Annotated in this window: 107 protein-coding genes, 1 tRNA gene and 2 pseudogenes; 67 read left to right on the forward strand and 43 right to left on the reverse strand. The window is 62.4% G+C overall.

The features are described from left to right. From HPO_RS12410 to HPO_RS21235, 3 genes are all read left to right on the forward strand, one after another. On the forward strand, positions 1 to 1,088 hold a 1,088-nt coding region (locus tag HPO_RS12410), incomplete at its 5' end, for a Shedu immune nuclease family protein (protein WP_035599517.1). 91 nt (positions 1,089 to 1,179) lie between these two features. Continuing rightward, positions 1,180 to 1,701, forward strand: a complete 522-nt coding sequence (locus tag HPO_RS12415; RefSeq protein ID WP_035599278.1) for a hypothetical protein — start codon at positions 1,180 to 1,182, stop codon at positions 1,699 to 1,701. Beyond that, positions 1,698 to 1,916, forward strand: coding sequence for a helix-turn-helix transcriptional regulator (locus HPO_RS21235; RefSeq protein WP_084324309.1), 219 nt, complete (start codon positions 1,698 to 1,700; stop codon positions 1,914 to 1,916). The genes HPO_RS12415 and HPO_RS21235 overlap by 4 nt, the downstream gene beginning before the upstream one ends. Before the next feature lie 22 nt (positions 1,917 to 1,938). Here the strand turns inward: HPO_RS21235 and HPO_RS12420 are convergent. Both HPO_RS12420 and HPO_RS12425 read right to left on the reverse strand, forming a co-directional pair. Continuing rightward, positions 1,939 to 2,023, reverse strand: a tRNA-Leu gene (locus HPO_RS12420). A 145-nt stretch (positions 2,024 to 2,168) separates the two neighbouring features. After that, positions 2,169 to 3,899, reverse strand: coding sequence for a hypothetical protein (locus tag HPO_RS12425; RefSeq protein ID WP_035599281.1), 1,731 nt, complete (start codon positions 3,897 to 3,899; stop codon positions 2,169 to 2,171). 389 nt (positions 3,900 to 4,288) lie between these two features. Here HPO_RS12425 and HPO_RS12430 point away from each other — a divergent pair, with 389 nt between their 5' ends. Next, positions 4,289 to 5,674 (forward strand): glycosyltransferase family 87 protein, encoded by a 1,386-nt coding sequence (locus HPO_RS12430; protein ID WP_162174041.1) that lies wholly within the window; start codon positions 4,289 to 4,291, stop codon positions 5,672 to 5,674. A 91-nt stretch (positions 5,675 to 5,765) separates the two neighbouring features. Next, positions 5,766 to 7,055, forward strand: a complete 1,290-nt coding sequence (locus tag HPO_RS12435; RefSeq protein ID WP_035599287.1) for a glycosyltransferase family 87 protein — start codon at positions 5,766 to 5,768, stop codon at positions 7,053 to 7,055. Here HPO_RS12435 and HPO_RS12440 read toward each other — a convergent pair whose 3' ends face one another. From HPO_RS12440 to HPO_RS12470, 7 genes are all read right to left on the reverse strand, one after another. Further along, positions 7,056 to 7,820, reverse strand: a complete 765-nt coding sequence (locus HPO_RS12440) for an SDR family NAD(P)-dependent oxidoreductase (protein ID WP_035599290.1) — start codon at positions 7,818 to 7,820, stop codon at positions 7,056 to 7,058. It abuts the gene before it with no gap. A 4-nt stretch (positions 7,821 to 7,824) separates the two neighbouring features. Further along, on the reverse strand, positions 7,825 to 9,123 hold the full coding sequence (locus HPO_RS12445; RefSeq protein WP_051612585.1) for a class I adenylate-forming enzyme family protein: 1,299 nt from the start codon (positions 9,121 to 9,123) through the stop codon (positions 7,825 to 7,827). Then, the gene (locus tag HPO_RS12450) at positions 9,120 to 9,365 is read right to left on the reverse strand and encodes an acyl carrier protein (RefSeq protein ID WP_035599293.1); all 246 of its coding nucleotides are present in this window, start codon (positions 9,363 to 9,365) and stop codon (positions 9,120 to 9,122) included. Before HPO_RS12450 ends, HPO_RS12445 begins: the two co-directional genes overlap by 4 nt. Continuing rightward, positions 9,362 to 10,450, reverse strand: a complete 1,089-nt coding sequence (locus HPO_RS12455) for a hypothetical protein (RefSeq protein ID WP_051612586.1) — start codon at positions 10,448 to 10,450, stop codon at positions 9,362 to 9,364. The genes HPO_RS12450 and HPO_RS12455 overlap by 4 nt, the downstream gene beginning before the upstream one ends. Position 10,451: 1 nt before the next feature. Further along, positions 10,452 to 11,921 (reverse strand): MBOAT family O-acyltransferase, encoded by a 1,470-nt coding sequence (locus tag HPO_RS12460; protein ID WP_035599299.1) that lies wholly within the window; start codon positions 11,919 to 11,921, stop codon positions 10,452 to 10,454. Positions 11,922 to 12,072: 151 nt separating this feature from the next. Then, positions 12,073 to 12,465 (reverse strand): GtrA family protein, encoded by a 393-nt coding sequence (locus HPO_RS12465; protein WP_051612587.1) that lies wholly within the window; start codon positions 12,463 to 12,465, stop codon positions 12,073 to 12,075. Between the two features lie 2 nt (positions 12,466 to 12,467). After that, on the reverse strand, positions 12,468 to 13,943 hold the full coding sequence (locus tag HPO_RS12470) for a UbiA family prenyltransferase (RefSeq protein ID WP_051612588.1): 1,476 nt from the start codon (positions 13,941 to 13,943) through the stop codon (positions 12,468 to 12,470). A gap of 496 nt (positions 13,944 to 14,439) precedes the next feature. On the opposite strand from HPO_RS12470, the gene tig reads away from it, so the two are divergent. Both tig and spbR read left to right on the forward strand, forming a co-directional pair. Beyond that, entirely contained in the window at positions 14,440 to 15,777 is a 1,338-nt protein-coding gene (gene tig, locus HPO_RS12475; RefSeq protein WP_035599301.1) for a trigger factor, read from the forward strand. Between the two features lie 154 nt (positions 15,778 to 15,931). Beyond that, complete coding sequence (gene spbR, locus HPO_RS12480) at positions 15,932 to 17,095, forward strand: SpbR family protein (RefSeq protein WP_035599303.1); 1,164 nt, start codon at positions 15,932 to 15,934, stop codon at positions 17,093 to 17,095. Here the strand turns inward: spbR and HPO_RS12485 are convergent. Then, complete coding sequence (locus HPO_RS12485; RefSeq protein WP_035599305.1) at positions 17,092 to 17,766, reverse strand: EAL domain-containing protein; 675 nt, start codon at positions 17,764 to 17,766, stop codon at positions 17,092 to 17,094. The two genes, spbR and HPO_RS12485, sit on opposite strands and share 4 nt — an antisense overlap. A 114-nt stretch (positions 17,767 to 17,880) precedes the next feature. Between HPO_RS12485 and HPO_RS12490 the strand changes: the two genes are divergently transcribed. Then, positions 17,881 to 18,687 (forward strand): NUDIX hydrolase, encoded by an 807-nt coding sequence (locus HPO_RS12490; protein ID WP_035599308.1) that lies wholly within the window; start codon positions 17,881 to 17,883, stop codon positions 18,685 to 18,687. On the opposite strand, the gene HPO_RS12495 is transcribed toward HPO_RS12490, so the two are convergent. Both HPO_RS12495 and HPO_RS12500 read right to left on the reverse strand, forming a co-directional pair. Next, positions 18,684 to 19,268, reverse strand: coding sequence for an Hpt domain-containing protein (locus HPO_RS12495; RefSeq protein ID WP_035599309.1), 585 nt, complete (start codon positions 19,266 to 19,268; stop codon positions 18,684 to 18,686). The two genes, HPO_RS12490 and HPO_RS12495, sit on opposite strands and share 4 nt — an antisense overlap. A gap of 80 nt (positions 19,269 to 19,348) precedes the next feature. Beyond that, positions 19,349 to 20,116: an NAD kinase gene (locus tag HPO_RS12500; RefSeq protein WP_035599311.1), complete on the reverse strand. Its 768-nt coding sequence runs from the start codon at positions 20,114 to 20,116 to the stop codon at positions 19,349 to 19,351. Between the two features lie 198 nt (positions 20,117 to 20,314). Here HPO_RS12500 and HPO_RS12505 point away from each other — a divergent pair, with 198 nt between their 5' ends. Beyond that, positions 20,315 to 21,106, forward strand: coding sequence for a class II aldolase/adducin family protein (locus tag HPO_RS12505; RefSeq protein ID WP_035599314.1), 792 nt, complete (start codon positions 20,315 to 20,317; stop codon positions 21,104 to 21,106). An 89-nt stretch (positions 21,107 to 21,195) separates the two neighbouring features. After that, a complete protein-coding gene (hemA, locus tag HPO_RS12510) occupies positions 21,196 to 22,413 on the forward strand; it encodes a 5-aminolevulinate synthase (RefSeq protein WP_035599317.1) in 1,218 nt (405 codons plus the stop codon). A gap of 96 nt (positions 22,414 to 22,509) precedes the next feature. On the opposite strand, the gene HPO_RS12515 is transcribed toward hemA, so the two are convergent. Further along, positions 22,510 to 22,908, reverse strand: a complete 399-nt coding sequence (locus HPO_RS12515; RefSeq protein ID WP_035599319.1) for a Ros/MucR family transcriptional regulator — start codon at positions 22,906 to 22,908, stop codon at positions 22,510 to 22,512. A 221-nt stretch (positions 22,909 to 23,129) separates the two neighbouring features. Here HPO_RS12515 and glyA point away from each other — a divergent pair, with 221 nt between their 5' ends. The 7 genes from glyA to nusB are packed head-to-tail and all read left to right on the forward strand — an operon-like array spanning position 23,130 to position 28,237. Continuing rightward, a complete protein-coding gene (gene glyA, locus HPO_RS12520; protein ID WP_051612589.1) occupies positions 23,130 to 24,437 on the forward strand; it encodes a serine hydroxymethyltransferase in 1,308 nt (435 codons plus the stop codon). Between the two features lie 6 nt (positions 24,438 to 24,443). Next, on the forward strand, positions 24,444 to 24,926 hold the full coding sequence (nrdR, locus tag HPO_RS12525) for a transcriptional regulator NrdR (RefSeq protein ID WP_035599322.1): 483 nt from the start codon (positions 24,444 to 24,446) through the stop codon (positions 24,924 to 24,926). Continuing rightward, positions 24,923 to 25,576: a RibD family protein gene (locus HPO_RS12530; protein ID WP_035599325.1), complete on the forward strand. Its 654-nt coding sequence runs from the start codon at positions 24,923 to 24,925 to the stop codon at positions 25,574 to 25,576. Before nrdR ends, HPO_RS12530 begins: the two co-directional genes overlap by 4 nt. Before the next feature lie 18 nt (positions 25,577 to 25,594). After that, on the forward strand, positions 25,595 to 26,218 hold the full coding sequence (locus HPO_RS12535) for a riboflavin synthase (protein WP_035599328.1): 624 nt from the start codon (positions 25,595 to 25,597) through the stop codon (positions 26,216 to 26,218). Further along, positions 26,218 to 27,345: a 3,4-dihydroxy-2-butanone-4-phosphate synthase gene (gene ribB / locus HPO_RS12540; protein WP_035599330.1), complete on the forward strand. Its 1,128-nt coding sequence runs from the start codon at positions 26,218 to 26,220 to the stop codon at positions 27,343 to 27,345. Before HPO_RS12535 ends, ribB begins: the two co-directional genes overlap by 1 nt. Next, a complete protein-coding gene (ribH, locus tag HPO_RS12545) occupies positions 27,345 to 27,773 on the forward strand; it encodes a 6,7-dimethyl-8-ribityllumazine synthase (RefSeq protein WP_035599332.1) in 429 nt (142 codons plus the stop codon). Before ribB ends, ribH begins: the two co-directional genes overlap by 1 nt. Beyond that, positions 27,773 to 28,237 carry a transcription antitermination factor NusB gene (gene nusB, locus HPO_RS12550; protein ID WP_035599334.1) on the forward strand — a complete coding sequence of 155 codons (465 nt, stop codon included), beginning with the start codon at positions 27,773 to 27,775 and terminating at the stop codon, positions 28,235 to 28,237. Before ribH ends, nusB begins: the two co-directional genes overlap by 1 nt. 186 nt (positions 28,238 to 28,423) lie before the next feature. Here nusB and HPO_RS12555 read toward each other — a convergent pair whose 3' ends face one another. Then, positions 28,424 to 29,593 carry an epoxide hydrolase family protein gene (locus HPO_RS12555; protein ID WP_084324310.1) on the reverse strand — a complete coding sequence of 390 codons (1,170 nt, stop codon included), beginning with the start codon at positions 29,591 to 29,593 and terminating at the stop codon, positions 28,424 to 28,426. Between the two features lie 168 nt (positions 29,594 to 29,761). Continuing rightward, positions 29,762 to 30,103 (reverse strand): iron-sulfur cluster insertion protein ErpA, encoded by a 342-nt coding sequence (gene erpA / locus HPO_RS12560; protein WP_035599528.1) that lies wholly within the window; start codon positions 30,101 to 30,103, stop codon positions 29,762 to 29,764. 27 nt (positions 30,104 to 30,130) lie between these two features. Between erpA and HPO_RS12565 the strand changes: the two genes are divergently transcribed. The 6 genes from HPO_RS12565 (at position 30,131) to HPO_RS12590 (ending at position 35,829) form a co-directional block, all read left to right on the forward strand. Next, positions 30,131 to 31,303 carry a deoxyguanosinetriphosphate triphosphohydrolase gene (locus tag HPO_RS12565; RefSeq protein WP_035599337.1) on the forward strand — a complete coding sequence of 391 codons (1,173 nt, stop codon included), beginning with the start codon at positions 30,131 to 30,133 and terminating at the stop codon, positions 31,301 to 31,303. Between the two features lie 116 nt (positions 31,304 to 31,419). After that, positions 31,420 to 32,238 carry an SPOR domain-containing protein gene (locus tag HPO_RS12570; RefSeq protein WP_162174042.1) on the forward strand — a complete coding sequence of 273 codons (819 nt, stop codon included), beginning with the start codon at positions 31,420 to 31,422 and terminating at the stop codon, positions 32,236 to 32,238. 4 nt (positions 32,239 to 32,242) lie between these two features. After that, positions 32,243 to 33,277 (forward strand): beta-N-acetylhexosaminidase, encoded by a 1,035-nt coding sequence (gene nagZ / locus HPO_RS12575; protein WP_035599529.1) that lies wholly within the window; start codon positions 32,243 to 32,245, stop codon positions 33,275 to 33,277. Further along, positions 33,274 to 34,107 (forward strand): segregation and condensation protein A, encoded by an 834-nt coding sequence (locus tag HPO_RS12580; protein ID WP_035599343.1) that lies wholly within the window; start codon positions 33,274 to 33,276, stop codon positions 34,105 to 34,107. The genes nagZ and HPO_RS12580 overlap by 4 nt, the downstream gene beginning before the upstream one ends. A 10-nt stretch (positions 34,108 to 34,117) precedes the next feature. Then, positions 34,118 to 35,101: an SMC-Scp complex subunit ScpB gene (scpB, locus tag HPO_RS12585; protein ID WP_084324318.1), complete on the forward strand. Its 984-nt coding sequence runs from the start codon at positions 34,118 to 34,120 to the stop codon at positions 35,099 to 35,101. Between the two features lie 23 nt (positions 35,102 to 35,124). After that, a complete protein-coding gene (locus HPO_RS12590; protein WP_051612590.1) occupies positions 35,125 to 35,829 on the forward strand; it encodes a 4'-phosphopantetheinyl transferase family protein in 705 nt (234 codons plus the stop codon). A 9-nt stretch (positions 35,830 to 35,838) separates the two neighbouring features. On the opposite strand, the gene HPO_RS12595 is transcribed toward HPO_RS12590, so the two are convergent. The 4 genes from HPO_RS12595 to HPO_RS12610 form a co-directional block, all read right to left on the reverse strand. Then, positions 35,839 to 36,447, reverse strand: coding sequence for a DUF1287 domain-containing protein (locus tag HPO_RS12595; protein WP_035599535.1), 609 nt, complete (start codon positions 36,445 to 36,447; stop codon positions 35,839 to 35,841). A gap of 49 nt (positions 36,448 to 36,496) precedes the next feature. After that, a complete protein-coding gene (locus tag HPO_RS12600; protein WP_035599345.1) occupies positions 36,497 to 37,168 on the reverse strand; it encodes a nitroreductase in 672 nt (223 codons plus the stop codon). Between the two features lie 62 nt (positions 37,169 to 37,230). Beyond that, complete coding sequence (locus HPO_RS12605) at positions 37,231 to 38,562, reverse strand: cytochrome P450 (RefSeq protein ID WP_241767914.1); 1,332 nt, start codon at positions 38,560 to 38,562, stop codon at positions 37,231 to 37,233. A gap of 112 nt (positions 38,563 to 38,674) precedes the next feature. Then, complete coding sequence (locus HPO_RS12610) at positions 38,675 to 39,136, reverse strand: DUF2244 domain-containing protein (protein ID WP_162174043.1); 462 nt, start codon at positions 39,134 to 39,136, stop codon at positions 38,675 to 38,677. Positions 39,137 to 39,208: 72 nt separating this feature from the next. On the opposite strand from HPO_RS12610, the gene nth reads away from it, so the two are divergent. The 3 genes from nth to HPO_RS12625 all read left to right on the forward strand — a co-directional run bounded on the left by nth (position 39,209) and on the right by HPO_RS12625 (position 42,071). Beyond that, positions 39,209 to 39,973: an endonuclease III gene (nth, locus tag HPO_RS12615; protein WP_035599351.1), complete on the forward strand. Its 765-nt coding sequence runs from the start codon at positions 39,209 to 39,211 to the stop codon at positions 39,971 to 39,973. A gap of 61 nt (positions 39,974 to 40,034) precedes the next feature. After that, a complete protein-coding gene (locus tag HPO_RS12620) occupies positions 40,035 to 41,705 on the forward strand; it encodes a S41 family peptidase (RefSeq protein ID WP_051612591.1) in 1,671 nt (556 codons plus the stop codon). A 12-nt stretch (positions 41,706 to 41,717) separates the two neighbouring features. Beyond that, entirely contained in the window at positions 41,718 to 42,071 is a 354-nt protein-coding gene (locus tag HPO_RS12625; RefSeq protein ID WP_035599354.1) for a hypothetical protein, read from the forward strand. Here the strand turns inward: HPO_RS12625 and HPO_RS12630 are convergent. Continuing rightward, the gene (locus tag HPO_RS12630) at positions 42,068 to 42,946 is read right to left on the reverse strand and encodes an ATP-grasp domain-containing protein (protein ID WP_035599358.1); all 879 of its coding nucleotides are present in this window, start codon (positions 42,944 to 42,946) and stop codon (positions 42,068 to 42,070) included. The genes HPO_RS12625 and HPO_RS12630 overlap by 4 nt on opposite strands. Positions 42,947 to 43,092: 146 nt before the next feature. Between HPO_RS12630 and HPO_RS12635 the strand changes: the two genes are divergently transcribed. Further along, positions 43,093 to 44,091, forward strand: coding sequence for an adenosine kinase (locus HPO_RS12635; protein WP_157532812.1), 999 nt, complete (start codon positions 43,093 to 43,095; stop codon positions 44,089 to 44,091). Between the two features lie 69 nt (positions 44,092 to 44,160). Continuing rightward, positions 44,161 to 44,502 (forward strand): winged helix-turn-helix transcriptional regulator, encoded by a 342-nt coding sequence (locus tag HPO_RS12640; protein ID WP_035599363.1) that lies wholly within the window; start codon positions 44,161 to 44,163, stop codon positions 44,500 to 44,502. A gap of 19 nt (positions 44,503 to 44,521) precedes the next feature. Here the strand turns inward: HPO_RS12640 and HPO_RS20725 are convergent, their stop codons facing one another. The 3 genes from HPO_RS20725 to hslV all read right to left on the reverse strand — a co-directional run bounded on the left by HPO_RS20725 (position 44,522) and on the right by hslV (position 47,701). Next, positions 44,522 to 45,640, reverse strand: coding sequence for a baeRF11 domain-containing protein (locus HPO_RS20725; RefSeq protein ID WP_035599366.1), 1,119 nt, complete (start codon positions 45,638 to 45,640; stop codon positions 44,522 to 44,524). 86 nt (positions 45,641 to 45,726) lie between these two features. Next, positions 45,727 to 47,031 (reverse strand): ATP-dependent protease ATPase subunit HslU, encoded by a 1,305-nt coding sequence (hslU, locus tag HPO_RS12650; protein WP_035599369.1) that lies wholly within the window; start codon positions 47,029 to 47,031, stop codon positions 45,727 to 45,729. A 112-nt stretch (positions 47,032 to 47,143) separates the two neighbouring features. Continuing rightward, on the reverse strand, positions 47,144 to 47,701 hold the full coding sequence (gene hslV, locus HPO_RS12655) for an ATP-dependent protease subunit HslV (RefSeq protein WP_035599541.1): 558 nt from the start codon (positions 47,699 to 47,701) through the stop codon (positions 47,144 to 47,146). Positions 47,702 to 47,832: 131 nt separating this feature from the next. On the opposite strand from hslV, the gene pstC reads away from it, so the two are divergent. The 5 genes from pstC to phoB are packed head-to-tail and all read left to right on the forward strand — an operon-like array spanning position 47,833 to position 53,064. Then, on the forward strand, positions 47,833 to 49,248 hold the full coding sequence (gene pstC / locus HPO_RS12660; RefSeq protein WP_084324312.1) for a phosphate ABC transporter permease subunit PstC: 1,416 nt from the start codon (positions 47,833 to 47,835) through the stop codon (positions 49,246 to 49,248). Beyond that, complete coding sequence (pstA, locus tag HPO_RS12665; protein WP_035599375.1) at positions 49,241 to 50,818, forward strand: phosphate ABC transporter permease PstA; 1,578 nt, start codon at positions 49,241 to 49,243, stop codon at positions 50,816 to 50,818. The genes pstC and pstA overlap by 8 nt, the downstream gene beginning before the upstream one ends. Further along, positions 50,818 to 51,645 carry a phosphate ABC transporter ATP-binding protein PstB gene (gene pstB / locus HPO_RS12670; RefSeq protein ID WP_035599378.1) on the forward strand — a complete coding sequence of 276 codons (828 nt, stop codon included), beginning with the start codon at positions 50,818 to 50,820 and terminating at the stop codon, positions 51,643 to 51,645. Before pstA ends, pstB begins: the two co-directional genes overlap by 1 nt. Positions 51,646 to 51,656: 11 nt before the next feature. Then, complete coding sequence (phoU, locus tag HPO_RS12675) at positions 51,657 to 52,343, forward strand: phosphate signaling complex protein PhoU (RefSeq protein ID WP_035599381.1); 687 nt, start codon at positions 51,657 to 51,659, stop codon at positions 52,341 to 52,343. A 34-nt stretch (positions 52,344 to 52,377) separates the two neighbouring features. Further along, on the forward strand, positions 52,378 to 53,064 hold the full coding sequence (gene phoB, locus HPO_RS12680) for a phosphate regulon transcriptional regulator PhoB (protein ID WP_035599387.1): 687 nt from the start codon (positions 52,378 to 52,380) through the stop codon (positions 53,062 to 53,064). 76 nt (positions 53,065 to 53,140) lie between these two features. On the opposite strand, the gene HPO_RS12685 is transcribed toward phoB, so the two are convergent. Then, complete coding sequence (locus tag HPO_RS12685) at positions 53,141 to 55,366, reverse strand: TonB-dependent receptor family protein (RefSeq protein ID WP_051612592.1); 2,226 nt, start codon at positions 55,364 to 55,366, stop codon at positions 53,141 to 53,143. 241 nt (positions 55,367 to 55,607) lie between these two features. Here HPO_RS12685 and hisD point away from each other — a divergent pair, with 241 nt between their 5' ends. Together hisD and HPO_RS12695 are read left to right on the forward strand one after the other, a co-directional pair. After that, positions 55,608 to 56,906 carry a histidinol dehydrogenase gene (gene hisD / locus HPO_RS12690; protein WP_035599389.1) on the forward strand — a complete coding sequence of 433 codons (1,299 nt, stop codon included), beginning with the start codon at positions 55,608 to 55,610 and terminating at the stop codon, positions 56,904 to 56,906. Positions 56,907 to 56,909: 3 nt separating this feature from the next. Next, entirely contained in the window at positions 56,910 to 57,398 is a 489-nt protein-coding gene (locus HPO_RS12695; protein ID WP_035599396.1) for a UPF0262 family protein, read from the forward strand. On the opposite strand, the gene HPO_RS12700 is transcribed toward HPO_RS12695, so the two are convergent. Beyond that, entirely contained in the window at positions 57,365 to 58,357 is a 993-nt protein-coding gene (locus HPO_RS12700; RefSeq protein WP_035599399.1) for an NAD-dependent epimerase/dehydratase family protein, read from the reverse strand. The two genes, HPO_RS12695 and HPO_RS12700, sit on opposite strands and share 34 nt — an antisense overlap. A gap of 94 nt (positions 58,358 to 58,451) precedes the next feature. On the opposite strand from HPO_RS12700, the gene HPO_RS12705 reads away from it, so the two are divergent. Further along, positions 58,452 to 59,360: a LysR family transcriptional regulator gene (locus HPO_RS12705; protein ID WP_035599401.1), complete on the forward strand. Its 909-nt coding sequence runs from the start codon at positions 58,452 to 58,454 to the stop codon at positions 59,358 to 59,360. Between the two features lie 4 nt (positions 59,361 to 59,364). Here the strand turns inward: HPO_RS12705 and HPO_RS12710 are convergent, their stop codons facing one another. Beyond that, the gene (locus HPO_RS12710) at positions 59,365 to 60,255 is read right to left on the reverse strand and encodes a LytTR family DNA-binding domain-containing protein (protein ID WP_035599402.1); all 891 of its coding nucleotides are present in this window, start codon (positions 60,253 to 60,255) and stop codon (positions 59,365 to 59,367) included. 186 nt (positions 60,256 to 60,441) lie between these two features. Between HPO_RS12710 and HPO_RS20305 the strand changes: the two are divergent. The 5 genes and pseudogenes from HPO_RS20305 to HPO_RS12730 form a co-directional block, all read left to right on the forward strand. After that, positions 60,442 to 61,026 (forward strand): annotated as a pseudogene (locus HPO_RS20305) (acyltransferase family protein); the annotation flags it as partial. A gap of 86 nt (positions 61,027 to 61,112) precedes the next feature. Next, on the forward strand, positions 61,113 to 61,538 hold the full coding sequence (locus HPO_RS21175) for an acyltransferase family protein (RefSeq protein WP_051612594.1): 426 nt from the start codon (positions 61,113 to 61,115) through the stop codon (positions 61,536 to 61,538). Positions 61,539 to 61,649: 111 nt separating this feature from the next. Beyond that, on the forward strand, positions 61,650 to 61,868 hold the full coding sequence (gene infA / locus HPO_RS12720) for a translation initiation factor IF-1 (RefSeq protein WP_011646371.1): 219 nt from the start codon (positions 61,650 to 61,652) through the stop codon (positions 61,866 to 61,868). A gap of 6 nt (positions 61,869 to 61,874) precedes the next feature. Next, entirely contained in the window at positions 61,875 to 62,450 is a 576-nt protein-coding gene (locus HPO_RS12725; RefSeq protein WP_035599404.1) for a Maf family protein, read from the forward strand. Positions 62,451 to 62,601: 151 nt separating this feature from the next. Further along, positions 62,602 to 63,282, forward strand: a complete 681-nt coding sequence (locus HPO_RS12730; protein ID WP_157532814.1) for a hypothetical protein — start codon at positions 62,602 to 62,604, stop codon at positions 63,280 to 63,282. A gap of 73 nt (positions 63,283 to 63,355) precedes the next feature. On the opposite strand, the gene HPO_RS12735 is transcribed toward HPO_RS12730, so the two are convergent. The 3 genes from HPO_RS12735 to HPO_RS12745 are packed head-to-tail and all read right to left on the reverse strand — an operon-like array spanning position 63,356 to position 64,659. Beyond that, positions 63,356 to 63,703, reverse strand: coding sequence for a hypothetical protein (locus tag HPO_RS12735; protein WP_035599409.1), 348 nt, complete (start codon positions 63,701 to 63,703; stop codon positions 63,356 to 63,358). A 13-nt stretch (positions 63,704 to 63,716) separates the two neighbouring features. Beyond that, positions 63,717 to 64,253, reverse strand: a complete 537-nt coding sequence (locus HPO_RS12740) for an RNA polymerase sigma factor (protein WP_035599412.1) — start codon at positions 64,251 to 64,253, stop codon at positions 63,717 to 63,719. A gap of 31 nt (positions 64,254 to 64,284) precedes the next feature. Next, positions 64,285 to 64,659, reverse strand: coding sequence for a DUF6249 domain-containing protein (locus HPO_RS12745; RefSeq protein WP_157532816.1), 375 nt, complete (start codon positions 64,657 to 64,659; stop codon positions 64,285 to 64,287). Between the two features lie 209 nt (positions 64,660 to 64,868). On the opposite strand from HPO_RS12745, the gene HPO_RS12750 reads away from it, so the two are divergent. The 7 genes from HPO_RS12750 (at position 64,869) to HPO_RS12780 (ending at position 71,171) form a co-directional block, all read left to right on the forward strand. After that, complete coding sequence (locus HPO_RS12750) at positions 64,869 to 65,558, forward strand: fused DSP-PTPase phosphatase/NAD kinase-like protein (RefSeq protein ID WP_241767915.1); 690 nt, start codon at positions 64,869 to 64,871, stop codon at positions 65,556 to 65,558. Positions 65,559 to 65,622: 64 nt separating this feature from the next. Continuing rightward, positions 65,623 to 65,940, forward strand: coding sequence for a hypothetical protein (locus HPO_RS12755; RefSeq protein WP_035599418.1), 318 nt, complete (start codon positions 65,623 to 65,625; stop codon positions 65,938 to 65,940). 122 nt (positions 65,941 to 66,062) lie between these two features. Next, positions 66,063 to 66,338 carry a hypothetical protein gene (locus tag HPO_RS12760; protein ID WP_035599546.1) on the forward strand — a complete coding sequence of 92 codons (276 nt, stop codon included), beginning with the start codon at positions 66,063 to 66,065 and terminating at the stop codon, positions 66,336 to 66,338. Positions 66,339 to 66,448: 110 nt separating this feature from the next. Continuing rightward, on the forward strand, positions 66,449 to 66,835 hold the full coding sequence (locus HPO_RS12765; protein WP_035599420.1) for an MAPEG family protein: 387 nt from the start codon (positions 66,449 to 66,451) through the stop codon (positions 66,833 to 66,835). Positions 66,836 to 66,942: 107 nt separating this feature from the next. Continuing rightward, positions 66,943 to 68,289, forward strand: a complete 1,347-nt coding sequence (locus HPO_RS12770; RefSeq protein ID WP_035599422.1) for a TldD/PmbA family protein — start codon at positions 66,943 to 66,945, stop codon at positions 68,287 to 68,289. Further along, positions 68,276 to 69,394, forward strand: a complete 1,119-nt coding sequence (locus HPO_RS12775) for an inositol monophosphatase family protein (protein WP_233349293.1) — start codon at positions 68,276 to 68,278, stop codon at positions 69,392 to 69,394. Before HPO_RS12770 ends, HPO_RS12775 begins: the two co-directional genes overlap by 14 nt. Further along, entirely contained in the window at positions 69,375 to 71,171 is a 1,797-nt protein-coding gene (locus HPO_RS12780; protein WP_035599425.1) for an ABC transporter ATP-binding protein, read from the forward strand. The genes HPO_RS12775 and HPO_RS12780 overlap by 20 nt, the downstream gene beginning before the upstream one ends. Here the strand turns inward: HPO_RS12780 and HPO_RS12785 are convergent. The 3 genes from HPO_RS12785 to ubiA are packed head-to-tail and all read right to left on the reverse strand — an operon-like array spanning position 71,168 to position 73,825. Beyond that, entirely contained in the window at positions 71,168 to 71,956 is a 789-nt protein-coding gene (locus tag HPO_RS12785) for an enoyl-CoA hydratase/isomerase family protein (protein WP_035599428.1), read from the reverse strand. The two genes, HPO_RS12780 and HPO_RS12785, sit on opposite strands and share 4 nt — an antisense overlap. A 6-nt stretch (positions 71,957 to 71,962) precedes the next feature. Continuing rightward, positions 71,963 to 72,628 carry a DsbA family oxidoreductase gene (locus tag HPO_RS12790; RefSeq protein WP_035599430.1) on the reverse strand — a complete coding sequence of 222 codons (666 nt, stop codon included), beginning with the start codon at positions 72,626 to 72,628 and terminating at the stop codon, positions 71,963 to 71,965. Positions 72,629 to 72,685: 57 nt separating this feature from the next. Next, complete coding sequence (gene ubiA / locus HPO_RS12795; protein ID WP_035599433.1) at positions 72,686 to 73,825, reverse strand: 4-hydroxybenzoate octaprenyltransferase; 1,140 nt, start codon at positions 73,823 to 73,825, stop codon at positions 72,686 to 72,688. A gap of 117 nt (positions 73,826 to 73,942) precedes the next feature. Between ubiA and HPO_RS12800 the strand changes: the two genes are divergently transcribed. Continuing rightward, on the forward strand, positions 73,943 to 74,725 hold the full coding sequence (locus tag HPO_RS12800) for a 16S rRNA (uracil(1498)-N(3))-methyltransferase (protein WP_035599438.1): 783 nt from the start codon (positions 73,943 to 73,945) through the stop codon (positions 74,723 to 74,725). On the opposite strand, the gene HPO_RS12805 is transcribed toward HPO_RS12800, so the two are convergent. After that, positions 74,710 to 75,240, reverse strand: coding sequence for a dihydrofolate reductase family protein (locus tag HPO_RS12805; protein WP_035599441.1), 531 nt, complete (start codon positions 75,238 to 75,240; stop codon positions 74,710 to 74,712). The genes HPO_RS12800 and HPO_RS12805 overlap by 16 nt on opposite strands. Before the next feature lie 127 nt (positions 75,241 to 75,367). Here HPO_RS12805 and HPO_RS12810 point away from each other — a divergent pair, with 127 nt between their 5' ends. Further along, a complete protein-coding gene (locus HPO_RS12810) occupies positions 75,368 to 75,826 on the forward strand; it encodes a hypothetical protein (RefSeq protein WP_157532818.1) in 459 nt (152 codons plus the stop codon). Between the two features lie 103 nt (positions 75,827 to 75,929). Here the strand turns inward: HPO_RS12810 and HPO_RS12815 are convergent, their stop codons facing one another. Next, positions 75,930 to 76,559 carry a DUF6891 domain-containing protein gene (locus tag HPO_RS12815; RefSeq protein ID WP_051612595.1) on the reverse strand — a complete coding sequence of 210 codons (630 nt, stop codon included), beginning with the start codon at positions 76,557 to 76,559 and terminating at the stop codon, positions 75,930 to 75,932. Positions 76,560 to 76,783: 224 nt separating this feature from the next. On the opposite strand from HPO_RS12815, the gene HPO_RS12820 reads away from it, so the two are divergent. From HPO_RS12820 to HPO_RS20310, 3 genes and pseudogenes are all read left to right on the forward strand, one after another. Then, complete coding sequence (locus tag HPO_RS12820; RefSeq protein ID WP_051612596.1) at positions 76,784 to 78,160, forward strand: glutamate--cysteine ligase; 1,377 nt, start codon at positions 76,784 to 76,786, stop codon at positions 78,158 to 78,160. A gap of 39 nt (positions 78,161 to 78,199) precedes the next feature. Next, a complete protein-coding gene (locus tag HPO_RS12825; protein ID WP_035599446.1) occupies positions 78,200 to 78,874 on the forward strand; it encodes an SOS response-associated peptidase in 675 nt (224 codons plus the stop codon). Between the two features lie 804 nt (positions 78,875 to 79,678). After that, positions 79,679 to 81,015, forward strand: a pseudogene (locus tag HPO_RS20310) (peptide MFS transporter). A gap of 60 nt (positions 81,016 to 81,075) precedes the next feature. Here the strand turns inward: HPO_RS20310 and HPO_RS12835 are convergent. Further along, complete coding sequence (locus HPO_RS12835; RefSeq protein WP_035599453.1) at positions 81,076 to 82,362, reverse strand: mechanosensitive ion channel family protein; 1,287 nt, start codon at positions 82,360 to 82,362, stop codon at positions 81,076 to 81,078. A gap of 103 nt (positions 82,363 to 82,465) precedes the next feature. Beyond that, entirely contained in the window at positions 82,466 to 83,002 is a 537-nt protein-coding gene (locus HPO_RS12840; protein ID WP_035599456.1) for a pseudouridine synthase, read from the reverse strand. A gap of 200 nt (positions 83,003 to 83,202) precedes the next feature. Here HPO_RS12840 and panD point away from each other — a divergent pair, with 200 nt between their 5' ends. After that, positions 83,203 to 83,559: an aspartate 1-decarboxylase gene (panD, locus tag HPO_RS12845; protein WP_035599562.1), complete on the forward strand. Its 357-nt coding sequence runs from the start codon at positions 83,203 to 83,205 to the stop codon at positions 83,557 to 83,559. Here the strand turns inward: panD and HPO_RS12850 are convergent. The 4 genes from HPO_RS12850 to lgt all read right to left on the reverse strand — a co-directional run bounded on the left by HPO_RS12850 (position 83,553) and on the right by lgt (position 87,066). After that, positions 83,553 to 84,557, reverse strand: coding sequence for an LLM class flavin-dependent oxidoreductase (locus HPO_RS12850; protein WP_035599458.1), 1,005 nt, complete (start codon positions 84,555 to 84,557; stop codon positions 83,553 to 83,555). The two genes, panD and HPO_RS12850, sit on opposite strands and share 7 nt — an antisense overlap. A 68-nt stretch (positions 84,558 to 84,625) precedes the next feature. Next, positions 84,626 to 85,672, reverse strand: coding sequence for a class I SAM-dependent methyltransferase (locus HPO_RS12855; RefSeq protein ID WP_035599460.1), 1,047 nt, complete (start codon positions 85,670 to 85,672; stop codon positions 84,626 to 84,628). A 25-nt stretch (positions 85,673 to 85,697) separates the two neighbouring features. After that, positions 85,698 to 86,048, reverse strand: coding sequence for a DUF6713 family protein (locus tag HPO_RS12860; protein ID WP_035599462.1), 351 nt, complete (start codon positions 86,046 to 86,048; stop codon positions 85,698 to 85,700). A gap of 70 nt (positions 86,049 to 86,118) precedes the next feature. Continuing rightward, positions 86,119 to 87,066 (reverse strand): prolipoprotein diacylglyceryl transferase, encoded by a 948-nt coding sequence (gene lgt, locus HPO_RS12865; RefSeq protein WP_233349295.1) that lies wholly within the window; start codon positions 87,064 to 87,066, stop codon positions 86,119 to 86,121. A 75-nt stretch (positions 87,067 to 87,141) separates the two neighbouring features. Between lgt and HPO_RS12870 the strand changes: the two genes are divergently transcribed. The 11 genes from HPO_RS12870 (at position 87,142) to phhA (ending at position 94,419) form a co-directional block, all read left to right on the forward strand. Further along, a complete protein-coding gene (locus tag HPO_RS12870; RefSeq protein ID WP_035599466.1) occupies positions 87,142 to 87,396 on the forward strand; it encodes an accessory factor UbiK family protein in 255 nt (84 codons plus the stop codon). 111 nt (positions 87,397 to 87,507) lie between these two features. Continuing rightward, positions 87,508 to 88,011 (forward strand): type III secretion system chaperone family protein, encoded by a 504-nt coding sequence (locus HPO_RS12875; protein WP_035599478.1) that lies wholly within the window; start codon positions 87,508 to 87,510, stop codon positions 88,009 to 88,011. Between the two features lie 9 nt (positions 88,012 to 88,020). Further along, complete coding sequence (gene proC / locus HPO_RS12880) at positions 88,021 to 88,827, forward strand: pyrroline-5-carboxylate reductase (RefSeq protein ID WP_035599480.1); 807 nt, start codon at positions 88,021 to 88,023, stop codon at positions 88,825 to 88,827. 20 nt (positions 88,828 to 88,847) lie between these two features. Next, entirely contained in the window at positions 88,848 to 89,471 is a 624-nt protein-coding gene (locus HPO_RS12885) for a hypothetical protein (RefSeq protein WP_035599484.1), read from the forward strand. Beyond that, a complete protein-coding gene (locus HPO_RS12890) occupies positions 89,468 to 90,559 on the forward strand; it encodes an oxidoreductase family protein (RefSeq protein WP_035599487.1) in 1,092 nt (363 codons plus the stop codon). The genes HPO_RS12885 and HPO_RS12890 overlap by 4 nt, the downstream gene beginning before the upstream one ends. Before the next feature lie 269 nt (positions 90,560 to 90,828). Continuing rightward, positions 90,829 to 91,101 (forward strand): CtrA inhibitor SciP, encoded by a 273-nt coding sequence (sciP, locus tag HPO_RS12895; protein WP_035599569.1) that lies wholly within the window; start codon positions 90,829 to 90,831, stop codon positions 91,099 to 91,101. 95 nt (positions 91,102 to 91,196) lie between these two features. Then, entirely contained in the window at positions 91,197 to 91,865 is a 669-nt protein-coding gene (locus HPO_RS19835; RefSeq protein WP_051612599.1) for a hypothetical protein, read from the forward strand. Then, positions 91,865 to 92,818: a FliG C-terminal domain-containing protein gene (locus HPO_RS12910; protein ID WP_051612600.1), complete on the forward strand. Its 954-nt coding sequence runs from the start codon at positions 91,865 to 91,867 to the stop codon at positions 92,816 to 92,818. The genes HPO_RS19835 and HPO_RS12910 overlap by 1 nt, the downstream gene beginning before the upstream one ends. Next, positions 92,818 to 93,228, forward strand: coding sequence for a hypothetical protein (locus HPO_RS12915; RefSeq protein WP_035599500.1), 411 nt, complete (start codon positions 92,818 to 92,820; stop codon positions 93,226 to 93,228). Before HPO_RS12910 ends, HPO_RS12915 begins: the two co-directional genes overlap by 1 nt. Then, the gene (gene fliN / locus HPO_RS12920; RefSeq protein ID WP_051612601.1) at positions 93,225 to 93,494 is read left to right on the forward strand and encodes a flagellar motor switch protein FliN; all 270 of its coding nucleotides are present in this window, start codon (positions 93,225 to 93,227) and stop codon (positions 93,492 to 93,494) included. Before HPO_RS12915 ends, fliN begins: the two co-directional genes overlap by 4 nt. Positions 93,495 to 93,543: 49 nt before the next feature. Beyond that, the gene (phhA, locus tag HPO_RS12925; protein ID WP_035599503.1) at positions 93,544 to 94,419 is read left to right on the forward strand and encodes a phenylalanine 4-monooxygenase; all 876 of its coding nucleotides are present in this window, start codon (positions 93,544 to 93,546) and stop codon (positions 94,417 to 94,419) included. 157 nt (positions 94,420 to 94,576) lie between these two features. Here the strand turns inward: phhA and pth are convergent, their stop codons facing one another. From pth to HPO_RS12940, 3 genes are all read right to left on the reverse strand, one after another. After that, positions 94,577 to 95,188: an aminoacyl-tRNA hydrolase gene (gene pth / locus HPO_RS12930; RefSeq protein WP_035599504.1), complete on the reverse strand. Its 612-nt coding sequence runs from the start codon at positions 95,186 to 95,188 to the stop codon at positions 94,577 to 94,579. An 84-nt stretch (positions 95,189 to 95,272) separates the two neighbouring features. Beyond that, positions 95,273 to 95,920, reverse strand: coding sequence for a 50S ribosomal protein L25/general stress protein Ctc (locus HPO_RS12935; RefSeq protein WP_035599505.1), 648 nt, complete (start codon positions 95,918 to 95,920; stop codon positions 95,273 to 95,275). A 264-nt stretch (positions 95,921 to 96,184) separates the two neighbouring features. Next, positions 96,185 to 97,234 carry a serine hydrolase domain-containing protein gene (locus HPO_RS12940; RefSeq protein WP_241767916.1) on the reverse strand — a complete coding sequence of 350 codons (1,050 nt, stop codon included), beginning with the start codon at positions 97,232 to 97,234 and terminating at the stop codon, positions 96,185 to 96,187. Positions 97,235 to 97,431: 197 nt separating this feature from the next. Between HPO_RS12940 and HPO_RS12945 the strand changes: the two genes are divergently transcribed. Both HPO_RS12945 and HPO_RS12950 read left to right on the forward strand, forming a co-directional pair. Next, the gene (locus tag HPO_RS12945; protein WP_051612602.1) at positions 97,432 to 97,725 is read left to right on the forward strand and encodes a DUF4212 domain-containing protein; all 294 of its coding nucleotides are present in this window, start codon (positions 97,432 to 97,434) and stop codon (positions 97,723 to 97,725) included. A gap of 10 nt (positions 97,726 to 97,735) precedes the next feature. Next, positions 97,736 to 99,517, forward strand: coding sequence for a sodium:solute symporter family protein (locus HPO_RS12950; protein ID WP_035599512.1), 1,782 nt, complete (start codon positions 97,736 to 97,738; stop codon positions 99,515 to 99,517). Positions 99,518 to 99,563 lie beyond the last annotated feature (46 nt).

A 99,563-nucleotide genomic window follows, 5' to 3' on the forward strand; every position in this document is an offset into this window, starting at 1 on the left:
TCCGGCAAACCCGGCGCGGTTCAATGTCTAAAGTCATCGACGTGCAACCGTCATTTCAGTTTGCGACTGCAAAGGCACAACATACGTTACGCGAGACTCCGGCCGGTCGCCATACCATTAAAGCTACATTCTTTGAAACGGATCGTAGAATCAGTGTGCTAACAATTCAAAAGTTCAACTCAGCATCCGGCGCCAGTAGAGAGTTTTCTTTCTCTTTCGTTGGTTCAGAAATACGAGAACTTAAAGAATTTTTGGCCGGAGTCGAAACGGTCGCTGTGGACGATCCTCGAAAGCGACACATCCAAGACGAAGAGTTACATGAAATTGTTTTAAACCGTGCCCAGATCAATCGACTGGTTTCAACAGACGAAGGCTTAGTCATTGACATTCTGAAAAACGCCAATCTCCGTCGGGATTTTGTCGCCGTGCGATACAGGCAGGAGCAATTGAGTATTTTTGAAAAGTTGCTTGAAGACGGCACGTTCTTTGAACAAAAGATGGAGCAACACAAGGCCGATAAACCAGAACGACTATGGCAAAAATTCTTTGAACTGAATACTTGGATATTTGGCTACGGCCTTTCGTATCAATTCTTAAGCGGACTTGATAAAAAGAAACTTGAGCAAGCAGTCAGCGGGTATGATTTGAGTGGTCACGGCAAGATCGCTGACGCTGTTATGAAGACTCGAGGAATCATAAATTCGCTCTGCTTTGTTGAGGTAAAAACCCACAAAACTGAACTACTAAGCGCTGACTCTAAAAGGTCAGGGGTGTGGCATCCAAGTTCGAACCTAACAGCGGCGGTAGCTCAGATTCACGTGACCGTGCAATCGGCACTTGAGACACTTCAGGATATTGTGAGACCAAAGGAGAAGAACGGCGATCCGACCGGCGAACAGCTTTTCAATATAGCGCCCAGTTCTTTCTTGGTTGTTGGAAGCCTCGCTCAGTTCCAATCCGAAAATGGTACAAACGTCGATAAATTCAAATCATTTGAATTATACCGTCGCAACCTAAATGCACCGGAAGTGATCACTTTTGACGAACTGTATGAACGAGCGAGATTTATAGTAAGCCAAAGCAAGTGAGGCTTATCTGCTTGCGATTATGGCCGCAGCCCAAAACCTTGGCATGTCGCTTGCTAGGCGAGTCTTTATGGAAAATCCAATGGTGCCTTAAATGAGCGAAGCAGCAGAACTACAGGGCCTTATGCAGCGTCTTATCGCTTTGCGCGCTCGATCCACGCCGATTGCAGATGCTGAAGTCGTGCCGGAGGGTGTGAAGGAAGTATTTTTAGGCCTTGTCCGCGTGCTGTATCATGAGGCGCCAAATGTTAAGGGCGTACCACTCGCGATTGAAGTTCTAGAAGGCGGAGCTGCCTATCTTCGCTTCCGAGTATTCTGCGATTCCGACGGCGGAAATCCCGATGTAAAATATTGGGAACGCGCCTCATGGGAACATGACATTCCCTCTCCGGAAGAAGGAAATGGGGCCGTTTGGGCTAAAACGCGAAAAGCGCTTGCCGACAGGGACGCTAAAGCGCTTCGTGAATGTTATGTGGCCGCTGGCCCGAACCTGGATGACTTCATAGATTTTATCAGCGACTGCACTGGCGAAGATTATTCCGACATCCTTGAAACGAACGATGCTGAAAAAGTGCTGGATGAGATTCTGGCTCGCTTAAAGAAGCCTCCGAAATGACCCGCCTCATTCGCCTTCCTGAAGTTCGGCGCCTCACTTCACTTTCGAAGACTGAGATTGCCCGGCGCATGCGCGAAGGCGAATTCCCGCCAAATCACAAGCTGGGATCGCGAACAGTGGTCTGGCGCGAAGACGAAGTGGCAGCATGGATTGACCGCGCTACCGCGCCTCCGAAAAAGAGTCCTAGGGACCGAGCCGGGGACCTTTTGTCATAATACCCTGTAATTACAGGCTATATGGTGCGGATGAAAGGACTCGAACCTTCACACCTTGCGGCGCTGGAACCTAAATCCAGTGCGTCTACCAATTCCGCCACATCCGCGTGTGGCCGCTTCCTACGCTACGGCGGCGCGGCCTGCAACCGGCCTTCTGAAGTGCCGCAGGGGGGCTTAAAATGCCGGATCAAACCACCCGTCGGCGGCTCCGGCTAAGGATAATGTCAGCACAAGGAGCAATATCGCTCGCCATCAATCCTGGCAGGTACAGATAGCGCCGCCGTACCGGTCCGGGCCGTAGCCTGCGATCTCCTGCGGCTCGGCGCAGGAGATTGCCTCGGCGGGCTGATACCGGATGTCCAGCCCGGCTTCCCGCATCAGGTATATCCGTGAGTGCGCCATGTCCGGATAGACGCAGTAGCGTCCCCCGGCTGCCGCCATGGCGTTTATCTGGGCATTGACTTCGGCGTCACGTTGGGCGGCCAGCCGAGCGCCCGCTGCTCCCACGATCAGGCTGTTGAACAGCATCAATGCCAAGATCAGGCCGCCGAGGATTTGTGCGGCGCGGCTGTTTGCGGCCAGCGCTGCCGCAGTGATCGCCACCGGTACGAACCAGAATTGCGGCACATAGCGCGCCCACCAGTTCTGCGGCATCACGATCACCGAGAGTATCATCATGGCACTGATCACCAGCAGCCAGAGGGTTGTCTCGCTGCGCCAGCGCGGGCGAACGACCAGAGCAAGAGCGGCCGCGATCGACAGCAGGAAAATGCCCGAGAAAAACGGCCCGAAGCCGGACAGGCGAACGTCCACGCCGCCTGCAGCGCGCAGTTCCTGCGGGGAGATGGAGAGGGGAAACTTCAGCTGCGGCGTTGTCGCATATCCAGAATGTGTTTCCGAGAAGAGAGAGTAGAAGAAACGTTCGGCTGCGGACATTCCCTCGAGAACTTCCGGCGTATTGTCGAGCGCGGGCCCTTCGCCGGTCATGATGTCGACCGCGTTTGGACCCATGATGGGGTGGAAGATGTGTCCTTGATCAAGGAAGTTCTGCATGTAGGGCGACCAGCCAAGCAAGACGACGGCCACAAAGGCAGAAGCAAACAGCCCCGCCGCAAGCGCTGCCGCCCGGCGGAGGCCCCGCTGGAAGAAGATGCCGGCGCAGGCAAATCCGCAGAGGATCACGAACATCGGAATGGCGGAAAATTTCAGGTTCAGGGCGAGTAGAAGTGTGATGAGCGCGGTAGCCAGAGCCAGCTTGTCGTCATATCGCGCCCACATCATGATCGACACGGTGAATATCAGGATGCAGACGCCCAAGAGTCCGTCATTCATCGCCGTAAACAGCTGAGAGAGGACGATAGGGTTGAGCGAGACCACTGCGGTGAGCAGCGCTGCGACGAGCCATGAGAACCCCGCGCGGAAAAGTGCGCCCCCCAGCACTGCGGCGCCGGCAAGCAGAACAAGCAGATTGAGCACCTTGCCCATTGCCAACGGAAACCCCGCCGTCATCAGCAGCGCGGCGAAATCCCACCCGCCGCGCGGATAGTGGATGGCCCACAAGGTAATCGGATCGCTAATCACCGCTGGCTCGGCGTTGCCATGCAGAGGGTTCCAGCCCTGAGCGAGGGCATAGATCGCCTGGAAATGATAATGCTGACCATCCATCGACGTATCGTGAACCAGCCCCGTCACAATCAGCGCGACGACAATGAGGCCCACCGAGACAAGCGGCGCAAAGCGCCAGCGGCCGGAGAGAAAAAACCGGGGCAGGTAGAGCCCTCCAGCAAGCGAAGCACCCAAGATGACCCAGGCCACCGGCGCGGAAAGTGCGCTGCCCGCTGTCAGCCATAAGGTCGTCAGGATGAATGCCAGCACCGGGAAGAACAGCAGCGGCGTGCCGATTTCCCAGAGAATGGCCGATTGCGTCCCTTTCCGGTCGTCACTCGCATGATCGTATGGGCTGAGGAGTAGATGAGCGATCATGGCAGGGGCACACTGGATTGTTGAACCGGATCAGGCTTCGCGGGCAGGCGCCGCAGCGGGCAGGGATGCAATCTGCGTGCAAGATCAGCAGATCGGCTGGCGGAAATTTCCATCCGTCCTGAATGATCAGCAAATGATAGCAGTCTCAAAACCGGCGCCCCCGAAACGCAAAATCTGGCATGCGAAAGGACGCGCCGTCAATCTGTGCCCGCCACCACAAAGGGAACCTTGGAAACGGCTGCGCCGCTGCAGTTTGTGGCCGATTTTACTGGGCATTCCTGCACATGCTCGCGGCGCGGCCGTGTGCATGAAAATTAGGCCGGAAGGGCATGTTCTGCTGGCATTCTGATTTCTTTGCGATATTTGGTTCAGACTGGACGGGGACACAAATGTCGAATTTGCGCTCAAAGGCTGTTGCAGGCCGTCTGTCTGCATTCGTGGCTGGTTCGCCGAGAACCGCCGCCGCGCTGGCCGTGTACGCGCTTCTGGCTTGTGTCCTGCTGATTCATATTATGCTTGCCCTGGCCGGCCAGCAGTCTGGCGCGTGGATTTTACGCGGTATCGTGTCGAGTGAAACTCTGGAGGCTGCGGACTCCTGGAATGTGATGATCGTGGCCCTCGAATGGCTGGACACGCATCCGGCTGCCGATGGCAGCCTCTATCGCGAAGTATTCTTCGAGCAGCAGCATAAATTCCAGTATGCGCCCACAAGCCTGGTGCCCCTCGATGCCCTGCGACTGATGGGGTTCGAGCTTACGCCGCTGCTCCTCAACAATTTGAACCGCCTGATATTGCTCGCATCGGCCCTGGGCGTGGGCGCGCTGTGTTGGCTTTTGCCGGAGCGCCTGATCAAAGGCCCGCTTGACGCCGACACGCGCCGCGCACGGCTGCTTTTGGCCGTGGCGGCGCCGGGCGCGGCGCTGCTCTTCTTTCCGTTGATCTATGGCTATCATATCGGCCAGCTGCAGGTGTGGATTAACGCGCTGTTCGTGGCCGCCTGCATCGCCTGGGTAAGTGGTCACCGCGCCACCACAGGCGTGCTCATTGGGCTCGTCTGTATGCTGAAACCGCAATTCGGCCTGTTCCTCATCTGGGGCGCGCTCCGGCGTGAGTGGCGTTTCACCATTGCCCTCCTGGCAACCGGCACGCTGGGTCTTGCGCTGTCCGTTGTCCTCTACGGCTTCGGCAACCATCTCGCCTATCTGGAGGTGCTCTCCTTCCTCTCCAGGCATGGCGAATCTTATTGGGCAAACCAATCTGCCAACGGCCTGATGCAGCGCATCTTCCAGAATGGCGAAATCCATGATTTCGGCGGCGATGCATTCCCTCCGTTCCATGCAGTCATTTACGCCGTCTCCATGCTGGTGACCGTTGCTTTCCTCGCCGGCATTTTCCGGTTACGGCGCGCGGAAGGGGAAGGCGTCCCCTTCTTCGACTTCATGCTGGCGGCGCTGGTGTTCACCGCGGCCTCGCCCATCGCCTGGGAACACCATTACGGTATTCTGGCGCCCATATTTGCCGTCATGGCCTCGGTGTGGATACTGGCTGCGCCGCGCAGCGGTCGTGGCTGGCTCGGTCTGGCGCTGTGCCTGGCTTTCCTGATTGCGGCGCTTCCCCTGTGGGCGCTCCAATATGCACCCGGCTTGCTGCACCTGCTGATGTCGCATCTCTATTTCGCCGCGCTGTTCGCGCTGGCCGCTCTTTGGGGGCTGGTCAGAGGCCGCTGGGGTCTGCCGCCCGGCGATACTCCGCTCGCCGCTGGGGAAGCAGCGTGATATTTCTCTCCTTGCGCGCGTTCCGCGCAGCTTTTGGAGCACAACCGGGCTACTGCCGGGTTGAACTGAAGGACTCTCCGGTGGAGCAGATATGCAATCGCTGATCATAAACGGGCTGCATCTCGCAGGGGCGATTGGCGGCTTTCTCGTAATCTACCGGCTCGCAGGCTCGGCCCAGATGTCGCGTTTCATGTGGCCATTCACGCTCCTGTGGGGCGCTGTGATGGCGGCGTTCATCTTTCTGGTCACGCAGCCAACGCTGGAGTTCATCTTCTGGGACTTCCGGTACTGCTACTGGCTGGCCGGCAACCTCATCTGGCAGGGCCCACCAGCGCTGATGAGCTCCTATGACGATGTGCTGTTCGTCAATATTCCGATCGTCGCCTATCTCTTCGCGCCGTTTGGATTGTTGCCGCCTTTGGCGGCGTCGATTGTCTTTACACTGCTCGGTCTTGCTGCTGCCTGGGCCATCTGGCGGCTGCTGGTGCAAATGTTCGCGCTCGATCCGCGGGAAAGCGCGCTGCTCTGCTTTGCGCTCTGTGTCTATGGTCCGCTCATCTATGTGCTCAAGGTCGGCAACACATCGCATTTCATGCTGCTGCTGTTGCTCGGCGGTCTGATGATGGCCCGGTCGGGAAAGGATGTTTCCGCTGGCGTGTTGTTCGGGATCGCTGCGGTCATCAAGCCGTCGCTGCTGCTGATCGGCGTACTTTACTTCCTGCGGGGGCGTTGGCTGGTCGTCGCGGGCGGGGCAGCCGTGGTTATTAGTTCCCTGACTCTGTCATTGCTGATCTTCGGATGGGACATGCACGTCTACTGGTATGAGACCACAATCCAGCCTTTCACGTCCAATCCCGTGCTCGCCAGCGCCAATCAGGCAGTGGGCGGCATGGTCGCGCGGTTTGAATCCGGTGGTGCGGACTGGCAGGATTTCAGCCCCTACATCCTGTCCCCCGTCAGCAAGCTGATCGCGCAGGGCCTGACGCTGACGATTATTGCCGGCATGCTCTATGCGGTCTGGCGTTCGGGCCGAATTTTCCGCCTGTCCAATCAGGATATGGAGCTGGAAGTCCTGATGATCCTCGCCCTCGGCCTGTCCGTCTCGGCGTTGTCTTGGGCGCACTATCATATCTGGGCGTTGCCGGCGCTTGTTTTGCTTTGGGCCCGGTCGCGTCCCGGCGGACCGCTCGCGCGGCTGCGCTGGCCGCTGATTGCGACTTATGCCCTGCTGGCGGGCGCCGTCTTTGTGAGCCATTCGATGACATTGGGGCGGTTCGGACCGGTTTCCAACTTCATCGTTTCACACTGGCTGTGGGGCGCGCTCGCCACGCTGATCCTGCTCGCGATCGTCAGGGCGCAGCGAACGCCGCCGGCCGGCTGATCAGCAGGAAACGCCGCCGTCCACCAGGATCGTCTGCCCGGTAATCATGCGCGCGCCGTCCGACAGCAGGAAACGCACCAGATTGGTCACGTCCTCGTCTTCGGCCAGCATGCCCAGCGGGGTGCGGTTGACGATCTGGTTCAGCTGAACCGGTGTGAGTACGGACGACATTTCCGTCAGCACATAGCCCGGCGCCACCGAGTTCACGGTAATCTTCCGGCGGCCAAGTTCACGCGCCAGCGCGCGGGTGAGGCCGTCCATACCGGCCTTGGAGGCCGAATAGGCGCTCATGCCATTATAGCCACGGCTGCCGATGATGGAGGAGATGTTGATGATGCGTCCGCCCTTGTTGGCGCGCAGCATGTATTCTGATGCAGCGCGGGCCGCCTGAATGGCGCCGAACAGGTTCACCTTGAGGATCTTTTCGGTCTCGCGGTTCGGGAAGGAGGCGAGAATGCCCGTCTGCGCGACGCCGGCATTATTCACAAGGCCCCACAGATTGTCCTTGCCCGCCCATTCAACGGCTGCATTGACGAATGCATCCACCTGATCGGCTTCGCCCACTTCACAGCGGCTCCAGAAGAAGCGCGACCCGTATTCCGGATGCGCTGCCAAGGCTTCGATGTTGGCAGACTTTGAGCGCGAACAGGTCGAGATGTGATACCCGTCTGCCAGCAGGCTTGCGATCATTGCCGCGCCGAGACCCCGGCTGCCGCCGGTCACGATCACATGGCGTGAGTTGAGAGAGGGCGCGGAGCCAGTCATGTTCTTAGCCTTTCTTGCCGGATTCGCGCACGGCGATGGCATCCACCACCTTGAAGGCGCGCGGCACCTGATATTGAGCGAGATTTTCGCGGCAGGCCGCCAGGATGGCGCTGCGTGTTTCGGCAGGGTCGAGCCCTGGTTCGATCACCACATCGGCAGCCACAAGCTGGCCGCTGATCGGGTTGGCCACGCCATAGACATGCGCCTCCATCACACCGGGCTGCTTTAGAAGGAACTGCTCCACCATCAGCGGATAAACCTTGGAACCAGCCACATTGATCGTGCTGTCGTCCCGGCCAACGATGAAGGCGCGGTCGCCGCGGATCTCCACGCGGTCGGCCGTCGCCAGCCAGCCATCATCGAGACGCGGCTGGGCCGTGTCGGAAACATACCCACCCATCGCATTGGGCGTGCGGATATGCAGGAACCCGTCACGCACGCGCATCGTCACGCCCTGCGTTTCCGTGTCCAGCCATTCGGCGGGGAAGCCTTCGCGCCCGTCGTGTACGGAGAATACGACGCCCGCCTCGGTTGAGGCATAGATATGCGTCACCCGGGCATCGGGGAAAGCCTTGCGGATACGGTCCAGGGTCGACTGGTCCGCCGCTTCGCCCCCCAGGGTGATCTGGCGCAGGGTGAGATCGCCGGGGCGCACCACCATAAGGAAAGCGCGCCAGAAAGTCGGCGTGGCAGAAATCTGGGTAACACCGTTGGCCTTGGCCGCTTCAAGGAAACCGGCAGGCGTGCGCTCGTCGGGCGCCACGACAACGCCGCGCCCCACCACGGCGGTGAGCTGCACCTGCACACCGGCAAAGCCCGTTGGCTGATAGGTGAGGAGCCATTTTGCGCCGCGATTGCCCGGATGCATGGCCGCTTTGGCGCGGCTCATCAGGGCGCTCAGGCTATGGGACGCAATCTTTGGCGCGCCGGTCGTGCCCGATGTCATCATGAAGATGCGGGCACTGGCAGCGTCGGCCGGCGTTTCGCCGGTGAGTTTGTCGCCAGCAGACACGACCATCTGTACGCCGAACTTCTTCACCACAGCGTCGATATGCGCCTCGGGAAGGTTGGTGTGTGCGATGAACAGGTCCGCGCCCGTGCGGCTGGCCGCATCAATGGCACGGAGGATGTGGAACGGGTCGTCAGACCGCACCATCAGACGCGAAACGTCCGCTTCGCCCATCGCTGCCACCAGGCTCTCCGCCGCACGCGCAAGATTCCCGCGGCTCAACATGCCGCGGGCATTTGCGATCAGCGGAGCGGTGTCACTCGTGTCGAGTCCGAAGGCGCCGGCAGCAATCATTTTGCGTAGAGCTTCGCAAGTTCGCCGACGGTGCGGAATTCGATGAAGCCTTCTGCGAAGGGGTCATGGCCGACCACGTCTTCCAGTTCGCGCACCAGCATGGCGAGGTCGAGAGAGTCGATGCTGATCGCACCGCCGAGCAGTTCTGTCTCCGGCTCAATGGTTGCGGCCTTCACGCCTTTGTCTTCCAGCATGCGCTGAACGATCGAGGTGATGTGTTCGAGAACCTGTGCTTCGGTCATGGTTGTGTCTCCTTGGAAGATTGTGAGGGTTGGCTGCCGCACATCGCGTCTTCGCCAAATTGGGTGAGGATATCATCTGCCAGCATCTTGGAACGGATCGGGCGCCCGTTCTCGTTGAGGTGATAGACGGTGTCAAAGTGCAGCTTTTTGTCGAACCGGAAACCGCTGGCCGGGCGGGGGATCAGAAACTCCGGCACGGTGGCCATCTCGGCATTCAGCCGGTCGATCTCCTTGCTGTGGCGATCATAGAAATCGTCCAGCAGGGGCGTCCAGGAAATCATCACGCGCACGCCGCGTGCGTCCATGTCGCGAACGAACTGCCGCATCATTGGAATGATTTCCTGATCCATCGGGATGCTGGAAATGTCCATCGCATCGATTGGTTCATGCGGCCAGTTAACGCCTACATGTCCGACCAGGTCGCCATTGCGGGTGAAGTTGCGTGCGCTCTCGATGTCGAGAATATCAACCTCAGTCCACGGCGCATCTGGTTCGGCGCCCAGCATATAGGTGAAGTTGTCATAGGTCTCGCCCATTATGCGCAGCACCTTCTGCTGGGCAATGAAGGGAAACCGGCTCATCGCGGAGAGCTTCTGATAGGGGGTCAGGAATTTGAATACGCGCGGATTGGCCTTGGAAACCGTCAGCAAGTCGGTATTCGTTCCGTTCACAGACTTGTAGTAGCTGTCATACTCCCAGGCGATGACGACGAGATCGCCCGGCTTGAGATAGGGTTTCACTTCTTCCAGCATGAAGCGGACGCCAAAATAGCCGTTCATGCCCATATTGACGACCGGGCAATGGGTGGCCGCTTCTATCACCGTGCTGTCGGTGCCGTAGGAAACATTGGAGCCGCCCACGAGAACGATCTTTTTGGGAACATCCATCTCCAGCAGGTCGTGCTTCAGATTGGACGCCTGCGCATAGTCGCCATCATCGGGTACGAGAACCGCAATTGCCACGGTCGTTGCAAAGGCTGCGGCGACCAGGAGAGCGGCCGGCAGGAAAAATCCGATCACGGCGAAGCGGCTGGGCTTCGCCTTGCCAGCTTCCGTCTGCTCGGGGGAGGGAGGGGCGGTGTCCATATCAGAACCTGAAGTAGATGAAGGCAATTTGAGACCCGTAGAAGGCGCCCAGCAGAACCACTGCCAGCGTGCCGACATAATAAAGACTCCAGCGCATCCAGACCGGGCGGCTATTGATGGCTTCGCGCATGTTGATCCGCCCCTGCAGCACTTCGGCGCCCATCACCACGGCAATGCCGATCAGCGCCAGGAAGAACTCGTTCCGGTTCGCGCCAACCACTGACAGCAGATTGGCCTTGAAGTCGCCCCAGCCGGTGCCAAGGCTGCCTACCATGTGCAGGGCGTCCTCCATCGTTGGTGCGCGGAAGAAGATGTAGGCAAAACAGACCAGCGAGAAGGTCACGGTAATCTTCAGCGCCCGGTAAAGGTTGGGCCGGTCAACCAGCTTCACTGTGCGGGCGAAATTGTTCCAGCGCTTCTGAAGCAGCAGGGACACCACGATATACCCGCCATGCAGCGCGCCCCAGACCACATAGGTCCATGCAGCGCCATGCCACAGGCCGCTCACCACGAAGGTGATGAACATGGCGTAGAGCATCAGGTTGAACAGCTTGATCTTGAACGTCTTCTGCCGGGTAATCGGCGTGAAGATGTAATCGGTCAGCCAGGAGGTCAGCGAGATGTGCCAGCGCTTCCAGAAATCCTGGATAGAGGTGGCGAAATAGGGCCGGTTGAAGTTCTGCGTCAGCCGGTAGCCAAAGATCAGGCCGATGCCGAGCGCAATATCAGTGTAGCCTGAGAAGTCGCAGTAAAGCTGGAAGGCATAAAGCCAGGTGGCAAAGGCGATCTGCACGCCATTGGCCGCGTCGGGATTGTCATAGATGGCGTTGACGAAAGGCGCGATCCGGTCGGCCACGAACACTTTCTTGAACACGCCCCAAAGGATCAGCTGCAGGCCCAGCATGGCCTGCGTCCGGTCAAATGCGGGATGGGCGTGGATCTGCGGCAGCAGGTTTTTCGCCCGCTCGATCGGGCCGGCCACCAGCTTGGGGAAGAAGGTCACATACAGCGCAAAGGCGCCAAATTCCCGCTCTGCCTTCTGCTGGCCGCGAAAGATGTCGACCAGATAGGAAATCAGCTGGAAGGTGTAGAAAGAGATACCGATCGGAAGCAGCCACTGCAATTCGGGAACGGGATACTCAACATGCGCCATGCCGAGGATCGAGCGCAGCGTCTCGTTCAGGAAGGGCGTGTATTTGAAAACGACCAGGTTCGCCGTCAGCAGCACGACGCCCAGCGCCATGATCTTCTGCTTGGCTTTCTTGTCCGGCACCGCCTCAATCCTTTGGCCCAGCCAGAAAGAGAGGCCGGTGGCCGCCAGAATTTGCACCAGGAAAATGGGTTCAGCGAGGCCGTAGAAGAACAGGCTGGCCGCCAGCAGCCAGATCCATCGCGCGCGTACCGGCAGCAGGAAGTGAACAACCGTCACCACCGCCAGGAAAATCACAAACTGCGTCGAAATGAACGCCACAGCGCCCCACCCCTATTCTACAATATTACATAGGCGGCGCCGGTGAGACGCCCCCCAAGGTCCCTTGCAAGTCCAGTGCCGCAAAAGCGGGGTACTGACAATCATATTCCAGCCTCTCCCGCCGCTACGGCAACTGCTGCCCAAATCCGCCTCAGCGGAACGTGAACAGCTTGTGCCCGAAGAAATTAACTACCGCGCCGATGCCGATGCCTGCCATGTGCGACGCGCCAGGCGCATAATGCCGGTAGGCCTCCGGCCACCACGGCCCGCTGCTCAGCACAAGCGCGGCCAGTACGGTCACCACGCCGGCAACGATGTTGACCCCGATAAAATCACGGATCTGCAGCCACAGCGGCCGGGTCGATCCCTGAAACACCAGGCTGCGATACAGAATAAAGCCTGCCACCATGCCAATCGCCGTCGCTGCCGTCACGGCGGCCGCATAGGTCATGAACATAGACAGAGGAAACCTGACGATCCAGTTCAGCAGGGCGGCTGAGCCGCCCGCCAGCAGAAACCGGACCCGCTCGTCCCGCAACAACATGATCAAAGCGGCACTCCGAACCAGGCCAGGAAGAAACAGACGGCCGCCAGCGCCGCATAGGCAAGGCACACCCGGTCCTTGACCACGAACACCACCGGATCGTCATCCAGGTCGCCGCGCTGGCACACCACCCAGATGCGGCTGGAGATCAGGAAGATCAGCGGCGGCAAGGCCCACAACCAGTCGCCCACCTTGATGAAGCTCTGCTGGTGCGCGTCCTCGATGATGTAGAGAACCATGATGACCACGGCAGCAATCGAGCTTGCGATGCCGGCCGCCAGTACCAGCGGCAGGTCGGACGCGCGATAGCCCCGCCCGCTCACCCAGTTACCGCCCTTTTCGATAACGCGGGCAATCTCGGTGTGGCGTTTGGCAAAGGCCAGTGAGGTGAAGAAGAACATCGCGAAGACAAACAGCCAGGGCGAGGGCTCTGCGGCCACCGCCACCATGCCCACGACCAGCCGCAGCGTGAAAAGGCTGGCGAGGGTGAAGGCATCATGGATCACCTTGCGCTTCAGCCAGAGGGAATAGGTGAGGGTAACGACAACGTAGATCAGCACCCATTGCAGCACCGCCAGCCCGGCCATCAGCGCCAGCGCCAATCCGGCCACAAAGCAGATCAGCGCGCCGAAGATACCGGCCGGCAGCGACAGCGTGCCGCTGGCAAACGGCCGCAGCCGTTTGGACCAGTGCTGCCGGTCGTCCTGCAGATCCCAGATATCGTTGAACACATAGGTCGCAGACGCGGTGAGCGAGAGCGCAAAGAAGGCCAGGATCAGAGGAAGGATGGAGGAAGGCTCGATGATCTTGCCCGAAAGCACTGCCGGCACGACCACCAGAACGTTCTTTGCCCACTGGTGCGGGCGCAGGCATTTGATGAAAGCTTTCAGCACGGTGGGGCGCGGAATGACCTGAACAACATTCGCGCTCTTGCGCGCCTTGCTGACGGTGCCGCGCGAGGCGCCCACCACAATGGCGTTGCGGGCGCGCTTCCAGACTTCAAGATCGGCCCGGCTGTCGCCCGCATAATCAAAGCCTTCGGGAAACCGCTTCATCAACGCTTCGGCTTTTGTCTTGCCCTTGAGGTTCACACCGGCTTCGGTCGCCAGAACTTCGGAGATGAATGGAAACTTTTCCAGGAACAGCTTTGCCGTCTCGGTATGGGCGGCGGTTGCCAGAACAACCTTCCGGCCCTTGTCCGCCTCCTGCTGCGCCAGCGCGACAACCTCTTCATTGACGGGCAGGAGTTCCGGGTTCACCGGCACAGCGGCGGCAAGGCGCTCCTTCAGCGTCACGCGGCCGGCCATCACCCAGCCAATCAGCTGGAAGATCGAGAAGGGATTGCGGCGCACGAAGGCCAGCATCTGCTCGATCAGGGAATCGGTGCGGATCAGCGTCTCATCCAGGTCCAGAACCAGCGGAACGGGATCTGCCCCACCGGGGGTGGCGATTGTTACGGGGGTGCCGTTATCGATCATGGCTCTGTCATCTTCCTGAGCGTGTATGTGCTGGCGCTGCAACGGAGTGTGCCAGTGCCGGACGGCTGGCCTCTAAGGTTGCATGAAACGCATAAAACAAGGTGAAGGCTGCCAGCCTCTCGGCCAGTCCCGCGTCAGGGCGCGCAAGGCTGAATGGCCCATCTGAATGCATCGTCCACCCTCTTGGTACGCGCCTGCCGCCATCGGTCCCCGCAGGCAACGATAATCCGCGACTGTTACAGCAATTAATGTGCCATCCGGGGGAGGGGATTAAGCATTCACCGCAGAAATCCGCTTCCCCCTTCTTCCAGACGCCTCTTCGTCACCCTTCGGGGGCCTTTCCGCAGCGTCATAATCAGGCACTGCATATCCCGTGAAGCTGGCGTGGACAGGGCCTTGTGCCTGTGACATAAGCCGCCGCTTCAGGCAGGATCAGCAGGCTCCGGGCGCGCATTCTGGCGTGCGCCGCGCCGCCCAATAGACGGAAGAATGTCCCATGGAAGTGACACAGACCAAGGCAGAAGGTCTTAGCCGCACCTTTGCGGTCAAGGTGCCGGTCAGCGAGCTGCAGGCGAAACTCGATGCCCGCATCGAGGAAGTGCGCCCGCAAATGCGCCTCAAGGGCTTCCGCCCTGGCAAGGTACCGGCAGCACATGTGCGCAAGATGTATGGCCGCGACCTTATGGGCGAAGTGATCGACAAGCTGGTCAACGAGACCAACCAGAAGGCTCTTGAGGAAAATTCGCTGCGCCCCGCTGGCCAGCCTAACGTCCATATGGAAGCTGACATCGAGAAAGTCGTCAGCGGCCAGGCCGACCTGTCCTACCACATGCACGTTGACGTGATGCCGGAATTCACCCCGGTGGATGTCTCAACGCTCACGATCGAGCGCCCGGTTGCCGAGATCGCCGACGAGCAGATCGAGGAAGCCCTCAAGCGCATCGCCGAGCAGAACACCAAGTTCGAAGCCCGCCCGGAAGGCGAAGTCTCCCAGGACGGAGACGCCGTGATCGTGGATTTCGTCGGCAAGATCGACGGCGACGCCTTCGAGGGCGGCACGGCTGAGCAGCAGGCCGTCGTGCTCGGCTCCAACCGCTTCATCCCCGGCTTCGAAGAGCAACTCTTCGGCGTCAAGGCTGGCGACGAGAAAGAGCTGAACGTTTCCTTCCCGGAAGACTATCCGGCGGCAGAACTTGCCGGCAAAGCGGCCATCTTCGAAACCAAGGTTCACGAAGTCCGCGCCCCGCAGACCCCGGAAATCAACGACGAGTTCGCCACCGGCCTCGGCCTTGAAAGCCTGGAGCAGCTGCGCGGCCTCGTGAAAGACCAGCTGCAGAACGAGCACAATGTCGCTTCGCGCTCCAAGGCCAAGCGCGACCTGCTCGACAAGCTCGACGCGGCCCACGACTTCGACCTGCCGCCCGGCATGGTCAACATGGAGTTCGAGCAGATCTGGCAACAGCTTCAGCGTGAAATGGACGCTGGCCGCGTTTCCGATGAGGAGAAGGCGAAGCCGGAAGACGAGCTGAAGGCCGAATACCGCAAGATCGCCGAGCGGCGCGTGCGCCTGGGCCTCGTGCTCGCGGAGGTCGGCCGTCTGGCAGACGTGCGGATTTCCGAGGCGGAAGTGAACCAGGCCCTCATCCGCGAAGCCCGCCAGTATCCGGGCCAGGAGCGGGAAGTGGTCCAGTTCTTCCAGAAGAATCCCGGCGCCATGGCCCAGCTGCGCGCCCCGATCTATGAGGACAAGGTCGTCGACCACATCCTCGAGACTGCAAAAGTTGAGGATAAGACAGTTACCCGCGAGGAACTGTTCAAGGAAGACGAAGAGTAAGTTCTTTCCTTACAAGGTACTTCCAGCCGGCCGGTCGAAAGACCGGCCGGTTTTGTTTTGCGCGGGGTTCTTTCCGTTCGGTCATTTTGGTAAACGGCTGTTAACCGGCTTCGGAGAGGTTGCCGGTATATTTTGACCGGGATTCCATTAACCTATGAGCGTCCAGAGCCTCCGCCCTCAACTCACCCAGCAGGACATTCACCGGCTGATGAAAGGCGAGTCGCCCGAGCAACGTGCCTCGGTCGCCCACCGGCTGTGCCGCCGCATTGGTCTGGATGTGCTCAGCGATGCCGAGAAGCAGTACGCTCAGGAAATCATAAAGATCCTCGCTGCCGATGCCGCAGATCTTGTCCGTCGTACTCTAGCGGTCACGCTGCGCTCCTCGCCTATCCTGCCGCGCGAGATCGCCCTGAAGCTCGCTCGCGACATTGAAGCCGTCGCCATCCCGATCCTCGAAGAGTCCCCGGTCTTCACCGAGGAAGACCTTGTGGAGCTCGTCCTGTCGGTCACCGCCGCCAAGCAGGCCGCCATTGCCGGTCGCGAGGGGCTTTCGATCACCGTGTCCGAAGTCATCTCCGAACACGGCGCCGTCGAGGCGGTCCGCGCCCTTGCCGAAAATTCGACCGCCGAGTGGAGCGACAAGGCCTATACCGACGCGCTTTCCCGCTTTGGCTCCGACGAGACCGTTCAGGCCGGCCTCATCCGCCGCGACTTCATCCCCGTTCACATCGCCGAGAAGATGGTCTCCCTGGTCTCCGGAAACCTGTTCGACATGCTGGTCAACCGGCACGAACTGCCTGCCCAGCTGGCCATCGACCTGGCCGCCAGTGCCCGCGAGCGTGCGACGATCGATCTGGTTGAGCAGGCGGGGCGTTCGCATGATCTGCCGCGCTTCGTCTCTCAGCTGAACCTCAACGGCCGGCTCACCCATTCACTGATCATGCGTGCGCTTTGCTGCGGTCAGATGCCGTTCGTGGAACATGCCCTGTCTGAGCTGTCCGGCGTGGCGCACCAGCGCGTCTGGCTGATGATCCATGATGCCGGCCCGCTGGGGCTACAGGCCGTGTTCGATCATGCCGGCCTGCCGCGCAAGATGCTCGCGGCCTTCAAGGCAGCGGTCAACGTCTATCATGAAACCGAACATGATGGCGGCCCGAACGACCGCGCAAGGTTCCGTGCCCGGATGATCGAACGCGTGCTCACCCAGTTCCAGGCCATCCCCAAGGATGACCTCGACTATCTGCTGGACAAGCTCGACTTCTATTCGGAAATGGCCGCGCGCGAGGAGATCGGCGTCACGGGAACGGACGGCGCTTAAGCGTCCGCCCTCGGAGCAATGGCCCCGGCAACACCGGTGTCTTCCAGGAAATCACCATCCCGCCAGCTGGCATTGTCGGCAACGACCAGGATGCCGCTCTCCTTGGCAATCAGCACAACTTCCTGAAGATCGGCAGACGTTTCCAGCGCATCTGCGTCTACACGGATGGTGTCGATCAGAAGGCGCAGCCCCTCGCTGAGCCCGCAATGCCAGGAGCGGCGCATATCAATGCCAACGCGGAAGCCGGCCTTGCGCAGGCGCGCCACGCGGCTCGTGCTGTCGGCGGCATCGGCGGCAAAGGCCGCATCGGAAAACATCAGGCAGAATTCCTGCTGACACATCGTCGTGCGGCGCACGGCGGCGTCGCAGGCGACGGCGGTATTCACATTTGCCAGCGCCGCCATCGGGGCGGGCACCAGGATCGGCCGCGCCATCGCGCCATCGGCGCAGGCGGCAGACGCCACACGCACCAGCCGGTCGGCCAGCCATTTGGCCGGGTCGGTCTCGGCAGCCACGGTGGCCGGGCCAAAGCTGACGCGCTCCTCGAACTCCACCGCTTCTTCCGCCGCCATCCCCAGGCTGTCACCGGCCAGCAGATGCACGACCGGCAGAAAGCGGACACGGCTCTGCTCAAGGCGGGGTGAGGCGGCATGGATATTGAGGGAAGTCATGCGGGCGTCTCCGAAACAGTTTCTTGGCTATTGCCTTCCCTAACGGAGCAAGCTGAACATCACGCGGAAGAGACCCGGCGAATTTGCCGGAAATTGCATATAAAGAGGCATCAAATGACCGCCCAAACCCCGCCGGACGCCCGCCTGTCAGCGACAATTCTTCTTTTGCGAGAAGGTATTAGCGCGCCGGAAGTGCTGATGGTGAAGCGCCATTACGAGATCGACTTTGCCGCCGGCGCATTGGTGTTTCCGGGCGGAAAAGCCGCTTCCAGCGATACCGATCCGGGCTGGGACGCGTATACAGACGGCGATTACGGCCCCATCCAGCAGGACGCCCGCATCGCCGCCATCCGTGAGGCGTATGAGGAATCCGGCATCCTTCTGGCGCGCCATCGCAAGGCGCGTGGGGAAGGGGCGCCGCTGGTGGGGGCAGACATTGCCGACAAGCTGGCGCCTTACCGGGCTGGGGTGGACCGGGGTGAAATCCCGTTCCTTGATCTCGTGCGCGAACACGATCTTACCCTGGCGCTCGACCGGCTCATCCATTTCGGCCACTGGATCACGCCGGTGATGATGCCCAAACGCTTCGACACGCATTTCTATGTTGCGCCGGCGCCCAGCGGCCAGATCGCCGCCCATGATGGCCGTGAAACCACCGATGCCGTCTGGCTGTCGGCCTCAGATGCCCTGGCGCAGGAAATGGCCGGGCAGGCCACCATCATCTTCCCGACACGGATGAACCTGGTGAAGCTTTCCCGTGCTGCCTCGCTGGAAGATGCCCGTCAGCGGTTTGCAGCTGAGCCCGTGATCACGGTATTGCCGCGCCCCGGCAAGACGGAGACGGGTGATCCCTGCCTCTTCATTCCGGAAGAAGCCGGCTACGGTCAGACGGTCGAGCTGCTCTCGAAAGTGAAAGTCTAGCCTGCGTTTCCAACCTTGAGGGCAACGCGGCGCTCAAGGGCTTCGCACACGGCATCGGCAACCGATTCTGACCCCTCGCCCTGCGGGCCGGCCGCCACGGCGGCGCGGCAGGCTTCGATGTGCAGATTGATCAGCGCACTGTTCTCGCCGGCCCGCGTGCCGGTCAGCAAATCGCACAGCGATCCACAAAGGCGTGAGACGGCCGGGTAGCCATAGGAGGTTGCCGCCCCGCGGATATTGTGGGCGCAGGTATAGAGCGTGCGGTAGTCGTCGGCGGTGGCATGCGGCTTCTGGGCAATGCGCCAGGCGTCGCGCATCTTTTCCAGATCATTGCGCATCCAGCCCTCAAATTCTTCGGTCAGGGCGTCCAGGGCTTCTTCGGCCTGGGTCACCATCTCCTGTGGGTCGGCCACAAATACCGGTTCCGGCGGGGTGATGGCTGCAGGGGCCATCTCTTCGTGCGCCGGCGTTGTGGCAGAGGCGGGCCGGATCACACGGGAAATGTCGGGCGCGACAACGGTCTGCGCCGGTTTGCGGTTAAACTTGGCGGTATCCAGTTTCTTGAGGAACTTGCCCAGCATCACTCCACCCCTCGTTTCTGAAGGATCGTGATTAACCAACAAAATTTAACATTCGCCTGACGCAAGGCGTTGAAATTACCTCAGAAAGCAAACTGTTCGCGCAAAATGCGCTCGTCGAGCGCATGGCCGGGGTCAAACAGCACCTTCAGCGTCCTGGCCGGATCGGTTTCCACTGTCACCTTGGCAATATTGCGCACTTCCTCATTGTCGGCCGAGGCAGAGACCGGGCGGCGGTCGGGATGGATCACTTCAATGTCCACCTTGGCCTCGGCTTTGAGCAGCGCCCCGCGCCAGCGCCGGGGGCGGAACGCGCTCACCGGCGTCAGCGCCAGCAGTTTCGCGCCGATCGGCAGGATCGGTCCATGGGCCGAAAGGTTGTAGGCGGTTGACCCGGCAGGCGTCGCCACCATCAACCCGTCACAGACGAGTTCTTCCATACGCACCCGCCCGTCGACGACGATCTTGAGGCGCGCCGATTGCGCCGTCTGGCGCAGCAGGGAAACCTCATTGATCGCCATGGCCCGGTGAACCTTGCCGTCCAGATCGGTCGCCGCCATCCGCAGCGGCGAGAGCGTCGCCCGCTCGGCCGCCTCGATCCGCTCGATCAGGCCGTCCGCGCGGTAGTCGTTCATCAGGAAGCCCACTGTGCCCAGATGCATCCCGTAGACAGCCTTGCCGTCATCAAAGCGCCGGCGCAGCGTATCCAGCATCGCGCCATCCCCGCCGAGAGCGACGATGACCTCAGCCTCTTCCTCGGAATAATGGCCGTATTTGTCGCGCAGAAGCGGCAGCACCTGCTGCGCCTCTGGCCGTTTTGAAGCATAAAAAGCGATACGCAGCGATGTCATGCGGCGGCATGTGGGAATGTTTTGCCCCACCCGTCAAGGCAGGCCGGATATGTCCGCGCAGAGCTTCCCTTGCGGCAAAACGTGACGCCAGCGTCATCTGAATCTGGCGCTCAGGCCCAAACTCGTTTACTTTCGGCTCTGGAAACGCACAAAACCGCCTATAAGAACGCAAGACACGCATCCAGGGAGAAGACCACCATGGCCGATGGCGCAGGCAAGATTGATATCCGCAATTCCGTCAGTGAAGCCGAATGGAAGGCGCGCGTCGATCTCGCTGCGCTCTACCGTCTCACCGCGCTTTACGGCTGGGATGACATGATCTTCACCCACATTTCCCACCGCGTTCCTGGCCCGGAGCATCACTTCCTGATCAATCCCTATGGCTATTTCTTCGAGGAAATCACCGCTTCCTCGCTGGTGAAGGTCGATCTGGACGGCAACATCGTTCAGGAAACCGATGCGATGATCAATCCGGCTGGCTTCACCATCCATTCGGCCATCCATGCGGCCCGCGAAGATGCGCATGTCGTGATGCACGTCCATACAGATCAGGGCGTTGCTGTCTCGGCGCAGAAGGAAGGCCTCCTCCCGCTCAGCCAGACGGCCATGGTCGTGCGTGAAGATGTCGCTTATCATGATTATGAGGGCATCGCCCTTGATCTGGACGAGCGTGAGCGCCTGGTGCGCGACCTCGGCCCCAAGAAGCATTCGATGATCCTGCGCAACCACGGCACGCTGACCTGCGGCGCCACAGCGGCCATCACCTTCACCCGCATGTTCTTCCTGGAGCGCGCCTGTAACATGCAGATCATGGCGCTTTCGGCTGGACGCGACGGCGTGCTGGAGTGCGATGGCGGCCTCCAGCAGAAGGTGGCCGGGCAGGGCGGCATGACCGAACACAGCAACGGAATGTCCACCCTGACCGAAAAGCTCGTCTGGCCCGCGCTGCTGCGCAAGCTGGACCGGGATCTGCCCGGTTATGCCGCATAGGTATTTTTACGGGTTCGCCTAAATAGGTCGCCGGACTAAGCCTCCGGTACCCAATTAAGCATGGTCAGTCGCAGAGAGTTCAGAGCGCCATGAAGCATCTCAAAGCCTTCGAAGACGCCCTTGGCGCCATCCACAGTGAAGGACGCTACCGGGTTTTCATCGACCTGCACCGTCACAAGGGCCGTTTTCCGAAAGCCACCGCCCGGTTTGAGGATGGCGAGCGGGAAGTCACCATCTGGTGCTCGAACGACTATCTCGGCATGGGTCAGGATGATGATGTCATCAATTCCATGCACGAAGCCATCGACAGCTTCGGCGCTGGCTCGGGCGGCACCCGCAACATCTCCGGCACCACCCGCTTCCACGTCGATCTGGAGCGCGAACTGGCAGATCTGCACGGCAAGGAATCGGCGCTGCTGTTCACCTCCGGCTATGTTTCGAACGACGCGACCCTGTCGACGCTCGGCAAGATCCTGCCCAACCTGATCATCTATTCCGATCAGCTGAACCACGCCTCGATGATCGAGGGCATCCGCCGCTCGGGCGCCGAATACCGCGTCTTCCGGCACAATGATGTCGACCATCTGCGCGCCCTGATTGAGAATGACGATGCAGACCGTCCCAAGCTGATCGCCTTCGAAAGCGTGTATTCGATGGATGGGGATTTCGGCCGGATGCAGGAAATCTGCGACCTCGCCGAGGAATTCAACGCGCTGACCTATCTCGACGAAGTCCATGCCGTTGGCCTTTACGGCCAGCAGGGCGCCGGTGTTGCCGAAATGCTTGGCCTGGGCGACCGGATCGACATCATCGAAGGCACGCTGGCCAAGGGGTATGGCGTGATGGGCGGCTATATCGCCAGCCACGCCACCGTGATCGATGCCATTCGCTCCATGGCGTCCGGCTTCATTTTCAGCACCTCTACCTGTCCGGTCATGGCGGCCGGTGCTCTCGCCAGCATCCGCAAGCTGCGCACCGATGAAGGCCGCCGTCTGCGCGCCGTCCACCAGGCCAAGGCGCTCGAGTTGAAGCAGAAGTTCCGCGATGCCGGCCTGCCGGTCATGGATTCGCCCTCCCACATCGTCCCGCTGCTGGTGGGGGATCCGGAGCGCTGCAAGGCCCTGTCCGACACGCTGCTCTTCGACTTCGGCATCTACGTCCAGCCGATCAACTATCCCACCGTCCCGCGGGGCACGGAGCGTCTGCGCTTCACGCCCAGCCCGGTGCATGATGAAGTGATGATGGATGAGCTGGTCGCCGCCATCCTCGCGGTCTGGAAACAGCTGGGGCTCGATAAGGCGGCCTGAGGGCGCAGCCTGTCCGAAATTGTCCGGTTTTGTCCGCGCGATGACCGGAAAACGCGTCAAGATGGCCCGGTTTTGCCGGGCCATTTGCTTGTAAAGTCAGCGTTTTTTGCCCAACCCAATTTGCTTGGCATGTTTGGAACGAAGTTTGGCATAATTCGGCGCCACCATCGGGTAATCGACCGGCAGGCCCCATTTGGCGCGGTATTCTTCCGGGGTCATGTCATAGCGCGTGCGCAGGTAGCGCTTCAGCATCTTCAGCTTCGCGCCGTCTTCCAGGCAGACCAGATATTCTGCCGTCACCGACTTGTTGACCGGAACCGCCGGCTCCAGCTGCACGACCGGGGCAGGGGCTGCAGATGAAAGACTGGTAATCGTCGCGTGAATACTTCTGATCAGCTCTGGAAGTTGTGCCGACTGAAGGGAATTATTCGCCACATACGATGAGACAATCTCAACCGTCATTTCCAAAGCGTCGATATCTTCCGGATCAGTCATTCGCCCACCCCATCCATCCTGTAATCGTTGCTGCGATTCTCGCAATTCTTAGCTTGTCTAAGTATAATCGCGATAGTCCGTAAAGTATCGAGCTAAATTTTTCATCGCAGCGGCGAGGTTTCTTCTATTCTAGTTGAAACTCTGCAGAACTTCGAGTCGCAGTTGCCCCGGTCGGCTGCACGGCGTAAACAGCGCCCAGACCGTCATATAGGAGGCTCCCCATGGCAGATTCGGCGCATGTTCCTGAAACGCTGGCTGGCGGATTCTTCTCGGCCGGTCTGGCTGAGCGCGATCCCGAGCTGGCAGCGGCCATGGCGAAGGAAGCCGCCCGCCAGCAGCATCAGATCGAGCTGATCGCTTCGGAGAACATCGTCTCCCGCGCCGTCCTTGAGGCGCAGGGCTCGATCCTCACCAACAAGTATGCCGAAGGCTATCCCGGCAAGCGCTACTATGGCGGCTGTGAATTCGTGGACATTGCCGAGGAACTGGCAATCGAGCGCGCCAAGAAGCTGTTCAATTGCGGCTTTGCCAACGTCCAGCCCAATTCCGGCAGCCAGGCCAATCAGGGCGTCTTCCAGGCGGTGCTGAAACCCGGCGACACCATCCTCGGCATGAGCCTCGCCGCGGGCGGCCACCTGACCCATGGCGCCAAGCCCAACCAGTCGGGCAAATGGTTCAACGCCGTCCAGTATGGTGTGCGTCCGGACGATCACCTGATCGACTTTGAAGAGGTCGAGCGCCTTGCCCGCGCCCACCGCCCGCAGATGATCATCGCCGGCGGCTCAGCCTATCCGCGCCAGATCGATTTCAAGCGTTTCCGTGAGATCGCCGATGATGTCGGCGCCATCTTCCTGGTCGACATGGCCCACTTTGCCGGCCTCGTTGCCGGCGGGGTCCACCCCAACCCGCTCGACCATTGCCACATCGCCACCACCACCACGCACAAGACCTTGCGCGGCCCGCGCGGCGGCATGATCCTGACAAATGACGAAGCGCTGGCGAAGAAAATCAACTCCGCAATTTTCCCCGGCATCCAGGGCGGACCGCTGATGCATGTCATCGCCGGCAAGGCAGTCGCCTTCGGTGAGGCGCTGATGCCCGAGTTCCAGGCCTATGCTGAACAGGTCGTCTCCAACGCCCGCGCCATGGCCGCAGCCTGCCGCACCGCTGGCCTCGACGTCGTCTCCGGCGGCACCGATACCCACCTCGCCCTGGTCGACCTGCGCCCGAAAGGCGTCACCGGCAAGGATGCCGAAGCCGCGCTCGAGCGCGCCTTCATCACCTGCAACAAGAACGGCATCCCGTTCGATCCCGCGCCGCCGACCGTCACCTCGGGCATCCGCGTTGGCTCGCCTGCGGGCACCACGCGCGGCTTCCGCGAGGCCGAGTTCATCCAGATCGGCACCTGGATTGGCGAAATCGTCGAAGCCCTCGCGGGCGGCAACAGCGAAGCTGTCGAAACGCGGGTCCGTGAAGAGGTGAAGGCGCTGACAGCGCGCTTCCCCATCTATGAGGGGCTGGGAGCCTGATCCGTCTTGCGGTGTCCATTCTGCGGTTCTGACAATACGTCCGTAAAAGACAGCCGAGCTGCTGAAGACGATACCGCTGTGCGCCGCCGCCGCGTCTGCGAAAGCTGCGGCGCGCGCTTCACCACATTCGAGCGGGTGCAGTTGCGCGAGATCATGGTGGTCAAGCGTGACAGCAAGCGCGTCCCGTTTGACCGGGAGCGGCTGGCCCGCTCCATCACAATCGCCCTGCGCAAGCGCCCGGTAGACCGCGAGCAGATCGACCAGATGGTTTCCGGCATCCTCCGCAAGCTGGAGAGCACTGGCGAGCAGGAAGTCACTTCCAACGATGTCGGCGAGCTGGCCATGGATGCCCTGAAACGGGTTGATCCGGTCGGCTATGTCCGCTTCGCCTCCGTTTACCGGGATTTCAAAGACCCGAGCGACTTCGCCCAGTTCATCGACAAGGCCGCCCTTGACGATGAAGACGAAGACGACGCGCCCGGAAAATGAAAAACCTCCGCATCACCCTGAAGATTGCGTCCTCTCTGGATGGGCGCATCGCGCTGGCCGATGGCACAAGCCAATGGATCACCTCCAGCGCATCGCGGGCGCGGGGCCACCAGATGCGCGCCGAAAATGACGCCATCATGGTCGGCATCGGCACCGTGCTGGCCGATGATCCGCTGCTGACGGCCCGCACCGTGCCGCTGCCCGCGCGCCAGCCGGTGCGCATCGTGGCGGACTCGCGCGGCCGTCTGCCGCCTGCGTCGCGTCTTGCCCAGTCCCTTGATCTTGGCCGGGTCGTTGCCGTCACCAGCGGTCAGGCCACCGAAACTGCCATCCCCGCCGGGGTCGACATCTGGCGCTGTGGCAATGGCGTGCGCATGGATGTGGCCGAATTTGTCCGCCGCGCTGAGGCCGAAGGCCTGCGCACGCTCCTCATCGAGGGTGGCAGCACGCTGGCCGCCACCTTCATCCGCGCCGGCTTCGTTGACGAAATCGCCTGGTTCCGCGCGCCCATCCTCATTGGCGGGGAAGGCCTTCCCGCCCTTGGCGCCCTCGGTCTCACGGATCTCAAATCTGCGACCCGCTGGCGCCCTATCGCAACGGAACGGATTGGGGATGACGTTCTCGACACTTATGTTCGCTCTGAGCAATAGGCCCCAGGATAAGAAATCATGTTTACTGGCCTCGTCACCGATGTCGGCACTGTCCGCAAAGCGGAGCACCGCAACGGCCTCACCCGGTTTGAAGTCGAAAGCGGCTATCCGCTTGCTGAAATTGCCATGGGTGCTTCCATCCTGCATTCCGGCGTCTGCCTGACCGTGGTGGACAAGGGGGAGGGCGCACGCGGCGCCTGGTTTGCGGTGGAGGCTGTGCCTGAAACCCTGTCGAAAACCATCCTCGGCGGCTGGCAGCAAGGCACGCGCGTCAACCTCGAACAGAGCCTGAAGCTTGGCGAGGAACTTGGCGGCCATTTCGTGTTCGGCCATGTGGACGGCGTCGGTGAGATCGTCTCGGTCGCGCCTGAGGGGCAGTCCTTCCGCGTCACCATTCGCCCGCCTGCCGCCATTGCGCGCTATTTCGCCACCAAGGGCTCCGCCGCGGTCGACGGCGTCTCGCTCACCGTGGCCGCTGCCTTGCCGAATGGCGACTTCCAGGTCGCCATCATCCCGCACACCTGGGAAGTCACCACCCTCAGCGCCCTCCAGGCCGGCACGAAGGTAAATCTCGAAATTGATATGCTTGCGCGCTATGTGGCCCGCATGATCGGCGCAGATGCGCCAAAGGGAGCTGAATAATGAGCAGCGAGTTCACCGCCGCCATCTCCTCGATTGAGGAAATCATCGAAGACGCCCGCAACGGGCGCATGTTCATCCTGGTCGATGCCGAAGACCGCGAGAATGAGGGCGACCTCATCATCCCGGCCACCTTCGCCACGCCGGAGGCCGTCAACTTCATGGCCAAGCATGGCCGCGGCCTCATCTGTCTCGCCATGACGCAGGAGCGCGCCCACACGCTCGCGCTGGACATGATGACCCGCAACAACCGCGAAAGCATGGGCACGGCCTTCACCGTCTCCATCGAAGCGAAGGAAGGCGTCACCACGGGTATTTCCGCACATGACCGTGCCCGGACGATTGCCGTCGCCATTGATCCGACCAAGGATCATGATGACATCGTCACCCCCGGCCACATCTTCCCGCTGATCGCCAAAGAAGGCGGCACGCTCGTCCGCGCCGGCCACACGGAGGCCGCTGTCGATATCTCCCGCATGGCCGGCCTTTTCCCGGCGGGCGTCATCTGCGAAATCATGAATGACGACGGCACCATGGCCCGCCTGCCGGAGCTGATCGCCTTCGCCCAGCTGCACAATCTCAAGATTGGCACCATCGCCGACCTGATCGCCTGGCGCCGTCAGAACGACCGCTTCCTGGAGCGCCGCATCGAGGCCCCGCTGGAATCCGATTATGGCAGCGGCTTCCGCACCGTCTGTTTCCGCAACACGATGGACAATTCCGAGCATATCGCCATCGTCCATGGCGACATCAAGCCGGATGCCACCACCCTCGTCCGCGTCCACCGCACAGACATCCTGGCCGACATTCTCGGTGAGAAGGGCCCCCGGTCCGGCCTCGTCTCCCGCGCCATGCGCCTGATCGCGAGCGATCCCAATCCGGGCGTCGTGGTCTTCGTCAACACAATGCAGCCGGGCTCTCTTGCAGAGCGTCTCGGCCTGAAATCCGCGGCCCCGCGTGATCCGTCCGCACCTCTCAGAGAGTACGGCATCGGGGCTCAGATCCTGCGCGAACTCGGCGTCCGACGCATGGTATACCTGTCCGATACACAGCCCACCCGCCTAGCAGGGCTTGACGGATACGGTCTGACAATAGAGGGCTGGCGCCGCCTGAACGAGGAGAACACCTGATGGCCGACCGCGTCCTCATCGCGATTTCGCGCTATTACAAGCATATCAGTGACGAGCTGGAAGCCGGGGCGATGGAAGTGCTCGAAGCTGCCGGCGCGAAGGTCACCGTCATGGAAGTGCCGGGCGCTTTTGAAATCCCCGGCCTGATCGCCATGTCGGCCGATTCCGGCCGGTTTGACGGCGCCGTGGCGCTGGGCTGCGTCATTCGCGGCGAAACCAGCCATTATGACTATGTCTGCGGCGAGAGCGCGCGCGGCCTCATGGACCTCATCGTCCAGCGCCGCCAGGCCATCGGCTATGGCATCCTCACCGTGGAAAACGAAGCGCAGGCCCTTGCCCGCGCAGATCGCAAGCGCAAGAACAAGGGCGCGGAAGCGGCCAATGCCTGCCTTGCCATGATTAAGTTCCGCAAAGAGCTGATCCGCTGATGACTCAGAAGATGCCCTTCGATGTCACACGCGCGCGCCGCGCCGGCGCGCGTCTTGCGGCTGTGCAGGCACTTTACGAAATGGAGCAGACGGAGAAATCCGCCCGCGCCACCATCCGCGACTTCATAGAAGACCGTCTGGGCATCGGCCCGGACGGCCTGCCCGTGGAGGAGGCGGATCCGGACCTTTTCAAATCCATCGTCAATGCCGTGGTCGAACATCAGGCGAAGATCGACACGGCAATCCTCGCGCGCCTCGCCGAAGGCTGGAAACTCACCCGCCTCGACGCCACTATGCGCGCCCTCCTGCGCGCCGGCGCGGCCGAATTCATCGCCCATCCGGAACTCTCCGACGCGGTGATCCTCGACGAATACGTCTCCCTCGCGCACGATTTCTTCGACGAAGGCGACGCGAAGTTTGCCAACGCCGTCCTGCAGAACATGGGCCGCGACCTGCGCAGCTGATAGCCTCCGCCTCAAACTCAACGCTCATCCTGAGCGAAGTCGAAGGATGGCCAGACAGAGCTGCCTCAAGCCCCGGCTCGTTCTTCGGCTTCGCTCATGATGAGCCGTCCGGGCAGCCAAATCTCCTCAGTATACGTCACCCCGTATCCGTAGGGCGGGTTAGCGAAATGCGTAACCCGCCAAGCTTCACCCCACCTCCCGCGCCCAGGCCCGCACATCCTCCACATAAATCTCCGGCGCTTCCATCGCGGCGAAATGCCCGCCGCGCGGCATGTCCGTCCACCGAACAATATTATACGCCCGGTCGGCCCAGCTTCTCGGCGGCGCCACGATGTAGCGCTCGCCGGGATAGCTCGCAAAAGCCGTCGGCGTTTCGCAGCGTTCGCCCTCGGGCAGGCCATTGCCGCCTTGCTGGAAGAGGGCATTATAATACCATACGCTCGTCGCAATCGCGTCATTCACCAGATAGATCATCACATTCGTCAGCAGCTGGTCGCGCGTGTAAACCTCAAACAGGCCGCGCTGCGTAAGATCGCTCCAGCCGTGAAACTTCTCCAGAATCCACGCCGCCGTCCCCATCGGTGAGTCCATCAGCGCCATCGCCAGCGTCTGCGGCTTGGTCGCCTGCTGCATGAGGTAGGCGCCTTCCATCTGCATCATCATCTGAGAATGCTGCAGCCACTGCGTTTCCTCCGCCGTCTGAGGAACCGCTGGCGTCGGCCGGAAGCCCATCATGTTGAGATGGATCGCCTTCGCCCCGCCCTTGCCATCGCGCAGCCCATGGTTCTTGCCAATCCAGGACGTGACCATCGAGCCCCAATCTCCGCCCTGCGCCAGATAGGTGGGGTAGCCCAGCACCTCCCGCATCAGCTTGTCCCACATTGCCGCCGTCGCCCGCTGGCCCAGCGGTGAGGCAGGCTTGCCCGAAAAGCCATAGCCGGGCAGGGACGGGATGATCAGGTCAAACGCATCTTCCGATTTCCCTCCGTGTTCGGATGGGTAGGCGAGCGGCCCGATCGCCTGCCAGAGCTCATAGATGCTGCCCGGCCAGCCATGGGTGATCAGCAGCGGGCGCTTGCCCTTCGCCTCGCCCACCACATGCACGAAATGGATCGGCAGCCCGTCCACCTCGGCGATGAACTGCGGCCAACGGTTCAGCTCTGCCTCCGCCGCCCGCCAGTCATACTGGTCCAGCCAGTAGCGCTGGATGTCCTGCATCACCGGTGTCGACATGCCATAGGCAAAGCCCTGCTCATTGGCCGGGGCAGGGAACCACTTATAGCGCGCCACGCCCGCCCGGATTTCGGCGAGCTTGGCATCCGGAACATTGACCTTGAACGGTGTCGGCACGGACATGGTATCTCCCCCTCATCTTGTTGACGGTGAGACTAGCGCACCCGCGCCCCCAGTCTAAGCCATCCCCCAGCGGCAGGCGCGCACCTTCGGAAAACGCAAAAAACTCCAACGCCGTTGGAGTTTTCGCCCTCGCCGTTGGAGGAATGGTTGGAGTTTTTTAGAGGTTTTTCAGACCGAAAAACTGGTCCCGCAACCGCAGGCGGCGGTGGCGTTCGGGTTCTTGATCTTGAACGCCGCGCCGATCAGTTCGGTCGAAAAATCGATCTCCGACCCCTGCAGGAACTCAAGGCTCATCTCGTCGATCAGCACACGTGCCCCGTCGCGTTCAATCACCAGATCGTCCGCATTGGCCGCAGGCGCGAAGTCAAACTTGTAGGAGAAGCCGGAACATCCGCCCCCCTCCACAGAGACGCGCAGAAAGGCGGCGCCGTCCTGTTTGGCGAGAATCGCGTTAATCCGCTTCGCAGCTGAAGCAGTCAGGGTCACATCCGGGGCAGTGGTCTCGGTCATGGGCATAAGATAAGGACGAATTCCTTGATGGAAAAGAGAGCCCCTTACGCAACACGTCACGAAGATAGCCGGGGGCGCTATTTTGAGGAGGCACCTTCGGCCACGCGGACCCCGTTCCAGCGGGACAGGGACCGGATTATCCACGCCACGGCCTTTCGCCGCCTGAAGCAGAAAACCCAGGTTTTTGTTGCCCATGAGGGTGATCACTTCCGCACGCGCCTGACGCACTCCCTTGAAGTTGCTCAGATTTCCCGGTCGATCGCGCGCACGTTGGGGCTGGATGAAGACCTCGCCGAAACCCTCGCCCTCAGCCATGATCTCGGCCATCCGCCGTTCGGCCATGCGGGGGAAGACCAGCTCGACGCCTGTATGGCGCCCTATGAAGGCTTTGATCACAATGCGCAGTCGCTGCGCATCGTCACCCGGCTGGAGCGCCGCTATCCCCTGTTCAACGGGTTGAATTTGACCTGGGAGACGCTGGAAGGGCTCGTCAAGCATAATGGCCCGCTGACCGGGCCGGACACCCCCATCACGGCCCTCCCCATTGCGTTCAGGGACTTTCCTCACCTCGAAGACTTGGAGCTCGACCAGTTTGCCGGCCCCGAAGCCCAGGTCGCGGCCCTGTCAGACGACATTGCCTACAACAACCACGACATCGACGATGGCATCGCCGCGGGCCTGTTCACTGTCGATGATCTGATGGAACTCCCTGTAGTTGGGGATATTTTTCGCGGTGTTCGGATGGAATACCGTGATCTGGACGACCGGATGGTCACCTATGAAGCTGTCCGCCGCCTGATTGGCCTGTGGATTAACGATCTGGTGGACGAGACCCGGTCCCGCGTCAAACGCCTCAAGCCCCAGTCTGCCGCCGAAGTGCGGGCGCTGGGCGAGCCGCTGATCGGCTTCTCTGAGGCCCTCGAAGGCCCGCAGCGCGCCCTGCGGACGTTCCTTTATTCCCGCATGTACAAGCATTACCGGGTCAACCGGATGCGCTCGAAGGCCAAGCGCGTGCTGGCAGACCTGTTCGAGGTGTTCCTGAACGAGCCGCAAACCCTGCCGCCGCCTTGGAACGCCGCCGCCATCAGGGAAGAAGGCATCGGCAGGGCCCGCATCGTGTGTGATTACATGGCGGGAATGACCGATACCTATGCCCTGGAAGAGTATCGCCGGCTGTTTGATACAAGCGCGCTTACCTAGCGGAAAAGGGCAGCGGGAAACGGCATTTCCACCGGGTGAAAGGGCCTCTCTTCAAGGCTCGTTAAGGAAGCTCCCTTAAAAATTAACCTACGTGAATGATTCCAAGGAGTTCTCCCATGAGCCGATCGGACATGGCAGGCCGTGAAAACCCGTTTGAAGACGACTATCGTGGCTTTGATGTGCGCGAGGATGAAGCCGCGCGCGGACCCCTTATCCTCACCCTTGCGATTGGCGTGCTGCTGATTTTCGGCGGCGTTGTCTGGAATACCTACCGGCAGGGCGTGCGCCCCGCCACCGATGGCCTGCCCAGCGTGATCGCCGAGGCCCAGCCCTTCAAACAGCTGCCCGCCGACCCCGGCGGCAATCCGGTGAAATACACCGACAAGCAGTTCTACGACGCCATGGACGCTTCGCAGCGGTCCGAAGCCGATATGAAGCTCGCCTCTGCCACCACGCCTGCAACTGGCGCCCTTGCGGGTGGCCCGCCGGCTGATCTGCGCCCGGTTCCATCCGAAACCCTGGCCGAAGAGGCCGTCACCGCGGCGCCTACGCCGCAGCCCCTGCCGGTCACGGATCTGCCTTTGCCGGGCTCGGAAGCCAAGCAGCCGATTTCGGCCGTCTCAATCAAGCCGCCGGAGCCCATCGCGCCGCTGTCCTCGCAAGCGCGCTTCACCTTCACCGAATCCGGGACTTTTCTGGTCCAGATCGCCGCCCTGCGCTCGGAAGAAGCAGCAGAAACTGCATGGCGGCGCGTGACCTCTTCGGCCCCGGAGCTGTATCATGGCGCCTCGAAGCGCATTCAGCGGGCAGACCTCGGCTCTGAAGGCGTTTTCTACCGCCTCCGTGTTGGCGCCTTCGCCGAACGGTCGGAAGCTGTCGCTTTCTGCGAGGCGATCAAGGAAACCGGGGCGAACTGCATCGTGGTGACGGGATAAATTGGTGAAAGCCTGCATTCTCAGCGTATCGGGTCCGGAGTTGACCCCCGGCGAAGCTGCGCTCTTTGCAGCTGAAAACCCGTGGGCCGTGATCCTGATGGGGCGCTCCTGCGTGTCGCGGATGCAGGTGCGCCGGCTGGTAGCAGATATCTGGACCGCCACAGGCCGCGAAACGCTGATCTTCATCGACCAGGAAGGCGGCCGCGTGGCCCGCCTGAAGGCGCCTGAATGGCCGCTGTTCCCGCGTGGTGCCGACTATGCCGCGCTTTATCAGCAGGACAAGGCGCTCGGCCGCGAGGCCACATGGCTCGGCCACCGCCTGATCGCATCCGAGCTGGCTGCGCTTTCCATCCATGCTGATTGCTCCCCGGTCGTCGACCTGCCGGTGCCCGGCGCGCATGACGTGATCGGGGACCGGGCCTTCGGCACAGAGCCCGAGCAGGCCGCAGACCTTGCCCGCGCCGCCCTCGACGGCCTCACCGCTGGCGGCGTTGCGGGCGTCATCAAGCACATTCCCGGTCATGGCCGCTCGGTGGCTGACAGTCATTTGGAACTGCCCCGCGTGACGGCTGGTCAGAACGAACTCGCCAAGGATTTCGACGCCTTCGCCCGCGTCGCCGATGCGCCGATGGCGATGACGGCCCACATCGCCTATGAAGCCTATGATCCCGGCAAGGCCGCCACCGTATCGAGGATCATGATTCAGGACATCATCCGGGGCCGAATCGGCTTTGATGGTCTCCTGATGACGGATGATCTGGGCATGAAGGCGTTGGGCGGCACCCTTACCGAGCGCGCAGCGGCGTCGATCGCGGCGGGCTGCGATGTGCTGCTGCACTGTTCGGGCTTCCTGAAGGAGGCCGATGCCATCCTCGCCGAGATGACCGAAGTGGCCAAGGCCGCGCCGCACCTTTCCGGCAAGGCAGCCGTGCGCGCTGCCGCGGCTGACGCCATCGCGAAGAAGGCCCAGCCTTTTGAGCCGGCGCCTGCCTGGAAGCGGTTTCATGAACTGATCCCCCCGCCGGGAGCCATGGCATGAGCGGCGAAACGATCTCGATTGATGCCCTGTCTGCGGGCGCGGAAGACGCTGAAGGCGTCAACATCTTCAATGTCGAGATCGGCGGCTATGAAGGCCCGCTCCACCTGCTTCTGGAACTCGCCCGCCGCCAGAAGGTGAACCTGCTGCAGATTTCCATGCTGTGCCTGGCTGAGCAGTATCTCGCCTTTGTCGAGGATGCGCGTACGAAGCGGATCGATATTGCGGCAGACTATCTGCTGATGGCCTCCTGGCTTGCCTTCATGAAGTCGCGCCTGCTGCTGCCCAAGCCTGAAGCGCTTGAGGAAGACGAGCCGACGGGCGAGGAAATGGCCGCGCGCCTGTCCTTCCGCCTGAAACGCCTCGAAGCGATGCGCCAGGCCGTGCGAGAACTGGAAGCCGGGCCGGTTCTGGACCGCGTTGTGTTCCTGCGCGGCGAGACCGAGCAGCCCAAGGTTGTGAAGCATACGGAATATACCGCCTCGCTCTACGATCTCTCTACGGCGCTCGGCACCATCCGGGACCGCCGCGAGAAGGAGCGTCCGCATCGGATTGAGCAGCAGCTGGTCCTGCCGCTCGAACAGGCGCGCACGACGCTGCGCGGCCTGCGCGAGCAACTCGATCAATGGGCAAGCCTGGCCGACATCCGCACCGCGATGACCGACATCAACCCCGAAGTGCCCGAACGCTCGGTGACCGCCAGCGTGTTCTCTGCTGCGCTGGAGCTGACGCGCGACGGGGAAGTGGACCTGCGGCAGGACACGCATTTCGCGCCGATCTATATGCGCCGCGTCGCCGCCCGCCCGCCGGAGCTGGCCAAGGCAACAGCGTAGGGTGGACGCCATGATTGACGACACCGCGCACACTCAAAATTCTGAAGATCCGCAGGCAGAGTTTCCTGGCCTGACGACGCCTGCCTTTGAGGGCTCCCGCGAAGAGCTGCTTGCCGAAGGCGTGCGCCGCGCGGAAGCGGTCTTGTTTGCTGCTGGCCAGCCGCTCTCGGCCGAGCAGGTGGCGCAGGTGCTGCCACAGGGCATCGAAGCTGGTGAAGTGCTGATGACGCTGCGCGGCATCTATGCAAAGCGCGGCGTGAACCTTGTTGAGGTGGCAGGGAAGTGGCGCTTCCAGACGGCGCAGGATCTTTCCTGGCTGTTCGTGGAAGAGCGTCAGGTTCAGAAAAAGCTGGGCCAGGCCGCCCTGGAAACGCTCGCCATCATCGCTTATGGCCAGCCGGTGACGCGCGCGGAGATCGAGGCCGTGCGCGGCGTCGCTGTTGCCAAGACCGTGATTGATACGCTTCTGGAAACCGGCTGGGTGCGCACGCGCGGGCGCCGCAAGACGCCGGGCCTGCCGATCTGCTATGGCACGACCGACAAGTTTCTCGAGCATTTCGGCCTCGAAAGCCTGGATACGCTGCCCGGCAAGGCTGATCTTGAAGCTGAAGGGCTGCTCTCCGATGTGATCCCGGCAGGCTTCCAGATGCCCGATGAGGAAGCGCTGACCGAAGATGATGTGCTCATCAATGATCTGGGCGAACTGGCTGATACTGAATCTTTCGTCACGGATTTTGTGACGGAAGAAGAAGTGGCCGCCGAGGAAGGTCCGCTTGCGGAGGAAGTTGCGCCTTCTGAACCTGAGGCGTCCGATGAGGACGAGTTTGAAGAAGACGGGGCCGTCAGTGTGTTCGCCTATACCCGCGCGCCAGAGCGCACGCAGGAAGAGGTCGACGAGTTCGACGGCGCGGACATCAAGGCGGCCGTGATGCGCCTGCGCAAGGAAACGCGCGTGCCTCAGCAGCCCATGGACACCTGGCGCGACGACGAATAGCGCGGGCTGAAAGGAACCTTTCTGTGACGGCTTACGGTGACCTGTCTGTCGATGTGTGGACATGGAACCTTGATATTGATGAGGCTCTGGCGGCCAGGGTCTCCGATTGGCTGACCGCGGAGGAGCGCAAGCGCGCCGCAGCCTTCATAACACCGCAGCTTCAGCGCCGCTGGATCGCTGCGCGGGCCGGGATGAGGGGTATTCTTGCATCGGTGCTCGGTGTTGCGCCGCAAGCGCCTGTCTTTGTCCTTGGCCCTCATGGGCGCCCTGAACTGGCGGGGGGAAATAGTCCGCACTCGTTCAACCTCAGTCACAGCGATGCCCTGGCGGCCTTTTCTGTCAGCGAGGCCGCCGTCGGGGTTGATGTGGAGCGGATCAAGGCGTTGCCCGAAGGCGTGGCAGGGATGGTGTTCTCGAAGACGGAGATCGCGGCGCTGGAGGCAGCGCCGGAAGACGCCCGCGCGGTGGTTTTCTATCGCTACTGGACGGCAAAGGAAGCGGTTCTCAAAGCGCTCGGCACCGGGCTTTCGGTCTCCGGACGAAGTTTTACTATCGACATCTCCCGGCCAGAAACGCCGCGTCTTGTCTCCGCTGACTGGAAGGATGAAGACACTCAGGCCTGGCAACTCGCTGCCTTCCGCCCCGCAGAGGGATTTGCGGGCGCTGTTGCCGTCAGAACGCAGAGGCCGCTGCGCCTCAACCTTCAGTCCTGGTCCTTCGGGGAGTAACGGCCCTGCTCAGGCCTCGGGCGGCGGAAAGCGGAAGCGCATTGGGCTGTCATAGTCGGTGCGGATTTCTTCCTCCCGCGTGCCCCCACCAATATTGTGGATGTAGAGCGCACGATCCGTAAGCGGATCATACCCTGAGAAGATCGCGATATGGGGCAGGCGCCCGCCAAGGCGCATCGTCACAAGGTCGCCCGCTTGCCAGTCTTCCCGCCGCCCCGGCGCTTCGCGTTTCAGGCCCTGCCGGGTGAAATAGCGCTCCAGATTGGGCACGCGGCGATGGTCGATGTTCCGGTCAGCGCGGGCGAGCCCCCATGTTCTCGGATAGCTTGAGAAGTTCGCTTTCATGTCCACATGCACCAGCTGCTGCAGGTCCATATCGAACGCGTCGCGATAGGCGCGGATGACAACATCCGTACACACGCCGGTTTTGCGGGGCACATCGCCGCCGGGATAGTCCAGCGTCACATACGCCGGATCGTAGCCGGTCGTCACGCCGATCTGCGTGCGGGCGGCGCGCAGCAGTTTGTCCGTCCAGTCTCGTGCCGGCTCGGCAAATCCTGCTGCAGGCAGCAAGGGCAGGGCAAGGCCCGTAGCCAGAAGGGCGCGGCGCGTGATCATGATACGGATCAAACCGCGCCCTTGCGGCAGGAATTAGGCGAAGGCGCGGCTAGAACCCGCGAAATTCGGCGACTTCTTCCAGCGGCGCGCGCTCGGCGCGCAGCGTATTGGCCTTCTCGTTCGGGTCCGGCTTGCCCACGGCCACGCCGCACCAGACCATTTCCGTCGGCCCAAGGCCGAAATGTTCTTTCAGCGTCGGGCGCAGGATGCCCCAGCATTCCTGGAAACAGGTGCCCCAGCCGCGCTCTTCAGCCAACAGGGCAAGCGTCTGCAGATACATGCCGGCATGGCCCCATTGGCCATGGCCCATCCGCTCGTCGATGACGAGGAACACCGCCACCGGTGCGCCGAAGAAACGGAAATTGTTGGCAAACCAGCGCAGGCGCCCGGCCTTGTCCTCGCGCGGAATCTCGAGGGCTTCATACAGCATCTCGCCGACGCGGCGGCGGCGCGCTTCGTGGGGTTCCCAAAGGCCCTTGGGATAGATCGGCCGGTCGGTGGGTTCGCCGGCAGGATTGGTGGCGAGCTTGGCCTGGGCGATCTCGATCACCTTGTCCTTCTCCGCGCCGGTGACGACGATGACACGCCAGGGCTGAGTATTGCCGCCCGAAGGCGCGCGCTGGGCTGTCGTCAGCCAGGCTTTGATGTCTTCCAGCGGCAGGGCATCGGGCAGGAACCCGCGCGTGGAAATCCGTTGCTCGACGGCTTGGGTAACGTCCATGAAAAAACCTCCTGTCAGATCTGACAGGAGGTCTAATCAGGTGCCGTGGCGGTCGCCAAGCCTTACTTCGGGTGAAGCACGACCGGCATCCAGGTGTAGCCCTTCACGAAGGCGTTCTGGTTCAGCGACGGTTCGGCCAGCACTTCGACATGCTCGAACCGCTCCATGAGCTCTTCCCAGAGAATGCGCAGCTGCAGCTCGGCCAAGCGGTTGCCCACGCAGCGGTGGATGCCGAAGCCGAAGGAGATGTGGCGGCGGGCTTCCGGACGGTCGATGATATACTCGTTCGGCTTGTCCCAGAAACGCTCGTCCCGGTTGGCCGAGGCATACCACATGGCAACCTGGTCGCCTTTCTTGATGGTCTTGCCGTGCATCTCGACATCTTCCAGCGCGGTGCGGCGCATATAGGCGAGCGGCGTCTGCCAGCGGATCGTCTCGGAAACCATGTTCGGAATGATCGACGGATCAGCCTTCAGCTTCTCGTATTCCTTCGGGAACTTGTTGAGCGCATAGACCGAGGCGGTCATCGAGTTGCGGGTCGTGTCGTTGCCGCCCACGATCAGCAGGATGACGTTGCCGAGCAGTTCCATCGGCGTCATGTTCTTCGTCTTCTCGCCATGGGCCAGAAGGCTCATCAGGTCCGGCTTCAGCGGCTGTTGCTGGCGTTCCTGGAAGATGCCCATGAACGTCATCAGACAGTTCATCATCGTGGCTTTCCACTCTTCCTCACCGCCAGGGCAGATGTCGGGATTGTGCATGCCGGTGGCCACGTCAGACCAGTGCGTCAGGTCGCGGCGGCGCTCGAACGGATAGTCGAACAGCGTGGCCAGCATCATCGTGGTCAGCTCAACGGAAACCTTGTCCACCCAGTCGAACGGCTCGTTGACGGGCAGGCTGTCGAGCAGACCTTGGGTGCGCGAGCGGATCAGCGGCTCGTAGACCTTCAGCATGTCCGGCGCGACGGCGGGCTGAACGGTCTTGCGCTGCTCGGAGTGGCGCGGTTCGTCCATCGCGATGAACATCGGCATTTCAAAGTCGCTGATCGGCGAGCCCAGTGTGATGCCGCCATATTCCCAGCTGGAGGAGAAGCGTTTGTGATCGGTGTCGATCGCCATCACGTCGTCATAGCGGGTGATCGACCAGAACGGGCCGGGGAAGCTGTCCGGGCAATAGTGAACCGGGTCTTCATTACGCAGGCGCTCGAAGCGGTCCCAGTATTTGCCCTGGCGCCACAGCTCGCCATCGATCAGGTCGAGCGTCGTCAGATCGACCTCCGAAGCGGGGGGAATCTCTGCCCCGAAGCGGTAGTTGTGTGGATGGAGCGGTTCGCGCTCCGTCACCTTCGGGCGCTGAAGCGCGGGGTGATTGACGAAAGAAACGGTGTCGGCGGCCATATTCAATCCTCCAGGAATCCCACCCTCTTGGCGGGGCGTATCGCGTCGCTGGGGAAAGTTTTAACACAGGCTTTTTGAAAAAACCATGACGCTTGCGTCATTTTTTTGCGGTTCAGGCAGGATGGCGCTCGGCTCGGGCCGCCAGAAGGGCCTGGCGGAGGGCTTCGGCGAAGGAACTCCGCTCTGTCGGCGTCAGGAAACGGCCAATGATCCAGGCGGTTTTGCCATGCTCGATTCGCAGCCAGCTGGTCGGCCCGGCAGGCTCTTCCAGCTCCACCCGGGCAAAGGCAGAGGGTACTTCTGCGTGCTTTTCCCGGCCTTTGGCATCCTTGTGATGCAGGTGGATGGCTCGGGCGGTTACGGTCACGCGGGTTTCTTCCCGCTGCCGCTTGTAGGAGATGTGGAAAGCCAGCCAGATGGCGGCAATGTCCAGCCCCATGAAGCCCAGGATAGGCCCGGCCCCCATCGACCAGAACATCAGCCCGGTCATAAAAAAGGTGAAGGCGATGGCGGCCATGGCAATGATAAAGCCCTGCCGGCTGAGCGACCGGTTGGGCGTCAGCACCGCGTCCATGTAAACCGTTTCTTCTGCGGGAAGCATACGTTGAAGAGATAACACGCCCTTGCGCCGGGAAAAGGGCGCTCTATGCCTCACATCATGCCAGATGCTGCCAAACCCGCCAAAAAGACCGCCCGCGCCGCCCCGCGCTCGAAATTCACCCGTGCCAAGGCGGCCGAACTGTTCGCCGCGCTGGCTGCAGACCGGCCCGATCCGCGCACCGAGCTGGAGTTCGTCAATCCGTTTACATTGCTGGTGGCCGTCGCCCTCTCGGCGCAGGCCACAGACGTTGGCGTGAACAAGGCCACGCGCAAGCTGTTTGCGGTCGCGGATACACCGGAGAAAATGCTTGCGCTGGGGGAAGCGGGCGTCGCCGGTTACATCAAGACCATCGGGCTCTGGCGCAACAAGGCAAAGAACGTCATCGCGCTCAGCCAGAAGATCCTCGACGAGTTCGGGGGCGAGGTGCCGCGCACCCGCGATGAGCTGACCACCCTGCCGGGCGTCGGCCGCAAGACGGCGAATGTCGTGATGAACGAAGCCTTTGGCGAGCCGACCATTGCTGTCGACACCCATATTTTCCGCGTTTCCAACAGAACGGGGCTCGCGCCGGGCAAAACGCCCGATCATGTCGAGGCGGGCCTTGAGCGCATCACGCCGCTCGAATTCAAGAAGGGCGCCCATCACTGGCTGATCCTGCACGGGCGCTATGTCTGCAAGGCGCGCACACCCGAATGCTGGCATTGTGTGATCGCCGATCTCTGTGCCTTCAAGCCGAAGACGCCAGACCCGGCCGCCCGCGCGGCGCTGGGGCCGAAAAAACCCCGTAAACCACCTTCAGGCGCAATATGAATTGACGTTGGCGTCCGGCTCGGCAAACCTTTTCCAAAGGGTATCGAGAGGGAAGAATGCCATGCGTAACAGGCTCACCAAGGCTGGTTCCATGAAAGCGTTGGCGCTCGCCTTGCTGACCCTTGGCATGCCCGTCTGGTTATCGGCCTGTGGAGGCGGTGGCGGTGGCAGCAGTGGGGGCGGCGCTGCTTCACCGCCACCACCGCCTCCGCCGGTTGCCGGGCCAACCTGGACGCAGGGCGTCTATCAGCCCGCCAGCACGTTCAAGAACCGCTGCGAGGTCCGCCGCGTCGGCCGGGACATCGAAGGCAACACCTATCCCGATGTACAGGGCACCGCGCTGGAAGAGCGTTTCTGGCTGCGCTCATGGACCAACGAGACCTATCTCTGGAACACTGAAGTAACCGACCGGAATCCGGCGAACTTCACCAACCGGCTGGATTATTTCGCCGTGTTGCGCACCTTTGCCACCACCCCGTCGGGCAAGGAGAAAGACGATTTCCATTTCAGTGAGCCTACGGAGGAATATCTGGCCGCCCGCAATGCTGCGCCCACGGCGACCTACGGGGCCAGCTATATTGCGTTCTCGACAACGCCCCCGCGCGATTTCCGTATCCGGTATACAGAGCCGAACTCGCCGGCTTCCACAATGGTCAGCGGCCAACCGAATTTCGAGCGTGGCTCACGCATCCTCCGGATCAACGGCATTGATCTGGTGAGCACGAATTCGCCCTCCGACATCAACCAGCTGAATGCTGCCCTGTTTCCGTCCACGCCCGGCCTGACGAACAGCTTCACCGTGGAAGACCCAGACGGCGCAACCCGCACTGTGTCGCTCACATCGGTGAACCTGTCTTCCAAGCCCGTCAACCGTACCCGGATCATCAGCACGCCCACCGGCAATGTCGGGTATATCCTGTTCAACACGTTCAGCCCCTATGCCAGTGAGCGCGACATCTACGATGCCATGGCGGCCATGCAGACGGCGGGTGTCAGCGATCTGGTGCTGGACCTGCGCTACAATGGGGGCGGCCTCCTCGCCGTGGCGTCCCAGCTCAGCTACATGATCGCCGGCGAAACACGCACGCGCAATCAGGTGTTTGAGCAGCTCCGTTTCAATGCCGCCGCCGGAAACCGCAATCCTGTAACCGGGGCAGTCAATAATCCGATCCCGTTCTATTCAACAGGCGTCGGTTTCACGGTGCCGGATGGAACGCCGCTGCCATCGCTCAACCTGCCGCGTGTCTTTGTCCTGTCTACGGGGTCCACCTGCAGCGCCAGCGAGGCTGTGGTGAACGGCCTGCGCGGCATTGGCGTGGAAGTGATCCTCATCGGCAACACCACCTGCGGAAAGCCTTTCGGTTTCTATCCCACGGACAATTGCGGCGAGACCTACTACACCATCCAGTTCCAGGGCGTGAACGGGCAGGGGTTTGGGGATTATGCCGACGGCTTCATTCCGAACAATTCGGCCGCTTCCTTTGGCGTGCGCCTTCCAGGTTGCCAGGTGAGCGACGACCTCTCGCGCGAGCTGGGCGATGAAAACGAGCGCCTGCTGGCGGCTGCGCTGAGCTATCGCGGGTCGCTGGCCTGCCCGGCGGTATCCGCTCAGGCGACCACGGCTGTGGCGAGTGCGAATGGCAGCGCTGGTTCCGGGGGCATCCCCCTGCGGCCGCCATCGCCCTCCACGCTTGAAACGAACCGCGACATGACCATGCCCCATGGCAGATAGGAGTTAGGTGTCATGAAATACCGTGTCCTGAGTATTTCCATGCTGGCCGGCATTGCGGCCTGCCAGTCCTCGCCCCAGCCTGCGACGCTGACAGACGCCTCTCCGGAAACCCTCTCGGTTCTGACCGGCGTTCTCGCCGCCGCGGTCGACCGCGCCCAGATCCAGCTCGGCCCCGGAGACCTGACAAAGGAGTCGGTCATTTCCGTGCTGCCCCCCAGGCCGGGGCCCCTGGAAGGCAACAGCCCCGCCATGCCGACCATCTTCGACATCGTCCTGATGGACGGGGACTGCTATGTCCGCGAACGCCAGAGCGGGGAAATGTTCCCGCTGACGGGCATTGCCTGCACGCCGGTCGAAGCGAATTAGGCGGCGCCGATCCGTTTCGCCACGGCCGCCGCCATCCGCTCGCCCAAGCCTGGCCCTTCCTTGGGGTAGAGGTAGGGCTCAATCACTTCCAGTTCCATCAGCAGCAAGGCGCCATCTTCCCCGCGCAGCATGTCGACGCGGCCATAGAGCGGCGCCTCATCCAGCGCACTCAGAATGGCGCGCGCGGCAGCAAGATCGTCCGCAGACGGATGCAGCACTTCCTCCCGCCCGCCATAGCTTGACTGGATGCGATAGTCGCCCGGCTGCGCGCGCTTGATCAGCGCATGGCAGAATTCCCCGTCGATGAAGATGAAGGAAAGCTCGCCCTCCTTCTGGATCATCGGCAGGAAGGGCTGCGCCATCATCGGATGTTTCATTTGCGGGATTGCCTCGCCCCGGCTCAGCTTGTGCTGGTCCTTGGCGCCCGCGCCCACCTGCCGCTTGAACACAACCGTATCCGCGCCCAGCGCATCGAACGCGGCCTTCGCTTCGGCCTCCCCGCATGTGTCGAGCCAGAGTGTCGGGATCAGCCTGGCGCCCTTGGCTTCCAGATCGCGCAGATAGGTCTTGCGGGAATTCCAGCGCACGAGGTCTGCCGGATTATAGAGCCGCGTCTGTTTGCCGATGGCGTCCAGCGCGGCGAGGAATTCCTCGAGGCGATCCCAATAGTCCCAGGTTGTGCCGATGATGGCGGCCTCAAACTGGGTCCAGTCCACCTTCGGGTCGTCCCAGCACACATCCACCACTTCCAGGCCGCGCGCGCGGAAAGGGCTGCGCAGGGCGTCCATCATGAAGTCATGCTCGAAAGCATCCGTCCGGCGGATCATGGAGCCCGGAATGGTAACACGGCTGGCAAGATAGGCGACTTTTTTCATGGGAGGGACAGATCGTTTTCGCTGGAGAAAGGGGCAGGCCCCGGCCTGCGCTGCGCTCTAGCGGCCTGCGGGTCTTGTGTCCACGGGCTGTGTCTGGCAAGGCGCGGAACGCCTGAGTTTTAATGAATTTCGAGGAGCCGCCCCCAGTGACCGCAGCAAAATTCGACGTCGTCGGCCTCGGTAATGCGATCGTGGACGTTCTTGCCCGCGCAGACGATGCGTTCCTCACCCGCCATGGCATCCACAAGGACGTCATGCAGCTGATCGAGGAACCGCGCGCCGAAGAGCTGACGGGGCTGGCAAAAGATGCGGTGATCACCTCGGGTGGCTCGGGCGCCAACACGATCGCCGGCCTCTCCAGCTTCGGCGGCAAGGCAGCCTATATCGGCAAGATCTCCAACGATGAGCTCGGCCACCAGTTCATGCGCGAGATGATGAAGGCTGGCGTGCCCTTCCACACGCGCCCGCTGGAAGAGGGCCCGGCAACGGCCCGCTCGATCATCTTCGTCACCGATGACGGCCACCGTTCCATGAACACCTTCCTCGGGGCTTCGGTCCTCTTCTCGAAGGAAGATGTCGATGCCGACCTCGTGCGCAGCGGGCAGATCCTTTATCTTGAAGGCTATCTGTTTGACCGCGACGAGGCCAAGGAAGCCTTCGTTCATGCCGCCGAGATTGCCAAGGCGGCCGGCCGCAAGGTCGCCGTCACCCTGTCCGACAAGTTCTGCGTTGACCGGCACCGGGCCAGCTTCCGCCACCTCGTGAAGGGTTTTGCCGACATCGTGTTCGCCAATGAAGCTGAGCTTCTCTCACTTTACGAAACCGAAGATTTCGATGCGGCCCTGAAGGCGCTGCACGCCGATTGTGCGGTCGCGGCGGTTACCCGGAGCGAGAAAGGCTCCATCGTGTTCGGCGATGGCGATCCGATCATGATCCCGGCTGAGCCTGTGGACGCTGTAGTCGATACCACCGGAGCGGGCGATCAGTATGCCGCTGGTTTCCTCTTTGGTGTGGCCCGCGGCCTGCCGCTCGCCACCTGCGCGCGTCTTGGCCATATCGCGGCGGCTGAAGTGATCGGTCATATCGGCCCGCGCCCCGCCGTCTCCTACAGCGATCTGGCCGAAGCCGCCGGTATTCGGGTTTAGGGTACGGATTATTCCTGAAACCTAGCGTTTCTTTCTGGAACTTTCGTTTATCTGCGGTACAGTTGCCGCATGAAATGGTCAGAACTGAACGATAACTGGTGCCCGGTCGCGCGGACCCTGTCCGTCGTTGGAGACCGTTGGACTCTGCTGATCCTGCGGGATTGTTTCCTCGGCAAAACCAAGTTCGAGGAGTTTGCCGAGTCAGGGGGCATGACCCGGCATATCCTGGCAGACCGGCTCAAACGCCTGGTCGAAGTGGGTATCCTGGAGCGCCGCGCCTATTCCACTTCGCCAAAACGCTACGATTATGTGCTGACCGCCAAGGGCGAGGAGCTGCGCCCCGCCCTGACGATCATGAAGGAATGGGGCAAGAAACACCTGCCCATCCGCCGCGCCGCCCTGGAAGGCTGACCGCCGGGGCCGCCCGGCATCAAACCGGATAGCGCAGGATAGCGCCCACCGAGCGCCCGCCGGGAACTTCGCCGGCGCGCACGGCAAACACCTTGCCGCCATTGACGATCACCCGGCGCGCCACTTCATCCACCAGCCGGTAGTTGTCTGCCGTATCCGCCTTGGCGAAGGTCACATGGCCCTTGTCGTCAATCAGGCCGGGGCGGGTGTCGTTCATATCTGCAAACAGCGTGTCCACCGCTCCATAGGTCGCGGCGCGGGCCACATCGGTCAGGTCGGTTGCCGTCCGGCCGTTTGAGGAATGCTGCTCGAACACCTGCGCTGCCTTGAACAGGTCTTCAGCATACACACCATCCAGAACCGGTACGGAGAGGCGTGCCAGCTCATTGTCTTTCACGGCGTCCGGGCTGACGCGGATCTGGTCATGCGCCATCCGGTGATAGGTATTCACATGCGGATAGAGATGCGCCAGCGGATCAACAGCGGCGACGATCAGCGGCGTATCCCGTCCCGCCAGGATGGGGCGCAGGGCCGCATCAATCGCCCGCAGGTATGAGAGGTGACGGATCCGCTGTCCTTCCTCGCCATGAATCCGGGTGAAGGAAGATTTGTCGTTGATCGTCGTTTTGCCCGCATGGCTTGCCGCGTCCTTCGGCAGGCCCGGCACCTTCACCTTCTTTGCCGGCATGTCGGAAAACACCTGCACCAGCCGCACGCCTTTCTCAGACAGCGCCAGAACAAACGCTTCGTGCGGAAAGGTCACCGCGCGCATGAGCGGCAGCAGGTGAAACCGGTCGGCCACCTCCGTTGAGGGCGCCAGCTTGTTGGCCAGCCGGAAGCTGGTTACGCCTGAAGGGGTGGCAAATACAGCCAGGCTGTTTGCCTGCACGCGCCAGAAATGGTCGTCCTCGGCAAGGTGCAGCAGGGCGATCTCGGCGAGGCCGACTTCCCGCTTGGCGTGGCCCGCTGCGCGCGCCTGATCGGCCGCTTCACTGATCAGATGACGGAATTTCAGCCGCGCTTCCCCAATGCGCTGGGTCAGCGGGGTCGTCGGTACATAGATGGAGATGCACACATCCCCGCGCGCGGCATTCAGCCGGGCAATATCCTGAGGGGTTGGGGTATCCACATACAGCATGACAAGGCCTCCCGTTGATCTGCTTCAACGTGAGAACAGTTCATTCCGAAGGGGACGCCTCTCAATAAGGAAAACTACGGATCGGCCTAGAGGATAAACTTCGAGAGGTCCGCATTCCCCGCCAGCGTGCTGACTTTTTCGTCCACATAGCTCGCCGTGATCACAAAGGTCTCGCCGGCCTTGTCCGGAGCGTCGAAGCTGATTTCATCCAGCAGGCGCTCGAGGATCGTCTGCAGGCGGCGGGCACCGATATTCTCGATGGTCTTGTTCACCGCTTCGGCAAGGTCCGCGATCCGGTCGATGGCGGCGTCCTCAAAGGTCAGGGTCACGTTTTCGGCTGCCATCAGCGCTTCATACTGGCGGATGAGGCTCGCCTGCGGTTCCACCAGGATGCGGCGCAGGTCGTCCCGCGTCAGCGGCTCCAATTCCACCCGGATCGGCAACCGCCCCTGCAGTTCGGGCAGCAGGTCGGACGGCTTGGAAACGTGAAACGCGCCCGAAGCGATAAACAGGATATGATCGGTTTTCACCGCGCCGCGCTTGGTCGAAACGGTGGTGCCTTCGATCAGGGGCAAGAGGTCGCGCTGCACGCCTTCGCGGCTTACATCCGCGCCGCCCCGGTCCTTGCGCGCGGCAATCTTGTCGATCTCGTCGAGGAACACGATTCCGTCTTCCTCCACAGCCGAAACCGCCTCGCGCACGATCTGGTCTTCATCCACCAGCTTGTCGGCTTCCTCGGTCACCAGCGGCTTTGCCGCCTCGCGCACGGTCGTCCGTACACGGCGCGTGCGCCCTCCCATGGCCTTGCCCAGCATGTCGCCCAGATTGATCATGCTCATCGATCCGCCCTGTCCGGGGATGTCCAGCATCTGCATGGGATTGTTCGTGTCGGCAAAGTCGATGTCGACTTCCTTGTCGTCCAGCTCTCCCGCGCGCAGCTTGCGGCGGAACACTTCGCGGGTAGAGGCCTGTGCTTCGGCGCCGACGAGGGCGTCCAGCAGGCGTTCCTCGGCCTTGTCGCGCGCGGCCTGTTCCACACCTGCCCGCTTCTGCTCGCGGATCATGGAAACGGCTGCCTCCACCAGATCCCGCACGATCTGCTCCACATCCCGTCCCACATAGCCCACCTCGGTGAACTTCGTGGCTTCCACCTTCAGGAAAGGCGCATTGGCAAGGCGCGCGAGGCGGCGGGAAACCTCGGTCTTGCCCACGCCCGTCGGCCCGATCATCAGGATATTCTTGGGCGTGATCTCGCCGCGCAGGTTTTCCGGCGCCTGCTTGCGCCGCCAGCGGTTGCGCAGGGCAATGGCCACGGCGCGCTTGGCGGCGTTCTGGCCAACGATGTGGCGGTCAAGTTCGGCAACGATTTCTCGGGGCGTCAGGTGTTTCATGAAGTCCGTTTCGTCTGTCTCTGCCTGGCACCTCTGAGGGCGGCGCCGAGGGAGGTTCATTGAAGAAAGAGGCGGTCTCGTTGGAGAAACCGTTGGAGTTTTTCGCCAGCGCCTAAACGTCCAGCGTTTCCACACTGAAATGGCTGTTGGTGTAGACGCAGATATCGGCAGCAATCTGCATCGCCTTGCGGCCGATCACTTCGGCGTCATTCTCATAGTCATAGAGGCCGCGGGCCGCTGCCAGCGCATAATTGCCGCCTGAGCCAATGGACACGACCGGATGTTCCGGCTCCAGCACATCGCCCGCCCCGGTAATCACCAGCGTGCTGTGCTTGTCCGCCACGATCAGCAGGGCTTCAAGTTTCTGGAGGTATTTCTCCGTCCGCCAGTCCTTGGCCAGCTCCACAGCGGCTCGTTGCAACTGGTCGGGGAAGCGTTCCAGCTTCGCCTCCAGGCGCTCGAACAGGGTGAACGCATCGGCAGTCGCCCCGGCAAAACCGGCAAGAATCGCCCCGCCGGCAATCCGGCGCACCTTGCGGGCATTGCCCTTCATTATGGTCTGGCCCATCGACACCTGTCCGTCGCTGAGCATCACGAGTTTGCCATTCTTGCGCACGGCGAGCACCGTCGTTCCGTGCCAGATGGCCTTTGAATCCTGAGGGTTAGTCATCCAGAACACATGGCGTCTTTGAGGGGCGCGCGCAATAGAGGGTGACTGCGGCAGGAAATACAGAAGATTGTCACATAACTGTCGCGGCCTTCTTCTATTTGGGGCACCGGATCACCCCCGGAAGGAAGTTCATGCTTCAGCAGCTCGGTCACTTGCCCATGGGCTGGCTACTGATCGCTCTGATTGCGGTCTTTGCGTCTGTAGCGTTTTTTGTCGGCCGTATCGGCGCCGAGCGCATTCTGCTTTCCGGCGCGCCGGCGCTGCATTCCCGGCCGAATTATCATGGCTATTTCGTTGCCATGTGGGCTGTCGTTCCGGCGGTTCTGGTGGCGCTGGCCTACGCAGTGGGCGCCGAGCCTTTTGCCCGCGGCCAGCTGACGAGCGAACTGCCACCCGCCTTTGACCTGCTCTCCGCGCCGGAGCTGCAAACCTATCTCGACTCGGTGTCTCTGGCCGCCCGTTCTTCCGATTATGCCGGAACCGATCTCGTCTTCACGGCGGTCACCAATCGTTATCTGGAGATCATCGGCGGCCTCAACATTGGCGTGCTGGCCGTGATGGGGATCAGCGCCTTCCTGGGGCTTCTGTTCGCCCGCCGCCGCCTCGCCGCCAGCTTCCGGGCCCGCTCGCTGGTCGAGCGGGGTATGGAAGGCGTGCTGTTCCTCTGCGCGGTCGTCGCCATCGCCACCACCGCCGGCATTGTCATCTCGCTCCTCTATGAGAGCATCCAGTTCTTCAGCGTCATCCCGATCTGGGATTTCCTCTTCGGCACCCGCTGGAATGCGCAGACCGAAGCGGAGTTCGGCGCCCTGCCGCTGTTCTTCGGCACGTTCATGATCGCCCTGATCGCCATGTTCGTGGCCGCGCCCATCGGCCTCTTCTCCGCGATCTACCTCTCCGAATATGCCGGGCCCAAAGCGCGCGCCTGGATCAAGCCGATCCTCGAAATCCTCGCCGGTATCCCGACGGTGGTGTACGGCTTCTTCGCGCTGCTGGTTGTGGCGCCGGCCGTGCGATCCATCGCGCTCTGGATCAACGAGACGCTGATCAATGTCGGCCTCACCAGCGAGCCGCTGCTGGCCGCCCAGCCCACCAGCGCGCTCGCAGCCGGTCTCGTCATGGGCATCATGGTCATTCCGTTCGTCTCCTCCCTGTCGGATGACGTGATCAACGCCGTGCCGCAAACCCTGCGCGATGGCGCCTATGCCTTGGGCGCCACCAAGTCCGAAACGGTCCGCAATGTGGTCGTGCCTGCAGCGCTTCCGGGCATCATCGCCGCGCTGTTGCTGGCGGTTTCCCGCGCCATTGGCGAAACGATGATCGTCGTGATGGCGGCCGGCAAGAGCGCCCGCATCTCGATGGACCCGACCTCTGACCTCACCACCATCACCGTCCAGATCGTCTCCCTGATGACCGGCGAAACCGGCTTTGACGATCCCAAGACACTCTCCGCCTTTGCGCTCGGCCTCGTTCTCTTCGCCGTAACGCTGCTCTTCAACGTGATCGCCCTGCGCGTCGTCCAGAAATACCGGGAAAAGTATGACTGATCCGGCCGCCTCCGCTTTCTCCACGCCTGAAGCGCTCAAGCGCCTCAAGCGCCGCCGCGCCGCCGATGTGCGCTTCCGTTACTACGGGCTCGGCGCCATTTTCCTGGCTTTGGGCGCGCTGCTGCTGCTGGTCCTGTCCATCGGCTCGCAGGCAGTCTCTGCGGCGACCTACCATGTCGTGCGCTATGACATCACGCTGGATCCGGCTGTCATCACACCGCCAGGCGAAACATCGCCCGAGGACATCGCCCGTAATGTGGATGGCTTCTGGGAGCTGGCCCGCGACAACCTCCTGACAACCTTCCCGGAGGCGGACCGTGACCGCACCAGCCGCACCGCCGTTTCCGAATTCATCACCCGCCTGGCCGTCTTGCCGACTGCGCGTAAGGTCGCGTCCCGGCCCGAGATGGTGGGCAACGACATCACGCTCACCGCGCCGCTCAATGACGACCTTGATCTCTATCTGAAGGGCCAGGCCTTTCCGGAGCGCCGGGTGCGCATCGGAGCCATCACGGCTGTCACCGCGCAGGAGGACGGCTTCGCTGGCCTCGAAGGGCAGGGCGCGTTCGCTCCGATCCTCACGGCGCTGACATCGCTTCAGTCCGATGGCGTCAGCATGGATGAGGGCTCAATTCTGCTCACCGCGGGCGGGGCCACCGGCCGCCTGCGCGACGTTCAGGCCGGCACAGCCCGCCTCGAACTCCTCACCGGTTCGCTCGACGCCTTCCGCAATAGCCCGGCGACCGCCCGTCTCATCGCTCTGCCCGAAGCCCAGCGCGTGGTGTCCGATCAGCAGATTGCCTGGACGCTCGCCCTGAAAGAGATGGGCCGCATCTCCCGCGTGCCGCGCTGGAGCCTGCTGACCAACTCGGACTCCACCTATCCCGAACTTGCCGGCGGCCTTGCGGCGCTCGTCGGGTCGCTGTTCACGATGCTGGTTACCGCGCTCGTCGCCATTCCGATCGGTATTCTGGCTGCGGTCTATCTGGAAGAGTTTGCCCCGAAGAACCGCCTGACCGATTTCATCGAGGTCAACATCAATAACCTCGCCGCTGTGCCGTCCATTGTGTTCGGTCTGCTCGGCGCGGCGGTTTATATCAACTTCCTCGGCATGCCGCGCTCGGCCCCGCTGGTTGGCGGTCTTGTGCTGGCGCTGATGACGTTCCCGGTGGTGATCATCGCCTCGCGCGCGGCGCTGAAGGCTGTGCCGCCTTCGGTGCGCTCGGGCGCGCTGGCCATCGGCGCGTCGCAGATGCAGACGGTGTTCCACCATGTTGTGCCGCTGGCAGCGCCAGGCATTCTCACCGGCGCCATCCTCGGCATGGCCCGCGCGCTGGGGGAAACTGCCCCGCTGCTGCTGATCGGCATGGTCGCCTTCGTCGGCGATGTGCCAACCGGGCCCACCGACGAATCCACCGTCATGCCGGTGCTGATCTTCACCTGGGCAAACAACGCAGAGCGCGCCTGGGAACCGATGACCTCGGCGATGATTGTTGTCCTCCTTGCTGTTCTTTTGCTGATGAACGGGTTGGTGGTATTCTTGAGACGAAAGTACGAGCGGAGATGGTAATGGATACCGATCACACACCACAGGCCGCCGGTTCCGTGCTGGCCCCCGCTGCCGATGCGCCCCCGGCCGCCGCCCCGCGGATCGATTGCCGGGACATCAAGGTGTTCTATGGCGCCACCCAGGCCATCCATGGCGTATCCATGTCCTTTCCGGACCGGGCCGTCACGGCGCTCATCGGTCCCTCGGGCTGCGGCAAGTCCACCTTCCTGCGCTGCCTCAACCGCATGAACGACACCATCGAGAACTGCCGCGTCGAAGGGCAGATCCTGATGGACGGGCAGGACATCAACGATCCCTCGATTGATGCCGTGCTGCTTCGCTCACGTGTCGGCATGGTGTTCCAGAAGCCGAACCCTTTTCCGAAATCGATTTACGACAACATCGCCTACGGCCCCCGCATCCATGGCCTTGCCACCAGCCGGGAAGATCTTGACGCGATCGTCGAGAAATCCCTCAGCCGCGCTGGCCTGTGGGATGAGGTGAAGGACCGCCTCCAGGCGCCCGGCACCAGCCTGTCGGGCGGCCAGCAGCAGCGTCTCTGCATCGCGCGCGCCATTGCCGTGCGCCCGGAAGTCATCCTGATGGATGAGCCTTGCTCGGCGCTTGATCCCGTGGCCACCGCCCGCATCGAGGAATTGATCGACGAGCTGCGCAAGCGCTACTGCATCGTCATCGTCACCCACTCCATGCAGCAGGCTGCCCGCGTCAGCCAGCGTACCGCCTTCTTCCACCTCGGCAACTTGATCGAGATGGGCGAGACAGAACAGATCTTCACAAACCCCCGCGAAAAGCGCACCGAAGACTATATCACCGGCCGGTTCGGCTGAGGGAGGAACATATGTCGGATCATATCGTCTCTGCCTATTCTGATGAGCTGGACAAGCTCTCCTCGGACATCATGCGCATGGGCGGCATCGTGGAAACGATGATCACTGACTCCTGCCGGGCGCTCAGCGCCAATGATCCCGTGCTCGCCAAGGAGGTGATCGCCCGCGACCCGCAGGTCGATGCCATCGAAGCTGAGGTGGAAAAACAGATCGTCAGCCTCATCGCGCGCCGCCAGCCGATGGGACATGACCTGCGGATGATCCTCTCGGCACTGAAGATTTCCAACGAACTGGAGCGGATCGGCGACCTGTCGAAGAATATCGCCAAGCGCGCCCTGCGCCTTGACGATCATGTCAGCATGGAGATGCGCAACGCCATCCTGCGCATGTCGCGCCCGGTGGCCCGTCAGCTCAACGAAGTGCTCGACGCGTATGCCTCCGGCAATGCCGTCCTGGCCAAGAATGTCTGGTCCAGCGATGACGACATCGACCAGCACTACAATGCGGTGTTCCGTGAAATGGTCACCTATCTCATCGAAGATCCCCGCCGCATCAGTGCCGGGGCACATATGCTCTTTATAGCGAAGAACCTGGAACGGATCGGCGACCACTGCACCAACGTGGCCGAATTCGTCTACTACCAGGCCGTGGGGGAATACCTGTCAGCCATGGACCGGCCGAAGCTGGACCAGGTTTGACGAATTTCGCTCAAACAGATTACGGAGCCCAAAGATGAAACCCTACGTGCTTGTCGCAGAAGACGAAAGCGCCGTCTCCGAGCTGCTGCTCTACAACCTCAAGCGAGAGGATTATGAAGTCGCCATCGCCGCCGATGGTGAAGAAGCGCTGATGATGATCGACGAGCGGGCGCCCGACCTGCTGCTGCTGGACTGGATGCTGCCTAAGGTGAGCGGCATCGAAATCTGCCGCCGCGTCCGCGCCACCGGCGTCAATCCGAACCTTCCGATCATCATGCTCACCGCGCGCGGCGAGGAGAGCGACCGCATCCGCGGGCTTGATACGGGGGCGGACGATTACGTCACCAAGCCCTTCTCGACGACAGAGCTGATGGCCCGCGTCCGCGCCGTGCTCCGCCGCATCCGGCCCGGCCTCAAGGAAGACCGGATCACCGTCGGTGATATCGAGATCGACCGGGTGGCCCATCGCGTCTCCCGCAATGGCGAGGATATCCACCTCGGTCCGACGGAATTCCGTCTGCTTGATTATTTCATGCAGCATCCTGGCCGCGTCTTCTCGCGCGAACAGCTTCTCGATACCGTCTGGGGCTCGGACGTTTATGTCGAGGCGCGCACGGTGGATGTACATGTCGGCCGTCTGCGCAAGGCCCTCCGTCAGGCCGGGGGAGACGATCCGATCCGGACCGTCCGCTCTGCCGGCTACGCTCTTCGCGCGGACTGATTTTCTGTAAGACCGGACACAAAAAGAAGCGGGGCGTTTCCGCCCCGCTTTTGATTCCTGCCGTGTATCCGAACTCTCAGAAGTTCAGGCGGATGCCAACGCCCACATAGCGGCCCGGGTTGCCACGGGCGCCGTCTGCGCCGCGATGCATGATGGCGCGCTCGTCGAACACATTGTCCACCTTGGTGTAAACTTCCACCACATCGCTGATATCATAGGAGGCCGACAGGTCCACCGTGAGCAGACTTTCCGTCCGCAGATAGGTGTCGTCGATGCCAATCCGGTCGCAGGTCGTCGTGGTGCAGGTCTCGTCGGTATAGTTCAGCGCCGCATAGACATCCCAGCCGCCCTGATGTTCGATACCGACCTGCAGAACGCCGGTGTGCGGCGGGGTATAGTCCAGCGTGTCGCCCGCCAGAACGCCGCCTGCCGTGTCGGCGGCCCGTGTGTATTCGCCGTCGGTGTAGGTGTAGGAGAGGCGCGCCGGAATGGAGAAGCTTTCGTTCTGGAAGAGCGTGGCAAACGCGCCCAGTTCCAGGCCGTAAACTTCCTTCGCGCCGCTCTGCAGCGTCGAGCCATCCACGATCCCGCCGGGGCAGGGGTTGGCCACAAGGCAGAGGCGCAGCGCGTTGTCATAGTCGCTGAGGAAGGCGATCGCATCGACGCCAACGGTGCCATTGCGGTAGCGCACACCGGCTTCGTAGTTGACGCTCTCTTCGCCTTTGGTGCCTTCGGCCGCGCTCGATCCGGGTGGAGCAAAGCCTTCATAGGCGCCTGCCAGAAGGGTCCAGTTTGCGTTGACGGCATAGTTCACGCCGAGGCCAACGGAGGTGTTGGTCAGGCTGTTGCGCGGCGCCGGGTTCAGCACGTTGCCAACCGTTTTGATGTCTTCATAGCGGATGACCGGCAGGAAGCTCCAATTGCCATACGAGATGCGGTCGCCCAGCCAGACAGACCAGGCCTCTGCCTCGCCCTTGTTGATGTTCGGCGTGCCAAGGCCCTGGAACACCAGCGCGCCGTTGACCTGCTGGTAGAACTCATTGTTGGCACTGGCCACATTACGGGTTTCGTCTTCGTGGCGGCGCACGCCGAATGTCAGGTTGTGGCTTAAAGCACCGGTCTGGAACTCGCCCTCAAGCTGGGTCTGGATGCCCTGCGAGGTGAACTCCTGGAAGTTATTGCCGTAGCGCACGCCATTGGGATGGGTTGTGTTGGCGGTGCCATCGAGGATCCCCTGCAGCAGCGCGGCGTTCGTCCCGCCAGTGTTGATCGTGTCGGCCACGCTGCCGATGTTCACGCCGTTGATCTGGTTGAGACGCCGGTAGTGACGCTCCGTGTCGGTCCAGTAGGCGGTGGATTTCAGCGCCCATGCGTCGGTGAGGTCAAACTCGTGATGCAGGCTGAACCCCGTGCGGCCCCGGTTCATCTGCTCCAGTTCGGAGAGGCCATAGCGGCGGTCCGGATTGGCTTTGAAGTCGGCGTCCGTCAGGCCCAGATACGACACGTCATGGGTTTCGTCATTGTACTGGCCCTTGAACTCCAGCCGCTGGCGCGTCCCTTCCCATTGCAGGCGCAGAATGTATTCCTCGATCTCGTTTCCGGCTGAGCGGGCAGAGCGGTCGATCTTCTGGAAGCCGTCGGTCGTGCTCTGGAAGGTCTCCACCAGGAAGCCGACCTGGCCCACCTGATCGCCATACCAGGCATGGACGCGGCCGGTATTGTTCTCGCCAAACTCGGCGCGCACAAATCCGGCGCGCTCCTCGGGGATCGCCGTTGCCAGAAGGTTCACCACACCGGTCACCGTCTGGGGCCCGTAGAGCAGGGTCTCAGGGCCTTTCAGCACTTCCACGCTGCGCATCCGCGAGATGTTGGGGAAGAAATAGGCCGACGTGTTGGCGTAAGGTGCCATCGCGGCGGGCACGCCGTCTTCCAGCACCAGGATCCGGTCGCTGCGGCCGGAAGAGGAGGCGCGGATGCCGATCCGCGGGAAAGCGCCGAGCCCGTCCTCATCGCGCACATAAACGCCCGGAACGGCGCGCAGCACCGAGTTGATGTTGCTTGATTCGAACTTCTCCAGCTCCCGCTCGGTCAGCGTGTAGGCGGAGCCATAAGTCGATTGCGGATCTTCGATATTGCCGATCACGGTGACCGTATCGAGCACCTTCACCGCGCGCTCGGCCTCGCTCTCCTCCACCGCTTCAGCGGTGGCGGGCAGGGCAAGGGCAAACAGGGCGGCGCTGGTCAGCAGGCCAGCGCGGCGGACTAGGCGGGTGGTCGGTCGGTTCTCGTCGGCAAATTGCACAGGCGGGGCTCCTTCTGGCCAGAATAACGGCTGCTCCTAAACGAGAATGATTGTGCAAATCAATCGCATTTGTGTCGCGCTGTCACAATTTGCCGCTGGACTGATGCGGCCGCGCATCGCTTTGGTAGCGCCGCCGCCGCGCACGCCTTCCTGCTGCACTCAGGCGCCTTTCGCCGTCTTGCCAGCGGGAACCGCACGGTCCATGTAGCGGGGCTGTAAAAAATGCCGTGGAACCCCCGATATGGCCCGTCATCTGAACGCATCTGAGCCCGGTTTCGAGGAGGCCCTGCGCCATTTCCTCGACGAAGACCGTGGCCAGGGCGAAGACGTTGCCGGCATCGTTGCTGCTATCATCAAGGATGTACGCCAGCGGGGCGGGGCAGCTGTGGCTGACTACACCGCGAAGTTTGACCGTCTGCAGCTCGATCCCTCGACCCTGCAGTCGGACAATGTAAACCTCGACCTCATCGCCGCCGAGTGCCCCGCAGACCTGCGCGAGGCCATCGATTTCGCGCATGACCGTATCGCCGCCTACCACACTGCCCAGCGCCCGGCAGACCATCGCTTCACTGATAGCGCTGGGGTCGAACTCGGCTGGCGCTGGACCGCGCTGGACTCGGTCGGCGTCTACGTTCCCGGCGGCCGGGCGAGCTACCCCTCATCCGTGCTGATGAATATTGTGCCCGCGCGCATAGCGGGGGTTGAGCGCATCGTCATGGTCGCCCCGGCGCCCGATGGCGAGCTCGCCCCGGCCGTGGCCTATGCCGCGCTGAAGGCGGGCGCCACCGAGTTTTACCCCATCGGCGGGGCGCAGGCCGTCGCCGCGCTCGCCTATGGCGCCGGTCCCATCGCGCCTGTGGACAAGATCGTCGGACCCGGCAACGCCTTCGTCGCCGAGGCCAAGCGCCAGGTGTTCGGCAAGGTCGGTATCGACACCATCGCCGGCCCTTCCGAAATCCTCGTGATCGCTGACGCCACAGCAAATCCGGACTGGGTGGCCGCAGACCTGCTCAGCCAGGCCGAGCATGATCCCTCCAGCCAGTCGATCCTCATCACGCTGGACGCCGCCCTCGGCGCGGCTGTTGAGAAGGCTGTGGATAACCAGTTGAATTCCCTGCCCACGGGTGAGCGGGCCCGCGAGGCCTGGCTCGCCCACGGCGCCGTCATCACTGCGCCGGACGCCGCCACCGCCGCCTTTGCTGCCAACATCATCGCCGCCGAGCATGTCGAGCTCTGCATCGAAGATCCTGACGCGATGCTGCCCCTGATCCGCCATGCCGGCGCGGTCTTCCTTGGCCACCACACGCCCGAGGCGCTCGGCGATTATGTCACCGGCTCCAACCACGTCCTGCCGACCAGCCGCGCCGCGCGCTTTTCCTCCGGCCTCGGACTGTATGACTTTGTGAAGCGGATGAGCATCCAGCGCGCAGGACCACAAGGCCTCGCCGCGCTGGCGCCTGCCGCCCTGCGCCTCGCCGAAGCCGAGCGCCTCCCGGCGCATGGCCGCTCCGTTTCCATACGAACAAATCAGGGCGGCTGATCCATGGGCGCCAACCGGCTCGTCGCCGTCCATATTGACGAAGACACGCTCGGCGCCTCCGGCCCGGACGCGGAGCATGAGCGCCGCGTCGCTATTTTTGACCTGATCGAGGAAAACACCTTCGGCGTCATCGGCGAGGATCGCGGGCCCTACGTCCTCGCGCTCAGCCAGCATGAGCGCCGCCTCGTCTTCGCCATCAAGACCGAGCCCGGCGAGGAAGTGCACACCTTCATTCTCTCCCTCTCACCGTTTCGCGGCGTGATCCGGGACTATTTCACCATCTGCGACAGCTATTACGAAGCCATCCGCACGAGCACGCCCCACCAGATCGAAGCCATCGACATGGCCCGGCGCGGCATCCACAATGAAGGCTCGGAGCTTCTGAAAGAGCGTCTGGAAGGCAAGATCGACATCGACTTCCAGACAGCCCGCCGCCTCTTCACCCTCATCTGCGCCCTTCACGCCGGCCAGGGCCGCGCGCCGGGGGCGTGATCGGCCGCCTCCGGAAAGCAACCCATCGCGGCCAGTGTCCAGCTGAGGGCGTCTTTGATGTCCGTATGCGGTTCATGGCCCAGAAATGAGATGAGCTTGGCATTGTCCAGTTCCGCCGTCTCCTCCCACAGATAGCGCATCTCGGCGAGTTCCCGGAAGAGGCGCACAAAAGGCGATAGCAGGATCAGGGCGGGCCAGGGCATGCCGGTGATCTTCCCCTGTCCGCCATTGGCCGCGCGGATGGCTTCGGCAATTTCCACGCCGCGCGCAAAATAATGACCGCGGAAATGAAACCGTTCGAAAGCGGTAAGCTCCGCCTCACGGTCCAGCAGGGCAGCGGCGGCCTGGCCATAGTCGGGCAGATAAGCCCAAGCATGGCCTGCGTCCCGCTTGCCCGGATAGGTGATCTTCGTCACCGGCTTGCCCGGCGTCACCATGCCTTGCGAAAACCACGAATTTCCGGCGGAAGGGCCGAAGAAATCTCCCGAGCGCAGGATCAGCGTCCGCACGCCTTCCTGTGTGGCCGCCTCCAGCCGCTGTTCCATCTGCACACGGATACGCCCCTTGCGGGTATGCGGCCGCTGAGGCGCGTCTTCCGTCAGCAGGGGGAGGGCATCCCGGCCATAATTATAGATCGTACCCGGAAGAAAAATCCGGGCGCCGGAAATCCTTGCCGCCGCCACCGTGTTTTCCAGCATGGGCAGCACCAGCTTTGCCCAATCCTTGTAACCCGGCGGGTTCACGCCATGCACGATCACATCGGCGCCGATTGCGGCGGCGGCAACATCTGCCGCATTCAGCGCATCGCCCACCACCCATTCGGCTTGCGGCAGGCGGGCCGGAACGGGCCTGCGCGCCACGGCCCGCACCTGCCAGCCGCGCTGGATCAGCGCCCGCGCGATCTCGTATCCAGCCCCGCCGGTCACCCCGAGTACCAGCGCCCGCTTTTCGTCCTTCATGGTCCCATCTCCTTGCTCTTGGGTGAGGCAAAGGTGGCGTAGGGTAGAGATAAACGAAATTGCGATAATAAATGGATCAGATATACGCATATATATGAACTCGTCTGCGGCACCCTGGGATCATATCCGCTCTTTCCTCGCCGTTCTGGAGGAGGGCAGCCTTTCGCGTGCCGCTCGCCGCCTGTCTCTCACTCAGCCGACGCTCTCCCGGCACATCGATCAGCTTGAGGTCTCGCTGGGAGGCCCGCTGTTTACCCGTTCTCCGCGGGGTCTCATACCGACAGACAAAGCGCGGATGATTGAGCCCTATGCGCGCACGATTGCGGCCTCTGCCGCCGCCATGGTCCGGGCCGCCTCCGGTCCCTTGAGTGAGATGACCGGCGCGGTGCGTATTTCGGCCAGCGAGGTGGTCGGCATGGAATTGCTGCCAGGAATGCTGGCGCCGCTGCGCGAAGCCCATCCCGGCCTCAGCTTTGAAATCATTGCCACCAACCAGTCGAGCGACCTGCTCCGCCGCGACGCAGACATCGCCATCCGTATGGTACGGCCCCAGCAGGCCGCGCTGCTGGCGCGAAAGGTGGGCGATGTGGAACTCGGCCTCTTCGCCCACCGGGATTATCTGGCCCGTCACGGAACCCTGAATAGCCTGGAAGATATGGCCGGCCATGCCTTGATCGGCTTTGATCATGAAACGGTCAGTGTACAGGCCCTGCGCGCCATGGGGCTGACGCTGGACCGTGCGGATTTTGCCTGGCGCTCTGACAGTGATCTGGTCCAACTCAAGCTGGCGCTGGCGGGCGCAGGCATCGGCGTCTGCCAGGTGGGGCTCGCCCGGCGCGCCGGTAACATGGTGCGTCTGGTTCCTGATGAGTTTTCGTTTGCCCTTGAAACCTGGGTTACCATGCATGAGGAACTCAAAGGCGTCGCCCGCATGAAGGCCACCTTTGATCATCTCGTTGAGGCGATGAGCCAGTATATCCGGGATCAGGAATGCCCAGACTGAACGCTCACCCCAACCCGCTGCGGAACCTCCGGCTGCCGGTCAGCATGGCGCCATTGGAGAGGGTCAGTTCGAAATCGCCCGAACTCGTTGTGCGCGTTTCGCGGATGTGGTGGCGGTTGACGATCCGGGACCGGTGGATGCGCACAAAGTCCGGTTTTGCGTCCGGGCTTGTCTCGATCTGTCCGGAAATGTCCGGATTTGTCCTTGCGCTGTCACGGGCTGACAGGCGTTTTCCCCAGTCTGCCAGTGTCGCGCGCAGCAGATGGCTGCCTCCGGCCGTGTGCAGCGTCACATAGTTTCCCGCCGCTTCCAGCCACAGGATTTCGCCGGGCAGCAGGAACAGCGTCCGCCCGCCCGCCTTCACTTCGATACGCTCCGGCCCGCGAGAGGCATCGGGAGCAGGGGCCGCCTCGCGCGCCGCCCACCAGGCATAGGCGGTGTAAACGCCCACAAAGATTCCATAAGTAATAAGGTCTTTGCGCCACTCATAGAGCAGCGTCACCCAGAGGCCACCGCTGAAAAAGTCGTACGGCCAGCCCCGCACCGCATAGGCCGCCTCCCGCGCGGGCACCATGGCGCCCACATGCGCCAGCGAAAAAGGCACGCTCAGCCCGGCATGGATCAGCAGCGCCAGCGGCAGCCTCGGCCCCAGCAGCGGCCAGCGCTTCACCGCCCACCCCACCAGCGGCGCCATCAGTACCAGCACCGCTGCGCTGGTGATCTCCCAGATAAACGGCTCCACCGTGTGAACCGTCAGGCCGGAGCGCTGCATCTCGATCAGGTCGGACGTGGCGTTCACCAGAACAACTGGAATGGTCACCAGCGCGATGCTGGCCCAGGGGCCGAGGCGAAACCTCGGCCTGCCGCTTGCCCCGGATTGCCTGCCAGTTGTCACAGATGCCCCTCCGTTCGTCCCACTGGAGCGCCGTTTCGAGGCATTTGCGTAGCGCCGGTACAGGGGCGGCGCAAGAAGGCGCTCAGTTCAGATCCCTCACGGAGTTCCGGCATGACCCAGCGCCGATACGACCTCGACTGGCTGCGCATCGCGGCCTTCGCCATCCTCATCCTTTACCATTGCGGCATGTTCTATGTGAGCTGGGGCTGGCATGTGAAATCCAGCCATGCCGGGCCGTTGATCGAGCCGTTGATGCAGTTGGCCAATCCCTGGCGGTTGACACTCCTCTTCCTCATCTCCGGCGCGGCTACCCGCTTCATGGCCGACAAGATGGCCGCCGGCAGCTTCCTGAAGGCGCGGATGGGGCGGCTCTGGCCGCCGCTGATCCTGGCCGTACTTATCATCGTGCCGCCGCAGACTTACTACGAAGTGCTTGAACACGTTCAGGAAAATGGGTTGCCTCAGGATGTCTGGCTCGGCGATTTCTATCGCCGTTATATCACCGCCTCGGGCAACTGGTGCGACGCAGAAGGCTGCATCGTCACGCCCACCTATAATCACATGTGGTTTGTGGCCTATCTCATCCTCTACACGCTGGCCCTGATCCCGCTCCTGCCGCTGCTGCGCCGCATTCCGGCAAGGGCGGTCACCTGGCTCCTCGCCGGGCCGGGCATCTTCCTGGCCCCCTGGGCGCTCCTGTTCGCTACCCGGGTTTTCCTGTTTCCCCTGTTCGGCGAAAGCCATGACTTCCGGCAGGACTGGTATCTCCACACGCTCTATTTCGGCGTCTTCCTGCTGGGGTTCGGCACTGCCAAGCATCAGCCTTCTTTGACGCGGCGGTGCGCCTGCGCTGGCCCATGCTGGCGCTCACCGTGGCGGCCTGGGCCGGGCTTCAGGTCTATTACCGCACCTATACGGCCAGCGATGCCCCGCCGCCCGAAGCCCTGCGCATTCTCTCCCGCGGCATCCGCGAAGCACAGGCCTGGGCCGCCATCCTCAGCGTCATCGGCTTCTTCCACCATCACTTCCGGACGCGGGACACGCCGCTCCGGCGCACGCTCTCGCAGGCGATCTTTCCCTTCTACCTGATCCATCAGACGGTCACCGTGGTGTCAGGCCATTATCTGGATGAACTCGGCCTTCCGGTGTGGGTGGAGGCACCGCTTCTCATCGGCGCCACCGCGCTTGGCTGCTGGCTCTTTTATGACCTTGGCCGCCGTATTCCGCCGCTGCGCATCTGGATCGGTCTGCCAAGCGGAAAAGGGGCTTCGGGGGCGGCCTGAGGCCCCCATGCCCTCTTCGCTTGCTGGAATCTGCTGAAAGCTGTATGGCGCGCGGCTAGTGATGCGTGGAAAAAGCGGCGCGATCGCCGCCGCCTCAGATCTGGATAGAGAATGTCAAAAGAAGAACTGATTGAATTTGAAGGCACGGTCGTCGAACTGCTGCCGAACGCCACGTTCCGGGTGAAGCTCGAGAACGACCATGAGATCATCGCCCACACCGCCGGCAAGATGCGCAAGAACCGCATCCGCGTGCTCACCGGTGACAAGGTGATGGTGGAAATGACCCCCTACGACCTGACCAAGGGCCGTATCACCTACCGCTTCAAGTAAGCCGCCATGCCGGGCAGCGCGCCGCTCATTCTCGCCAGCGCGAGCCCGCGGCGTCTCGAACTCCTCGCCCAGATCGGCATTGTGCCGGATAGGGTCTCCCCCACTGACATCGACGAGACGCGCCGCAAGGACGAATCTCCGCGCGAGCTGGCCCTGCGCCTCGCGCGCGAAAAGGCCGCGGCGTGTCCAGGCGAGGGCGCCTATGTGCTCGCCGCCGATACGGTTGTGGCCCTCGGCCAGCGCAATTTGGAAAAGGCGGCTGACGAGGCAGAGGCCGCCGCCTTCCTGCGCCTCCTCTCCGGCCGCGCACATCAGTGTATCACCGGGGTTGCCGTGCGCGCCCCCGATGGCCGCATCGCCAGCCGCGCCGTGCTTGCCCGTGTAAAGATGAAACGCCTCACGCAAGCTGAGATCGCCGCCTATGTCGCCGGCGGCGACTGGAAGGGCAAGGCGGGCGGTTATGGCATCCAGGGCGCTGCCGGCGCCTTCGTCACATCCATCAATGGCAGCTACACGGCCATCGTGGGCCTTCCCCTTTATGAAACAAAATCCCTGCTCGAAGGGCTTGGTTATCGCGCCTGATCCTGCAGCCTTGGCGGCGGAAGGCATTTTCTGCCCCGTTTTCGCCACAAGCCTGACAGCGGATTAATTCCGGTCTGGCGGAACCATTTCGGGCCCACGGGCTTTCTTTTTCATCTGATGAGCAATCCCGCTCTTGTCGATGGAGCCCGTGATGAAAACACTTCTCGCCAGCTGCGCCGCCGTTGCCCTTATGGCTTCGCCAGCCTTCGCCCAATCCACCATTGATCCGCAGGTTCCGGATTCTATCCCGGCAGACCCCACGATGCCGGAAGCGTCCGACCCGATGTCGGAATTTGAGCCGCAGACGGAAGCTCTGCCTGAAGAACTTCCGCCGGAGCCGGACATGGCTGAAGAAGTCCCGCCCGTGACGCCGGATGCCGAGCCGACCATGCAGGCGGATGTTCCGCAGGAAGACGATCAAAACTATGCCGATTTCGACAGTGAGCCGGTCGTGACGGCTGAAATTGGCGACGCTGATGTCTCGCTGGAAGCATCGGTGGATGAAGCAGAGCTTCCGGAAGACTATTCGACCGACGATCTCAACTCCGTGATGCTGGCCAAGGTCAACGACGTGAGCACCGAAATTGAGGCGCTGGACGCAGAAGCCGATGTTTGGGTGACGGCTGACGGTTCGGCTGTTGATCCGGCCTACGCTCCGGAAGGTCAGGGCGACATGGACTACACGGCTGAAGAAGACAGCTTCGTGACGCCGGAAGCCGGTACCTCGCTGGAAACGGAAACCTACGAGTCCGAAACCTACATGACCCCGGAAAACGACATGATGATGGAAGATGAAACGTCCATCGAAGATCCGGCTGCTACCGACTACTGATAGTCGTTGAAGTTGGATTGAAGAAAGGCCGGCTCGTCAGAGCCGGCCTTTTTTGTTCGCAGTCGCTGAAGGCTCACGTCCGCTCAGTCATCGACACTGCCGCCATGGACAGCGCCGCGCCGAGGATAACCGCCAGCCACATGGGATTGCTGGCCGCCGCCTGGCTGATCTCCGTCCGGGCAAGGGCGAGGGCGGAAGTCACGGTATGATCCACCCCCACAAAGGCCGAGAGCAGCTCTGGCAGTTGCAGCAAGGCAATCACCGCGCCCACAAAACCGAACGCGCCAACGGTCAGCCGGCGGATCATCGCCTGGCGGCGAATGCCCTTCATAACACCGGCAGTAAACGGCGCTGCTTCCAGCTGCGCGTCTTCGGCGGCAAACAGGCGGGCGAGGTCGCCATAGTTTTCTTCGTCACGCATCGTCATCACTCCATTATGCCACATCGGCACTGGCAAGGCACGTCCGCAGTTGGGCAACGCCTCGCAAAACATGGGACTTCACGGTGCCAAGCGGCCAACCGGTGGCTTCGGCCGCTTCGCGATGGGAAAGCCCGGCGGCAACACACAGCACCACACACACCCTCTGGGCTTCGGTCAGGCTGTCGAGAGCCCGGGCAAGATCCATGCGGTTTTCCGCTTCATTGGCAGACCGCTCGAATGGCCGGTCAAACGGGATGATCTCCGCGGTCTCGTCAAACTCGATCTCGATCTTCTGGCGGCGGCGCCATTGCAGGAATTCCCGCCAGCAGATGGTACAGATCCAGGCGCTGAACGTGCCGCCGGCATAGGTGCCGAGTTTCTGCCAGGCGGCCAGGAAGGTCATCTGGGCAATGTCGTCCCCTTGCGCCTCCGATCCCGTCAGGCGGCGGGCCATACCGCGCACCCTTGCCTGATGGCGGCGGACAAGTTCGGCGAAGGCGGCTTCGCTGCCCTTGGCCGCCGCATGGGCGAGATCGGGGTCTGATCGCATATCCCGTCCTCCGGACGCCACCAGCCTGAGACTACTCAGCCGGGGTCTTGTCACGGCCAAATGCCCAGAGGCCAATGTAAGCGATACCGATGAAGATGGGGAAGCAGGCAACACCCAGCATCGGGGTGAGGGCATCTGCTTCTTCTGAGCCAATAAGCCCAGCCAGCACGGCAAAGGCGGCGCCGAAGGCCAGGAACAGAACGCCCCGGCGAAGGTCTGCGCGCACCGGATCGGTCAGCAGGGACATCTTGTCCATCATCTCAGGCGAGAGGGCCTGGCCCTTCTCAATGGCCAGGCGCAGGGTCTCATGAACGGTATTGCGCTTGCGGGCGTTGAAGTGGCTGACAATCCACACAATCAACGCGGGTGAAAGAAAGAGAACTGTCGGGACGATAACGCTTTCCATGTCCATTTCCTGATGCTCCGGGGAGGCTTTGGTTTTCCTGCGCCGGCGTGCTTGCCAGCGTTTCTGCCGGTAAGATGCTGCCACTGCGGATTTCAGATGCAGGGCCTGTGAAAAAAAACTTCAGGCTGGGGAGAATGCCCCCATCTCTTGCCCCAGGCGCCGGCGCGCCCTAAGCGCGGGATGAGATGGTCAAGATTACCCCCAAAAGCATGCGCAAGCCTCATATTGCGCCAGACCTTGCTACCCGCGAAGGCCGCGCCCGCGCGGGGCGGGAGCTGTATCTGGGCGATCATGGCTTCCTGCGGGTGTGGTTTTCAAACCTTCACCAGATCTCGCCGGAGATGTGGCGGGCCAATCAGCCCTCTCCCAAGCAGGTGATCGCCCACGCGCAGGAGCGGGGCATCAAGACGATCCTCAACCTTCGCGGCCCCACCACCAAGGGGTTTTACCTCCTGGAAAAGGAGGCCTGCGAGCAGGCGGGCATCGACCTCATCGACTTCCAGATGTTCTCGCGGGAGCCGCCGACGGTGGAGAAGGTCTTCGCGGCGCGCGACCTGTTTGAGCGCATCCGCTATCCGGCCCTGATGCACTGCAAATCCGGCGCAGACCGGGCCGGTATCATGGCCGTGCTCTACAAGCTGCTGCGCGAGAAGGTGCCGTACGAGGAGGCGATGGAACAGCTTTCCGGGCGCTATCTGCACATCCGCCACGGCAAGACCGGCGTGCTGGACGCCTTCTTCGAGGCCTATGCCGCTTTCAATGCCGGCCGGCCGCGCGAAGACTGGAAGCCCTTCCTGGACTGGGTGGCGGAGGATTACGACCGGGCCGCGGTCAAGGCGGAATTCCTTCAGAAACTGGGTAAGGGACCAAAGCTCGACGAGATCCTCCACCGGGAATAGCGCTTTCCAGCGCCCGGGATTCATGCCAGCACATCGCTCTGAGGGATCGAGGGAGTCTTCCGACATGAAAGCGGGAATCGTTGCCGCCATTGCAGCGTTGGCGCTTACCGGCTGCGGCCTTGCCGGGCCAAGCGATCACAAGGTTCTGGTGGACGCCTGTGTGGCAGACGGGGAGTCCGAAGCGACCTGCGGCTGCATCACCACCGCAATGGAAAAGAATCTGTCGCCAGAACTCTTTAAGAAGACGGCGCAGGCCGTTGGCCGGGACAAGAAGGACATGATGACCTTCGTGGGCGAGCTGACCGTGCAGGAGCAGCTGTCCTTCTCCTCGGTTCTCGGCGACATGTTTGCCTGTTCCCTGACCGGGGAGCCGGCTGAATAAGGCCATTGCTGCGTGTCCGGCTTGCGTCCCCTGACGGAGCAGCCGAGTGTGGCAGGCGCTGGTTAAGGTGACGCGACGGCGCGTTCAGCCTAGAATGGGACTGAAACAGGAAGGGGATGTCCATGAAGTTCATTATTATCAACAGCTTCCGAACGATGGTGTATGTCGCTTATATCTCCATCATCATCGGTGGCATTGCCCTCGGCATTTACCAGAAGGGCGAGTTCACGAACGAATTGCTGGGCCTGTCGGGTGGCCTGGCCCAGTTGGCTGATTTTGCAGTCTTCGCCTTTGGCGGCTGGGTTGCGGCCAGTCTCATCTGCGGCCTGATCGTCACGCTGCTGGACATCCGCGACGACATCAACGACCGCCTGCCGGACGCCCGCCGCGATATGTAAACGCGGCCCTGGTCACAACCGGCCAGACTCAGGATCATATGCCGTCAGGTGTCGCCACCTGGCGGCATTTTCATAACAATCGATACCACCAACCGGGAGGAATACGGGTCATGACACCCAGCGCTGCGGCTGCCATCTATTCTGGCGTCAACATTCTCATTCTCTTGTTCCTGTCCTTCCGGGTGGTTGGCCGCCGCCGGTCGGCGCAGGTCTCCCTCGGCACGGGCGGTGATCCTGACCTCGAGGTTCGCGTCCGAGCCCACGGCAATGCGTCCGAATACATCCCGGCCACCATGCTCGGTCTGTTCATCGCGGCCAGCCTCGGCGCGCCGCTCTGGGGCGTTCATGCCATCGGCGGAGTCTTCACCTTCGGCCGGGTGCTGCACGGCATCGGCCTGTCGGGCAATATCATGGCGCCGCGGGCGCTTGGCATGGTGCTTACCTGGCTGGGCATGCTGGCCTCCGGTGTGGCCGTGATCTGGCTCGGGCTGTCCTGATTTTGTCCGCAGCTGTCCGGATTTGTCCATCAGGTGACCGGACCTGACCGTCCCCGGTGCGCATCGGGCCTGTTGCACCCAGGCCCGGTGCGGTCCATTTACGCAAGATGGCTGATTCCGAAATTTCCCCCGAAAAAACCCTCTCCGATCTGCTCGACCAGTGCCGCAAGGCCGGGGCTGACGCTGCCGATGCCCGCCTCGGAATCGCCGATGGCGTCAGCGTTTCCGTGCGCGATGGCAAGCTCGAGAGCATCGAACGTGAAGAGAGCGCCAGCATCGCCCTGCGCTGCTTCTTCGGCAAGCGCCAGGCCAGCGTCTCCGGCGCCGATCTCAGCCGCGACGGCCTCAAGGCTCTCGCCGAACGCTGCGTTGTCATGGCCAGAGCCGTTCCCGAAGATAAATTCTGTGGCCTTGCCACCCCTGAAGAACTCATCACCGGCGCGGCGGATCTGGACCTTTCCGGAGAGCCGGAGATCTCCGCTGAAACCCTGGAACGTGAAGCAATCACTGCAGAAGCCGCCGCCCTTGCCGTTCCCGGCGTGAAGACGGTGGCCGGCTGCGGCGCCTCCTGGAACCGCTCCGCCCGCTGGGTTGCCGCCACCAACGGCTTCCGCGCCTACAAGACCGGCACCTCCACCAGTCTCGGCCTCTCTGCCGTTGCCGAAAAGAACGGCCAGATGGAGCGGGACTATGACAGCTGGTCGGTCCGCTTCACCAAAGACCGCCCCAGCGCGGAAGAGATCGGCAAGACAGCCGGTGAGCGCACCATCGCCCGCCTCGGCGCCCGCAAGATCGAGACCCAGAAAGCCGCCGTCATCTTTGACCGCCGCGTGTCTGACAGCCTGATTGGCGCGCTGCTCGGCGCCATTTCCGGCCCTTCCATTGCCCGTGGGGTCAGTTTCCTGAAAAATCGCCTCGGCGATCAGGTATTTGCCAAGGGCATCTACATCACGGACGACCCGTTCCGCCCCCTCGGCATGGGTAGCCGCGTGCATGATGGCGAAGGCCTTCCCGTGGCTGAAACCCATCTCATCGAAGACGGCAAGCTGACGACCTGGCTGCTGAACCTGCCGTCCGCGCGCCAGCTGGGCCTCCAGTCCAACGGCTTTGCTTCGCTCGGCTTCGGCGATCCGCCCGGCGTGGCGACCTCCAACGTGTATCTGCGCCCCGGCAAGGACAGCCCCGGCGCCCTGGCCAAGCAGATCGGCAAGGGCCTCCTCGTGACCGACATGTTCGGCCCCTCGATCAACCCCAATACCGGTGACTATTCGGTGGGTGTGGCCGGTTTCTGGATTGAGGGCGGGGAGATTGCCTGGCCTGTCTCCGAGGTGACCGCGGCCGGCGACCTGCCGTCAATGTTTGCCCGGATGATCCCGGCGAATGACCTTGAACTGCGCTCGACGCGCGACGCACCGTCGATCCTCATTGAGGACATGAACCTTGCAGGCAGCTGATCGGACCCTCACGCAGGATCTTGAACTGATGCTGGCGCTGGCCAAGGAGGCGGGCGATCTGGCCCTCTCTTACACGCTGAAAGGCGGCGCCGAAGCCTGGAACAAGACCGGCGGCAAAGGCCCCGTCACCGAAGCAGACCTTGCCGTCAACCGGCTCTGCCTGAATCAGCTCCAGACGGCGCGGCCCGAATATGGCTGGCTTTCCGAAGAAACTCTGGACGATCCGGCGGCACGCGCAAAGTCGCGTGTCTGGGTGGTCGATCCCATCGATGGCACCCGCGCCTATATCAATGGCGATCCGCACTGGTGCATTGCGCTGGCCATTGTGGAGGACGGCGAAGCGGTGGCGAGCGTCCTCTACGCGCCGGCGCTGGGCCAGATGTATTCGGCCCGCAAGGGCGCCGGCGCCTTCCGCAATGGCTGTGTCCTGCGCGCCTCTCAACGCAAGCAGGAGGAGGGGCTGCGCCTGATCGCCAATGACGGCGTGGTGACCCATCCTTCCTGGCCGGAGCCGTGGCCTACCGTTGAATTGGCCCGGCCCAAGCCGAATGCCACCTTACTGCGGATGGCCTTCGTGGCCGCTGGGGACTGGGACGCAACCCTGGTTCTGGGCGAAAAGGCAGACTGGGATGTGGCCGCCGGCGCCGTGCTCGTTACTGAGGCAGGCGGGCGGGCAACCACGCATCTGGGGGAGCCGCTGGTGTTCAATCAGGCCGTGCCCGCGCAGCGCAGTGTCGTGGCCTCTGGAAACGCGCTGCATCCTTTGTTAGTGCGCCGCGCAGAAGTGGTGAAAATCCCAGACCCTCAGGCGCGAGCCGACCAACCCCTGCCTGTCCCAACGGAGCCAAAACGGATGAATAGTGCGAACACCGGCAAACAATTGCTGCATATCGTCTTCGGCGGTGAGCTGAAGGATGTGACCGGCGTTGAATTCGAAGATCTTTCCCAGATCGACTTCATTGGTGCGTTCCCCAACTATCAGGAAGCCTACGACGCCTGGAAAGCAGCGGCGCAGCGCACGGTAGACCAGGCCGAAATGCGCTATTTCATCTTGCACGCCCACAAGCTGCTGGACCCCGCCACGGGTGACCATCATCACGTCTGATACGCCTCCTGCGCCAAAGGCTGCCCGGCAACGTTCGCTGACGCGGCTGTTCAAGGCGCATTTCTGGCCGCAGCGGGGCTGGTTTATTGCAGGCACGTTGCTCGCCGTGCTCTCGGCGGTGTGCAGCATCGGCTACGTGGCGGTGCTGGACTATGTCGGCAACGGCCTGCAGGCGGGCATCGAGCGGCAGGCCGCCGGCCAGGCCGCGCCGCTGGCCTGGATCTGGGCGGGCATCATCGCCATCGTGCTGCTGACGATCGCGCGCGCCCTGTCGATGTATGGCATGACTCTGCTCAACAATACCGGCGTTCAACGCGGCCTCGTGGGTGTGCAGAGCATTCAATATGATGCGCTCACCGATGGAGACTTTGCCCGTGTGGCAGGCGATGCGTCGGGCGGGTTCGTTTCGCGCTTCATCAATGATGTGGTGGCCATCCGCGAGGCGGCGCTGCGCTTTGCCAACAACTTCGCCAAGAGCCTGACGACCATAATCGGCGTTCTCATCTGGCTGTTCTGGAAGGACTGGCAACTCGCCCTGATCATTGCGGTGGTTTACCCGCTGGCGCTGGGCCCGGTTGTCTCGCTCGGAAACTCCGTGCGCAAACGGTCCAAACGGGCGCAGGAACAGACAGGCGAGATAACCTCTCTGCTGACGGAGGGGTTGCAGTCTGCCCGTGTCGTCAAGGCCTACGGGCTTGAGGACTGGCAGAAGGCGCGAGCAAACAAGGGCTTTGCTGAACGCTCCAGCCTTTTCCTGAAGGTTCTATCCAAGCGGGCAGGAGTTGATCCCGTGCTGGAAGTGTTCGGCGGTTTTGCGCTCGCCGCGCTGCTCGGCTTCGTGGCCTGGCGGATTTCAGAAGGGCAGAGCACGCTGGGCGATCTGCTGGGCTTCATCGGGGCGATTGCGATTGCAGCGCCCGAAGTGCGCGCCCTCGGCAGCATCAGCGCCGTGGCGCAGGAAGGCGCCGCCGCCGCTGACCGCGTGTTCGAGATCGTCGACGAAGCGCCCAAGGTGGCAGACCGCGCCGGTGCAAAAACGCTGAGCGGTGTTCGCGGGGAAATTGGGTTCAGGGATGTTCGTTTTGCCTATCCGGACGGGACGGTCGCGCTGAAGGGGCTTAGCTTTGCGGCCCAGCCGGGAGAGACAGTGGCGATCGTGGGGGCGTCCGGCGCGGGCAAGTCTACCGTCTTCAACCTGCTCATGCGGCTCTATGATGCCTCAGCAGGCAGCGTGGCGGTCGACGGCGGGGATGTGCGCGATGTGACGGGCGCCAGCCTGCGCGCGCAGATGGGTCTTGTGGCGCAGGACTCCGCTCTCTTTGACGACAGCATCGCCAACAATATTGCGCTTGGCCGTATAGGCGCTTCGCGCGCCGAAATCGAGGCGGCGGCGCGGGCCGCCAATGCGCATGATTTCATCAGTGTGCTGCCGGGAGGATATGATGCGCCGGCCGGCGAGATGGGGCGCAATCTCTCGGGCGGTCAGCGCCAGCGCGTGGCGCTCGCCCGCGCCATCCTGCGTGGGGCGCCCATCCTGCTGCTGGACGAGGCGACCTCCGCGCTGGACGCTGAAAGCGAAGCGAAGGTGCAGGCCGCGCTGGCGGAATTCGGCAAGGGGCGCACAGTGCTGATCATTGCCCACCGCCTCTCCACCGTGCGCGCGGCAGACCGGATCGTGGTGATGGAAGATGGCCGCGCCGTGGAAGAGGGCACGCATGACGCGCTGATGGCGGCCGGCGGCGCTTATCGCCGGCTGGTGGAGTTGCAGCTCAGCTAGTCGCCGGTAAAGTCCGGATCGCGCTTCTCGAAGAAGGCTTTGACGCCTTCACGGAAATCATCCGTCTGCTGCATGAGGGCAAAGGCCTCCAGATCGCGGTGTGCGGTGGCCTGGGCCAGTGCGAGGGCGGCGATGTTCACGTCCTGCTTCACCATCTTCAGCGCCGTTGGCGGCAGTTTTGCCGCTGAGGCCGCAATCTCCCTTGCCTTGGCCAGGGCGCTTCCGGGCGAGGCGAGATGATCATAGAGCCCCCAGGACAGCGCTGTCTCAGCGCCAATCTTTTCGCAGAGACCCGCGATGCGCTTCGTCCGTGCCGGGCCGACCAGCGCGACGAAGCGGGGGATGGAGCCCCAGCTCATATTCATGCCGCGCTCGACCTCGGGAACGTAAAAGGTGGCCTCTGAAGAGGCAACGCGCAGGTCGCAGAATGCGCTGAGCGCAGCGCCGCCGCCGACGCACCAGCCTTCGATGGCGCAGATTGTCAGCGCGTCCACCTGTTCCCAGGCGGCGCACATATCCGGCCCATTGCGCAGGCGGATGCGGCGTTCCGAATAGCCGAGCTTGCGGACATCCACACCTTCGGGATCTTTCAGATCAGCGCCAAGGGTGAAGTTATCGGCGCGGCCGGTGAGAATGACGGCAGAAATCGCCGGATCGCCGTGAAAGCGCTTTGCTGATTCCGTCAGTTCACGCATCAGTTTCTGGCTGAGGGCGTTCGCTTTTGAGCCAGTGTCGAACGACACGGTGGCGATGCGGCCTTCTGTTTCGATTCGCACAAGGTCCATTTTGTATCAGCCTGCCGGGCGTTCTTGCGGCAACTGGCTGGCCGCGTGCCGGATGAAACGGTCCAGCTTCTCCGCGCTTTCGGCGCCCTGCACGGCGACGCGCCGGTTGGCGATATAGGTGGGCACACCGGAAATGCCCATCTGGCGGAACATGTCTGCTTCCTGACGGGTCGCCTCGACGTCCGCTCCGGATTTCAGCAGGTCGGCGACAATATCCGGGTCCAGATCAATCAAGCGGGCCACATCTATGAGGACATCATGGCTGCCAATGTCCCGGGCTTCGTTGAAATAGGCGCGGAAGAGGGCTTCCTTTGCGGCGGCGCCTTTGCCTTGGCCCTGTGCCCAGCGGACGAGGCGGTGGGCGTCAAAGCTGTTCGGGCGGTGGGTAATGGCGTCAAACCGGTAGGGGATGTCTTCGGCATTGCCATAATCCACCAGCGCCTGGCGCATCATCGCCATCCGCTCCTTGCCCTCCGGTGAGGTGACGCGGCTACCCATGTATTCCTTGTAGTCGACGCCTGCTGCCGGAATGGTCGGGTCAAGTTCATAGGGCCGGAACAGCAGCTGCACCTTGATGTCCGGCGTGCGCGCGAGGGCGGCCTCAATGCGGCGCAGGCCCAGCCAGCACCAGGGGCAGACAAGGTCTGAGACCATTTCAATGGCGACGGTCATGGGCAGTGTCCTTCTGGCAGCGGGCTCGAAAGGACTATAGCGCAGGATATGGCCGCGTCACTGCTCGGGTGAGGGCGCGCCGGGGTCTCCGCGCTTCTCCGCCTCTGCAGCCAGGGCTTTCTCCAGATCACTGGCAAACCAGGTGTAGGGATGACGCGGGGCGGAAGGCTGCGCCGGCTTGAGGCCGAACGGCATGTCAACGGCTGGCGGAACGGTTTCATGGTCCGCAAAGACACGGCTGCCGGAGCTTTGCGGCACCATGGCGGCGATCAGGAAACCGATAGCCACGATGCTGCCGGCCTGAACATTGGCCTTGAACATGGCGAGAGCTTTTTCCTCGCCCCTGGTTTTCAGCGTGATGGCCTGCCAGGCGCCATGGGCAAGGAAGGCGAGCGCTGTCACCGCGCCGAGCCGCCCGGCGCCCTGGGCATAGGCCGCCAGTGCGATCAGGGCAGCGGCGCCCAGATGAAACCCGAAGGAGATCAGCACGGCCTGCCGGCCGAAGAGGCGCGCTGTGGACCGCACGCCGATCAGGGCGTCGTCTTCGCGGTCCTGCAGGGCGTAGATCGTGTCATAAGCAATCGTCCACAGGACCAGGCCGAAATAGAGGAGGTAGGTGGGCGGGGTGATGACGCTGGCGGTGGCCGCGCCGACGAGAACGCCCCAGTTGAAGGTGAGGCCGAGCCAGGCCTGCGGCCACCAGGTAACGCGCTTGGTGTAGGGGTAGATCGCCACCAGCGGCAGGGCCAGCAGGGCGGTGATCTTCGCGTCCCAGGGCAGGGCGAGCCAGACGAGGAACCCGATACCAAGCTGCGCCAGCAGGAAAAGGTAAGCCTGCTTGACTGAAACCGCCCCAGACGGGATCGGCCGGGCGGCGGTGCGGGCAACCTTGGCGTCGAACTCCTTGTCGGTGATGTCGTTCCAGGTGCAGCCGGCCCCGCGCATGACAATGGCGCCGATCAGGAAGAGGACAATCCAGAGCAGATCGATGGGATGCAGCCCCGTGCCGAAGCGGGCAAAGCCGAGGCCCATGACGCAGGGCAGGAACAGGAGCCACACGCCCACCGGCCGGTCCAGCCGCGCCAGCATGGCGTAGGGTTGCCAGGCTTTCGGCAGGCTTCCGAGCCATCCGGGGAGGGCGGAATCGGCGGGAACAGCGAAATTCCCGGGGGTTTCAGGTGTTTGCGGCGTGCTCATCAGAGTGAGATATAGAGCATCTGAAATGCACTCGCACGGGTTGTGATTTCAAAACCACAGGAAGTTGCGCAAAGGCCACACCTTAACAGGGGCGCAGGCGCAGCTTATAGCGCGGGGATGGCTACGATCCCCCGTCTTTATGTTGATGCGCCGCTGGTGGCATCTGGTGTGATTGTGCTGGATGACGAGCAATCGAACTATCTGCTGCGCGTGCTGCGGCTGGAAGATGGCGCGCCGGTGCGCCTGTTCAACGGGCGCGACGGGGAGTGGACAGCGGCGGTCAGAAAGGCATCCGGCAAGCGCGCGGAAGTGACACCCACAGGACAAATCCGGACACAAGATGGACAAATCCGGACAGATCTGACCCTGCTTTTCGCCCCGGTGAAGAAGGACCAGACCGACCTCATCATTGAGAAGGCGACCGAGCTCGGCGCCGCGCGGATGGTGCCCGTGCTGACCGAGCGGACCCAGACGCGGACGGTGCGCACCGACCGGTTCCGCAAGATCGCGCTGGAAGCCGCCGAGCAGACCGAGCGGCTGGACCTGCCGGAGATCCTCGAAGCAGCCACGCTCGACGCGGCGCTGGACGCCCTGCCGGAGGGCATGGCGGTGATCTTCTGTGACGAGGCGGGCGACGAGGCCGAGGCCCCCTGGGGTGGAAAGACTGGCCGGGCGCGGCCGATGCTGGAGGTGCTTGAGGGGCTCAAAGGGCGCCCTGCCGCGATCCTCACCGGGCCGGAGGGCGGGTTCACCCCCGGCGAGCGCGCCTTCCTGCTCAGCCGCGCCGAGACGTATCCGGTGAGCCTTGGTCCGCGCATCCTGCGGGCGGAGACGGCGGCGATCTCGGCGATGACGCTGTGGCAGGCGGTGTGCGGGGATTGGGATCAGGCCGGCACGTAAGTGAGGCGGATCACGTCTGCGCCGATGCGGTCTGTTGCGGTGAGGCGCAGGCGCGGGCGGGGCCCGGCGAAATAGGGGGCGCCTTTGCCGAGCACGACGGGGTGGAGGTAGATCCGGTATTCGTCGATGAGGCCAAGCTGCGTGAGGCTGTTGGCGAGTCGCGGGCCGGAGACTTCGATATAGCCGTCGAGCCGGGATTTGAGATCGCGCACCGTGGCTTCCAGATTATCCGAAACCAGCGCGGCGTTCGGGCCGACCGATTTCAATGATCCGGACACGACCCATTTGGGCTGCTTGCGCCACACCTCTGCATATTCGCGCTCGGGCGCGTCCCATCCGGGATGTTCCTCATCCCAGTATCGCATCACCTCATACATGTTGCGGCCATAGATTGTGCCCGCCGACGCGCCCACATCTTCGATGAAGTGCCGGAAAAGATCCGCATCCGGCGCAAATTCCATGTGATCGACATAGCCGTCGAGAGACTGGTTCAGGGCGTAGATGAGTTTGGCCATGGGGGCCCCTCTGTTGATAGAGATTGTTTGCGTGGATCGTAGAGATAGGCGAAGGAGGAGGGTGGGCCTCGCTTTGCTGGCCCCGACATTTTACCCTGCGGGACTATCCAGCAAGAGACCATATTTCATGCACACTTGGCGCTTTGAAAGTTTCACGCTCGCATTTGTTACTCAGAAATGTGCTGAGTACTTCTTGCTGTCGTTTTGTCTTGCGGTGCACTTGCTTGTTGGTTCGCAGTCGGCTGATCCTGCTGCTTGGGGAATATATGTGGATACAAATCTGCAATCGGCCATATTGGCCGCATTCACCGGAAGCCTGACGATATTCCTATTTACGCTTTACCCGGCAGTCGCATTCATTTTTGTGGGCATCGCGCACCGCTTAATCAGCGCCAAGAATGCACCCATCATCCCGTGGCTGTCTGCCGCCGTCTCGGTTATCTACATGGCAGTGTGGGTAGCCAGTGTGACTAATTTTGACCCCGGTATACTTCCGCCTTCCTATTGGATCATAACGGCCACCATGGGCATATTTGTTGGCGTTTCCTCTGCAGCTTTATACCCGCCGGTGCCCAATAAAAGGTAGCGAGGAACAAGCGATCACTCACGCTCGGATATGAGCGTGTAAAGATCAAGATTGGCACCGTTTGTGTGGCGTTGCCTGTTGATTGACCTCAAATCTAGAAAAACTACCGCTTGATCGGCTTCGGTGTCTGGCCTTCCCAGCGGCGTTGCCAGGTGAGGGAGACGGCGACGCGGCGGTCTATGGTGCCGTCCCAGTCTGGGGTGAGGCCGACGGATTTGAGGGCGTCGAACAGGCGCTGGCCGATGGCGAGGGATTTGGCTTCGGTCCAGTCCGGTGAGGCGGTGCCGTAGTTGAAGTGCAGGGCGTGGCCGTCGACGGCGTTTTGCGTGTCCTGCTGGTGGAAGAAGACGTAGCCGGTGGCGGGGCGGCCGGTTTCGGCGGCGAAGTCTTCGATTTCGGCGCCGATCTCAGCTGCGCCGCAGGTGCCGCAACAGGAGAAGTTTTCCCGCGTGACGATGCCTTCGGTTTCGAGCGTGTCGAGGGCGGCTTTCAGGCGGTCATAGTCGGTGAGGGCGGGCCATATTGCCTGTTCCTGCGTCAGCTCCGCGACTGCGCGGATCAGGGCGTTGCGAGCTTCGATCCGCAAGTCCCGCTCGGAGAGGGTGCCATCGGAATCCCCGGCCATTTCGAGGAGGGATTCCTCGATATATTCGAGCGGGTCGTACCCGCTGCGCACAAGGATGCGGGCAGTCTGCTGGAGATATTCACGGTCTTCCGCGGACATTCCGGGCATTCGGGCGCTCCTTAGGCGGGCGGTGGCGGGGACACGATACCCCCGCTAGGGGCAGTTTGGAACGGGGCCGACCGGGCGATTTCCACAGCGAAGGGCGCAGCGGACTGGCGCCTTCCGGCGGAAATAATGACGCTCCCGTTCAAGATTTTGCATTCCCCCGTTGGCGTTGCCTCATTTCAGCCTTATGTCCCGAGCCGGACAAACTGTTTCAGGAGCGCGCCGCGATGACCACGCCAACGAGCGACATCGACGAAGCCTCGCCGCGAATCTCCGGCAAACGCGAACTGGTCGCGTATATGGAAGGGGGCGCAAAGCCCCGCAGCGACTGGGCAATCGGCACCGAGCACGAGAAATTCGGCTTCATCTGGGATGGCCTGAAACCGCTGCCCTATGAGGGGCCGGCCTCGATCCTGGCGATGCTGGAAGGCATGCGGGACCGGTTTGGCTGGGACCCCATTCTTGAGGGTGGATACCTCATCGGCCTGAAGAAGGACGGCGCGAGCGTCAGTCTTGAGCCGGGCGGGCAGTTCGAGCTGTCCGGCGCGCCGCTGAAATCCATCCACGAGACCTGCGTGGAAGTGGGCCGCCACCTGACCGAGGTGCGTGAGATTGCCGAGCCGCTGGGCATCGGCTTCATTGGCCTCGGCGCCAGCCCGATCTGGAGCATGGCGGAAACGCCGGTGATGCCCAAGGGCCGCTACAAGATCATGACCGCCTATATGGACAAGGTGGGCCGCCTTGGCCGGCAGATGATGTTCCGCACGTCCACCGTACAGGCGAACCTCGATTTCGGCTCCGAAGCGGATATGGTTCAGAAGTTCCGCATGTCGCTGGCGCTGCAGCCGCTGGGCACGGCCCTGTTTGCCAATTCGCCTTTCCTGGAGGGGCGCCCGAACGGCTTCCTCTCCTATCGCTCGCATATCTGGACCGACCTGGACCCGGACCGGACGGGCATGCTGCCCTTCGTGTTCGAGGACGGGTTCGGGTTTGAGCGCTATGTGGATTACGCGCTGGATGTGCCGATGTATTTCGTGCGCCGGGGCGGCAAGTATCTGGATGCGTCCGGCCTCAGCTTCCGTGACTTTCTGGAGGGCAAGCTGCCCATCCTGCCGGGCGAGAAACCGGCGATGGATGATTTTGCCGACCACCTCTCGACCATCTTCCCCGAAGTGCGCCTGAAGCGTTTCCTTGAGATGCGCGGTTCTGATTCCGGGCCATGGGACCGGCTGTGCGCCTTCTCTGCCTTCTGGACGGGGCTGTTCTATTCGCAATCTTCGCTGGATGCGGCGTGGGACCTCGTCAAAGGCTGGAGCGCGGCAGAGCGTGAGGCAATGCGCCAGTCGGTGCGCACCCTGGGCCTGAAGACGCCGGTTCCTGGCGGGCGGACGATGCAGGATCTGGCAAAGGACGTGCTGGAGATCAGCCGGGCGGGCCTCAAAGGGCGCGTTCTGTCTGCGGCGGGCGACGATGAAACGGGCTTCCTCACCGGGCTGGACGAGATTGCCGCCTCGGGCGTGACACCGGCTGAGCGCCTGCTGCAACGCTATTACGGGCCGTGGAACCGCGACGTGCGCAAGGTGTTCGCCGAAGAGGCCTATTGAGACTGGCGCGCGCCGGAGGCGCCCGGTAGCCTGAAATCCATGTGTGGTCGGTATTTCCGCGAAGAGGTGAGCTGGGAGGAGTTTTTCTCCTGGTTGGGTGTGTTGTCCATTCCCGGCGTGGCGCCGCCCGAGGCGAACTGGAACATCGCGCCGACGGCCATTCAGCCGATTGTGCGCCTCAATTACGATGGATCTGCCCGCGAGATGGCGCCCATGCGCTGGGGGTTGGTGCCGAGCTGGTGGACCAAACCGCTGAAGGAATGGCGGGCGATCAGCATCAATGCGCGGGCCGAAGAGGTGGCGGAGAAGCCGGCATTTCGCGGCGCGTTCCGGCACAAACGCTGCCTGGTGCCGGTATCGGGGTATTATGAATGGTCGGTGCAGGGAAAGACGAAGACGCCGTTTGTCTTTCGCCTGCGCAATCGCCGTAATTTCTGCGTGGCGGGATTGTGGGATGCCGCGCTGATTGATGGCTCGGAGCTTCAGAGCTTCACCATCCTGACGACCAAACCCAATGACTTCACCGCGGGTATCCATGACCGGATGCCGGTGATCCTGCGGCCGGAGGATTATGACCACTGGCTGCACCCCCGTTCCGGCGATCCCTCCGGCCTGTTCGAGCCCTTCCCGAATGAGGATATGGATGCCTGGCCGATTGGCCCGGCGGTTGGCAAGGTGAGCAATAATTACCCCGGATTGCTGGACGAGGTGTAAGCGGCGACCGCATCTATCGGACCTAACGGCAGAAACTGCCTTGAGCGGCAGGGCGGGGCATGGTCAAACCTCTGACACAATTCGGCCCGCCACGGCGCGCCGGCATAGAGTTTCAGTGCGCTGGGGAGCCTACACGTGACAGATATGACTGTGCCGCCTTCGGAAAAGAGCTTTCTGGGTCATCCGAGGGGACTGGTAATCTGCTTTCTCACCGAGATGTGGGAACGCTTTTCCTATTACGGGATGCGCGGCCTGCTGCTGCTGTACCTGACGCAGCATTTCCTGTTTTCGGACGAGCGGTCGAACGTGATCTACGGCGCGTATATTGCGCTGGTCTATATCATGTCGATTGTCGGCGGGGTCTTGTCAGACAAGTATCTTGGCCAGCGCAAGGCGGTGACGTTTGGGGCGATCCTGCTGGTGCTTGGCCATTTCGGGATGGCATTTGAGGGCAGCGGATCGCGCGAGACGCTGATTACCTCAGCAGGCAATTTTGAAGTTCAGGCAGAGGGCCGGGATAACCGCCGCCAGCTGTTTGTGGATTATGAGGGCGAAACACGCCGGGTGGTTTTCGACTCCACGCAGTTTGCAACGCTGGGCGATGAGCGCATTCTGCCTGTCGATGATGCCGGCGTGGGCGATTACCAAATCCAGCGCCGCACGCGCGGCTTCATCGAGAACATCTGCGCGCTGGTGAACCTTGGCTGTGCCGGTCCTGAGCCTGAGACTGTTCTTGTCCTGAACGGCGAGCGGCTCCACGTTGAAGAAACCGATGAAGGCATGATGGTCGAGCGCCTCGGCCAGATGGTGCCCTTGGTCGAGCGGAGCGAAACCGACATCCTCGTGCTGGCCGATGCAACGACAGCGGGCCAGCCGGACACGTCCTCACCGGTTGCCGTGTTTGGGCACGGATCTTACTCCACAGTGGTTGTTCAGCAGTCGCTGTACGTGAACATTCTCTACATCTCGCTGGCACTTATCATTGCCGGTGTCGGTTTCCTCAAGCCGAACATTTCCACAATCGTTGGTGATCTTTACCCGGAAGGTGACCCGCGGCGCGATGGCGGGTTCACCCTGTTCTATATGGGGATCAACCTCGGTTCGTTCCTCGCAACCTGGACCTGCGGTATCCTCGGCATCGTCTATGGCTGGGCATGCTGTTCGGCCTGATCGTATTCCAGTGGGGGCAACCCTGGCTGGACGGGAAGGCAGAACCACCTTCGCCGGAAAAGCTCCGCGAGAAGGTGCTTGGCGTGATTACCATCGAAACGGCATGCTACACATCGGCCCTGCTGATCGTGGCTGTGTCTGTCGCGCTGCTGATGAATGCCGGGATCGTCAATACGCTGGCAATGATCACGGGCATCGGCATGTTCGTGGCCCTGATCGGCTACTCGATAGTCCGCCTCAAAGGCGCGGCGCGCACCCGGATGTGGGCAGCGGTGTATTTTGCCATCGCGCAGATCCCGTTCTGGTCACTGTTTGAGCAGGCGGGTTCTTCGCTGACCCTGGTGACGAGCCGTCTGGTCGATACCAACATCTTCGGGTGGAATGTTCCCACGCCGGTGTTCCAGTCGCTGAACGCCGGCTTCATTTTCCTGTTTGCGCCGCTTGTGGCCTGGTTGTGGGTGTGGCTGGCGCGGCGCGGCTGGGAGCCGTCAACGCCGGTGAAATTTGCCATTGGCGTGTTCGGGGCGGGGCTTGGGTATCTCGTGCTGGTCGGCGGTATGTCCAGTGTTGGGGCCGCGGCGCTGACGCCGGTATTCTTTATCTTCGCCATTTACTGGATCCACACGATGGCCGAGTTGATGCTTTCGCCCGTCGGCCTTTCGGCCATGACGAAGCTGGCGCCAGCCTCTCTGGTCGGCCTGTTCATGGCTGCGTGGTTTGTCTATTCAGGCTTGGGCAACGCAATGTCCGGCGTGATCGCGGCAGCGGCAGGCGCAGAAACTGTCGGTGGACAGATTATCGATGTGGCAGGCGCCAAATCGAATTATATCCAGGTGTTCTCGTCCATCGGATACATCGGCATGGTCATCGGCTTCCTGATGTTGCTGATGGCTCCCATCGTGAAGCGCTGGATGGCGGAAACGCATATCGAGGAGCGCCCCCTGAGCACAGACTCCGTCGGGCATAACTGAACGCAGCGATGGCTGTCGGAAATAAAAAGGGGCGCTCCGATGGGGCGCCCCGTTTGCGTTTCAGCTGTTGTCTTCGCCGAGTTCGCTGTCTGACGATGCCTCTGCGCTGGTGGAGCCCTGCGCGCCGGATTGGCCGCTGGAGGGCGGCGGCAGGCGGTTGGCGGGGCTTCTGCCTTCCGGCGGGGTCATGATTTCCGGCGGGTCGGGCTGGTTCAAGTAGATCGTCTGGCTCGGGAAGGCGAAGGCGGCGCCGTTGCGCTCGATGATGTCCATCACGGCATAGGCGAAATCTTCCTTCACCTTCAGCCACTCGCCCCAAATGGTGGTTTTGGTGAAGGTGTAGATGAGGAAATCGATCGAGCTGGCGTTAAACTTGTCGACGCGTACGAAGAGCGCCACTTCGGGAGGCTTGGCGATGCGGTCATCGTTCATCAGCCAGTCTTCGATTTCCTGGCGGATCGCTCTGAGCTGATCCACGGTGGTGGAATATTCCACGCCCACGGCCCAGGTGATGCGCCGATGCGTCATGCGTGTGAAGTTGGTGACGGCGGCATCGGCCAGCTTCGAGTTGGGCACATAGACCGGGCTCTGATCAAACCGGCGCACCAGGGTGGAGCGGAAATTGATCTGCACCACTGTGCCTTCGACCACGCCATCAACAAGGATCCATTCGCCGGGAACGAACCGCTTCTCGCCAATGATGAGCAGGCCGGAAATCAGGTTGCGGAAAAGATCCTGCGCGCCGAGACCAACGGCGATGCCGAACACGCCAAGACCGGCGAGCAGCGGGGCTACCGCGATGCCCCATTGCTGGGCCACGGCGCCAAGGCCAAGCGCAACAAGAATGAACTGCAACGCCTTGATCATCCAGTCCACAGCGGGGCCGGAGAGGGATTGCTTCACATCCCCCAGCACATATTCGAGCACGCGTGCAGCACGCGAGAGCGACCAGAAGATCGTCAGTGTAACGATCGACTGGATAATGCGGCTGGCATAGAGTTCAACGGTGGGGTCGACATCCAGAACCTGGATCGAGGCATAGATGCCGGCGACAATCGGGATAATCTTCAGCGGGGTGGAAATCGCCTTGACGAGCGCGTCGTCGATTTTCGTGTTCGACCCCGCCGCCCAGTTTGTGATCCAGACGACCAGCGTGCGGGCGAACAGGCCGCGCACGATGATCACAAAGCCCATGATCAGGAACACGGTGATGATCTGACCGAAGGTCAGCCCATAGGCGCCTTCATTCCAGATGCTGGCGATATAGTCGGTCGCATCGGTTGCCCAGCCGGGCGCGTTGCGGTCCCACCAGCTGCCAAGTTCATTCACCACGGGTGGAGCCGTCATTATCAGTCCCCTTGCCTGGATTCGGTTTCCTGCGCTGGCACCTAGGCCTTGAAGGTGACAATGTTAACCGCTGGGGCTGTATTTTTTCAGTTTTTCCGGTGTTTTACGCTTCGCGCCACTCGCCGGGCGCGAGTTTGCCGACGTCCCATTCTCCAATCCGTATGCGGATGAGGCGCAGGGTTGGGTGGCCCACAGCGGCCGTCATCCGCCGTACCTGGCGATTGCGCCCCTCGGTAATCGTCAGCTCGATCCACGTGTCCGGCACCGATTTCCGGTAGCGGATGGGCGGATCGCGCGGCCAGAGATTTTCGGGCGCTGGGATGATCTGCGCGCGTGCGGGGCGGGTGCGGCCGTCTTTCAGATCAACGCCGCGGCGGAGCGTTTCGAGGGCGTCTTCCGAGGGAATGCCCTCGACCTGTGCCAGGTAGGTTTTCGGCATCTTGTGTTTCGGGTCGGCGATCCGGGCCTGCTCGCGCCCGTCATCGGTGAGGATAAGAAGGCCTTCGCTATCAAAATCCAGCCGGCCGGCGGGGTAGACGCCGGGCAGGGGAATATATGTCTTCAGCGTCGGCTTGCCGCTACCCTCATCGGTGAACTGGCTGAGGACGCCATAGGGCTTGTTAAGCAGGATAAGGGTCATGGCCGCCCGTTTGCCTCGGGATATACCCCTCCGTAAAGGCCCTGTGCCAATGCGTTGCCTGCCGAAAAGGTAATGTATCTGTTTACATACCGCGGCTTTACGGCCCGCATATTGCAATGCAATAAGCCCTTGCTCCGCGATGGGGCGACCCCATATTCTCGTTATGAGCAAAAGCGCTCATGATGTTCTGGAGGCCGATCTTGATCCTCAGCATGCTCAAAGCAAAGCTTCATGGCGCCACTGTCACCCAGTGTGATCTGCACTATGAAGGCTCGGTATCCATCGATCAGGATCTGCTCGATGCTTCCGGCATTCTGCCCCATGAGAAGGTGGATATCTGGAATGTGACCAATGGCGCGCGCATTCAGACCTATGCGCTGGAGGCCCCCCGCGGGTCGCGCACCATCGGCGTCAATGGCGCGGCGGCGCGTCACTTCGCGGTTGGCGATACGGTGATCATCGCGGCCTTCTGCGGCGTCGAGGCGGAAAAAGCCCGCCAGCATGCCCCGACAGTGGTGCTGCTGGGCGAAGGCAACGAGATCAAGCGCGCTCAGTAAGCGGACGCGCCCACCTTTTTCCCCATGACCTCAGCAATGATCTCGACCGAGCGGCGGCGCTTTTCGGGATCATACATGTCCGACACAATCATCAGCTCGTCAGCCTGCGTACGTTCCAGCAGGGCATCGACGCCTTTGCGGACGGTATCCCGGGCGCCGATGATGCTGAAGTTCAGCATGGCGGAGGCCTGGGCGCGTTCCTGCGGGGTCCAGTAGGTGTCGATGTCGTCAATCGGCGGCTGGGTCAGCTTGCGCTGGCCGCGCACCAGGTTGGCAAAGGACATCTGCTGCGAGGTGGCAAGGTAGCGGGCCTCTTCATCGGTTTCCGCCGCGATGATGTTCACGCCGATCAGCGCATAGGGCTTTGCCATCTTCTCGTTCGGCTTGAAGCGCGAGCGGTAAGTGGCGAGGGCCTGGTCGAGCGCCTGCGGGGCGAAGTGGGAGGCGAAGCCGTAGGGCAGGCCAAGCTCTGCGGCGAGCTGGGCACCGAACAAACTGGAGCCGAGAATCCAGAGCGGGACATTGGAGTTGGAGCCGGGCACAGCCTCGATCCGCTGGCCCTCCTGCACGGGGCCGAGCCACATCTGCAGCTCCACGACATCCTGCGGGAAGCGTTCGGCTTCTTCCGGATGCACGCGCAGGGCGCGCAGGGTCAGCTGGTCGGTGCCGGGCGCGCGGCCAAGGCCAAGATCGATCCGGCCGGGATAGAGCGCTTCGAGCGTGCCAAACTGTTCTGCGATGATGTAGGGCGCATGGTTGGGCAGCATGATGCCGCCGGCGCCGACGCGGATGGTTTTGGTGCCGGCCGCGATATGGCTGATGACTAGAGATGTGGCCGCGGTGGTAACGGCCGCCATGTTGTGATGCTCGGCGACCCAGAAACGCTTGTAGCCACAGGCTTCGGCATGCTGGGCGAGGCGGCGGGCTTCGTGCAGGGCATCGGCGCGGGTGAAGCCTTCGCGCACACGGCCAAGTTCGAGCAGGGAAATTTCAGCCAAGACAGGCTCCTTCAGGATAGTCCGCACTAGATAGGCATTCGAGCGCTGATCCCAAGGCTGTCGCGGCGTCAGAACCCCGCCGGCTTCGGCAGGCCGGGTGAGGACAGGCAGATGGCCTTGAACCGTTCGCCCATTTCCTTCGGATCGATCAGGCGCTGGGCGGCCGTGTAGATCGCTTCGGCTTCGTCCTCATTGGCCTTGATCAGCTGGTTGAGACGGGCCTGCGCGCCAAGGCCCAGCAGGAACATGCCCTGCGGAGTGGGGCCGCTGACATCCAGATTGGCAGAGGCCGCGAGGCGCGCGAAGCGGCCAAAGTCCACATCCGCCGTCAGGTCGCAGAGGCCGGGCGCTTCAAGCGGCGAAACTTGGCGGCCTTCCCGGTAGGCGCGCAGCGTATCGGCGGGCGCCCGGTCTGCTGGCCCGTAGTCTACGAACAGCGCGCGGAAGGGCGCAGCGCGCGTGGCAAGGTCGGCGATGATCAGGTCGAGGCCGGACTGCACTTCCACCACATTGCCGGTAAGCGCCGTGCCCATCGGCGGGCGGGGCTCGTCTGCGGCCAGGCCCATCACGAGACGGCTTTCGGCAGACAGGCCGACCACGCATTCCCGCCAGCGCTCGCCATCCCGGTGGAACTGGCGCACGGGCAGGCAGTCGAGATATTCGTTTGCCACCAGCAGCATCGGCCCGGCGGGCACGCTGGAAAGCTGGCTGACAAATTGCGGGGCAAAGCGCTGCAGGCGCTCGGTCTGGACGAGGCGCAGGGCAGGGCTGGGCTCGATCAGGGTCAGCTGCAAGGCGTCCAGGAAAGCCTGTCCGCCCGCGAGCGCTGCCATCTTCAGGGCATCATGCAGCAGCAGCGCGCGGCCGGGGCCGATTTCGACCAGGTTGAACGGAGACGGCTCGCCCAGGGCACGCCACTCATGCACGATCCAGAGACCGATCAGTTCGCCGAAGATCTGGCTGGTTTCCGGCGCTGTGGTGAAGTCGCGGCCAAGACCGGGGCGGACGGCGTAATACCCATCCTGGGGATCATGCAGGGCGATCTGCATGTAGGCCGATAGCGGGATCGGGCCGTCGGTTTCGATCAGGCGGATCAGCCTTTCTTCAAGGGTCATGGCATTCCTGAAGCGTCTGCGGCGCCTAGCGCGCCTTCTGCGGCACCAGATAGGCCGCTCCGAACACGCCCGCCAGCAGGATCAGCACCCAGGAAACGATCGAGGCCGCTGAGTTGACGGGATCATGCCGGCACAGCCAGTGCAGGCCCACATGCAGCACCGCAAACACGCAGAGGCCTGCGCGGATAAGGGTGCTGCGGCTAACCTCGGCGACGATGAGCAGGCCCAGCACGATGGCCAGATGCGTACACAGCAGGGCCTGGCCAAGCGGTGTGGCGGCGCCATGGAAGATATGCCCCTCCCGCAGGAGGAGAAGTTCCAGCTCATGCGTGATCAGGCATGCCGCTGTGAGCCTGTAAAGGCTTTGAGTACCCATATCGCCAACCCTCCCGAACTGCTCAGGAGCCCAGAAGTCATCTATGTCGGCCGATTAACTCTTTGTAAACTCAGATTTTTCGGGGACGCAGCGCATTCCAGACCAGCCAGGCGCCGCCGAGCCACATCGGTGTGGAGAGGATCATGCCCATGGTCAGCCAACCGGGCAGGCCGCTGACGAAGGAATCCGGCTCGCGGAAGTTCTCGGCAATCGACCGGCCAAAGCCGTAAAACAGCAGGAACAGACCTGCCACCAGGCCAGGGCGTTTCAGGGCGCCGAACTTCCAGATCAGGATCGACAGCACCAGCAGCGGCAGCCAGCCTTCCAGCACGGATTCGTAAAGCTGGCTGGGATGGCGGGCGAGTTCGTCGCCGCGATACACCCAGTCGCCCGTTTCCCAATTGTAGGCTGGCGGGGTGGAGCCGGGCACATACCCTTCGGGGAATACCATGCCGACAGGTGCATCGGTGGGGCGGCCGTAGAGTTCGGCATTGGTGAAGTTGGCGATGCGGACGAGCCCGATGCCGATAGGGGCAGTCACCCCGGCAATGTCGCCCACGGAGAGAAGGTTCACGCCGCGCTTGATGGCAAACCAGGCCAGAACCACCACAACCCCTGCAATGCCGCCATGGAAGGCCATGCCGCCATCCCAGATACGCAGGATCGCCATCGGATCAGCCGCCAGAACGTCCATCTGGTAGGGCACCATGTAGAATAGGATATAGCCGAGCCGCCCGCCCAGGATGATGCCGATGATGATCCAGAACATCAGGTCATCAAGGCCGTCCTTCGTCAGCGGCGCGGTGCCACCGAAAAGCTCCGGCCGCTTCAGCAGCTGGCTACCATACCACCAGGCAAGGCCGATGCCGGCGATGTAGCCAAGCGCATACCAGCGCAGATGGAAGGTGCCGAGGCCGAGAAAACTGAAGTCGATGGAAAAGAGCGCCGGGCTCCATTCGGGAAATTTCAGAGCGGTATCGCCCATGAAAATCGTCAGTGCGGCGAGCAGTTCGGTCATGCGGCGTCTTTTCCCTGTCTGGCCGGCACCTTATCTGATAGGCCACCAGCACACCCGGCGCGAAGGAGTAGCCGCATGGCCAGCACAAATCCACTGCTTGATGACATCGCAGGCCTGATGACCGGCGCCCTCGGCGCGGCCCGCGCAGCGGGCGAGGAAGCCAAGACTGCGGCGCAGGCCCGGGTGCGGGCCCTGATCGCGGATATGGACCTTGCCGGGCGCGATGAAGTGGAAGCGCTGAAGGCCATCGCCACGGCAGCGCTGGAGCGTGTGGAGGCTCTGGAGGCGCGGGTTGCTGCGCTCGAAGCGGGAAAATCCACTGAAAGCTGACCGTTAACTGCTTATGAACTTTGACATCGCCGGTGCGCCCGGCGTTGAGTGCTGTTGGATTTCGGGAGCGAATCCGGCAGCGTGTATAAATCTCAACGCGGAGGCCCCAAGATGAGCCTGGAACTTAGCCGCAGCGATCTTGTAGTGATCGACCCCCTGGATGTTGTTGAAGATGTGCTTGAAGCCGCCGGCTGGCCGGCCGAGCGCGACGATGAGGGCACCTTGCAGGTCGTCGCCGAGACACGTTGGGGCGATATGGGCGCGCTGTTCGCCTACCGGCCGGAGCCGGCCGCCGTTCACTACTCCATGACGCTTGATGTGAAGCCCCAGGAGAGCAAGCGCGCCGCCATCAACGAGCTGGTGATGCTGGCCAATGAGCGCCTGTGGCTCGGCCATTTCGATTTCTGGGCGGATGATGGCGTGATCGTCTTCCGCTACACTTTCCCGATGGAGGGCCGCGACGAGCTGTCCGACGGCGAAGTGCGTGCTGTGATGGCCGCTTCGGTCAGCGCCGCTGACCGGTTCATTCCGGCGTTCAACTTCCTTGTCTGGGCTGGCAAGTCCCCGCGCGACGCCATTGATGCGGTGATGTTTGAAACCCACGGCGAAGCCTGAGCTGAGGCGGTGGGCAAGGCGGCGTCTCTGACCCTTGTGGGCGCGGGCCGTATGGGCTCGGCGCTGCTGCATGGCTGGCTGAAAGGCCCGGCGCGGGAGATATCCGTGGTCGAGCCTTCCCCCAGAGACGAGATCAGGGCGCTGGCCGATCAGGGGCGCATCCAGCTCAATCCCGCGCCTTCTGAAAGCAGCATCATCGTGCTGGCGGTGAAGCCGCAGCAGTTTGCGGCTGTATCCGAACAGGCAAAGTCATTTGTGGGCCCCGGGTCGGTGGCGATCTCCATTATGGCGGGCGTACGTCTGGCGCAGCTGTCTCGCCGGCTGGGTACGGAGCGGGTGATCCGCTCAATGCCCAACACGCCGGGCGCTATCGGGCGCGGCGTGACGGTGTTCACTGCGCCGGAAGCGGCAAAGCCATCAGACCTTGCGGCCGCGCGCGAGCTGCTCGCCCCGCTCGGCGAAGTTCACGGGCCGGTGGCGGAAGACATGATGTCGGCGGTCACGGCGCTCTCCGGCTCGGGGCCAGCTTATATCTTCCTTCTGGCTGAGATGATGGCGCAGGCCGGCGTGGCCCAGGGCTTGCCGGAGGACCTTGCCATGAGCCTTGCCCGGCGCACGGTGGAAGGCGCGGCCGCCCTGATGGCGGAAAGCGGCGACACCCCGGAAGCGCTTCGCAAAGCCGTCACCTCACCCGGCGGAACCACCCAGGCGGCTCTTGACATCCTTATGGACACAGGTGGGATGCCCGCCTTGTTCAAGGACGCCCTGAACGCAGCCGCCAACCGAGACCGGCAGCTGTCACAAGAGGCGGACTGACCTCAACAGGAGGAGTTCCGGTGCCCGCCGCCCATTCAGTCATCGAGACCGGACTGCTGGCTGCGCTGGAGCTTGCTGCGGAGATACCGTGGTCACAGATCACGCTGGCAGAGATCGCCGCGAAGGCGGGTCTTACGCTGCAGGAGTTCCACGGCGCCGGTGGCCGCGAGGAAATCGTCGAGGCGATGGACGGCTATTTTGACCGGGCCATGTCTGCCGATGGGGTACCTGAGGATGTATCGGGCCGGGAGCGTCTTTTTGACGTGATCATGAAACGCTTCGAGGCGATGGAGCCCTACCGGCCCGGCCTCCGTGAGCTGATGAAATTCCGGGAAGCATCGCTCAGCCATGTCGTGCGCCTGCCGGTCCATCGTCATGCCAGCGCGGCGTGGGCGCTGGCGTCAGCAGGTCTCGATGATGATAGTGGCGCACCCGCCAGCCTGAAGCGCATCGCGATCGCGTTCGTAATTGCCAGTACCGAACGCGCCTGGCGCCGGGAAAAAAGCGCAGACTTTGCCCTCACCATGGCCGCGCTGGACAAGGGCCTGCGCCATGCCGAAGACCGCCTCGGACAGCTGCGCCGGTTCACCGGAAAATCAGAGACGACAGAAACAACAGAAAAACCTGACAAGGGGGAAGAATGAGCCGTCCCGGACTGGACACAAATCCGCTGGAGCTTGGGCCCGAGTGGTTCAACACGCTGTTTGCGGAGATCGGCATTGATGCCGAAGTGAAGTCGCTGACTTCCAAATCGATCGGCACAGGGCAGATCGGCGAGAATGTGCGCTTTGTCTTCGAATACGCCAAAGCCGGACCCGGCGCGCCCAAGACGCTCGTAGGTAAGTTTCCCTCGGCTAGCGAAGCGAGCCTTGCCACCGCAAAGGTGCTGAACCATTACAAGCGCGAAGTGTTCTTCTACCGCACCTTCCCGAAGGTTGCCGGACGTATCACGCCAAACGCGCTGTATACGGATTATGACGAGGCAACCAACCGCTTTGCGCTGATCATGGAAGACATGTCGCCCTCCGTGCAGGGCGACCAGCTGAAGGGCTGTCATCCGGTTGAGGCGAAGCTTGCCCTGTCTGCGGCTGCCGTGCTGCATGCGGCCCATTGGGAAGATCCCACGCTGGACGATTATGACTGGCTTCAGGGCTCCGCCAAGGCGCCTCCGCCGGGCCTTGGGCCGGAACAGGTTGCCGCGCTCTGGGGTGGATTCAAGCAGCGTTACGCCGCCCATATCAACGAAGACATCATCGAGATCGGCGACGCCTATGCCGGCAGCCTCACCAAATGGGGCGATGTCTATACCGGCCCCTTCGCGCTGACGCATTCCGACTTCCGGCTGGACAACATGCTGTTCGGCCCGCCCGGCGCCACCAAGCCGCTGGCCGTGGTCGACTGGCAGACGGCCGGCAAGGGCGCGCCCGCCAACGATGTGGCCTATTTCATCGGCGCGGGCCTGACGCGCGAAGACCGCCCGAAACATGAGATGGAGCTGCTGCGCTACTATCATGACTGCCTGAAAGCCGAAGGCGTCACCAATTACAGCTTTGAAGATCTCCTTCAGCATTATCGCTGGTTTGCGTTCTATGGAATCTCGGTGGCTTTTGCCGCCGCGATGCTGGTGAAGCAGACCGAACGCGGCGACGAGATGTTCCTCACCATGCTGCGCCGTCACTGCGCCCAGGTGCGCGACAATAGCTCGCTGGAGCTGCTGCGAACGCTGGTTTGAGCCGAAGCGTTCATTTCCTGATCCGCGCCGTTAACACCGCCCCCTCGTGGGGCGGTTTTTCTTTCCGAGTTGTCATCTTCCGGGCAGCAAAAAGGCAGGAATCCCGCCTTCGTCCCGCGCTGAAACAGCTTTCCAAACACTGTCCTAACAGAGCCTGCCAAACTGACTTTCGAGGTTAGGGCAGGGCTTAAGGCCGTGTGTGTATGGTGCACCTTACGGACCCCCGGAGAAGCCGGGAGTCGTGCCATCGCCAGGAATAGGTAATGCACATGGACATGCAGAACGCTCGCCCCATCAGCGTTAAGGGGCCGGACGGCCAGAAGATGACTCTGGCCGATCTGCCTTCGCCGAACATTTCCCGCTGGGTGACCCGCCGCAAGGCTGAGGTCGTCGCTGCCGTCACCGGTGGCCTGCTCACCCGGGAAGCTGCCTGCGAACGCTACAACCTCACCGACGAGGAATATGAAGCGTGGGAACGCCTTTATGCCCGTCACGGTGCCAAGGGTCTGCGGACCACCCGCCTTCAGCAATACCGGCGTTAATCCGGTATTAGCTACGTTAACCCGGCCTTAGGGCCAGGATTCTAGCCTCTCCGGATGTGCCAGGGCCTCAGGTCTATGGCCGTTCGGAGGGGCTGATGGCGTTCAGGCAGGCAGGCAGCGGATTGGAAGCAGGGCGTTTCGTCCGGTTTGCAGCGCTTGCGGCCCTGTTTCTGGCGCTCTGCCTGTGTGTCTGGCGGGCCTCCAGCCTGCTGACGGGCGCCCCTGCCGAACCGCGCAGCCCGGCCGAAACCTCTCTCGCCGCCCTGATTGACCCCATTGCCGGTCCCGGCAATTCCCGGATTTCCATAGCTTTCAACGCCGACGGTGGCCGCACCGTATTCGTGCTGCTGGACGCGCCCGCCGCGCCCCTTGCCGGCGATCTGCAGCGCATCCTGCCCGAAGCGGCAGGGCTCGACTTCAAGCGCGGCGACAAGCTGATCATCGAACACGCCACATTCGCGCGCGGCCTGCCCGGGCGGCCGGACGCCGCTGGCTGGCTGGAGCTTGGCGCGCTCGGTCTCATTTCCCTGATCTCTGCGGGTATCGCGCTGGCGACCCTCTACCGGGCGGCCGCGCCCCTCGCCGCTATACCGGCCCGCGAACCTGAGCGCGCTCCGGCCGATCTGCGTGCAGAGTCGCTTCGCCCCCTGAAACCGCGGGCGGCGGTTCCGGTTCCGGAGGCGAGCGACCTCGCCCGCCGTGATCCTGCGCGGGCCGCGGCGGTACTGCGCGGCTGGATGAGCGACCGGGAGGAAGCCTCCTGATGCTGCCGGCCACGCTCTCCCCCGATATCGACGCCGGAACCCTCCGCGCGGCCCGGCTCATGCGCGCCCTTGGGCCGGAAGCTGCCGGCATCTGGGCCGAGCTGTCCCCAGCCGAGACACGAGAGCTGACTGCCGCCATGGATAGTCTCGCCGATGACCCGGCCGCCGAGGCCGATGCGGCCCGTCTGTTCGCAGACGCCACCCGCCGCTTCGGCCAGGCGGAACAGTTCCCGGCCAGCAGCCTGCACCGGCACAAGGATGTCTGGTCGGCGCTGTCCGCGCTCCCTCTCGATACGCTGGTGGCTCTGGTGCGGCCGGAGCGGGCGGCAAATGTTGCCCTGATCCTGTCGCGCCTTTCCAGCGAGACATCGGCGCGCATCCTGCGGGCCCTGCCGCCGTCGCTGGCGGTGGAGACGATGCAGCGCCTGCTGCATCTCGGCGCGCCCAGCCCCGCTGCCGTAAAAAGCCTGGAAGACTACCTCACCCGCCGCCTGCCCACGCTGGCCTGTGAAGGCACCCGCGGCGGGCATGAGCGCGTCGCCCGCATCTTCGATCAGATGGATACGCGGGCTGAGTCCGTTTTCCTCGCTGCGCTGGAAAGCGCTGAGCCGGGCGCGGGCAAGAAAGTCCGTGCCCTGATGTTCACCTTTGATGATCTTGCCGCGCTTGATGCCGGCGGCATGCAGACGCTGCTGTCGGCTGCAGACCGGGGCGCGCTGATCGTGGCGCTGAAAGGCGCGCGCGAGGCCACAGCCGCTGCCTTCTTCGCCAACATGACCCAGCGGGCGGGCGAATTGCTGCGCGAGGAAATCGCCGGCCTCGGCCCGCTGCGCCGCAGCGAGATCGACGCCGCCCGCCATGAGATCGTCACGCTTGCCCGCCAGCTGATCCAGCGCGGTGATATCCGGGGCAGCGCCGCCAGAGGCGCCGTTGAGGATGAGCTTGTCGAGTGATGACCCAGGCTGCCCACCTCCTTTCCCCGTTCGATTTCCGCAGCGATTTCACCGCGCCGCCCGCTGATGCCGGCGAAGTGCGCCTGTCGGCAGAGGATGTCGTGGCGCTGATTGCCAGGGTGCGCGCCGATACCCTCGCAGAAGTCTCCCGTCAGGAGGCGCAGGAAACGCTCGACCGGCTGGACCGGGTTTCCGCCACCATGCGGGAAGTTCTCTCGGATCTGTTGAAGGTGATGCAGCTTCTGGATTCGGCTGCCTTTGATGAGGCCACCAGCGCGCCCCTGCGTGGCACCGTCACCGGCCTCGCCCAAAGGCTGCTCGACGGGCAGGGCGACCTCTTCGGCCTCACAAGAGACCTCAGCGAAACGCTGGACAACGCCCCCAAAGCCGGGCGAAGGATGGGGCAATGAACGAGCCGAAGAATCCCGCGCTTGAGAAGATGCTTCTGGATGTGCCCGTCCGCGTGGATGTTGTGCTCGGAGAGGCGCGCATTCCGATGGAGGAGCTGCTGGCGCTTTCGCCTGGCGAAATCGTCGCTCTTGAGCGCCACACCAACGAACCTGTGGATATCTACGTCTCCGGCCGCCTCGTGGCGCGGGGCAAGCTGGTCGTCTCTGACGGGCAATTGGGCGTCACCCTCTCGGAAATCATCGATTCCCGCCCTGAGGCAGCCTGAAATTAGTTACATCTGGAACTAATTTTCGTTCAGGCGTATACTCGCGCCCATGGACACTGCTTTTGCAAAGAATCGCTATCACGGCGCCCCGCGCGCGGCTGACTTCACGATCGACCAGGCGTGGGAGACCTATTCGCCCGCCGAGCATGACCGGTGGGACCGTCTCTTCCGCCGCCAGAAGGAGATCACCAAGGGCCGCGCCTCGCAGGCGGCGCTGGATGCGATGCACCAGCTGGAACTCTCCCCCTCGGGCATTCCGCATATGGGCCGGCTGTCAGACAAGCTGGAAGCGCTGACCGGCTGGCGCGTCGTGCCGGTGGCCGAACTGGTGCCGGACGAGATTTTCTTCGACCATCTCGCCAACCGCCGCTTTCCGGCGGGGGCCTTCATCCGGCCGGAGGAAGAGTTCGACTATCTTCAGGAGCCGGACATTTTCCACGACATCTTCGGCCATGTGCCGATGCTGGCCAATCCGGTGTTCGCAGATTTCATGGAAGCCTATGGCAAGGGCGGCCAGCGGGCGATGCGCCTGGGCCAGCTGCATAACCTTGCGCGTCTTTACTGGTACACGGTCGAGTTCGGCCTGATCCGCGAGGAGGGAGAGCTGCGCATCTATGGCGCGGGCATCCTCTCCAGCCCGCAGGAAACCGTTTTTGCGCTGGAAGACGCCAGCCCCAATCGCATCGGCTTTGACCTGAAACGCCTTATGCGGACGAAATACATCATTGATGATTTCCAGCAGACCTATTTCGTCATCCCCAGCTTCGAAGCCCTGCTCGAAACCTGCTACAAGGATTTCGGCGACGTGTATGCCGAAGTGAAGGGCCTGCCGGACCATGAAGCACATGAGCTGGCGCCGGGCGATGAGGTGATCACGCGCGGCACGCTGGATTATTTCCGCAAGGGCGGCCGCAAGGGTCGTTAGCTCCACACGCTCCTGCTTCTTTCGTCATACTCGATGCGCGTAGCGCATCTGAGTGCCGATCTCCCGAACCATCCTTGGTGCCAGCGGTGATGCCGGGAGATAGGCTCTCAGATGGCCTTTGGCCATCGAGAGTGACGGAAACAGATAGCTTGGAAACCTACGCCTCGCCCCTGCGCGCCGTCTGCTTGGGATCATGCTTGGGCGCAGGCGCCAGGCGCATCACTTCCGTCTGAAAGCGCTCATCGTCGCCCGCCAGCAGAAAGGGCAGGGCCTTGCAGATGGCGTCCGTCATCGGATTGAACCATTCAAGGTCCGCCTTGTGGAAATCTGACAGCACATGCGGCATCACCATGGCCTTGTCGCCGGGGTGGCCCACTCCAATCCGTATACGGCGGAAGTTCTCGCCGATATGCGCCATCATCGAGCGCGCGCCGTTATTGCCCGAATGCCCCCCGCCGCGCTTCACGCGCAGGCGGCCCGGCGCCAGATCAATCTCGTCATGGAACACGGTCACGTCTTCAGGCTGCAGCTTGTAGAAGGTCAGCGCTTTTGATGCCGCGCGCCCGGTTTCATTGTAGAAGGTCTGCGGCTTCATCAGCAGCACCTTCTTGCCATCGATGGTGCCCTCGGAAATCTCTGAGTCAAACTTCGCGCGCCACGGGCCGAAACGATAGGCATCGTGGATACGGTCAATCACCATGAAGCCGGCATTGTGCCGGTTCTTGGCGTATTTGGCGCCGGGATTACCCTGGCCTGAGAGGATCAGCATGGCGGGTCGCTCCTGACAGGTCGCCTCAGAATCAAAGAGGCCGCCAGCTTGTGATTGGCGGCCCCTGACTTGTCCAGAAAGAGATCAGTCTTTCTTCGGAGCAGCGGCCTTTGCGGCGGGCACTGCATCGGCAGCCGGTGCTTCTTCTTCAACTTCCTGCTTGCCGCCGCGGCCAGCGATGGTCGCGATGGTGAAGTCGCGGTCGGTGATCGCCGGTTCGGCGCCTTCCGGCAGGGTGATGGAGGAGATTTTCACGTTGTCGCCGATTTCCAGGGCCGACACGTCGGCTTCCAGGGCTTCGGGGATCTTGCCAGCCGGAACGTTGAGTTCGACCGAGTGGCGCACGACGTTGAGCGTGCCGCCCTTCTTGAGGCCCGGCGAAACTTCGAGGCCCTTGAAGTGAACCGGAACCTCGACCTTGATGATCTGGTCAAGTTTCACGCGGCGCAGGTCGACGTGCATCGGCTGGTCGGAAACCGGGTGCATCTGGATGCCCTGCGGGATCACCAGCTGGCGCTCGCCCTTGTGGATCAGGGTTGCGGTTGAGTTCAGGAACTGTCCCGTCTCGATCGCCTTGATCACTTCGTTTTTCTTGAGGCTGATAGCCACCGGGTCGATGTCGCCGCCATAGAGGACGCCGGGAACGAGGCCGTTGTTGCGGGCTTCACGGGCGCCGCCGGTGCCAACGCGCTCACGCACTTCGACATTGAATACGATCTGAGTTTTGGACATTTGTTTTCCTTTCGCCCTGGACCGTGCCTTCCCTTAGGTAAGGTCGGAACCTGACAGGCACGGCCTGGCGCCGCCCTTTCTGAACGGGGGCGTATAGGGGATGGGCGCCGGATTGGCAAGCGGAGGCGGCAGGGGGGGAAAGCCCCTTCTCCCTTGGGAGAAGGGGTTGGGGATGAGGGGGAGCGGCGTCACCGCGAGTCCAGCATTTTGAGGAAATGTTGCGCCCCCTCACCCCCAGCCCCTCTCCCCGGAGGGAGAGGGGAGTCAAAGCCGGAAACACTCCGCCACCTCGCCCAGCCAGTCCTGAACCGCTTCCTTCTGCGCGTCGGGCGATTTGCCATTGCGCACCAGGATCAGGTCCAGATCCGGCACGACGACGGTGTATTGCCCCTCATAGCCATTGGCCGAAAAGCTGCCCGGCCCTCCCATGCCCAGCCACCAATGCGCGCCATAGCCCAGCCGCTCCGTGGGGGGCACCGGCGTCGGCGCGCGGGCATAATCCACCCAGCCTTCCGGCAGGATGCGCCGCCCGTCCCAGACGCCATCGCGCAGGTAAAGCAGGCCAAAGCGGGCAAAGTCCCGCGCCGTGCAGTAGCAGAAGGACGAGCCGATAAAGGTGCCGGCCTTGTCGAATTTCGGGCTGGCTGAGGTCATGCCCAGAGGCCCGAAGAGTTCGCGGAACATGAAGTCCCGAAACGCCTCTCCGGAAGCCCCATAAGCCAGCGCGGCGGCGCGGGCGACAAGATTGCTCGTGCCGCTGGAATAACTCCACGCCGTTCCCGGCGGGTGGATCAGCGCAGATTTGGCTGCATACCCCGCCACATCCTCCTTGCCCGCGCCAAACAGCATCTCGATGACATCCGAAACACCCGCATCCACATAGTCCTCGGCAAACTTCACCCCACTGGACATGCGCAGGAGCTGGTCCAGCGTGATTGCGCGGCGCGGGTCATCCGCCTGCTGCCATTCGGGTATGTTAGCGGGGGCGTGGATGTCGATCTTCCCGTCGCGCACCAGAATACCCACCAGCGCCTGCGTGATACTCTTGGCCTGCGACCAGGAATGATGCGTGCTCTCCCGGTTAAAGCCAGTCCAGTAGCGCTCAGCCACAATCTTCCCGCCCTGCACGGCGAGGAAGGCGTGGGTTTCGCCGATCGCCGCGGGCGCAGGCTCGCTGAAGGCCATGTCGAGCAGGGGCTGAAGTTTTTCGGCAACGCCCGGGTCCAGCGGGGCTTGGGGCCAGTCTTGCGTCGGCCAGGGTGTGCCGGGCGGCTGGGCGGGCAGGGGCGGAAGCAGCGTGGTCTTGTGGATCAAATCGAAGTCCTCCCCGGTTGGCGGGGCCGTCTTTGCCCTCTTTTCCGATTTCACGCCGAACCTGCGGCGATGGCAACAGCCTTCAGGCTTTCCCCTACGGCGTTAGACCAAGGTCCACCTGTACGCACGGCTCCGCCTGGCGCAGCGTGCAACCAGCGGAATACCGCATCAGGCACATGGCCAGGGAGGAATGCGACATGTCAGAAAACCAGTCTGAAACTACGCCCGGAATTGACGGGCCCGAAATCGACGGGAAAGCCTATTGGAAGGAGGTCATCCGGCTGACGCTGACGCTCCTGGCGGTATGGTTCCTGGTCTCTTTCGGTGCAGGCATCCTGTTCCGCGAGGTTCTGGACGCGGTGAAGCTCGGCGGCGCGCCGCTCGGCTTCTGGTTTGCCCAGAACGGCTCGATCTACGTCTTCGTGGCGCTGATCTTCTACTATTGCTTCGCCATGAACCGCATCGAGCGGAAATTCCGGATCGAAGGCTGAGGGGGCAGATATGGATTGGACACTCTTCTGGGTCGGCGCAACCTTCGCGACCTATATCGGCATCGCCATCTGGGCGCGGGCGGGTTCGACCAACGACTTTTACGTAGCCGGCCACGGGGTTCACCCCGTCATCAACGGCATGGCCACCGCCGCAGACTGGATGAGCGCAGCCTCCTTCCTCTCCATGGCCGGTCTGATCGCTGTCCTCGGCTATGGCGGCTCGGTTTACCTGATGGGCTGGACCGGTGGCTATGTGCTGCTGGCGCTGCTCCTCGCCCCCTTCCTCCGCGAGTTCGGCAAGTTCACCGTGCCCGATTTTGTCGGCGACCGGTATTACAGCGACACCGCGCGCCTCGTGGCCGTCATCTGCGCGCTATTTGTCTCCTTCACCTATATTGCCGGGCAAATGTCGGGCGTCGGTATCGCCTTCTCGCGCTTCCTGGGGGTTGATTTCAACACCGGCATTTTCATCGGTATGGGGATCGTTTTCATCTATGCCGTGCTCGGCGGCATGAAGGGCGTCACCTACACGCAGGTCGCCCAATATGTCGTGCTGATCTTCGCCTATACGGTTCCGGCGATCTTCATCTCGCTAATGCTCACCGGTAATCCGATCCCCCAGCTTGGATTCATCTCCAATGTGAAGGGTGAGGATGTCTCGATGATCCAGAAGCTGAGTGACACCCTCACCAGCCTCGGTTTCTCTGAATACACCACCACCAACAAGACTGTGTTTGATGTGTTCTGCATCACCGCCGCGCTGATGTTCGGCACAGCGGGCCTGCCGCACGTCATCATCCGCTTCTTCACCGTTCCGCGGCCCAGCGATGCACGCCTGTCGGCCGGCTGGGCGCTGGTCTTCATCGCGCTGCTGTATACGGTGGCCCCGGCGGTCGGTGCCTTCTCGCGCCTCAATGTCATCAACACCGTCAACGACACCACCTATGTTGCTCCGGGTGAGGATTATGCGGCTCAGGCTGCGGCTCTTGAAGCCCAGGGCGTGACGCCGTCCCCCGCCTGGTTCACCCGCTGGGAGGTCACCAAGCTTGTCGGATTTGAAGACAAGAATGGCGACGGCATCATGCAGATCCGCGGGCCGAATGCCCCTGACGGGCTTGAGAATGAAGTCACCATCAATAACGACATCGCCGTCCTCGCGAGCCCTGAGATCGCGCAGCTACCCGACTGGGTGGTGGGCCTGATGGTGGCGGGCGGACTTGCGGCGGCCCTGTCAACAGCGGCCGGTCTCCTGATGGTGATCTCATCCGCCGTCAGCCACGATCTTTGCCGGCGCACTTTCTTCAAGGGCATGTCGGACAAGAGCGAGCTGCGGGTGGCGCGGCTGGCTGCGGCAGGCGCCGTCATGGCGGCCGGCTTCATGGGCATCTATTCGTCCCAGTTGGCCTTCGTGGCGCAGGTCGTGGCGTTCGCCTTCGGTCTGGCGGCGGCCTCGCTGTTCCCGGTGATCCTGCTTGGGATCTTCTGGAAACGGATGAACCGGGAAGGCGCCATCGCTTCGATGCTCACCGGCCTTGTCCCGACCTTCATCTACATCTGGCACTTCAAGCTGGGCGCAGGCAAGGATGCCGGTCCTGATGAATGGTTCCTGGGTGTGTCGCCGGAAGGTATCGGCTTCGTGGTCATGATCCTGTCGATCATTGTTGGGGTTGTCGTGTCGCTCGCGACCAAAGCTCCGCCGCAGGATATTCAGGATCTTGTCGAAGATATCCGCGTGCCGGGTCAGCGCAGGCCCCATGGCATCGCCGATGCAGGGATGTCTCCGGCCGAATAGGCGTATCCCTCCTGCGTCTGTCCGGTGAAGGGCGGCCTCCATTGCG

The sequence above is a fragment of the Hyphomonas polymorpha PS728 genome (assembly GCF_000685315.1).
Lineage (GTDB): Bacteria > Pseudomonadota > Alphaproteobacteria > Caulobacterales > Hyphomonadaceae > Hyphomonas > Hyphomonas polymorpha.

Bases quoted from the DNA above. Each gene is read 5' to 3' on its own strand.
- HPO_RS12605 (WP_241767914.1), bottom strand. From the start codon at position 38,562: ATGGCCGCCGACACCGTTTCTTTCGTCAATCACCCCGCGCTTCAGCGC.
- HPO_RS12415 (WP_035599278.1), top strand. From the start codon at position 1,180: ATGAGCGAAGCAGCAGAACTACAGGGCCTTATGCAGCGTCTTATCGCT.
- HPO_RS12485 (WP_035599305.1), bottom strand. From the start codon at position 17,766: ATGACTTCCCTCAATATCCATGCCGCCTCACCCCGCCTTGAGCAGAGC.
- tig (WP_035599301.1), top strand. From the start codon at position 14,440: ATGGAAGTGACACAGACCAAGGCAGAAGGTCTTAGCCGCACCTTTGCG.
- HPO_RS12945 (WP_051612602.1), top strand. From the start codon at position 97,432: ATGTCAGAAAACCAGTCTGAAACTACGCCCGGAATTGACGGGCCCGAA.
- HPO_RS12695 (WP_035599396.1), top strand. From the start codon at position 56,910: ATGGGCGCCAACCGGCTCGTCGCCGTCCATATTGACGAAGACACGCTC.
- HPO_RS12620 (WP_051612591.1), top strand. From the start codon at position 40,035: ATGCGTAACAGGCTCACCAAGGCTGGTTCCATGAAAGCGTTGGCGCTC.
- HPO_RS12835 (WP_035599453.1), bottom strand. From the start codon at position 82,362: ATGACGGCTCCACCCGTGGTGAATGAACTTGGCAGCTGGTGGGACCGC.
- hslU (WP_035599369.1), bottom strand. From the start codon at position 47,031: ATGAAACACCTGACGCCCCGAGAAATCGTTGCCGAACTTGACCGCCAC.
- HPO_RS12815 (WP_051612595.1), bottom strand. From the start codon at position 76,559: ATGCCCGGAATGTCCGCGGAAGACCGTGAATATCTCCAGCAGACTGCC.
- HPO_RS12860 (WP_035599462.1), bottom strand. From the start codon at position 86,048: ATGGGTACTCAAAGCCTTTACAGGCTCACAGCGGCATGCCTGATCACG.
- HPO_RS12935 (WP_035599505.1), bottom strand. From the start codon at position 95,920: ATGTCCAAAACTCAGATCGTATTCAATGTCGAAGTGCGTGAGCGCGTT.
- infA (WP_011646371.1), top strand. From the start codon at position 61,650: ATGTCAAAAGAAGAACTGATTGAATTTGAAGGCACGGTCGTCGAACTG.
- HPO_RS12425 (WP_035599281.1), bottom strand. From the start codon at position 3,899: ATGATCGCTCATCTACTCCTCAGCCCATACGATCATGCGAGTGACGAC.
- HPO_RS12765 (WP_035599420.1), top strand. From the start codon at position 66,449: ATGACACCCAGCGCTGCGGCTGCCATCTATTCTGGCGTCAACATTCTC.
- HPO_RS12915 (WP_035599500.1), top strand. From the start codon at position 92,818: ATGACCCAGGCTGCCCACCTCCTTTCCCCGTTCGATTTCCGCAGCGAT.
- HPO_RS12625 (WP_035599354.1), top strand. From the start codon at position 41,718: ATGAAATACCGTGTCCTGAGTATTTCCATGCTGGCCGGCATTGCGGCC.
- HPO_RS12435 (WP_035599287.1), top strand. From the start codon at position 5,766: ATGCAATCGCTGATCATAAACGGGCTGCATCTCGCAGGGGCGATTGGC.
- HPO_RS12855 (WP_035599460.1), bottom strand. From the start codon at position 85,672: ATGACCCTTGAAGAAAGGCTGATCCGCCTGATCGAAACCGACGGCCCG.
- HPO_RS12750 (WP_241767915.1), top strand. From the start codon at position 64,869: ATGCGCAAGCCTCATATTGCGCCAGACCTTGCTACCCGCGAAGGCCGC.
- ubiA (WP_035599433.1), bottom strand. From the start codon at position 73,825: ATGAGCACGCCGCAAACACCTGAAACCCCCGGGAATTTCGCTGTTCCC.
- ribH (WP_035599332.1), top strand. From the start codon at position 27,345: ATGGCCGACCGCGTCCTCATCGCGATTTCGCGCTATTACAAGCATATC.
- HPO_RS12785 (WP_035599428.1), bottom strand. From the start codon at position 71,956: ATGGACCTTGTGCGAATCGAAACAGAAGGCCGCATCGCCACCGTGTCG.
- glyA (WP_051612589.1), top strand. From the start codon at position 23,130: ATGGCAGATTCGGCGCATGTTCCTGAAACGCTGGCTGGCGGATTCTTC.
- pstA (WP_035599375.1), top strand. From the start codon at position 49,241: ATGACTGATCCGGCCGCCTCCGCTTTCTCCACGCCTGAAGCGCTCAAG.
- spbR (WP_035599303.1), top strand. From the start codon at position 15,932: ATGAGCGTCCAGAGCCTCCGCCCTCAACTCACCCAGCAGGACATTCAC.
- HPO_RS12515 (WP_035599319.1), bottom strand. From the start codon at position 22,908: ATGACTGATCCGGAAGATATCGACGCTTTGGAAATGACGGTTGAGATT.
- HPO_RS12555 (WP_084324310.1), bottom strand. From the start codon at position 29,593: ATGTCCGTGCCGACACCGTTCAAGGTCAATGTTCCGGATGCCAAGCTC.
- hemA (WP_035599317.1), top strand. From the start codon at position 21,196: ATGAAGCATCTCAAAGCCTTCGAAGACGCCCTTGGCGCCATCCACAGT.
- HPO_RS12890 (WP_035599487.1), top strand. From the start codon at position 89,468: ATGAGCCGTCCCGGACTGGACACAAATCCGCTGGAGCTTGGGCCCGAG.
- HPO_RS12450 (WP_035599293.1), bottom strand. From the start codon at position 9,365: ATGACCGAAGCACAGGTTCTCGAACACATCACCTCGATCGTTCAGCGC.
- hisD (WP_035599389.1), top strand. From the start codon at position 55,608: ATGGCCCGTCATCTGAACGCATCTGAGCCCGGTTTCGAGGAGGCCCTG.
- HPO_RS12755 (WP_035599418.1), top strand. From the start codon at position 65,623: ATGAAAGCGGGAATCGTTGCCGCCATTGCAGCGTTGGCGCTTACCGGC.
- HPO_RS21175 (WP_051612594.1), top strand. From the start codon at position 61,113: ATGCTGGCGCTCACCGTGGCGGCCTGGGCCGGGCTTCAGGTCTATTAC.
- HPO_RS12805 (WP_035599441.1), bottom strand. From the start codon at position 75,240: ATGGCCAAACTCATCTACGCCCTGAACCAGTCTCTCGACGGCTATGTC.
- HPO_RS12735 (WP_035599409.1), bottom strand. From the start codon at position 63,703: ATGCGTGACGAAGAAAACTATGGCGACCTCGCCCGCCTGTTTGCCGCC.
- HPO_RS12745 (WP_157532816.1), bottom strand. From the start codon at position 64,659: ATGGAAAGCGTTATCGTCCCGACAGTTCTCTTTCTTTCACCCGCGTTG.
- HPO_RS12810 (WP_157532818.1), top strand. From the start codon at position 75,368: ATGCACACTTGGCGCTTTGAAAGTTTCACGCTCGCATTTGTTACTCAG.
- HPO_RS12535 (WP_035599328.1), top strand. From the start codon at position 25,595: ATGTTTACTGGCCTCGTCACCGATGTCGGCACTGTCCGCAAAGCGGAG.
- HPO_RS12470 (WP_051612588.1), bottom strand. From the start codon at position 13,943: ATGATCGATAACGGCACCCCCGTAACAATCGCCACCCCCGGTGGGGCA.
- hslV (WP_035599541.1), bottom strand. From the start codon at position 47,701: ATGACTAACCCTCAGGATTCAAAGGCCATCTGGCACGGAACGACGGTG.
- HPO_RS12820 (WP_051612596.1), top strand. From the start codon at position 76,784: ATGACCACGCCAACGAGCGACATCGACGAAGCCTCGCCGCGAATCTCC.
- HPO_RS12630 (WP_035599358.1), bottom strand. From the start codon at position 42,946: ATGAAAAAAGTCGCCTATCTTGCCAGCCGTGTTACCATTCCGGGCTCC.
- HPO_RS12570 (WP_162174042.1), top strand. From the start codon at position 31,420: ATGAGCCGATCGGACATGGCAGGCCGTGAAAACCCGTTTGAAGACGAC.
- HPO_RS12640 (WP_035599363.1), top strand. From the start codon at position 44,161: ATGAAATGGTCAGAACTGAACGATAACTGGTGCCCGGTCGCGCGGACC.
- HPO_RS12950 (WP_035599512.1), top strand. From the start codon at position 97,736: ATGGATTGGACACTCTTCTGGGTCGGCGCAACCTTCGCGACCTATATC.
- HPO_RS21235 (WP_084324309.1), top strand. From the start codon at position 1,698: ATGACCCGCCTCATTCGCCTTCCTGAAGTTCGGCGCCTCACTTCACTT.
- HPO_RS12465 (WP_051612587.1), bottom strand. From the start codon at position 12,465: ATGTTGTTGCGGGACGAGCGGGTCCGGTTTCTGCTGGCGGGCGGCTCA.
- HPO_RS19835 (WP_051612599.1), top strand. From the start codon at position 91,197: ATGGCGTTCAGGCAGGCAGGCAGCGGATTGGAAGCAGGGCGTTTCGTC.
- pstB (WP_035599378.1), top strand. From the start codon at position 50,818: ATGGATACCGATCACACACCACAGGCCGCCGGTTCCGTGCTGGCCCCC.
- HPO_RS12445 (WP_051612585.1), bottom strand. From the start codon at position 9,123: ATGATTGCTGCCGGCGCCTTCGGACTCGACACGAGTGACACCGCTCCG.
- nth (WP_035599351.1), top strand. From the start codon at position 39,209: ATGCCTCACATCATGCCAGATGCTGCCAAACCCGCCAAAAAGACCGCC.
- pstC (WP_084324312.1), top strand. From the start codon at position 47,833: ATGCTTCAGCAGCTCGGTCACTTGCCCATGGGCTGGCTACTGATCGCT.
- HPO_RS12440 (WP_035599290.1), bottom strand. From the start codon at position 7,820: ATGACTGGCTCCGCGCCCTCTCTCAACTCACGCCATGTGATCGTGACC.
- HPO_RS12740 (WP_035599412.1), bottom strand. From the start codon at position 64,253: ATGCGATCAGACCCCGATCTCGCCCATGCGGCGGCCAAGGGCAGCGAA.
- HPO_RS12730 (WP_157532814.1), top strand. From the start codon at position 62,602: ATGAAAACACTTCTCGCCAGCTGCGCCGCCGTTGCCCTTATGGCTTCG.
- sciP (WP_035599569.1), top strand. From the start codon at position 90,829: ATGGACATGCAGAACGCTCGCCCCATCAGCGTTAAGGGGCCGGACGGC.
- HPO_RS12800 (WP_035599438.1), top strand. From the start codon at position 73,943: ATGGCTACGATCCCCCGTCTTTATGTTGATGCGCCGCTGGTGGCATCT.
- HPO_RS12840 (WP_035599456.1), bottom strand. From the start codon at position 83,002: ATGACCCTTATCCTGCTTAACAAGCCCTATGGCGTCCTCAGCCAGTTC.
- HPO_RS20725 (WP_035599366.1), bottom strand. From the start codon at position 45,640: ATGCTGTATGTGGATACCCCAACCCCTCAGGATATTGCCCGGCTGAAT.
- lgt (WP_233349295.1), bottom strand. From the start codon at position 87,066: ATGACCGAACTGCTCGCCGCACTGACGATTTTCATGGGCGATACCGCT.
- HPO_RS12490 (WP_035599308.1), top strand. From the start codon at position 17,881: ATGACCGCCCAAACCCCGCCGGACGCCCGCCTGTCAGCGACAATTCTT.
- HPO_RS12455 (WP_051612586.1), bottom strand. From the start codon at position 10,450: ATGGACACCGCCCCTCCCTCCCCCGAGCAGACGGAAGCTGGCAAGGCG.
- HPO_RS12580 (WP_035599343.1), top strand. From the start codon at position 33,274: ATGAGCGGCGAAACGATCTCGATTGATGCCCTGTCTGCGGGCGCGGAA.
- HPO_RS12725 (WP_035599404.1), top strand. From the start codon at position 61,875: ATGCCGGGCAGCGCGCCGCTCATTCTCGCCAGCGCGAGCCCGCGGCGT.
- HPO_RS12790 (WP_035599430.1), bottom strand. From the start codon at position 72,628: ATGACCGTCGCCATTGAAATGGTCTCAGACCTTGTCTGCCCCTGGTGC.
- scpB (WP_084324318.1), top strand. From the start codon at position 34,118: ATGATTGACGACACCGCGCACACTCAAAATTCTGAAGATCCGCAGGCA.
- HPO_RS12910 (WP_051612600.1), top strand. From the start codon at position 91,865: ATGCTGCCGGCCACGCTCTCCCCCGATATCGACGCCGGAACCCTCCGC.
- HPO_RS12500 (WP_035599311.1), bottom strand. From the start codon at position 20,116: ATGACATCGCTGCGTATCGCTTTTTATGCTTCAAAACGGCCAGAGGCG.
- HPO_RS12430 (WP_162174041.1), top strand. From the start codon at position 4,289: ATGTCGAATTTGCGCTCAAAGGCTGTTGCAGGCCGTCTGTCTGCATTC.
- phhA (WP_035599503.1), top strand. From the start codon at position 93,544: ATGGACACTGCTTTTGCAAAGAATCGCTATCACGGCGCCCCGCGCGCG.
- HPO_RS12565 (WP_035599337.1), top strand. From the start codon at position 30,131: ATGGAAAAGAGAGCCCCTTACGCAACACGTCACGAAGATAGCCGGGGG.
- HPO_RS12495 (WP_035599309.1), bottom strand. From the start codon at position 19,268: ATGCTGGGCAAGTTCCTCAAGAAACTGGATACCGCCAAGTTTAACCGC.
- HPO_RS12875 (WP_035599478.1), top strand. From the start codon at position 87,508: ATGAGCCTGGAACTTAGCCGCAGCGATCTTGTAGTGATCGACCCCCTG.
- ribB (WP_035599330.1), top strand. From the start codon at position 26,218: ATGAGCAGCGAGTTCACCGCCGCCATCTCCTCGATTGAGGAAATCATC.
- HPO_RS12825 (WP_035599446.1), top strand. From the start codon at position 78,200: ATGTGTGGTCGGTATTTCCGCGAAGAGGTGAGCTGGGAGGAGTTTTTC.
- pth (WP_035599504.1), bottom strand. From the start codon at position 95,188: ATGCTGATCCTCTCAGGCCAGGGTAATCCCGGCGCCAAATACGCCAAG.
- HPO_RS12870 (WP_035599466.1), top strand. From the start codon at position 87,142: ATGGCCAGCACAAATCCACTGCTTGATGACATCGCAGGCCTGATGACC.
- HPO_RS12770 (WP_035599422.1), top strand. From the start codon at position 66,943: ATGGCTGATTCCGAAATTTCCCCCGAAAAAACCCTCTCCGATCTGCTC.
- HPO_RS12595 (WP_035599535.1), bottom strand. From the start codon at position 36,447: ATGATCACGCGCCGCGCCCTTCTGGCTACGGGCCTTGCCCTGCCCTTG.
- phoU (WP_035599381.1), top strand. From the start codon at position 51,657: ATGTCGGATCATATCGTCTCTGCCTATTCTGATGAGCTGGACAAGCTC.
- HPO_RS12705 (WP_035599401.1), top strand. From the start codon at position 58,452: ATGAACTCGTCTGCGGCACCCTGGGATCATATCCGCTCTTTCCTCGCC.
- HPO_RS12600 (WP_035599345.1), bottom strand. From the start codon at position 37,168: ATGGACGTTACCCAAGCCGTCGAGCAACGGATTTCCACGCGCGGGTTC.
- phoB (WP_035599387.1), top strand. From the start codon at position 52,378: ATGAAACCCTACGTGCTTGTCGCAGAAGACGAAAGCGCCGTCTCCGAG.
- HPO_RS12530 (WP_035599325.1), top strand. From the start codon at position 24,923: ATGAAAAACCTCCGCATCACCCTGAAGATTGCGTCCTCTCTGGATGGG.
- HPO_RS12700 (WP_035599399.1), bottom strand. From the start codon at position 58,357: ATGAAGGACGAAAAGCGGGCGCTGGTACTCGGGGTGACCGGCGGGGCT.
- HPO_RS12505 (WP_035599314.1), top strand. From the start codon at position 20,315: ATGGCCGATGGCGCAGGCAAGATTGATATCCGCAATTCCGTCAGTGAA.
- HPO_RS12760 (WP_035599546.1), top strand. From the start codon at position 66,063: ATGAAGTTCATTATTATCAACAGCTTCCGAACGATGGTGTATGTCGCT.
- HPO_RS12610 (WP_162174043.1), bottom strand. From the start codon at position 39,136: ATGGACGCGGTGCTGACGCCCAACCGGTCGCTCAGCCGGCAGGGCTTT.
- nusB (WP_035599334.1), top strand. From the start codon at position 27,773: ATGACTCAGAAGATGCCCTTCGATGTCACACGCGCGCGCCGCGCCGGC.
- erpA (WP_035599528.1), bottom strand. From the start codon at position 30,103: ATGACCGAGACCACTGCCCCGGATGTGACCCTGACTGCTTCAGCTGCG.
- fliN (WP_051612601.1), top strand. From the start codon at position 93,225: ATGAACGAGCCGAAGAATCCCGCGCTTGAGAAGATGCTTCTGGATGTG.